General features: G+C 58.7%; 99 protein-coding genes, 3 tRNA genes, 3 rRNA genes and 8 pseudogenes (2 of these 113 running past the window's edge). 59 read left to right on the top strand and 54 right to left on the bottom strand.

Annotated elements, in window-relative coordinates; translation table 11 throughout:
- A pseudogene (locus LJ360_RS08980) lies at positions 1 to 12 on the top strand (propionyl-CoA synthetase); it begins 1,862 nt to the left of the window's first position.
- 335 nt (positions 13 to 347) lie between these two features.
- Positions 348 to 557, top strand: a complete 210-nt coding sequence (locus LJ360_RS08975) for a cold-shock protein (RefSeq protein ID WP_091853604.1) — start codon at positions 348 to 350, stop codon at positions 555 to 557.
- Positions 558 to 679: 122 nt separating this feature from the next.
- On the opposite strand, the gene leuA is transcribed toward LJ360_RS08975, so the two are convergent.
- Positions 680 to 2,353: a 2-isopropylmalate synthase gene (leuA, locus tag LJ360_RS08970; RefSeq protein WP_091853602.1), complete on the bottom strand. Its 1,674-nt coding sequence runs from the start codon at positions 2,351 to 2,353 to the stop codon at positions 680 to 682.
- Between the two features lie 145 nt (positions 2,354 to 2,498).
- Between leuA and LJ360_RS08965 the strand changes: the two genes are divergently transcribed.
- Positions 2,499 to 3,005 carry an Lrp/AsnC family transcriptional regulator gene (locus tag LJ360_RS08965; RefSeq protein WP_091853600.1) on the top strand — a complete coding sequence of 169 codons (507 nt, stop codon included), beginning with the start codon at positions 2,499 to 2,501 and terminating at the stop codon, positions 3,003 to 3,005.
- Between the two features lie 76 nt (positions 3,006 to 3,081).
- Positions 3,082 to 4,815, top strand: coding sequence for a proline--tRNA ligase (locus LJ360_RS08960; protein ID WP_264995877.1), 1,734 nt, complete (start codon positions 3,082 to 3,084; stop codon positions 4,813 to 4,815).
- A gap of 66 nt (positions 4,816 to 4,881) precedes the next feature.
- Here LJ360_RS08960 and murB read toward each other — a convergent pair whose 3' ends face one another.
- The 9 genes and pseudogenes from murB to LJ360_RS08915 form a co-directional block, all read right to left on the bottom strand.
- Complete coding sequence (gene murB, locus LJ360_RS08955) at positions 4,882 to 5,925, bottom strand: UDP-N-acetylmuramate dehydrogenase (RefSeq protein ID WP_264995876.1); 1,044 nt, start codon at positions 5,923 to 5,925, stop codon at positions 4,882 to 4,884.
- Positions 5,925 to 6,407 (bottom strand): low molecular weight protein-tyrosine-phosphatase, encoded by a 483-nt coding sequence (locus LJ360_RS08950; protein ID WP_264995875.1) that lies wholly within the window; start codon positions 6,405 to 6,407, stop codon positions 5,925 to 5,927. The genes murB and LJ360_RS08950 overlap by 1 nt, the downstream gene beginning before the upstream one ends.
- 14 nt (positions 6,408 to 6,421) lie before the next feature.
- Positions 6,422 to 7,191: pseudogene (gene kdsB / locus LJ360_RS08945) on the bottom strand (3-deoxy-manno-octulosonate cytidylyltransferase).
- 4 nt (positions 7,192 to 7,195) lie between these two features.
- Positions 7,196 to 7,390 (bottom strand): Trm112 family protein, encoded by a 195-nt coding sequence (locus LJ360_RS08940; protein ID WP_264995874.1) that lies wholly within the window; start codon positions 7,388 to 7,390, stop codon positions 7,196 to 7,198.
- Position 7,391: 1 nt separating this feature from the next.
- Positions 7,392 to 8,423: a tetraacyldisaccharide 4'-kinase gene (gene lpxK / locus LJ360_RS08935; RefSeq protein WP_264995873.1), complete on the bottom strand. Its 1,032-nt coding sequence runs from the start codon at positions 8,421 to 8,423 to the stop codon at positions 7,392 to 7,394.
- Complete coding sequence (msbA, locus tag LJ360_RS08930) at positions 8,420 to 10,168, bottom strand: lipid A export permease/ATP-binding protein MsbA (protein ID WP_264995872.1); 1,749 nt, start codon at positions 10,166 to 10,168, stop codon at positions 8,420 to 8,422. Before msbA ends, lpxK begins: the two co-directional genes overlap by 4 nt.
- 60 nt (positions 10,169 to 10,228) lie before the next feature.
- Positions 10,229 to 10,651, bottom strand: a complete 423-nt coding sequence (locus LJ360_RS08925) for an ExbD/TolR family protein (RefSeq protein ID WP_091853582.1) — start codon at positions 10,649 to 10,651, stop codon at positions 10,229 to 10,231.
- Between the two features lie 5 nt (positions 10,652 to 10,656).
- A complete protein-coding gene (locus LJ360_RS08920; RefSeq protein WP_091853580.1) occupies positions 10,657 to 11,283 on the bottom strand; it encodes a MotA/TolQ/ExbB proton channel family protein in 627 nt (208 codons plus the stop codon).
- Positions 11,284 to 11,371: 88 nt separating this feature from the next.
- The gene (locus LJ360_RS08915) at positions 11,372 to 13,717 is read right to left on the bottom strand and encodes a DNA internalization-related competence protein ComEC/Rec2 (RefSeq protein ID WP_264995871.1); all 2,346 of its coding nucleotides are present in this window, start codon (positions 13,715 to 13,717) and stop codon (positions 11,372 to 11,374) included.
- Between the two features lie 122 nt (positions 13,718 to 13,839).
- Between LJ360_RS08915 and LJ360_RS08910 the strand changes: the two genes are divergently transcribed.
- The gene (locus LJ360_RS08910; protein ID WP_091853576.1) at positions 13,840 to 14,352 is read left to right on the top strand and encodes a DUF2062 domain-containing protein; all 513 of its coding nucleotides are present in this window, start codon (positions 13,840 to 13,842) and stop codon (positions 14,350 to 14,352) included.
- Here the strand turns inward: LJ360_RS08910 and LJ360_RS08905 are convergent.
- From LJ360_RS08905 to LJ360_RS19890, 3 genes are all read right to left on the bottom strand, one after another.
- Positions 14,347 to 15,066 carry an ABC transporter ATP-binding protein gene (locus LJ360_RS08905; protein ID WP_091853574.1) on the bottom strand — a complete coding sequence of 240 codons (720 nt, stop codon included), beginning with the start codon at positions 15,064 to 15,066 and terminating at the stop codon, positions 14,347 to 14,349. The two genes, LJ360_RS08910 and LJ360_RS08905, sit on opposite strands and share 6 nt — an antisense overlap.
- Positions 15,059 to 16,300 (bottom strand): lipoprotein-releasing ABC transporter permease subunit, encoded by a 1,242-nt coding sequence (locus tag LJ360_RS08900; protein ID WP_264995870.1) that lies wholly within the window; start codon positions 16,298 to 16,300, stop codon positions 15,059 to 15,061. Before LJ360_RS08900 ends, LJ360_RS08905 begins: the two co-directional genes overlap by 8 nt.
- Before the next feature lie 325 nt (positions 16,301 to 16,625).
- The gene (locus LJ360_RS19890) at positions 16,626 to 16,763 is read right to left on the bottom strand and encodes a hypothetical protein (protein WP_320108790.1); all 138 of its coding nucleotides are present in this window, start codon (positions 16,761 to 16,763) and stop codon (positions 16,626 to 16,628) included.
- 343 nt (positions 16,764 to 17,106) lie between these two features.
- Between LJ360_RS19890 and LJ360_RS08890 the strand changes: the two genes are divergently transcribed.
- From LJ360_RS08890 to infA, 8 genes are all read left to right on the top strand, one after another.
- Complete coding sequence (locus LJ360_RS08890; RefSeq protein WP_091853555.1) at positions 17,107 to 17,412, top strand: hypothetical protein; 306 nt, start codon at positions 17,107 to 17,109, stop codon at positions 17,410 to 17,412.
- Positions 17,413 to 17,575: 163 nt separating this feature from the next.
- Positions 17,576 to 18,577: an agmatine/peptidylarginine deiminase gene (locus LJ360_RS08885; protein WP_264996013.1), complete on the top strand. Its 1,002-nt coding sequence runs from the start codon at positions 17,576 to 17,578 to the stop codon at positions 18,575 to 18,577.
- Entirely contained in the window at positions 18,574 to 19,485 is a 912-nt protein-coding gene (locus LJ360_RS08880) for a carbon-nitrogen hydrolase (RefSeq protein ID WP_264995869.1), read from the top strand. Before LJ360_RS08885 ends, LJ360_RS08880 begins: the two co-directional genes overlap by 4 nt.
- A 21-nt stretch (positions 19,486 to 19,506) precedes the next feature.
- On the top strand, positions 19,507 to 20,424 hold the full coding sequence (locus LJ360_RS08875; RefSeq protein ID WP_264995868.1) for an AAA family ATPase: 918 nt from the start codon (positions 19,507 to 19,509) through the stop codon (positions 20,422 to 20,424).
- Between the two features lie 237 nt (positions 20,425 to 20,661).
- Positions 20,662 to 21,615, top strand: coding sequence for a thioredoxin-disulfide reductase (trxB, locus tag LJ360_RS08870; RefSeq protein ID WP_091853547.1), 954 nt, complete (start codon positions 20,662 to 20,664; stop codon positions 21,613 to 21,615).
- Positions 21,616 to 21,671: 56 nt separating this feature from the next.
- Positions 21,672 to 22,397 (top strand): leucyl/phenylalanyl-tRNA--protein transferase, encoded by a 726-nt coding sequence (gene aat, locus LJ360_RS08865; RefSeq protein ID WP_264995867.1) that lies wholly within the window; start codon positions 21,672 to 21,674, stop codon positions 22,395 to 22,397.
- Positions 22,394 to 23,119, top strand: coding sequence for an arginyltransferase (locus LJ360_RS08860; RefSeq protein WP_091853543.1), 726 nt, complete (start codon positions 22,394 to 22,396; stop codon positions 23,117 to 23,119). The genes aat and LJ360_RS08860 overlap by 4 nt, the downstream gene beginning before the upstream one ends.
- A gap of 132 nt (positions 23,120 to 23,251) precedes the next feature.
- Positions 23,252 to 23,470 carry a translation initiation factor IF-1 gene (gene infA / locus LJ360_RS08855; protein ID WP_008938619.1) on the top strand — a complete coding sequence of 73 codons (219 nt, stop codon included), beginning with the start codon at positions 23,252 to 23,254 and terminating at the stop codon, positions 23,468 to 23,470.
- A gap of 122 nt (positions 23,471 to 23,592) precedes the next feature.
- Here infA and clpA read toward each other — a convergent pair.
- Positions 23,593 to 25,862: pseudogene (gene clpA, locus LJ360_RS08850) on the bottom strand (ATP-dependent Clp protease ATP-binding subunit ClpA).
- 20 nt (positions 25,863 to 25,882) lie between these two features.
- Positions 25,883 to 26,251 carry an ATP-dependent Clp protease adapter ClpS gene (clpS, locus tag LJ360_RS08845; protein ID WP_091853539.1) on the bottom strand — a complete coding sequence of 123 codons (369 nt, stop codon included), beginning with the start codon at positions 26,249 to 26,251 and terminating at the stop codon, positions 25,883 to 25,885.
- Between the two features lie 614 nt (positions 26,252 to 26,865).
- Between clpS and LJ360_RS19885 the strand changes: the two genes are divergently transcribed.
- The 8 genes from LJ360_RS19885 to LJ360_RS08805 all read left to right on the top strand — a co-directional run bounded on the left by LJ360_RS19885 (position 26,866) and on the right by LJ360_RS08805 (position 33,877).
- A complete protein-coding gene (locus LJ360_RS19885; protein WP_320108789.1) occupies positions 26,866 to 27,165 on the top strand; it encodes a cold shock domain-containing protein in 300 nt (99 codons plus the stop codon).
- A 65-nt stretch (positions 27,166 to 27,230) separates the two neighbouring features.
- A complete protein-coding gene (locus LJ360_RS08835) occupies positions 27,231 to 27,872 on the top strand; it encodes a pseudouridine synthase (RefSeq protein ID WP_264995866.1) in 642 nt (213 codons plus the stop codon).
- On the top strand, positions 27,869 to 28,321 hold the full coding sequence (locus LJ360_RS08830; RefSeq protein WP_264995865.1) for an NUDIX hydrolase: 453 nt from the start codon (positions 27,869 to 27,871) through the stop codon (positions 28,319 to 28,321). Before LJ360_RS08835 ends, LJ360_RS08830 begins: the two co-directional genes overlap by 4 nt.
- Before the next feature lie 58 nt (positions 28,322 to 28,379).
- Positions 28,380 to 29,549, top strand: a complete 1,170-nt coding sequence (gene mnmA, locus LJ360_RS08825) for a tRNA 2-thiouridine(34) synthase MnmA (protein ID WP_091853533.1) — start codon at positions 28,380 to 28,382, stop codon at positions 29,547 to 29,549.
- Positions 29,546 to 30,196, top strand: coding sequence for a high frequency lysogenization protein HflD (hflD, locus tag LJ360_RS08820; protein WP_264995864.1), 651 nt, complete (start codon positions 29,546 to 29,548; stop codon positions 30,194 to 30,196). Before mnmA ends, hflD begins: the two co-directional genes overlap by 4 nt.
- Positions 30,197 to 30,372: 176 nt before the next feature.
- A complete protein-coding gene (gene purB / locus LJ360_RS08815; protein ID WP_264995863.1) occupies positions 30,373 to 31,746 on the top strand; it encodes an adenylosuccinate lyase in 1,374 nt (457 codons plus the stop codon).
- Positions 31,743 to 32,906 carry a cupin domain-containing protein gene (locus tag LJ360_RS08810; protein WP_264995862.1) on the top strand — a complete coding sequence of 388 codons (1,164 nt, stop codon included), beginning with the start codon at positions 31,743 to 31,745 and terminating at the stop codon, positions 32,904 to 32,906. Before purB ends, LJ360_RS08810 begins: the two co-directional genes overlap by 4 nt.
- Positions 32,903 to 33,877, top strand: a complete 975-nt coding sequence (locus LJ360_RS08805; protein ID WP_091853525.1) for a GNAT family N-acetyltransferase — start codon at positions 32,903 to 32,905, stop codon at positions 33,875 to 33,877. Before LJ360_RS08810 ends, LJ360_RS08805 begins: the two co-directional genes overlap by 4 nt.
- On the opposite strand, the pseudogene LJ360_RS08800 reads toward LJ360_RS08805, so the two are convergent.
- Positions 33,866 to 34,875 (bottom strand): annotated as a pseudogene (locus LJ360_RS08800) (LysR family transcriptional regulator). The gene LJ360_RS08805 and the pseudogene LJ360_RS08800 overlap by 12 nt on opposite strands.
- A gap of 217 nt (positions 34,876 to 35,092) precedes the next feature.
- Between LJ360_RS08800 and LJ360_RS08795 the strand changes: the two are divergent.
- Both LJ360_RS08795 and LJ360_RS08790 read left to right on the top strand, forming a co-directional pair.
- Entirely contained in the window at positions 35,093 to 35,866 is a 774-nt protein-coding gene (locus tag LJ360_RS08795; RefSeq protein WP_091853521.1) for a hypothetical protein, read from the top strand.
- Positions 35,867 to 35,892: 26 nt separating this feature from the next.
- Positions 35,893 to 37,896: an ATP-binding protein gene (locus LJ360_RS08790; RefSeq protein ID WP_320108788.1), complete on the top strand. Its 2,004-nt coding sequence runs from the start codon at positions 35,893 to 35,895 to the stop codon at positions 37,894 to 37,896.
- Here LJ360_RS08790 and LJ360_RS08785 read toward each other — a convergent pair.
- Both LJ360_RS08785 and LJ360_RS08780 read right to left on the bottom strand, forming a co-directional pair.
- Positions 37,871 to 38,353, bottom strand: coding sequence for a MarR family winged helix-turn-helix transcriptional regulator (locus tag LJ360_RS08785; protein ID WP_245742648.1), 483 nt, complete (start codon positions 38,351 to 38,353; stop codon positions 37,871 to 37,873). The two genes, LJ360_RS08790 and LJ360_RS08785, sit on opposite strands and share 26 nt — an antisense overlap.
- Entirely contained in the window at positions 38,354 to 38,839 is a 486-nt protein-coding gene (locus LJ360_RS08780; RefSeq protein ID WP_091853517.1) for a glutathione peroxidase, read from the bottom strand. It lies immediately after the preceding gene.
- A 225-nt stretch (positions 38,840 to 39,064) separates the two neighbouring features.
- Here LJ360_RS08780 and LJ360_RS08775 point away from each other — a divergent pair, with 225 nt between their 5' ends.
- From LJ360_RS08775 to htpX, 3 genes are all read left to right on the top strand, one after another.
- A complete protein-coding gene (locus LJ360_RS08775) occupies positions 39,065 to 40,276 on the top strand; it encodes a pyridoxal phosphate-dependent aminotransferase (RefSeq protein WP_091853515.1) in 1,212 nt (403 codons plus the stop codon).
- Positions 40,277 to 40,312: 36 nt separating this feature from the next.
- Positions 40,313 to 40,834 carry a hypothetical protein gene (locus tag LJ360_RS08770; protein WP_264995861.1) on the top strand — a complete coding sequence of 174 codons (522 nt, stop codon included), beginning with the start codon at positions 40,313 to 40,315 and terminating at the stop codon, positions 40,832 to 40,834.
- A gap of 81 nt (positions 40,835 to 40,915) precedes the next feature.
- Positions 40,916 to 41,800, top strand: coding sequence for a protease HtpX (gene htpX / locus LJ360_RS08765; protein WP_264995860.1), 885 nt, complete (start codon positions 40,916 to 40,918; stop codon positions 41,798 to 41,800).
- Here htpX and LJ360_RS08760 read toward each other — a convergent pair.
- From LJ360_RS08760 to LJ360_RS08750, 3 genes are read right to left on the bottom strand one after another with little or no spacing between them, the layout of a single operon-like run.
- Positions 41,797 to 42,960, bottom strand: a complete 1,164-nt coding sequence (locus LJ360_RS08760) for a 4-phosphoerythronate dehydrogenase (protein ID WP_413774421.1) — start codon at positions 42,958 to 42,960, stop codon at positions 41,797 to 41,799. The two genes, htpX and LJ360_RS08760, sit on opposite strands and share 4 nt — an antisense overlap.
- A gap of 22 nt (positions 42,961 to 42,982) precedes the next feature.
- Complete coding sequence (locus LJ360_RS08755; RefSeq protein ID WP_091853508.1) at positions 42,983 to 44,347, bottom strand: DEAD/DEAH box helicase; 1,365 nt, start codon at positions 44,345 to 44,347, stop codon at positions 42,983 to 42,985.
- On the bottom strand, positions 44,331 to 44,942 hold the full coding sequence (locus LJ360_RS08750; protein WP_091853620.1) for an elongation factor P hydroxylase: 612 nt from the start codon (positions 44,940 to 44,942) through the stop codon (positions 44,331 to 44,333). The genes LJ360_RS08755 and LJ360_RS08750 overlap by 17 nt, the downstream gene beginning before the upstream one ends.
- 130 nt (positions 44,943 to 45,072) lie before the next feature.
- Between LJ360_RS08750 and dsbD the strand changes: the two genes are divergently transcribed.
- Positions 45,073 to 46,953, top strand: coding sequence for a protein-disulfide reductase DsbD (dsbD, locus tag LJ360_RS08745; protein WP_264995858.1), 1,881 nt, complete (start codon positions 45,073 to 45,075; stop codon positions 46,951 to 46,953).
- A gap of 26 nt (positions 46,954 to 46,979) precedes the next feature.
- Here the strand turns inward: dsbD and tusA are convergent, their stop codons facing one another.
- Positions 46,980 to 47,222: a sulfurtransferase TusA gene (gene tusA / locus LJ360_RS08740; protein WP_091853504.1), complete on the bottom strand. Its 243-nt coding sequence runs from the start codon at positions 47,220 to 47,222 to the stop codon at positions 46,980 to 46,982.
- 165 nt (positions 47,223 to 47,387) lie between these two features.
- Here tusA and LJ360_RS08735 point away from each other — a divergent pair, with 165 nt between their 5' ends.
- Positions 47,388 to 47,672 (top strand): antibiotic biosynthesis monooxygenase family protein, encoded by a 285-nt coding sequence (locus tag LJ360_RS08735; RefSeq protein WP_091853502.1) that lies wholly within the window; start codon positions 47,388 to 47,390, stop codon positions 47,670 to 47,672.
- A 13-nt stretch (positions 47,673 to 47,685) separates the two neighbouring features.
- On the opposite strand, the gene rlmM is transcribed toward LJ360_RS08735, so the two are convergent.
- Together rlmM and LJ360_RS08725 are read right to left on the bottom strand one after the other, a co-directional pair.
- Complete coding sequence (rlmM, locus tag LJ360_RS08730) at positions 47,686 to 48,765, bottom strand: 23S rRNA (cytidine(2498)-2'-O)-methyltransferase RlmM (RefSeq protein WP_320108800.1); 1,080 nt, start codon at positions 48,763 to 48,765, stop codon at positions 47,686 to 47,688.
- Between the two features lie 76 nt (positions 48,766 to 48,841).
- A complete protein-coding gene (locus LJ360_RS08725) occupies positions 48,842 to 49,495 on the bottom strand; it encodes an alpha/beta family hydrolase (RefSeq protein ID WP_264995856.1) in 654 nt (217 codons plus the stop codon).
- A 286-nt stretch (positions 49,496 to 49,781) separates the two neighbouring features.
- Between LJ360_RS08725 and ccoN the strand changes: the two genes are divergently transcribed.
- From ccoN to LJ360_RS08680, 9 genes are all read left to right on the top strand, one after another.
- Positions 49,782 to 51,212 carry a cytochrome-c oxidase, cbb3-type subunit I gene (gene ccoN, locus LJ360_RS08720; RefSeq protein ID WP_264995855.1) on the top strand — a complete coding sequence of 477 codons (1,431 nt, stop codon included), beginning with the start codon at positions 49,782 to 49,784 and terminating at the stop codon, positions 51,210 to 51,212.
- An 18-nt stretch (positions 51,213 to 51,230) separates the two neighbouring features.
- Positions 51,231 to 51,839, top strand: a complete 609-nt coding sequence (ccoO, locus tag LJ360_RS08715; protein WP_264995854.1) for a cytochrome-c oxidase, cbb3-type subunit II — start codon at positions 51,231 to 51,233, stop codon at positions 51,837 to 51,839.
- Between the two features lie 5 nt (positions 51,840 to 51,844).
- Positions 51,845 to 52,030, top strand: coding sequence for a cbb3-type cytochrome oxidase subunit 3 (locus tag LJ360_RS08710; protein ID WP_264995853.1), 186 nt, complete (start codon positions 51,845 to 51,847; stop codon positions 52,028 to 52,030).
- A complete protein-coding gene (gene ccoP, locus LJ360_RS08705) occupies positions 52,027 to 52,920 on the top strand; it encodes a cytochrome-c oxidase, cbb3-type subunit III (RefSeq protein WP_091853491.1) in 894 nt (297 codons plus the stop codon). The genes LJ360_RS08710 and ccoP overlap by 4 nt, the downstream gene beginning before the upstream one ends.
- A gap of 146 nt (positions 52,921 to 53,066) precedes the next feature.
- Positions 53,067 to 54,512 (top strand): cytochrome c oxidase accessory protein CcoG, encoded by a 1,446-nt coding sequence (ccoG, locus tag LJ360_RS08700; RefSeq protein ID WP_264995852.1) that lies wholly within the window; start codon positions 53,067 to 53,069, stop codon positions 54,510 to 54,512.
- 56 nt (positions 54,513 to 54,568) lie between these two features.
- On the top strand, positions 54,569 to 55,108 hold the full coding sequence (locus LJ360_RS08695; RefSeq protein WP_264995851.1) for a FixH family protein: 540 nt from the start codon (positions 54,569 to 54,571) through the stop codon (positions 55,106 to 55,108).
- Positions 55,101 to 57,569, top strand: a complete 2,469-nt coding sequence (locus LJ360_RS08690; RefSeq protein WP_413774408.1) for a heavy metal translocating P-type ATPase — start codon at positions 55,101 to 55,103, stop codon at positions 57,567 to 57,569. The genes LJ360_RS08695 and LJ360_RS08690 overlap by 8 nt, the downstream gene beginning before the upstream one ends.
- 19 nt (positions 57,570 to 57,588) lie before the next feature.
- Positions 57,589 to 57,861 carry a cbb3-type cytochrome oxidase assembly protein CcoS gene (gene ccoS / locus LJ360_RS08685; protein ID WP_091853482.1) on the top strand — a complete coding sequence of 91 codons (273 nt, stop codon included), beginning with the start codon at positions 57,589 to 57,591 and terminating at the stop codon, positions 57,859 to 57,861.
- Positions 57,836 to 58,543: a sulfite exporter TauE/SafE family protein gene (locus LJ360_RS08680; RefSeq protein ID WP_091853480.1), complete on the top strand. Its 708-nt coding sequence runs from the start codon at positions 57,836 to 57,838 to the stop codon at positions 58,541 to 58,543. Before ccoS ends, LJ360_RS08680 begins: the two co-directional genes overlap by 26 nt.
- Positions 58,544 to 59,001: 458 nt before the next feature.
- Here LJ360_RS08680 and rrf read toward each other — a convergent pair.
- From rrf to LJ360_RS08635, 9 genes are all read right to left on the bottom strand, one after another.
- A 5S ribosomal RNA gene (rrf, locus tag LJ360_RS08675) occupies positions 59,002 to 59,116 on the bottom strand.
- Positions 59,117 to 59,205: 89 nt separating this feature from the next.
- Positions 59,206 to 62,102 (bottom strand): 23S ribosomal RNA (locus tag LJ360_RS08670).
- A gap of 333 nt (positions 62,103 to 62,435) precedes the next feature.
- A tRNA-Ala gene (locus tag LJ360_RS08665) sits at positions 62,436 to 62,511 on the bottom strand.
- Positions 62,512 to 62,643: 132 nt separating this feature from the next.
- Positions 62,644 to 62,720 (bottom strand) — tRNA-Ile (locus LJ360_RS08660).
- Between the two features lie 247 nt (positions 62,721 to 62,967).
- A 16S ribosomal RNA gene (locus LJ360_RS08655) occupies positions 62,968 to 64,508 on the bottom strand.
- Together the 16S, 23S and 5S rRNA genes with 2 tRNA genes alongside form the textbook arrangement of a ribosomal RNA operon.
- A gap of 442 nt (positions 64,509 to 64,950) precedes the next feature.
- The gene (purT, locus tag LJ360_RS08650) at positions 64,951 to 66,138 is read right to left on the bottom strand and encodes a formate-dependent phosphoribosylglycinamide formyltransferase (RefSeq protein ID WP_264995850.1); all 1,188 of its coding nucleotides are present in this window, start codon (positions 66,136 to 66,138) and stop codon (positions 64,951 to 64,953) included.
- Between the two features lie 57 nt (positions 66,139 to 66,195).
- A complete protein-coding gene (locus LJ360_RS08645) occupies positions 66,196 to 66,378 on the bottom strand; it encodes a DUF1289 domain-containing protein (RefSeq protein WP_091854490.1) in 183 nt (60 codons plus the stop codon).
- The gene (locus LJ360_RS08640; RefSeq protein ID WP_091854488.1) at positions 66,378 to 66,920 is read right to left on the bottom strand and encodes a gamma carbonic anhydrase family protein; all 543 of its coding nucleotides are present in this window, start codon (positions 66,918 to 66,920) and stop codon (positions 66,378 to 66,380) included. The genes LJ360_RS08645 and LJ360_RS08640 overlap by 1 nt, the downstream gene beginning before the upstream one ends.
- 30 nt (positions 66,921 to 66,950) lie before the next feature.
- Entirely contained in the window at positions 66,951 to 67,535 is a 585-nt protein-coding gene (locus tag LJ360_RS08635) for an NUDIX hydrolase (RefSeq protein ID WP_091854486.1), read from the bottom strand.
- An 86-nt stretch (positions 67,536 to 67,621) separates the two neighbouring features.
- Between LJ360_RS08635 and LJ360_RS08630 the strand changes: the two genes are divergently transcribed.
- Positions 67,622 to 68,170 carry an NUDIX hydrolase gene (locus LJ360_RS08630; RefSeq protein WP_091854484.1) on the top strand — a complete coding sequence of 183 codons (549 nt, stop codon included), beginning with the start codon at positions 67,622 to 67,624 and terminating at the stop codon, positions 68,168 to 68,170.
- A 26-nt stretch (positions 68,171 to 68,196) separates the two neighbouring features.
- On the opposite strand, the gene LJ360_RS08625 is transcribed toward LJ360_RS08630, so the two are convergent.
- Together LJ360_RS08625 and purL are read right to left on the bottom strand one after the other, a co-directional pair.
- Complete coding sequence (locus tag LJ360_RS08625; RefSeq protein WP_091854482.1) at positions 68,197 to 68,508, bottom strand: YqfO family protein; 312 nt, start codon at positions 68,506 to 68,508, stop codon at positions 68,197 to 68,199.
- Between the two features lie 459 nt (positions 68,509 to 68,967).
- Positions 68,968 to 72,865 (bottom strand): annotated as a pseudogene (gene purL, locus LJ360_RS08620) (phosphoribosylformylglycinamidine synthase).
- A 286-nt stretch (positions 72,866 to 73,151) separates the two neighbouring features.
- On the opposite strand from purL, the gene mltF reads away from it, so the two are divergent.
- Complete coding sequence (mltF, locus tag LJ360_RS08615) at positions 73,152 to 74,654, top strand: membrane-bound lytic murein transglycosylase MltF (protein WP_091854478.1); 1,503 nt, start codon at positions 73,152 to 73,154, stop codon at positions 74,652 to 74,654.
- Here the strand turns inward: mltF and LJ360_RS08610 are convergent.
- Positions 74,635 to 75,114, bottom strand: a complete 480-nt coding sequence (locus LJ360_RS08610) for a regulatory protein RecX (protein WP_264995849.1) — start codon at positions 75,112 to 75,114, stop codon at positions 74,635 to 74,637. The genes mltF and LJ360_RS08610 overlap by 20 nt on opposite strands.
- 174 nt (positions 75,115 to 75,288) lie before the next feature.
- Here LJ360_RS08610 and LJ360_RS08605 point away from each other — a divergent pair, with 174 nt between their 5' ends.
- Positions 75,289 to 77,739, top strand: coding sequence for a DUF349 domain-containing protein (locus tag LJ360_RS08605; protein WP_264995848.1), 2,451 nt, complete (start codon positions 75,289 to 75,291; stop codon positions 77,737 to 77,739).
- Positions 77,740 to 77,956: 217 nt separating this feature from the next.
- Positions 77,957 to 80,110 (top strand): carboxy terminal-processing peptidase, encoded by a 2,154-nt coding sequence (locus LJ360_RS08600; RefSeq protein WP_264995847.1) that lies wholly within the window; start codon positions 77,957 to 77,959, stop codon positions 80,108 to 80,110.
- 78 nt (positions 80,111 to 80,188) lie between these two features.
- Here LJ360_RS08600 and mtnA read toward each other — a convergent pair whose 3' ends face one another.
- Entirely contained in the window at positions 80,189 to 81,259 is a 1,071-nt protein-coding gene (mtnA, locus tag LJ360_RS08595) for an S-methyl-5-thioribose-1-phosphate isomerase (protein WP_264995846.1), read from the bottom strand.
- Between the two features lie 101 nt (positions 81,260 to 81,360).
- Between mtnA and LJ360_RS08590 the strand changes: the two genes are divergently transcribed.
- The 8 genes from LJ360_RS08590 (at position 81,361) to rdgC (ending at position 87,329) form a co-directional block, all read left to right on the top strand.
- Entirely contained in the window at positions 81,361 to 82,707 is a 1,347-nt protein-coding gene (locus LJ360_RS08590) for a TRZ/ATZ family hydrolase (protein WP_091854469.1), read from the top strand.
- 41 nt (positions 82,708 to 82,748) lie between these two features.
- Entirely contained in the window at positions 82,749 to 83,465 is a 717-nt protein-coding gene (gene ubiG, locus LJ360_RS08585; protein ID WP_091854467.1) for a bifunctional 2-polyprenyl-6-hydroxyphenol methylase/3-demethylubiquinol 3-O-methyltransferase UbiG, read from the top strand.
- A 4-nt stretch (positions 83,466 to 83,469) separates the two neighbouring features.
- The gene (locus LJ360_RS08580) at positions 83,470 to 84,141 is read left to right on the top strand and encodes an HAD-IA family hydrolase (protein WP_091854465.1); all 672 of its coding nucleotides are present in this window, start codon (positions 83,470 to 83,472) and stop codon (positions 84,139 to 84,141) included.
- 79 nt (positions 84,142 to 84,220) lie between these two features.
- Positions 84,221 to 84,970: a YciK family oxidoreductase gene (locus LJ360_RS08575; RefSeq protein ID WP_091854496.1), complete on the top strand. Its 750-nt coding sequence runs from the start codon at positions 84,221 to 84,223 to the stop codon at positions 84,968 to 84,970.
- Positions 84,970 to 85,236 carry a glutaredoxin family protein gene (locus LJ360_RS08570; RefSeq protein WP_091854464.1) on the top strand — a complete coding sequence of 89 codons (267 nt, stop codon included), beginning with the start codon at positions 84,970 to 84,972 and terminating at the stop codon, positions 85,234 to 85,236. Before LJ360_RS08575 ends, LJ360_RS08570 begins: the two co-directional genes overlap by 1 nt.
- 12 nt (positions 85,237 to 85,248) lie before the next feature.
- Positions 85,249 to 86,019 carry a peroxide stress protein YaaA gene (gene yaaA / locus LJ360_RS08565; RefSeq protein ID WP_091854462.1) on the top strand — a complete coding sequence of 257 codons (771 nt, stop codon included), beginning with the start codon at positions 85,249 to 85,251 and terminating at the stop codon, positions 86,017 to 86,019.
- A 108-nt stretch (positions 86,020 to 86,127) separates the two neighbouring features.
- On the top strand, positions 86,128 to 86,328 hold the full coding sequence (locus tag LJ360_RS08560) for a DUF2788 domain-containing protein (protein ID WP_091854460.1): 201 nt from the start codon (positions 86,128 to 86,130) through the stop codon (positions 86,326 to 86,328).
- A 74-nt stretch (positions 86,329 to 86,402) separates the two neighbouring features.
- Positions 86,403 to 87,329: a recombination-associated protein RdgC gene (rdgC, locus tag LJ360_RS08555; RefSeq protein ID WP_091854459.1), complete on the top strand. Its 927-nt coding sequence runs from the start codon at positions 86,403 to 86,405 to the stop codon at positions 87,327 to 87,329.
- A 363-nt stretch (positions 87,330 to 87,692) separates the two neighbouring features.
- On the opposite strand, the gene LJ360_RS08550 is transcribed toward rdgC, so the two are convergent.
- Positions 87,693 to 90,437: a GNAT family N-acetyltransferase gene (locus LJ360_RS08550; protein ID WP_091854457.1), complete on the bottom strand. Its 2,745-nt coding sequence runs from the start codon at positions 90,435 to 90,437 to the stop codon at positions 87,693 to 87,695.
- Positions 90,438 to 90,627: 190 nt separating this feature from the next.
- Between LJ360_RS08550 and LJ360_RS08545 the strand changes: the two genes are divergently transcribed.
- Positions 90,628 to 91,557, top strand: coding sequence for a histone deacetylase family protein (locus LJ360_RS08545; RefSeq protein WP_264995845.1), 930 nt, complete (start codon positions 90,628 to 90,630; stop codon positions 91,555 to 91,557).
- A 69-nt stretch (positions 91,558 to 91,626) separates the two neighbouring features.
- On the opposite strand, the gene LJ360_RS08540 is transcribed toward LJ360_RS08545, so the two are convergent.
- Positions 91,627 to 92,583 carry a flagellar protein MotY gene (locus LJ360_RS08540; RefSeq protein ID WP_264995844.1) on the bottom strand — a complete coding sequence of 319 codons (957 nt, stop codon included), beginning with the start codon at positions 92,581 to 92,583 and terminating at the stop codon, positions 91,627 to 91,629.
- A 132-nt stretch (positions 92,584 to 92,715) separates the two neighbouring features.
- Here LJ360_RS08540 and pyrC point away from each other — a divergent pair, with 132 nt between their 5' ends.
- The gene (pyrC, locus tag LJ360_RS08535; RefSeq protein WP_091854452.1) at positions 92,716 to 93,750 is read left to right on the top strand and encodes a dihydroorotase; all 1,035 of its coding nucleotides are present in this window, start codon (positions 92,716 to 92,718) and stop codon (positions 93,748 to 93,750) included.
- Between the two features lie 66 nt (positions 93,751 to 93,816).
- A complete protein-coding gene (rnt, locus tag LJ360_RS08530; RefSeq protein ID WP_091854450.1) occupies positions 93,817 to 94,449 on the top strand; it encodes a ribonuclease T in 633 nt (210 codons plus the stop codon).
- A 15-nt stretch (positions 94,450 to 94,464) separates the two neighbouring features.
- Here rnt and LJ360_RS08525 read toward each other — a convergent pair whose 3' ends face one another.
- Entirely contained in the window at positions 94,465 to 96,447 is a 1,983-nt protein-coding gene (locus LJ360_RS08525; RefSeq protein WP_264995843.1) for an SDR family oxidoreductase, read from the bottom strand.
- 228 nt (positions 96,448 to 96,675) lie between these two features.
- Here LJ360_RS08525 and LJ360_RS08520 point away from each other — a divergent pair, with 228 nt between their 5' ends.
- Entirely contained in the window at positions 96,676 to 96,972 is a 297-nt protein-coding gene (locus tag LJ360_RS08520; RefSeq protein WP_264995842.1) for a hypothetical protein, read from the top strand.
- Between the two features lie 47 nt (positions 96,973 to 97,019).
- Positions 97,020 to 99,866, top strand: coding sequence for an insulinase family protein (locus LJ360_RS08515; protein WP_091854447.1), 2,847 nt, complete (start codon positions 97,020 to 97,022; stop codon positions 99,864 to 99,866).
- Here LJ360_RS08515 and LJ360_RS08510 read toward each other — a convergent pair.
- Together LJ360_RS08510 and LJ360_RS08505 are read right to left on the bottom strand one after the other, a co-directional pair.
- Positions 99,845 to 100,486 carry a TIGR04282 family arsenosugar biosynthesis glycosyltransferase gene (locus LJ360_RS08510; RefSeq protein WP_091854446.1) on the bottom strand — a complete coding sequence of 214 codons (642 nt, stop codon included), beginning with the start codon at positions 100,484 to 100,486 and terminating at the stop codon, positions 99,845 to 99,847. The two genes, LJ360_RS08515 and LJ360_RS08510, sit on opposite strands and share 22 nt — an antisense overlap.
- A complete protein-coding gene (locus LJ360_RS08505; protein ID WP_264995841.1) occupies positions 100,483 to 101,214 on the bottom strand; it encodes a TIGR04283 family arsenosugar biosynthesis glycosyltransferase in 732 nt (243 codons plus the stop codon). Before LJ360_RS08505 ends, LJ360_RS08510 begins: the two co-directional genes overlap by 4 nt.
- 102 nt (positions 101,215 to 101,316) lie before the next feature.
- Between LJ360_RS08505 and LJ360_RS08500 the strand changes: the two genes are divergently transcribed.
- The 5 genes and pseudogenes from LJ360_RS08500 to LJ360_RS08475 all read left to right on the top strand — a co-directional run bounded on the left by LJ360_RS08500 (position 101,317) and on the right by LJ360_RS08475 (position 104,502).
- Positions 101,317 to 101,393: transfer RNA gene (locus LJ360_RS08500), tRNA-Arg, on the top strand.
- 1,051 nt (positions 101,394 to 102,444) lie between these two features.
- Complete coding sequence (locus tag LJ360_RS08495) at positions 102,445 to 102,720, top strand: hypothetical protein (RefSeq protein ID WP_091854434.1); 276 nt, start codon at positions 102,445 to 102,447, stop codon at positions 102,718 to 102,720.
- Positions 102,721 to 102,788: 68 nt separating this feature from the next.
- Positions 102,789 to 103,292: a DUF411 domain-containing protein gene (locus tag LJ360_RS08490; RefSeq protein ID WP_091854436.1), complete on the top strand. Its 504-nt coding sequence runs from the start codon at positions 102,789 to 102,791 to the stop codon at positions 103,290 to 103,292.
- A gap of 2 nt (positions 103,293 to 103,294) precedes the next feature.
- Positions 103,295 to 104,016, top strand: a pseudogene (locus tag LJ360_RS19880) (cytochrome c biogenesis CcdA family protein).
- Between the two features lie 123 nt (positions 104,017 to 104,139).
- Positions 104,140 to 104,502 (top strand): hypothetical protein, encoded by a 363-nt coding sequence (locus tag LJ360_RS08475; protein WP_264995838.1) that lies wholly within the window; start codon positions 104,140 to 104,142, stop codon positions 104,500 to 104,502.
- 18 nt (positions 104,503 to 104,520) lie between these two features.
- On the opposite strand, the gene lgt is transcribed toward LJ360_RS08475, so the two are convergent.
- From lgt to LJ360_RS08415, 12 genes and pseudogenes are all read right to left on the bottom strand, one after another.
- Complete coding sequence (gene lgt, locus LJ360_RS08470; RefSeq protein WP_264995837.1) at positions 104,521 to 105,321, bottom strand: prolipoprotein diacylglyceryl transferase; 801 nt, start codon at positions 105,319 to 105,321, stop codon at positions 104,521 to 104,523.
- A 48-nt stretch (positions 105,322 to 105,369) separates the two neighbouring features.
- A complete protein-coding gene (locus LJ360_RS08465) occupies positions 105,370 to 106,452 on the bottom strand; it encodes an IS630 family transposase (protein ID WP_264993966.1) in 1,083 nt (360 codons plus the stop codon).
- Between the two features lie 901 nt (positions 106,453 to 107,353).
- Positions 107,354 to 107,812, bottom strand: a complete 459-nt coding sequence (locus LJ360_RS08460) for an ATPase (RefSeq protein ID WP_264995836.1) — start codon at positions 107,810 to 107,812, stop codon at positions 107,354 to 107,356.
- 30 nt (positions 107,813 to 107,842) lie between these two features.
- Positions 107,843 to 108,492: pseudogene (locus LJ360_RS08455) on the bottom strand (isoprenylcysteine carboxylmethyltransferase family protein).
- On the bottom strand, positions 108,485 to 108,688 hold the full coding sequence (locus tag LJ360_RS08450) for a DUF2933 domain-containing protein (protein WP_230715835.1): 204 nt from the start codon (positions 108,686 to 108,688) through the stop codon (positions 108,485 to 108,487). The pseudogene LJ360_RS08455 and the gene LJ360_RS08450 overlap by 8 nt, the downstream one beginning before the upstream one ends.
- Before the next feature lie 173 nt (positions 108,689 to 108,861).
- Positions 108,862 to 109,248, bottom strand: coding sequence for a DUF302 domain-containing protein (locus tag LJ360_RS08445; protein ID WP_264995835.1), 387 nt, complete (start codon positions 109,246 to 109,248; stop codon positions 108,862 to 108,864).
- A 27-nt stretch (positions 109,249 to 109,275) separates the two neighbouring features.
- Positions 109,276 to 111,632: pseudogene (locus LJ360_RS08440) on the bottom strand (heavy metal translocating P-type ATPase).
- Positions 111,625 to 111,852, bottom strand: a complete 228-nt coding sequence (locus LJ360_RS08435; protein WP_022990675.1) for a hypothetical protein — start codon at positions 111,850 to 111,852, stop codon at positions 111,625 to 111,627. Before LJ360_RS08435 ends, LJ360_RS08440 begins: the two are co-directional and overlap by 8 nt.
- A 27-nt stretch (positions 111,853 to 111,879) precedes the next feature.
- On the bottom strand, positions 111,880 to 113,235 hold the full coding sequence (locus tag LJ360_RS08430; protein ID WP_264995834.1) for an APC family permease: 1,356 nt from the start codon (positions 113,233 to 113,235) through the stop codon (positions 111,880 to 111,882).
- An 11-nt stretch (positions 113,236 to 113,246) separates the two neighbouring features.
- The gene (locus LJ360_RS08425) at positions 113,247 to 113,600 is read right to left on the bottom strand and encodes a hypothetical protein (protein WP_094625993.1); all 354 of its coding nucleotides are present in this window, start codon (positions 113,598 to 113,600) and stop codon (positions 113,247 to 113,249) included.
- 152 nt (positions 113,601 to 113,752) lie between these two features.
- A complete protein-coding gene (locus LJ360_RS08420; protein WP_058340741.1) occupies positions 113,753 to 114,502 on the bottom strand; it encodes a copper resistance protein B in 750 nt (249 codons plus the stop codon).
- On the bottom strand, positions 114,499 to 115,343 hold the final stretch of the coding sequence (locus LJ360_RS08415; RefSeq protein WP_264995833.1) for a copper resistance system multicopper oxidase. 937 nt of this gene lie beyond the right edge of the window; 845 of the gene's 1,782 nt are visible here — the last part of the coding sequence; its start codon lies beyond the right edge, outside the window; it ends in the stop codon at positions 114,499 to 114,501. Before LJ360_RS08415 ends, LJ360_RS08420 begins: the two co-directional genes overlap by 4 nt.

Here is a 115,343-nt window from a genome sequence, read left to right as displayed (position 1 = left end):
TTTCGCAACTGACCCCTTCACCGGGCCGTCCAAACAGAGCGAAAGCGAACTGATTTCGTTGAAAAAAGGGGGCGTCAGAGCCGTTTGAAAAAACCTTTGACGCCCCCGGAACTCGGTCTATACTGAAATTGCTGTGGAAAGACAGCGGTATTAAGTGAAAGTGTTACAACGCTCTGCCTCTCAGACGTTCGGTCACTCCTTCCCTCAGTACAACTGCCCTATCCCCAGCAAAACTGTGTCGGTGCCTTCTGTAGTTCAGCTGTCATAGTAATGCGGTTATCTATGGAGCGCCGGCACTCAGGAAAGGTCCCGTGAGGGCACAACGTTCAGAAACACAGGAAAGATCAATGTCTGACACAAAAACAGGCCACGTAAAGTGGTTCAACGAGTCCAAGGGTTTCGGCTTCATCGCCCAGGACGGTGGCAGTGACGTATTCGTTCACTACAGCGCAATCAACGCAAGCGGGTTCCGTACCCTGGCTGAAGGCCAGCAGGTGCAGTTCACCGTAACCCAGGGCCCGAAAGGTCCCCAGGCGGAAAACGTAACCCCGGTTTGAGGTTATGGTTTCCGGCCATTGCCCCTCACGGGCTTTGGACAAAAGAAAAGCCGGCAGTTGCCGGCTTTTCTGTATCCGGGGACCTGAACTTCGTCCAGGTCCCGGGAACGTCCGGTCTGAAATCAGGCCGTTGCGGCGGCAACAGACTCCGGTGCACCGACGTGGTTACCCACCGCTGACAACAGCGCCTGCAAGGTGGCAGAGGTTGTGTCTTCCGCCAGGGCGGCGGAACTGCGGATCTCGCCATCCACCACAATACGGATGCAGGCCAGCGCATTGGCGTTGGTGCCTTCGCCCAGAGCAAACTCATCGTAGGCCTCGACTGCCAGGGTGATGCCATAGGTGTCCTGCAGTGCGGCAACGACCGCTTCCACCGCACCCAGGCCGTGCCCCTTCAGCTCAATGGCTGGCTGGCCAAACTTCACCGTAGCATTCACGCCTTCTTCATCACGGTGCAGGTCATAGGTGGTGAGACGCCATGCATTGTCCACCGCCAGGTAACGGTCCTCGAACAGCCGGTGGATGGTATGGGAGTCAATCTCGCCACCGTGAGTCTCCGCCTCTTTCTGGACACACTGACTGAACTCGATCTGCAACCAGCGCGGCAGGCTGATCTTGTAGTCCCGCTCCAGCACATGGGCAACACCGCCCTTACCGGACTGGCTGTTGATGCGCACCACTTCCTCATAGCGGCGCCCCAGATCCTTCGGATCAATTGGCAGGTAGGCTACGTTCCACTTGTCGCCTTCCTTGCGATAGGCCAGGCACTTGCGGATCGCATCCTGGTGGCTACCGGAGAAAGCGGTAAAGACCAGCTCACCCGCATACGGGTGGCGGGGGTGAGTGGAAATCTCGGTGCAGGCTTCCACCACATCCGTAATCTCGGCCATGTTGGACATATCCACCTTCGGATCTATGCCCTGGCTGTACAGGTTCATCGCCATGGTGACCAGGTCCATGTTACCGGTACGCTCACCATTACCCATCAGGGTACCTTCGACCCGGTCAGCACCGGCCATGACGGCCAGCTCGCCGGCAGCAACACCGCAGCCCCGGTCATTGTGGGTGTGCACGCTGATACTGACATGCTCACGACGCTGGATGTTGTCGCAGATCCACTCGATCTGGTCGGCGAATACATTCGGGGTGGCCATTTCCACGGTTGCCGGAAGATTGATAATTACCTTCTGGCCCTGGTCCGGGCGCCATACCTCGGTGACCGCGTCGATCACCTCGGCAGCATAGTCCAGTTCGGTACCGGTAAAGCTTTCCGGGGAATACTGGAAGGTCCAGTCCGTATCCGGGTAGCGGGCCGCAATTTCCTGCACCAGGCGGGCACCGTTGACAGCGATCTGCTTGATACCCTCACGGTCCATACCGAACACCTGCTCTCGCTGGACGGTGGAGGTGGAGTTGTAGACATGCACAATCGCCCGTTTGGCACCTTCCAGGGCCTGGTAGGTACGCTCGATCAGCTCGGGGCGGGCCTGGGTCAGTACCTGGATTCGAACGTCGTCCGGAATCCGGTTTTCTTCGATCAGTTTGCGGCAGAAGTCGAAATCCGGCTGGCTGGCCGCAGGAAAGCCGATTTCAATCTGCTTGAAGCCTACCTTGACCAGCAAATCGAACAGGCGCTGCTTCTGCGCAACCGTCATGGGCTTGACCAGGGCCTGGTTACCGTCACGCAGGTCTACCGCACACCAGTCTGGAGCCTTTTCGATAACCTTGTCCGGCCAGCGGCGGTCAGTTTTACGAACCGGCTGGAAGGGAATGTATTTGCTGTGATCGAAAGCCATGGTGTCTGCCCTTTTGCTAATTCGAGAGGTGTATCGCTATTTTTCTATAATAACGCAGATAACCGGGAATTTGATTGCTTTTTTGGTCAGCAATGGGACACTTAAGGCAACAATAATCTATTTTATCACCCAAGGGCGCCATATCATGCCAACAAGGTCCCGCGAAGTGCACAAACTGGATCGTACCGATCGTCGAATCCTCGAAGCCTTGCAGAGTGATGGTGCCCTCAATAACCAGCAGCTGGCCGAGGCGGTCGGACTCTCTCCCTCGCCGTGCCTGAGGCGGGTCCGGGCGCTGGAAGAAGCCGGCATTATCCTCGACCGGGTTACGGTGCTGGATCACAAGAAACTGGGCTTATCACTCACCGCCATCATCCTCATTGGCATGGACCGTCACACCCCGGAACGGTTCGAGGCCTTCGAGCAGCAGGTGGCCGATTATCCGGAGGTCCAGGAGTGCTACCTGATCACCGGCCAGGACGCAGACTACATGCTCAAGGTGGTCGTGCCGGATATGGACCATTACCACGAGTTCCTGCTCAATCAGATTACGCGGATACCCGGCGTCAGTGGCGTACATTCCAGCTTCGTGCTGAGACGCGTGATTGACTCCACGGCGCTGCCCCTGAAATATCTCGAGGCCGAGGGATAACCGGTTCATTTCTGGCTCAGGGCACGTACAATAACCCTTTCACAGTCACTTACATTCCTTCGTTACGGAAACCATAATGCGAGCGAGCCGTTATCTGATTGCCACCCTCAAGGAAAACCCCTCCGATGCCGAAATCATCAGCCATCAGCTGATGCTGCGTGCCGGCATGATCCGCAAGCTGGCGGCAGGCCTGTACACCTGGTTGCCACTGGGATTGCGGGTATTGCGAAAGGTGGAGCGCATCGTGCGGGAGGAAATGGACCGCAGCGGTGCCCAGGAAGTACTCATGCCGGCGGTGCAGCCCGCGGAGTTGTGGCAGGAGTCCGGCCGCTGGCAACAATACGGTGGTGAGCTACTGCGCCTGAAAGACCGGCACGACCGGGATTTCTGTTTCGGCCCTACCCACGAAGAGGTCATCACTGACCTTATCCGCAACGAATTGAAGAGCTACAAGGAACTGCCGGCAAATTTCTACCAGATCCAGACCAAGTTCCGGGACGAACGCCGCCCCCGCTTCGGCGTTATGCGTGCCCGTGAATTCCTGATGAAGGACGCCTACTCGTTCCATGTCAGTGGCGAGTCCCTGGATGAGACCTATGAGGTCATGCATCGCACCTACTGCGCCATCTTTGACCGCCTGGGCCTGGACTACCGTCCGGTGGTGGCGGACTCCGGCGCCATCGGTGGCAACGCCTCCCACGAGTTCCATGTACTGGCTTCCTCCGGCGAGGACGAAATCGCCTTCAGCACCGACAGCGACTACGCCGCCAATATTGAAAAGGCAGAAGCCCTGGCACCGGCCGGTGATCGTCCGGCTCCGTCTGAAACCATGACCGAGATTGCCACCCCCGGCCAAACCACCATCGCGGCCATCGCCGAGTTCCTGAAAGTGCCGGCTGAGAAGACCGTCAAGACCCTGCTGGTCAAGGCAGAAGCGCCCGAAGGTGAAGACGCAGGGCTGGTCGCGCTGATCCTGCGCGGCGACCACACGCTGAACGACATCAAGGCGGAAAACCTGGAAGGCGTGGCCGAGCCCCTGACCATGGCCACTGACGAGGAAATTCGGCAGGCCACCGGCTGTGCACCGGGATCCATTGGCCCGGTAAACCTGCCGGTACCGGTGATTGTTGACCGTGCAGCCGCGCACCTGTCGGACTTTGTCTGCGGCGCCAACAAGGAGGGTTACCACCTCACCGGCGTTAACTGGGAGCGGGACGTTTCCCTGGGCCGGGTGGAAGACCTCCGCAATGTCGTGGAAGGTGACCCCAGCCCGGATGGCAAAGGGACGCTCGAAATCCGTCGGGGTATCGAGGTAGGCCATATCTTCAAGCTGGGCAACAAATACAGCAAGGCCATGGGCGCCACCGTGCTGGATGAGCATGGCAAGAGCGCCGTGCTGGAGATGGGCTGCTACGGCATCGGGGTATCACGAATTGTGGCTGCTGCCATCGAGCAGAACCACGACGACCGGGGTATCATCTGGCCGGAGGCAATCGCACCCTTTGAAGTGGCTATCGTCACACTGAACGGCTACAAGTCACCAGCCGTACAGGAAGCCGGCGAGAAACTCTACGCCCAGCTTACCGAGGCCGGTTTTGATGTGCTCCTGGATGACAGGAACGAACGCCCGGGTGTGAAGTTTGCCGACCTGGAACTGATGGGCCTGCCCCACCGGGTGGTGGTTTCCGACCGGGGCCTGGGTGCTGGAACCCTGGAGTACAAGGGTCGACAGGACGCCGACAAACAGGACCTGCCAGTGGAAAACGTCCTGGACTTCCTGCTCGCGGCCTCGCCCCGCCACCGCTCGTAGAGCCCTCTCCTTGCAGCCGGCCTGACACCCCTTAATCCAGGCTGGCTGCGAGGACCCTGCCCTGAATCAGGCTGACAAGTCCTGTCCACAGGACTTTGGAACAACGCCGGGCTCCATTTCCAGCGACACGCCGTAACGCGCTAGCACATCGTCCCGGATGCGTCGGGCCAGTTCGAGTATTTCCTTGCCGCTTCCCCGGGAATGGTTCACCAGCACCAACGCCTGGCGGTGGTGTACGCCCACCGTCCGGTTGCGATACCCTTTCCAGCCGCACTGATCAATCAGCCAGGCGGCAGCGAGCTTGACGCCACTGTCCGTCGGGTAGGCCACGATATCCGGCCACTTACCCTTTAATGCTTCCCATTGTTCTGAAGTTACCACCGGGTTCTTGAAGAAGCTGCCAGCGTTCGGCAGTTGTTCCGGGTCTGGCAGTTTGCGCCGGCGAACGGCCATCACCGCCTCTGCTACTGCCAGGGGGGAGTCCGGGGATTCCCCGTCAAACCATTGGGCCAACTCGCCATACCCCAGCTCGAACGCACGGCTGCGACTCAGGCGCAGGCGGATTTCCAGGATCAGATACCGGTCGGGTTGCTGCTTGAACAAGCTGTCCCGATATCCGAAAAGGCAGTCATCCTTATCGAGGGTCACCGGCCCACCGGCTTGCCGGTCCCAGGCGAGCAGACTGACAAATGAGTCCGATAGCTCCACTCCATAGGCGCCAATGTTCTGAACCGGTGCTGCCCCGGCGGTACCGGGTATCAGTGCAAGGTTCTCGATACCACGATAGCCGGCTCCCGCTGCGTAGAGAACTGCCTGGTGCCAATTTTCCCCGGCGGCCAGCACCAGCGTCGCCTCATCTCCATTTACTGCCTCCCAGCGCTTGCCCCGCAGGGCCATATGCAGGACAAGTCCCGGGAAGTCGTCACAGAAGATCAGGTTGCTACCACCACCGACCACCTGTACCTGTAGTCCTTCCCGGCTGGCCCAGGACAGTGCCATGCCGGCATCTTCCGGGGTTTCAGCATTGACCAGGTAGTGGCCCGTGGCCGGGGTCGCCATGGTGCTTAGCGACTGAAGGTCAGCATTCTCAATCAGGTGACGGGGGCGCATCAGTCCAGGCGAGTCCGGATGTCGGCCAGCAGGCCTTCACTGGCCTGGTGAATCAGGTCCAGTACGTGGTCGAAACCATCATCACCGCCGTAGTAAGGATCCGGCACTTCGGTTACGGAGTTGTCGGGCAGGTAATCCAGGAACAGACGGGGCTCTGTGCCGCCCTGCTGCGTCCACACATCCCGGATGTCCGCCAGGTTCTGACGATCCATGGTGAGGATATAGTGGAACGCCTCCAGGTCCACCGGGCGGAACTGGCGGGCGCGCAGGTGGCCAATATCGATACCTCGTTCAGCCGCAGCCTTGCGGGCACGCTCATCCGGCGCTGAGCCTACGTGCCAGTTGCCGGTTCCACAGGAGTCCACCTCCACGAGGTCCGCCAGTCCATGTTTTTCCAGGTGCTTGCGGAACACGCCCTCAGCAGTCGGTGACCGGCAGATATTGCCGAGGCACACGAACAATACCCGAATCGGGTCGCTCATTGGATTCTCCTTTGTCAGTGCTTTAACGCCAGGTATTGCCGGACCCGCTCGAGGTCTTCGCGGGTATCCACACCGGCCGGGGGGGGCTCTCTTGCCTCACTGACGTGGATACGTTCTCCCTGGTAGAGAGCCCGCAGCTGCTCAAGGCTCTCAGTGAGTTCCGTAGGGGCCGGCGGCCAGCTTACAAACCGATGCAGCAGGCTGGCCCGGTAGCCATAGATACCAATATGCCGCCAGGCCTGGTAGCCCTCAGGCAATTGCTCCGGCACCTTGTTCGCCTGCCAGTCAGCCCGGGACCAGGGCACCGGCGCCCGACTGAAATAATGGGCATAGCCGTCGTGGTCCCGCACAACTTTAACGACGTTTGGGTTAAACAGCTCTGCGGGTTCATGAATTCGTTCACACAGGGTCGAGATCGCCGCTTCACGGTATTCTTCGAGGGCATCCGCAACCTGGTTGATCAGGGCAGGCGGAATCAGGGGTTCATCGCCCTGGACATTCACTACCCTGGCATCGTCCGCAAGGCCGAGGCGGGCGACCACTTCCTGCAACCTGTCGGTACCACTGGCGTGGTCCCGGGAGGTCATCAATACTTCGGCGCCAAAGCCGTGGCATGCCTGCTCGATACGCTCGTCGTCTGTGGCCACCAGAACCCGGCCAGCCCGGCTCTTGCAGGCCTGTTCGTATACGTGGCGAATCATCGGCGCACCGCCAATATCCGCCAGCGGTTTCCGGGCAGCCGGGACGAGGCGAAGCGTGCGGGAATAACGACGGTAAAAGACACGCTGTCACCCAAGTGAACGGTCGACGCGTTCGTCGGCACTCAGGGTACGGGCCTCACTGGCCAACATCACCGGGATACCCTCGCGGATGGGGAAGGCCATGCCATCGGCATAGCACACCATCTCATTCCGCTCCCGGTCCAGTTTCAGGTCGCCTTTGCACACCGGACAGGCCAGCATGGCAATCAGTTTCTTGTCCATGTCATGTCTCTCGTAGTAGGGAAGCATCCAGGCCACGGGCGGCCAGTTTGAGGTCAAGGACCCGGTCTACTGCGGCACCGAACCCGGCTGGCAACTGGGGCGCCACATCCAGGACCCAGCAACGCTCGTTGGCGAAAGGCTGAATCTTGACAGCGTCCTTGGCTGTCATCAACACAAGGCGCTCATCGCCGGTGGCGATATCCTGTTCAGTATATCGGTGATGGTCCGGGAACGCGCGGCCCTCGACCTCGGCACCCAGATCCCTGAGCTGATCGAAGAAACGCCCTGGGTTGCCGATACCCGCCAGTGCCACACATGACTGCCCCTTCAGCCAGGGTCCGGCGGCTTTCGTGACTCCGGTCAGCAGGTGGCGCACCCCTGCAGGATGAAGCATCATGGCGTAGCGCCTGGGGTGTTCCGGCACGCGCTTTCCCGGAACACCATTGACGACCACCAGGTCAACATCCTGCAACCGCCCGACCGGTTCCCGCAAGGGACCAACTGGCAGGCTGGCACCGTTGCCGACACCCCGCGCCCCATCAAAGACAGAAATTTCAACGTCCCGGGCCAGGGCGTAGTGCTGGAGTCCATCGTCACAGAGCAAGAGGTTGCCAAGGCCCTGGTCGAGGGCCATGCGAGCCGAAGCCAGCCGTTGGGGGTGAACCACCACCGGGCAAGCAGTCTGGGCCGCCAGCATCACCGGTTCATCCCCCGCCTCGGCCGGGTTAGTGTCTGGTCCCACCAGCAAGGGGACATCGCCGGTGTGCTTGCCGCCGTATCCGCGGGACAGGATGACCGGTCGCCAGCCCTGCTCCCGGAAATGGGAAGCCAGCCAGGCCGTCAACGGCGACTTCCCGGTACCACCGACGGTGATATTACCCACCACTACTACCGGCACCGGCAGCGGTTCCGCCGAGCTCGTCAGCCGGTTACGACGCCAGCTGGCCACCGTCTGGTAAAGCCAGGAAAGTGGCCACAGCGGCCACAGGAGCGGCCTCCTTCCATACCACAACCGTTCGGTCAGATCCGTCATTCGCCTTCACTGAATTGCATCTGGTGAAGCTGGGCGTAGGCGCCGCCGGCCTCCAGCAATTGCCGGTGGTCGCCGTCTTCCACGATCTGGCCGGACTCCATGACCAGGATGCGGTCGGCCTTTTCGATGGTGGACAGCCGGTGGGCAATGACCAGGGTGGTGCGTCCTTCCATCACCACCTCCAGCGCTTCCTGGATATGGCGTTCGGATTCGGTGTCCAGCGCGGAGGTGGCCTCATCCAGGATCAGTATGGGCGCGTCTTTCAGCAGTGCCCGTGCAATTGCCAGGCGCTGTCGCTGGCCGCCCGAAAGCATGACGCCGTTGTCGCCCACCATGGTGTCGAGCCCCTCCGGCATCCTTTCAATAAATTCCATGGCGTGGGCCTTGCGGGCAGCTTCGACGATTTCTTCCCGGGAGCGGCCCCGCAACGAGCCATAGGCAATGTTGGCGGCAATGGAGTCATTGAACAGCACCACGTTCTGGGTGACCAGGGCGATCTGCGCTCGCAGTGCGCTCAGGCTGAATTCGGTGATCGGGCGACCATCGATAAGGATCCGGCCCTGATAATACTCATAGAACCTCGGCAGCAGACTCACCATGGTGGATTTGCCACTGCCCGACCGGCCAACCAGTGCCACGCTCTGACCCGCCGGGATGTTCAGGTTGATGTGATGAAGCACATCGTCCAGGTTGTCCTGGTAGCGGAAGCAAACATCGTCAAACCGGATCTCGCCCTGGACCCGTGCCGGCGCATACCCGCCATCATCTCGCTCCGGTTCCTCGTCCATCGTGCCAAAGACATCATGGGCGGCGGCAACGCCTTTCTGTATCTTGCTGTGTACGGAAGTAACCTGCCGGATGGGCTTGGCCATGGTGGCCGCCGCGGTAATAAAGGCGACCAGCTCACCGGTCGTCATGGTGCCGCGGATTTCAGGCGCCAGCATAACCCAGACCAGGGCGGCAATCGCGAAGGCCACAAGTACCTGCACAACCGGGGTAGCAATCGCCTGGGTGGATGCCATTTTCAGCCCCTGCTTCATGGTGCGGTCGGCGACGTCGGCAAAACGCTCTCGCTCGTACTCCTCACCGCCAAAGGTGCGCACAACCCGATAACCGGTTATGGACTCCGACGAGACATGGGTTACATCCCCCATGGAACTCTGGATACGCCGGCTGATCTTGCGGAAACGCTTGCTGGCATAACTCACTACAAGACCAATCAACGGGCCGATTGCCACGAACACCAGGGTAAGCTTCCAATTGGTGTAGACCATGAAAATCAGCAGGCCAACAATCGTCAGCCCTTCCCTGAGCAATATGGTAACGGCACTGGTAGTGGCATCGGCTACCTGCTCGACATTAAAGGTGAGCTTCGACACCAGACGGCCAGAGGCATGGTTGTCAAAATAGCGGGAGGGTAATGCCAGCAAACGATCAAAGACCTGTTTACGCAGGGCATTGACCACATGGCGACCGACGTAGGCAATGAAGTATTGCCCCATAAAGGTCCCCACACCCCGAAAGGCGAAGACGCCCACAATCAACCCGGTCAGCATTATGCGGTTCTGTGCGCTGGGGTTCTCGATAGCCTCGATCACGTACTCCATCGATGCAGCCATCCCCGTGGATGCAGCGGCATAGATGATATTGCCAACGACCGCCAGCGAAAACGCGATCCAGAATGGCTTGACGTACTTGAGCAGACGCCGGTAGGTCTGCCAGTTGGAAGCTTCAGCTTGGTTCATTGCCCTGCCAGGTGGTTGCCGGATTTGAGGAACCTCTGATCGGAACAGACCAGGGGTTCCCTATGAATCATCCGATGTAGGATCCGTGGTGAAACTGATCCGGGTAAAGCCAAGCTTGCCGGCAACATCCATGGCCCGGATGACAAACTCGTGAGCCGTTCGCGCATCCGCCGTAATCACGAACGGAAGGGCCTTGCTGTCACCGGCGACGTCAAGGATCGCCTGCTCCAGGGTTCCTCGCCGATTATTGATCAGTGTGCGGCCATTCACAATGTAATGCCCATCAGCGTTTATCACCAGATCAATCTGCTCAACCTCCGTTGTCACTGGTTCGCCATCCGCTTGCGGTAACTGGATATTGAGATGGGTATCATTGGGCAGTGTGGTGGATACCATCAGGAAAATCAGCAACAGGAACACCACATCGATCAGTGGCGTCAGATCGACGCCCACTTCACGGCTACGCTGGCGTTGGAATTTCACGGCCGTCAGGCTCCCTCAACGTCAATTTCGCGATCACCATGGACCACTTCCACCAGGCGGATTGCTTCCTGCTCCATGCCCACTACCAGCGCCTCAATGCGACGGATCAGGTAGCGATGGGCAATCAGTGCGGGGATAGCCACGGTGAGACCGGCTGCGGTTGTCACCAGCGCTTCCGAGATGCCGCCAGAGAGGGTTGCAATATTGGCGGCGCCCGCGCCCTGCATCCGTGAGAAAACCTTGATCATGCCAATGACGGTGCCCAAAAGGCCCAGCAGCGGAGCGATGGTAGCAATCGTGCCAAGAGGGTTCAGGAACCGTTCCAGGTCATGGATGACCTGGGCCGCTTCCTGTTCAATGCTTTCCTTCATGACCTCGCGACCATGCTTGGCGTTCATCAGGCCACTGGCCAGCACCCGCCCGGTGGGCGAAGAGGCCTGCAGGGCCTTGAGCTTGCGGCCGTTGAGTTCCCGCGCCTTGATCCAGCGCCAGAGCTCAGCCATGACATCCGGTGGCGCCACGCGGGACGGACGCAACGTCCAGAGCCGCTCCAGGATAATGGCCAATGCCAGAATGGAGCACAATACAATAGGCACCATCACGATGCCGCCCGCTTTCAGAAGCTCAAACACGCACAGTCTCCCCTGATCTGTTACAAGCGGCGCTACTTTAGCATAGCCACGAAATCAGACCACATCCGAACGCGACGTATGGGAAGGATTACTCACTACGGGTTGGAGACGGCCGCTCCGGAGCCCGTATCCAGAAGGATCCGCCCTGCCTCCACTCCGTGATATCGGCCCCTCCCTGCCCCAGGTCCAGGCGCAGCGCGCCGGAGGTAGCCGTATTCAGCAGCTCACTGCCCGCGTCATGGTAGCGGGCAACCACTTCCGGATGCGGGTGGCCGTACCGGTGGCGATAACCGGCGGTGAAAATGACCCGCTCCGGCGCAAGGCCATTCACGAACTTCGGCCCGGAGGATGTTTTGCTGCCGTGATGCGGCGCCACCACTGTGAGCTCGCCAGCGCGCCCGGCAAGCCCGGGATGGTCCGCCATCAACTGTTGCTCCGTGATGCGGGAAATATCCCCGGGCAGGAGCACCTGGTGACCGGCATAGGCAAGAATCAACACGCAGGAGCGATCATTGGCATCTGCACCGGTAAGGCGCTGTTCGGCTTGCCAAAAGCTTACCGTCACCTGCCCGACCAGCAGTGGCGACTGACCTCGGCAGGGCTCGGCCGCTTCAGCGGCGTCACCCGAAAGACGGCCAGGCTCCCCGGCAATAATCCGGCCAGGCCTGAACTGGGTCAGCAACTCGGAAAGACCACCGGCATGATCCCGGTCACCATGGCTGACCACCAGGGTGTCTATCGTGTTCACCCCGATACGCTCTAACGAAGGCCTCAAAACCTCCGACACGGCATTGTAACCAGACGCAGACTCCGGCCCGGTATCGTAAAGCAGGCTCTGGTCCTGGTGGTGCACCAGCACCGACAACCCCTGCCCCACATCCCATACCCAGATTCTCGGCGTTGGCTGCCACCGGGTGTGGCTGGTACTCCCATGAAGTACCAGCAGCAGGACGGTCATCCCGCTGCTGGCCAGTCGGAATCGGTTTTCCGGCAGCCACAGCGCCAGCAGAACCATAATAGCGACGATAGATGCTATCCATACCGGCAATCGCCCTGCGGGCAGCTCGATCTGTGCAAGTTGCACCAGAACCCACCACAGGCTGCCGAGCACAGCGTCAAGCACGACATGCACTGGCCCCGGCAGGAACCCTCCGGTGACCAGGAGGATGGCACCAACCCCCAATAACAGAGGCATAACCAACAGGGAAAGCCAGGGGATAGCGACAATATTGGCCAGCAATCCGGCCCAGGCGGCGCCCTGGCCCAGTATTGCGAGGATGGGCCAGAGCCCGGCGAATACCGCAGCCTGGGCCAGCACCAGGGCCATCACAGGGCCCGGCCTGCCGTGTAGCCGACTGAACATCAGGATCAATATTGCGACGGCGCCAAACGACAACCAGAACCCCTGATCCAGCGGCCCAAGTGGGTCTGTCACCAAGACCAGCCCGAGCGCCATCAACCAGGCCTGCCAGGGCCCGGTGATACGACCACCCAGTATCAGCCAGCCGGCAATTGCCACCATCAGCATTGCCCGCCTGGTAGGCACTGTGAAGCCTGCCAGCAAGGCGTAACCCACGGCCGCCGCAACCACCAACAGCCAGGTCCCATGCCGCTGGCCGGGCAGTAAGGCACCTCGGGTGGGCAGTCGGGCGAACAGGCCACGCAGTAAAAGTCCGGTGATACCCGCCACCAACCCGAGGTGGAGCCCTGAAATTGCCACCAGGTGGACAGTGCCAGTTGCTTGCAGCACGTCCCAATGGGCATTGTCCAGTTGCCCCCGGTAACCCAGCAGCAACGACAGCGTCAGGGCCTTGTGGTATGTGCCATCGAGTGCTGCATCGGCAGATTGCACGAGGCGTTGCCGCCAGCGATGGTAATGGCATGCCAGCCCACAGGAGCCATCCGGGTTTGCCAGGACGTTGCGAACCGATCCGGTAGCACCATAACCCTTGCGGAACAGCCAGGTTTCATAACGAAAGCCCCCCGGATTAACCACTCCATGGGGCCGCTTCAATACGACCGTGGTCGTCATGGGGGTGGGTACCGCGAGCGTTGTATCGTCGCCATACCAAGCGAGGCGAAGACGCCCTGGAACTCCGCTGGGACGATTACCGTCAAGACACAGACTGAAACGCACACTGCCCCAGGCACCAGGTGCGGGGGCTGAGCAGAGATAGCCGGACACTGTGAGTGGCTGACCTTCAAGGGCCGGGTCCAGGCGGTCCGAGAGGCGCCATTGCGCGAACAGGGACGACCAGGCAAGTCCTGCCAGCAAGCAGCAGAGAATCAACACAACCGGGGAAGGTAAAAGCCCGGGCCTTGCGGCAATCACTATCAGTACCAGCCCGGTACAGAGCAGTGCCCATGGTGGCGTAAAAAGCCCGGAGTAAAGTATGATGACGCCGCAGGCAAAGGCGGCGATCCGTGTCCCCATCAATCGGACCGTCCCTATCCAGACAAGACGCTTTCCTTCGTCTTGTGTGTCCAGTCAAGCAAGCACGCGGGCCCGGCTACTGACGTTTCCGGAGCACCCCGGCAAACAGGCTTTTCTTCGTTATGCCGAAGAAGTTCATGAAACGCTATATCCCGTCACCGGAAAGGGTGCGCTCTATTGAGTCACTGCACTTTCTCGGGGATATTGTCCATGAGCCCAACCTGTGGCACATAAACCGGCACAGTGTCGCCCGCGCGTTTCTTATCGGCGTCTTTCTGGCGTTTATTCCAATGCCCTTCCAGATGCTGGCGGCGGCATTCGGTGCTGTAATGCTCAACGCCAACCTGCCGTTATCTGTGGCGCTGGTGTGGATCAGTAACCCGCTCACCATGCCGCCCATTTTCTACTTCAACTACAAAATCGGAGCAATGCTGCTGGACCGACCGGTTATTACGTTCGAGTTCCAGCTGTCCTGGCACTGGCTCAGCGAGCGCATCGTGGAAATCGGCATTCCCCTTTATATTGGCTCTGTGGCGGTGGCTACGGTAGCTGGTTGCGCCGGCTACCTGGTCATCCAGTATCTCTGGCGAAGGAAGGTACGCAAGGACTGGCGACGACGCCGCAGCGAGCTATGAGGCCACCGGCAGCGGATGCAGCCTGCCCTGCTCCAGCTTGAGCACACGACCCAGGCTTCGCGCCATTGACATGTCGTGGGTCACGACCACGAACGCAATACCCAGCCGGTCCCGTAAGCCTTCAATCAATCGCTGAACACTTTCACCGGTCTGTTCGTCCAGGTTACCGGTGGGTTCGTCCATCAGCACACATTCCGGCTCGTTCACCAGGGCGCGAGCGATGGCCACCCGCTGACGTTCGCCACCTGACAACTCCCCCGGCTTATGGGCCAGGCGCTCGCCCAGTCCTACCTGGTCCAGCATGGCATCAGCCTTCTGACCGGCCTCGCGCACAGACATTCCGCCGAGGGTACAGGCCAGCATGACGTTCTCCCGGGCTGAAAACTCCGGCAGCAGGTGGTGAAACTGGTAGACAAACCCCAGGTGCTGGTTACGGAAACGGGCACGCCTGGCCTCGCTCATGCGGTGGATCTGCTCGCCACAGATACTGATATCACCGGTGGAAGGCTTGTCCAGCCCGCCCAGCAGGTTCAGCAAGGTGGTCTTACCGGCACCGCTGCTACCGACAATGGCGACCGTTTCCCCGGCGCCAACCGTCAGCGAAATGTCGGAAAAGATGGTCAGAGTGGCCGGCCCCTCTTTGTAGGTGCGGGTCAGGTTACGGCACTCAATGACCGGGCGTACGTCGGTTTGCATGTCAGTGTCCTTATTCATACCTGAGGGCCTCCGCCGGGTCGACGCGGGATGCCCGCCAGGCCGGATACAACGTGGCCAGGAGGCTCATGACAAGTCCGGCGCTACTGATAATGGCCACATCCAGCCACTGCAGGTCCGACGGCAAGTAACTGATGAAATAGACATCGGCGTTCAGGAACTGATGATTGAGGAGGCTCTCCAGTCCGCTGATCAGGTCACTGATATAAAGTGCTCCAAGGATTCCCAGCCCCGTGCCCACGAGGGTCCCGAACACCCCGATGATGGCACCCTGAATCATAAAGATACGCATGATACGGCCAGGGGTGGCCCCCATGGTCCGCAAAATTGCGATGTCGCCAGTCTTGTCCGTCACTACCATGACCAGGGTTGAAACGATGTTGAACGCCGCTACAGCAACGATGAACATCAATAGCAACCCAATAATGGTCTTCTCCATCTGGATGGCACTGAACAGGCTGCCATGGGTGCGCGTCCAGTCAGAAATGTAATAGCGCCCGCCCAGGCTGAGAGCTGCTTCTTCCACCACTGCCGGGGCGGCAAACAGATCGTCCACCAGCAAGCGCACACCTTCGGCGAGCCCCCCGGTGCGCATCAGCTTGCCGGCGTCATCCATGTGAATGAGTGTGTAATTGCCATCCAGCTCCGCACCGGTACTGAAAATACCGGCGACGGTAAAGCGCTTGAGCCTCGGCATGACCCCCGCGGGACTGACCGAGGCTTCCGGCAGTACCACGGTCAGCTTGTCGCCAACCTGCAGCCTCAGGCTTGCTGCCAGTGGCCGGCCGACGATGATGCCAAACTCGCCCGATTTCAGATCGCCCAGGCTACCCTCAATCATCTGGCTGGAAATAATGGAAACCGAGTCTTCCTGTTCCGGGATAATGCCCTTGATCAGTACACCGCGGACGTTGCCTCCGCCGGTGACCATGCCCTGGCCCTCAATGAAAGGCGCAGCGGCCAGCACCCGCGGATGCTCTGTTACCCGACTGTCCACTGTTTCCCAGTCCGCAAGGTAAGGGTCCCCTTTGACGACAGCATGGGGCACCATACCCAGAACCTTCTCTTTCAGCTCCCGGTCAAAGCCGTTCATCACCGACAACACGATGATGAGCACTGCCACACCCAGCATCAGTCCAATCATGGACGTCAGGGAAATAAAGGAGATGAAGTGATTCCGTCGCTTGGCTGCGGTGTATCGCAGCCCGATATAGAACGAAAGGGGTCGGAACATACAGGTCGCCTGTCACTACCGGAAGTCGAATCGGATGCTTCCGCCTGTGTTGCCATCGGGAAGCTGCTAAACTGTTCAAAAAACGGGTATTCTGCCGCAAACAGCGTTCCGGTGCGAGCCAAGGCTACCCTGGATCGCCGCAGCCCCGAAATGCCCTGATAACAGACACCAGCGCGGAGCCAGGATGAACCCCGACTCACACACAACCGACCGTCGCGATTTCTTCCGCATCGCCGATCGCATCGGCCTTGAGTACTACCCGCTACCGGTCGGTGGTCCGGCAAACAGCGATCCCTTCAGTGAAGACCACCTGGACGGACTCAGGTCAGAACTGAAACGCATGGACCAGGATTTTCGCAATCAGCTTCCGGTGCTGGCTGAGCGAGACCGCCTGGCTGCTGGCCTGCTCAAGTCCCTGAACGGCAAGGTTGATACGCTGGCGCGCATTATGGCCTTTGAGCAAAATCCGTTGCAACCGCAACAGTGGCGTGACGTCACCCTCAGTGAAGGCGGTGTAAGTTTTCTTGTGCCCCGGGGGGAGTTTTCAGCAGGCGACGCCCTGGCCCTCAGGCTGACCCTGCCACCAGAACTTTACCGGCCCCGGGCCCGGCTGAGGTGGTCGAAGTCTGTCCCGCCGCGAAAAATGGGGAGCTTGAAGAAATACATACAACCTTCAGGGACATATCCGAGGCGGACCGCCAACAGATTGCGAAACACGTCATGCGATGGCAGATTCGCCAGAGACAGGGCGGTCATACGTCGCAATAATGGGCCCGATAATTACAGAAGTTTCAGGAGAACTGACCATGAACAAACTGATGTCCGCGGCGATCGCTGCGAGCCTGGCCATTTCCGCCCTGAGCACCGGGTTTTCCCAACCGGCGCAGGCAGAGCAGGTCAAGGTGCCGGTGATGTCCCAGGGTGACCGGACTGCCATGACCATGCCCAGCACAGGCCAGTCCCGTGAAGCCGTCCGGCAAAGGTTCGGTGATCCGGTCAGTGTTTCCGGTCCCGTGGGTGACCCGCCGATTTCCCAGTGGCACTACGACAATTTTGTGGTCTATTTCGAGTACAACCACGTTATTCATGCTGTCGCCCGGCATAATCGCTGAGTCATTCCCCTTCAGGCTGTGACGGGCGATGTCAAACCGGTAGAATGCGGCCCGTCTGCGTCGAACCCGCCAAGGGTTTCTCACCTGAACCACTGACAGGATGGTTGCTATTTTGACTTCGACACGCGTGATGCCTGCCGAATGGGCACCCCAGAGTGCCGTCATGTTGACCTGGCCTCACCCCGGTACTGACTGGTTCAGTTGCATGGAGGAGGTGGAACCCGTATTCCTGGCTATTGCACGGGCCGTGCTCCGGTTCCAGAACCTGTTAATCAGCTGCGAGCAGGTTTTCCGGGCCGAGCGCCTGGACCGGGAGCTCAACCAGTGGGCACGGGAAAACAACCTGCCTGGTCGCGCCCATTGCGTCGCGGCTCCAGCCAACGATACCTGGGCACGGGACCATGGTCCGCTCGCGGTAACCACACCGGACGGTACCCGGTTAATGGATTTCCGCTTCAATGCCTGGGGTGGCAAGTTCCCGTGGGAAAAGGACGACGCCCTTAACCAGCACCTGGCGGTGGCAGGTTGCTTCGGCGACACTCCGCTGGAAAGGGTGGATTTCGTGCTAGAAGGGGGCTCCATCGAGTCCGACGGCGAGGGAACGGTCATGGTCACCAGTGAATGCCTGATGACACCGACACGTAATCCGGATTATGACCGTGCGGGTATCGAGGCATTACTGGATGAAACCCTGGGCGCAAAGCGCGTACTCTGGCTTAACCACGGCTACCTGGCCGGGGACGACACCGACAGCCATATCGACACGCTGGCTCGCTTCGTAAGCCCGGACCATATCTGCTTTGTCCGCTGTGAAAACCCCGAGGACGAGCATTATCCGGCCCTCAGTGCCATGGAGGAGGAGCTTCGACAGTTCCAACAGGCAGATGGCTCACCGTACCACCTCACCCCCCTGCCCTGGCCGGACGCCATCAATGACAATGAAGGCGAGCGACTGCCGGCCACCTACGCCAACTTCCTGATCATCAATGGGGCGGTACTGGTACCAGTCTATGACGTGCCCCAGGACCAAGCAGCACTGATCACCTTCCGGGAGTTGTTCCCGGACCGGGAGATTGTGCCGATTCCCTGCCGCCCCCTGATTGAACAGCACGGTAGCCTGCATTGTGTGACCATGCAGTTGCCTGCGGGAGTTGTTGAACTATGAGCCCGAACAATCTCCGCGTCGCTGCTGTCCAGCAGGCCTGCGACAGCAACAAGGAATCCAGCCTGGCCACCACCGAACGCCTGGTCCGCGAGGCCGCATCAGGCGGTGCCCAGCTGGTCGTCCTGCAGGAGTTACACGCCACACTGTATTTCTGCCAGACCGAGGATACGGCCGTGTTCGACCTGGCAGAGCCCATCCCCGGACCAACCACGGAACGACTTGCCGCCCTGGCCCGGGAACTGGGCATCGTTCTGGTAGGCTCGGTATTCGAGCGCCGAATGAACGGCGTTTATCACAACACTGCCGTGGTACTGGAAAAGGATGGAACCCTGGCCGGCATCTATCGCAAGATGCATATCCCGGACGACCCCGGTTTCTACGAGAAGTTCTACTTCACCCCTGGCGACGCCACGTCCAATGATGGCCTGAGCGGTTTCACGCCCATTGAAACCTCGGTTGGCCGCCTGGGTATCCTGGTGTGTTGGGATCAGTGGTACCCGGAAGCTGCCCGCTTGATGGCACTGGCAGGTGCCGAAGTGCTGATCTATCCCACTGCCATCGGCTGGGACACCACTGATAATCCCGATGAGCAGTCCCGCCAGCTCGAGGCATGGGTTACCGTCCAGCGTGGCCACGCCGTGGCCAACAACCTGCCGGTGATCGCCCCCAACCGCATTGGCACTGAGCCGGACCCGAGTGGCCAGAGTGCCGGTATCCGGTTCTGGGGTAACAGTTTCATCTGCGGCCCCCAGGGGGAGTTCCTGGCGCGGGCGGATGACCGGCAGGAGGAGATTCTCACCGCTGAAATCGATCGCCAGCGAAGTGAGTCCATCCGGCGCATCTGGCCGTACTTCAGGGATCGCAGGATTGACGCTTATGGCGACCTGCTCAAGCGCGTCCGGGACTGAACCCACGATACAGGGCACTCCATGAAGAAACTGATCGATGCCGCAATTACCGAGCTGAATCACATTGTCCTCGGTAAGGAGCAGCAGATCCGACTAGCCCTGTGTGGCCTGCTGGCCAGGGGGCACTTGCTGATTGAAGACATTCCCGGCATGGGCAAGACGACCCTGTCCCACGCCCTGGCCAAGGTCATGGGGCTGAGCTATCAGAGAATTCAGTTCACCAACGACCTGCTGCCGGCGGATGTACTCGGATTCTCTATGTACGACCGGGAAGCCGGTTCACTGGTATTTCACCAGGGTCCGATTTTTGCCCAGCTGGTACTGGCCGACGAAGTGAACCGTGCCTCGCCCCGAACCCAGAGCGCCCTGCTGGAGGCCATGGAGGAGCGCCAGGTCTCGATCGAGGGCGAAACCCGTCCCCTGCCATGGCCATTCTTCGTAATTGCCACCCAGAACCCGGTTGAGCAGGGCGGTACGTATCCATTGCCTGAATCCCAGCTGGACCGGTTCCTGATGCGCCTTCGGCTTGGCTATCCGGACCCCAAGGCGGAGCGCGAACTGCTGGAAGGTGAGGATCGGCGCCAGATGACAGAGCAACTGCGCACCATGTTCACAACCGGCGACCTGGAAACCCTTCAGCAGGGTGTTTCCCGGGTGAGTGTGAGCCCGGCCCTGCTCGACTATATCCAGGGCCTGTTGGAGACCAGCCGGCGCATGCCTGGCCTGGTTTATGGCCTCTCCCCGAGGGCTGGTCTCGGGTTGGTACGAGCGTCCCGGGCCTGGGCTCTCATGCAGGGGCGTCACCATGTATTGCCCGATGACGTCCAGGCTGTTTTCCCTGCAATTGCGGCACACCGTCTGGAACAGGGCGACAGTGGCAAGGGGGAGCAGCGAGTGCGGCAACTCCTGGAACAGGTTCCTGTGATCGGCCGAGGCTGACTCCAACCCTGTATAGCGCCACTCAATTACCGGAATTACGCCAATCAAATTCGCGTTTCGCGATCAGCTTGGTATCCTCACGCTCCACAGGAGTCTGCGCCGCTGCCCCAGGCAGCCCTGAGTCATTCAGTGGTTATTCAGGGTTGCCCTTGATAGACAGCCGGACGCCCCGATACTCATAATGAATGGTAATCCGGCAACCCGACAAACGTTGCCCCGAACCTCAAGAGACGAGCAATGACCGACAGCAAACATTCCCGACTGATCATCCTCGGTTCCGGCCCCGCCGGTTACACTGCCGCTGTTTACGCTGCCCGCGCCAACCTCAACCCGACCCTGATCACAGGTATCGAGGTAGGCGGTCAACTGACGACTACTACAGACGTGGATAACTGGCCAGGCGATAACGACGGCGTTCAGGGGCCTGAACTGATGCAGCGGATGCTCAAGCACGCTGAACGCTTTGAGACCAGCATCGTCTACGACACCATCAACGAGGCAGACCTGCGTAACCGGCCGTTCCGTCTCAAGGGCGACAGCGGCGAATACACCTGTGATGCACTGATTATTGCCACCGGTGCCTCGGCCATGTATCTGGGGCTGGAGTCGGAAGAGAAGTTCAAGGGTCAGGGCGTATCCGCCTGTGCCACCTGCGATGGCTTCTTCTACAAGAAGCAGAAGGTGGCCGTTATCGGCGGTGGTAATACCGCCGTGGAAGAAGCGCTGTACCTCTCCAACATTGCGGACGAGGTCACATTGGTGCATCGTCGCGACCAGCTGCGTGCCGAGAAAATCCTGCAGGACAAGTTGTTTGAGAAAGCAGAGAACGGCAACGTCAATATTGTCTGGAACCACACCCTGGATGAAGTGCTCGGGGACGGCACCGGTGTCACCGGCATGCGCATCCGCAGCACTGAAGATGACAGCACCCGTGAACTGGACCTGGCCGGCGTTTTCATTGCCATTGGCCATCGCCCCAACACCGATCTTTTCGAAGGTCAGCTGGATATGGAAGGTGGCTACATCCGCATACGCAGCGGGCTTGAAGGCATGGCTACCCAGGCCAGCGTACCTGGCGTATTCGCCGCGGGCGACGTGGCCGACCATGTCTACCGCCAGGCGGTCACCTCTGCCGGCTTCGGGTGCATGGCGGCGCTTGACGCCGAAAAGTTCCTGGACCAGCAGGGCTGATTGCAGAACCCAATACCACTCCGCCGCGCCGGGGTGAGTAACGGGAGGCGAATACCATGAGCGCCCTGCCCTGGCTCGATCCGGACTACCTCTGGTTCCCCCCCGCCGAGGAAGCTCTGGAAGAACCCGATGGCTTGCTGGCACTGGGGGGCGACCTTGCCCCCCAGCGGCTTGTCTACGCCTACCGCCACGGAATCTTTCCCTGGTTCAGCGACGACCAGCCCATTCTCTGGTGGTCTCCGGATCCCCGCTGCGTATTGTTCCCGGATGAGATCCATGTTTCCCGCAGCCTGCGCCGAACCCTGAACCGGGATTACTTCCGGATTACGACCGACCAGGCCTTTCGTCGGGTGATTCACCTGTGTGGCTCCACCCGTCCAGAAGGAACCTGGATCACCGATGACATGGAACAGGCGTACATCGAGCTGCACCGTCAGGGTTACGCCCATTCCATTGAAGCCTGGAACCCCCGGGGAGAGCTGGTTGGCGGCCTGTACGGCCTTGCCATGGGATGCTGCTTCTTCGGGGAATCAATGTTCTCCCTGGAAACCAACGCCTCCAAGACAATTCTGGTGCACCTGTGTGGCCAGCTTCGAGACAGCGGCTATCAACTGATGGACTGCCAGGTCGAAAGCCCTCACCTGCTCAGCATGGGCGCACGGACTATCCCGCGTGCAACTTTCTTATCTATACTGGAAAGTAACATCGACCGGCCCCCGCTTCGGGAACCGTGGCACCTGGACTGGACCGGTCGGGGCAGACATCCGGAGACACGCCCATGAGCAGCCTCAGAACGCTGGTATTCTTTGCTACACCGGCCCACAGCTGCAGTTACCTGCCTGGCCGGGAGGCGACCACCATGTTCGTAGATCCGCGAGCCAAGGTGGACAAACGCCTGTACTCCCAGTTAACCGCCCTCGGGTTCCGTCGTAGCGGATCCCACTATTACCGTCCCCACTGCGAGCACTGCAATGCCTGCGTTCCGGTACGGCTGGATGCCCGCGCCTTCCGGCCGGACCGTTCTCAGCGACGCGTCTGGAAGCGCAACAGGGACGTCAGCTTTCGCCTGGTTCCGGCTCAATTCTCCGAACGTTACTACCAGCTCTACGCCCGCTATATCAATGAGCGACACGCAGACGGCGATATGTACCCACCTTCCCGGGATCAGTTCCAGTCGTTCCTGGTAGAAGGGGCCACCGATAGCTGGTTTCTGGAGATGGCCCTGGGTGATGAACTGATCGGTCTCGCGGTTGTGGACCTGCTGGAAGACGGGCTGTCGGCAATTTACACCATGTTCCACCCGGAACATGACGACCGCAGCCTGGGGACCCTGGCGGTTCTCTGGCAGGTCCAGGAAGCCCGAAACCGGGGGTTGCCCTGGGTCTATCTGGGGTACTGGATTTCCGAAAGTCGCAAGATGAACTACAAGACCCGTTTCCGGCCCATCGAGGCTCTGCTGGACGGGACCTGGCAGGAGTATACTCCGGACAGCCGATCGGAGTAAGCCGGCCCGCCGACCGGCATTACGGCCCTTGCTTTTCATCAAAAAAGGCGCATTTTGCCAATGGCGCTCAAATGAGGCAGAATTGCGCCATTCCGGAATCAGGGAAACCCAATCAAGCGAGGTTCTTACTGAATGGCGAAATCAGATGTCATTGAAATGGAAGGCGTTATTGTAGACACCCTTCCAAATACCATGTTCCGTGTCGAGCTGAGCAACGGCCACGTTGTTACGGCCCACATCTCCGGCAAGATGCGCAAGAACTATATCCGCATTCTCACTGGCGACAAGGTGAAGGTCGAGCTGACTCCTTACGACCTGAGCAAGGGCCGCATCGTTTACCGCGCCCGTTGATTGCCGCCAGGCCGGGCCTGCAGTCAGCAGCCTGACATCTGCGCAGAAAGAAAGCCCCGCCGAGGCGGGGCTTTCTTCATTATTGCCACAATAAACGTTACCTTCCTGGACTGGCCTGCCCGCTACACGGCTTCCGCCGGCTCGTTCTCGTACTCGAACACCAGCTCACCATCCTTGAGGTGGACATTCACTTCACCTCCATTTTCAGACAGTGCACCAAACAGGATCTGCTCTGCGAGCGGACGCTTGATCTTGTCCTGGATCAGCCGTCCCATGGGACGTGCCCCATGGTGGGATCGTAGCCTTTCTGTGCCAGCCAGAGCTTGGCTTCGTCGTCCACATGGAGTACCACGTGCTTCTCGTCCAGCTGGGCCTGGAGTTCGGTGAGGAACTTGTCCACCACGTGGGTGATGGTCTCCGGCGCCAGGCCACCAAACTGAATGATGGAATCCAGGCGATTGCGGAACTCTGGCGTGAACATCTTGTTGATCACCTCCATGCCATCAGTGCTGTGATCCTGCTCCTGGAAACCGATCGAACGGCGGCTGATATCCTCGGCGCCGGCGTTGGTGGTCATCACCAGGATGACATGGCGGAAGTCCGCCTTACGGCCGTTGTTGTCTGTCAACGTACCGTGGTCCATCACCTGCAACAGCAGGTTGAACACCTCAGGATGAGCCTTTTCGATCTCGTCCAGAAGCAGCACGCAATGGGGGTGCTTGTTCACCGCCTCAGTGAGCAGGCCGCCCTGATCGAAACCGACGTAGCCCGGAGGCGCACCGATCAGCCGTGATACGGTATGCCGTTCCATATACTCGGACATATCGAAGCGTACCAGTTCAATACCCAGCACCTTGGCCAGCTGACGGGTCACTTCAGTCTTGCCCACACCGGTAGGTCCGGCAAACAGGAACGCACCCTCCGGTTTCTCCGGGGCCTTCAGCCCTGCCCTGGCCAGCTTGATGGCGTTGGACAGCGACTCGATGGCAGCGTCCTGGCCGAACACGGTCATCTTCAGGTCCCGCTCCATGTTGCGCAGCAGATCCTTGTCACTGCTGGACACACTCTTCGGCGGGATGCGGGCAATCGTCGCCACCACGTCCTCAATGGCGGATACACCGATCACCTTGCGACGCTTGGCTTCCGGCAACAGCCGTTGACGCGCACCAGCCTCATCAATCACGTCGATGGCCTTGTCCGGCAGGTGGCGGTCGGAGATATACCGGTCGGCGAGCTCCGCAGCAACCCGCAATGCCTTGTCAGTGTATTTGAGGTCGTGGTGCTTCTCGAAATGTGGCTTGAGACCCTTGAGGATCTGGTAGGTGTCCTCGACACTGGGCTCATTGACATCGATCTTCTGGAAGCGCCGTGCCAGCGCGCTGTCTTTCTCGAAAATGCCCCGGAACTCGGAGAAGGTGGTGGACCCGATACAGCGGATCTCACCGGAGCTGAGCATGGGCTTGAGCAGGTTCGACGCGTCCATCACTCCGCCGGACGCAGAGCCAGCACCAATAATGGTATGGATCTCGTCGATAAACAGGATCGCCCGCTTTTCTTTCTTGAGCTCCGCAAGCAGCCCCTTGAGCCGCTTTTCGAAATCACCGCGATACTTGGTGCCCGCCAGCAGCGCACCCAGGTCCAGGGAGTAAACCACCGCGTCGGAAATGATCTCGGGCACCTGGCCATCCACGATCCGCCTGGCCAGGCCTTCAGCAATGGCGGTCTTGCCAACGCCAGCCTCTCCCACCAGCAGCGGGTTGTTCTTGCGACGGCGGACCAGGATCTGTACGACCCGCTCGACCTCGTGTTCACGGCCAATAAGCGGGTCGATCCGGCCCTGACGGGCCTGTTCGTTCAGGTTGGTGGCGTAGGCCTCAAGCGGACGGTTGGAAGAGCCCTCTTCAGCGGCCTCCTCCTGGGCTGACGCATCCGGTGCCTCCTGGTCTTCGGCGCCCTGAACCCGGGAGATGCCGTGGGAAACGAAGTTCACCACATCAATGCGCGCAATGTTCTGCTTCTTGAGCAGGTAGACCGCCTGGCTTTCCTGCTCACTGAAAATGGCTACCAGTACGTTGGCTCCGGTTACTTCCTTCTTGCCGGAAGACTGTACATGGAACACAGCCCGCTGCAGGACCCGCTGGAAGCCAAGGGTCGGCTGTGTTTCCCGTTCGCTGTCGCCGCCGGGAATCAGCGGGGTTGTGGAATCGACAAATTCGGTAAGCTCATCCTGCAGACGCTGCAGGTCGGCCCCGCAGGCTTTAAGGACGCCCACAGCTGAATCGTTGTCCAGTAATGCCAGCAGCAGATGCTCAACCGTCATGAACTCATGACGCTTGTCGCGGGCATTCCGGAAAGCGGCATTCAGCGTAATTTCAAGATCTTTGCTCAGCATGGGCCACCCCACCTAGGTCGTCAGTCCGCACGTTCAATCTCGCATAGCAGCGGGTGCTCGCACTCCGAGGAGTACTGGTTCACCTGTGCTGCCTTCGTTTCCGCGATGTCTCGGGTATATACCCCACATACGGCCTTTCCCTGCGTATGGACGAGCAGCATCACCTGCGTCGCCTTCTCTTCGTTCATTCCGAAGAACTTCATCAGCACATCCACGACAAAATCCATGGGTGTGTAATCATCGTTCAGGAGTACCACCCGATACCGGGCCGGGCGTTTCAGGGCTGGTTTCTCGGGCGCTACACTGATGCTGTCTTCGCGACCGGGTTCATCCTGACCGTCATGGTCCCCCTGATTCAATACTAGTAGAGAATTTCTCAGTGTCCGCATGATTCTCTTACCGGATGTCGGTTTCTGTGACATAAGATGGATGTCCGCAGGCGGGTTTTCAAGCTCGGCGGCCGTTACAACGGCCTCTACGGTATGGTCAGCTGACAGGGAGCCTGCCTTGCGCCAGGGGCATCAATCACGATTCATCGACAACCATACCTTCGACCACAAAAAGGCCAGCGGGTTCAGTCTGGCATGATACCTTTTCGCCCCTTGCCAAAACAGCCAAACCCGAATCGGGCATGGTTATCCGGGCTGCCCCCTGCATTCCTCCCGCAGCTGTCGAACGATAACCCGGTCGTCTTCTTGCCAGGTGTATGCTCCCTATCCTATATGGGTGCGACGAGGGGTTAGATCAACTGTTTTTAAGAAATCGTCAACTATAACCCCCAGGACAGCAAGTTCCTGAATCTGTTACTTTTACTGAAGACCGCCTCCGCCATAACAATGACGTAATGTGCACAATCAGGGATTCCCGCAAGTTTGCTATTGACTACCGCCGGCGATTGATCAAAAGTAAATCCTGCAATGTAAAATTGTGTAAAACGCCGTAAACAAGGGGCTTCAAGGCGCCGTTGATTACGACAGATAATGACCGGACAAGGGAGTTCATCATGCCTAGGGGCAAGGTAAAATGGTTCAATAACGCCAAGGGTTATGGCTTCATTATCGAAGAGGGCTGCAGTGACGACCTGTTTGCACATTTCTCCTCGGTACAAATGGATGGGTACAAAACCCTGAAAGCCGGACAGCCGGTAACCTTTGACAAGAAGCCCAGTGACAAGGGCGTCCATGCCGTAAACATCGTCCCGGAGCAGCAGGCTGCCACCGGGGGACGCGAGGATAGCCAGGCAGCCGGACACGCTGACCAGGACCATCCGCGTAGCAATGTCGTGCGTATGGTCAACGGCTGACGCATTAATCAACGACCGGAATCAGGGCCATCCCTGGGTGTTGGCAAGTCTGTTAACATGTCGGGATGGCTACCCTGATCCTGCTGAATAAACCCTTCCACACCCTCTGTCAGTTCAGTGACGGGCAGGGCAGAAAAACCCTCGCGGATTACGTTGACGTGCCCGGAGTTTACCCCGCTGGCCGACTTGACTACGATTCTGAAGGGCTGGTTCTGTTGACTGACGATGGTTCGTTGCAGCACCGGATTGCCTCCCCCCGCCAGAAGATGGCCAAGACCTACCTGGTCCAGGTGGAGGGCCGGATCAGTGACGATGCCCTGAACCGGCTGCGCCTGGGCCTTGAACTGAAAGACGGCCCCACGCGCCCCGCCGAGGCCCGGCGCGTTGATGCGCCCGAACTTTGGCCCCGGATACCGCCTGTGCGGGAGAGGGCCAATATACCGACCTCCTGGCTGGAACTAACCCTCACTGAAGGCCGCAACCGCCAGGTGCGCCGTATGACGGCTGCGACCGGTTTTCCGACCCTGCGGCTGGTGCGTTGGCGTATTGGAGACTGGACACTGGAAGGGCTGGCGCCGGGAACGTACCGGACGCAGACCGTTCACCTGCCCAGCGCAACTGCCAGAAGACGCCCCGGGGCCCCGGTCAGCGCCACCGTAAGCCTCCCCGGCAACACCACCGCAAACCCCACTGAGGTCCCTTTATGACGTGGAAACCCCATGCCACGGTTGCTGTGATCGTGGAAGACCAGGATAACCGGTACCTGCTCGTGGAAGAGCACAGTGACGGCAGGATTGTCTTCAACCAGCCCGCGGGGCATATCGAGGAAGGTGAGACCGTCCTCGAAGCAGCACGCCGGGAGGCGCTCGAGGAAACCGGTTGGCAGGTTGAGCCCCAGGCCTTCCTTGGCATGTACCGTTATATTGCTCCTGCCAATGGCCGCACCTATTTCCGTTTCTGTTTCGTCGCCAACGCCATACAACACGTAAGCGAACGGCTCGATGACGGCATCATTGCCGCCCACTGGCTGACACTGGAGGAAATCCGTGGATTGGGTGACCGGCTTCGCAGTCCCATGGTCCTTGACTGCATACTGGATTACCGAAAAGGTCGACGCTTTCCACTGGACGTGATCGTCGAGCCGGGCGCCCCCTGATTACAAACAGTGTTACAATCGCCACCCTGACATTCACCGGCAGCCGTACGTATTCTCCATGAGCCAGACGTCACCCAGAAAACCTGAAGTTACCCGTGTCATCGTCGGCATGTCCGGTGGTGTGGATTCGTCCGTGGCCGCCTGGCTGCTCAAGGCCCAGGGCTATCAGGTGGAAGGCCTGTTCATGAAGAACTGGGACGAAGACGACGGAACCGAGTACTGCACCGCCATGACGGATCTGGCCGACGCCCAGGCTGTAGCTGATGCCATCGGCATTCCGCTGCACACAGCGAGCTTTGCCGCTGAATACTGGGACCGTGTTTTCGAACACTTCCTGTCCGAATACAGCGCCGGCCGGACACCAAACCCGGATATTCTCTGTAACAAAGAGGTCAAATTCCGGGCATTCCTCGATTATGCGGTCACCCTCGGTGCCGACTTCATCGCTACCGGTCACTATGCACGCCAGCGCCCGGACCCCGATCACCCCGGCCGCGCTTTGCTGCTCAAGGGACTGGATGCCAACAAGGACCAGAGCTACTTCCTCCATGCGGTGTCCGGCGAGCGCATTGCCCGCACCCTGTTCCCGGTTGGGGAGCTGGAGAAGCCGGAAGTCCGTCGTATTGCCGAAGAGCAGGGCTTTGTTACCCACGACAAGAAAGACTCCACCGGCATATGCTTTATCGGCGAGCGCAAGTTCAGTGACTTTCTCAAGCAGTACCTGCCCGCCCAGCCCGGTGAGATCCAGACACCGGACGGCCAGGTCATTGGCCGGCATCAGGGGCTGATGTATCACACCATTGGCCAGCGCCAGGGCCTGGGTATTGGCGGCCTGCCGGACTTCGGGGACGAGCCCTGGTATGTAGCGGAGAAGGACCTCACCCGGAACGTGCTGGTCGCTGTCCAGGGCAAGCACCACCCGCTACTGTTCTCCCGGGGCCTTCTCAGCGGACCGGTGGACTGGGTGGCCGGAGAGCCTCCGGCACAGCAGTTCCGCTGCAAGGCAAAGACCCGCTACCGTCAGCCGGACCAGAATTGCGAAGTGACGGTGACGGATCAAGGCACACGGGTCCTGTTCGAAGACGCCCAGCGCGCCGTCACCCCCGGCCAGTCCGTCGTTTTCTATCGCGACGACACCTGTCTGGGCGGCGCCGTAATCGAAACCACCTGGCGCGACGGTGAGCAAGAGCCCACCGTACCGGCAGGTATGGAGGCACAAGCGTCTTGAGCAAGAGTATTACTGACCAGACCATTGCCCTGGCTGGCGTATTCCAGGCGGCGACCCTGGTCAGCCAGGTGGCCCATCAGGGAAACTGTGCCGAATCGACACTGGAGACCTGCCTGCAATCGCTGTTCGTCACAGATCCGGACAACACGCTGGAAGTGTACGGCGGCGAACTGATGAACCTGCGGGAAGGTCTGGACGCCCTTGCGAAGATCCTCAGCAACCAGACCCGCCAGCAGGATATGGATATTCTCCGTTACAGCCTGAACCTGATCCAGCTGGAGTCCACCCTCAACCGGAACCCGGACATGCTGGCGGCCATTGGCCAGCGGATTAACCAGGCCCGGCACACTGCCAATCATTTTGGCTATGTACACGGTAACCTGATCAGTAACCTGGCGTCTGTTTACCAGGACACTATCAGCACCTTCCGACAGCGCATCCAGGTAACCGGCAACCCCACAGTGCTGCAGCGGGACGAGAACGCCGCAAAGGTTCGCGCCCTGCTGCTCGCCGGCATCCGCTCGGCGGTCTTGTGGCGCCAGACCGGCGGTCGTCGCTGGCAGCTGATTTTCCGGCGGCGCAAGATAGCTGCGACCGCCCGGGCGTTAGCCGAGCAGGCCAACCAGTCGGTCTACTCCCCCCGCTAGCCATCCCCGGCCCAAAGACACTTTCGCAGCGCTGAATTGGCGCGCGTGCTGGTGTATCATAGCCGCAATCGCATTCACCCGCAGGACCACCGGCTGCAAACTTGCAATATGGCGCTACAGGCGCCGGCAACCCGCACCCGCCCGGCCCTGCCCCGATTCTGAAGAGGTTTTATCTGATGGAACTGACCAGCCTGACCGCCATTTCTCCGGTGGACGGCCGTTATGGCAACAAAGTTACGGTATTCCGGGAAATCTTCAGCGAGTACGGGCTGATCCGCAATCGCGTCAAGGTTGAAGTGCGCTGGCTGCAACAGATGGCCGCTCACCCCGGCATCACCGAGGTACCTGCACTGAGCGCCGGCGCCAGGGACGCCCTCGATCAACTGGTGGAAAACTTCAACCTGGCAGATGCCGAAGCGATCAAGTCCATCGAACGTACCACCAACCATGACGTCAAGGCGGTGGAGTATTTCATCAAGGACAAGATTGCGCCCAACGACGAGCTGCAGGCCATCACCGAATTTGTCCATTTTGCCTGCACCTCGGAAGACATCAACAACCTGTCGCACGCACTTATGCTGCGGGAAGGACTGGATGACGGCCTGTTGCCGGCAATGGACCGCATCGTTGAGCGCCTCACCGAACTGGCCCGGGAGCATGCTGAACAGCCCATGCTGTCCCGCACCCATGGCCAGACAGCTTCCCCCACCACTGTTGGCAAGGAGCTGGCCAACGTCGTCCACCGCCTGAACCGACAGCTGGACCAGGTCCGTAACGTGGAATTGCTGGGCAAGATCAATGGCGCCGTTGGCAACTACAACGCCCACCTCTCGGCCTACCCGTCCGTGGACTGGGCTGCCAACGCCAAGGACTTTGTGGAAGGCCTGGGGCTGAGCTGGAACCCCTACACCACCCAGATCGAGCCCCACGACTATATTGCCGAGCTGTTCGATGCCATCGCCCGCTTCAATACTATCCTGATCGACCTGGACCGGGATCTCTGGGGTTACATTTCCCTCGGGTACTTCAAACAGAAGACCGTAGCCGGCGAGATCGGGTCGTCCACCATGCCCCACAAGGTCAACCCCATTGATTTCGAGAACTCCGAGGGCAACCTGGGCATTGCCAACGCCATCATGGAGCACCTGGGCCGCAAACTGCCCATCTCTCGCTGGCAGCGTGACCTGACGGACTCCACCGTACTGCGCAACCTGGGCGTCGGCTTTGCGCACAGCCTGATCGCCTACGAGGCCACCCTGAAGGGCCTTGGCAAGCTGGAAGTGAACCCGGCAAGGCTGGCTGCTGACCTGGACAATGCCTGGGAAGTACTGGCAGAACCCATCCAGACGGTTATGCGCCGGTATAACATCGAAAAGCCCTACGAGAAGCTCAAGGAACTCACCCGTGGCAAGGACATGAGCCCGGAGCTTATCCGTGACTTCGTGCAGAACCTGGACATCCCCCAGGCGGCTAAAGACGAACTGATGGCCTTGTCGCCTGCCGCCTATACCGGTAACGCGGCACAACAGGCGAGCAAGATCGGATCATGACCGTACCCAGGCAGCTACCCGGCGGACTGTCCGCTGAAACATTCCTGAGGGAATACTGGCAGAAGAAGCCGCTGGTCATTCGCCAGGCCTTCCCCGGCTTTCAGAGCCCGATCACTGCCGATGAACTGGCGGGGCTGGCCTGCGAAGAAGCCGTAGAATCCCGCATCGTCGTGGAGGAGGAAAACGGCCATCCCTGGCAGCTGCACAACGGGCCATTCAGTACCGACCGGTTCACCGCGCCACCCGCCGGCAACTGGACGCTTCTGGTACAGGGACTCGATCACTGGGTACCCGAAGTGGCTGACCTGCTAGACCACTTCCGGTTCGTGCCAAACTGGCAACTGGACGACATCATGGCCAGCTACGCACCACCCGGCGGCAGTGTCGGCCCCCATTTTGACCAGTATGACGTATTCCTGTTACAGGCACAGGGGCACCGGCGCTGGAAATTCGGCGGCCAGTGCAGCGAACAGTCGCCCCGTGTGGACGGCACACCACTGCGAATCCTGGACGACTGGGAGCCCGAGGAAGAAGTGCTGCTCGAGCCCGGCGATATGCTTTACCTGCCGCCGGCCATTGGCCACCACGGCGTTGCCGAGGACCATTGCATCACCCTGTCAGTCGGCTTCCGCGCCCCTACCGTGGACGACGTGCTCACCAGTTTCACCGATTTCCTGTGTTCCGAGACGGATGTATCTGCCCATCTCCGGGACCCGGACCTGAAATTGCCCACCAATCCAGGCGCCATCGGCAAAGAGGTACTGCAACAACTGGAAAGCATCCTGCGGGAAAGACTGGCTGACCCACGTCAGCTGGCACTCTGGTTCGGACAGTTCAGCACAAGCCCCAAGAACAGCGATATCGTGGTTCCTGCCGAACCCCCTGCATCCACGGAAGACCTGCTGGAGGCCCTGTCCGATGGTGGTTCGCTGCGCTGGAACGAAGGTTCCCGCTTTGCCTACACCGAGCTGGGGGAACAGACCGCCTTTTTCGTTGACGGCGAGCGCTACCTCCTCAATGGTGATGCCCGCTCCCTGGCCCCCCTGCTTTGCAGCGACAGCCGGCCCGATATGGCAGAGCTCCGGCGCCAGTGCGAAGATCCCGCGCTGGCCGAACTGATGACCGTTCTGTACAACCAGGGCAGTGTCTATTTCGAATGAGTATGCGAATCCGTAAATACAGCTGGCAGCTGGCACCCCGCAGCCTGAGGGAGATCCGCCAACGGGTATTTATTGACGAGCAGAAGGTACCGCCAGACCTGGAGTGGGACGACACAGACGAAATCGCCGACCATTTCCTGGCGGTATTACCGGACAACACCCCGGTAGCCGTCGGGCGAATGTTTACCACCCTGGATGATACTGCCCACATCGGTCGTATGGCGGTACTGCCTGAACACCGCGGCAAGGGCATTGGTGAGGCCATGCTTCGCCATATCATGGCCGAGGCTGCCGGCCATGTGCAGGACCTTCACCTGTCCGCCCAGGAGCACGCGGTGCCCTTCTACCAACGCAGCGGCTTCCATGTATTTGAAGGGCCTTATGATGATGCCGGCATCCCCCACTTCGGCATGCGCTGCCTGGCTCCCGTTGAAATGATCAGCGCCCTTTCAAGGCAAAGCCCGGGTCCTGCCCCCATGATCCTGGGCAGCGATGACTCCAGCTGGCTGGTTGAAAATGACGCACAGTTGCCTCAGCTGATGGATAACCTGGTCAGCCAGGCGCGCCAGAGGGTATGGCTGTATGACCGCCTGCTGGACCACGACCTGTATGACCGCCAGCGGCTCCGGGACCTGTTTTCCGGGCTTGCCCGATACCACCGCAACAGCGAGATCAGGCTCCTCGTCCATGATGACGGCCCCCTCGTCAAACGCCGCCACCAGCTGGTGGAGCTGATGCGCCGCCTTCCCAGCAGCATCACCCTGCGACTGGTAAACGGTGACTATCCGCCGGCGGAACAACCGTTTGTACTGGTGGACCGCCAAGGGGTGCTCTACCGCCACCGGTTTGACCGCCCGGAAGGCTTTGCCGGATTCGCCGACAGCGGCCGCGTCAGGCTACTAGGCGAAACCTTCCAGCGCATGTGGGATACCGCACGCCCGTCGCTGGAGCTGAGAGAACTACCGCTCTGACCGGTGGGGGCCGTCCGGCTCCGCCGCCTCGAACTGACGGCCAAACTCGGCAAACTCCTCGTCCACTTCCTCAGCCACTTCTGCGATCAAGCGCCTCAACCACTGGTGGTCAGCGTTGTGCTGCAACAACGGACTCCAGGCCATTTTCAGCTCAAATGGCGGAATATCAAAGGGCGGGGCCTTGATCACCAGGTTAGGGTTATCCCGCTGCAGCCAGGCGGCCCGGCTTGGCAAGGTAGCGATCAGGTCATGCTGCTCCGCCAGCAACATGGCCACCTGATAGTGCCGCGTGAACACAGAGATCCGCCGCTTGCGCCCCATCAGTCCCAGCGCCTCATCCACCCAGCCAAGGCGCTGAACGTCCTTCGGATTAACACCAACGCCGACACCGAACCCGGTCTTGCTGACCCAGATGTGACTCGCCTGCAGGTAACTGTCCAGGGTGAAAGGGTCCTGCAGGATGGGGTTGCGTGCATTCATCAGACAGGCAAAGAACTCGGTCCAGAGGGTTTTCTGGTGAAACGACTGGGGAATCTTGTCAAACCGGTTAATCGCCATATCCAGGCGACCTTGCTCCACATCCTGAAAGCTGACATCGCTTGGGGTAAGCACGTCCAGTGTGACGTTGGGGGCTTCCTGGCGAATTCGTCGCAGCACCCGGGGCATCAGGCAGGATTCAGCGTAGTCACTGGCCATGATACGAAACACCCGCTGGCTATCCGTGGCTGAGAACGGGGTTTTCTGCTGCACCGCCTGCTCAATGTCCGACAGGATACTGCGCACCATCGGCTGCAGCTCCCTGGCTCGTTCGGTAGCGGTCATGCCTTCGCTGGTGCGGACCAGGAGCGGGTCACCAAAAAGGTCACGCAATCGGCGCAGGCCATTACTCATGGCAGGCTGTGTGATACCCAGATGGTTTGCCGCCTTGGTCACGTTTTTTCCCGCAGCAACACATCCAGGTAGACCAGCAGGTTCAGGTCAACACGGGAAATATCCATGGTGGCGGGCCCTCCGGGCAGCTTAACGTCGGGTGTTGGTGCGTCATTCTATCATCTGTAACAAGTTGGAACGGAATGGGTTAGACTTTTCTGATAGGGTGCCAGATACTTGCGAAAGCTCAGGGGCTTCCCCTGCCCTTTCGGGACTCCAGTGGCCCCTAAAGTGCCCATCCTGTCCCGCACCAGAATGATAATCAGGGAGCGCGTCCGGCGATTCATGAATACGGTAACGATTGTCTTACTGCTGCTGGCAGTTGTCGTAATTTCCATCATCATCGTGGTCTTCAGCCAGATGCGGGAAAGGGCCCGTATCGAAAGGGCCCGCCGGGTTACCTCCCTGGAAGATGCCTATAACCGTGCCTTTCGCATCTACGACGAGCTGCCAGGCCAATACCTCACCCGCGACATCAAACTCTTGCTGCTACACCGGATGGAAGAAGTCTGTCAGCACCTTCAGCAGGAGAGGACAGAACTGCCGGTGAAAAACTGGCTGGCCCAGGTCAACGAGAACAAACAGAAAGTACTGGACGGCACGGATGAGCATCCAAAAGTGATCATTGACTCTCCGGAAAAGTCGAATTACATCAAGGAATTGCTCCAGAATCTTTTTAAACTGGTTGAATCATTGCACAAGTCGGGCAAGATCGATGCTGCCACGGCCAAGTCGAATCTCCGCCACGTGCTGTTCACTATCCACAAGACCCACGCCGACCTGTTCGTATTCCAGGCCCGGGACCACGTTCGCCAGGGCCAGCTACGCAAGGCCATTCATTCCTACCACCTGGCAGCTACCGAGATAGGCAAGTCCCAGGGTAACGAGATGGCCGCCCGGGCCGTGGCAAACTTCAAGGAACGCATCCGGGAACTGGAGCAGGAACTGGCCAGCGGCCAGAAAACCCGGACCGCTGAACAACAGGGCCGGCTGGACAAGGAGTGGGACACCTTCCTCCATGACGATGACTGGAAAAAGAAGGCGGACTACGACCACTGACCGTAGCCAGACACACAGGGAACAGAGTGAAACAGCTTTTCAGGAACCGGCTTTCGTGGCGACTTACCCGTAACACGGTACTGCTCGCCATGAGCGTCGGGCTGGTGCTTAACCTGATCCAGGTGACCGTCGAGTACCACAGCACCCGGAATTACATGGATCAGGATATCCAGGCGCTGTTGGAAATCAGCCACAGCCCGGCCTCACAGATCGCCTATAACATTGATACCCGACTGGCTGGCGAGCTGCTCAACGGCATGCTACGCCATCCGGCGGTAATCGATGCCCGACTGCTTGACAGTGACGGACACACTCTGGCTGCAGCCAGCCGAGGCAGCGGTGATAACCGATATCGATGGCTAAGTGACCTGCTGTTCGGGGACACACGCCGCTATACCAGTAAACTGGAAGTGTCCGACCTGAAGGACATTGAGCTGGGTGACCTGGTGGTGACCATTTCCACCAACCATTACGGCAACCTCTTCCTGTCCCGGGCCAGCTTTATCCTCATCAGCGGTATACTGAAGAGCCTGGTATTGTCCGGGATGCTGTTGGTGGTGTTCTACTTCCTGCTGACCAAGCCCATGCTGAAAGTGATCAACAGCCTTCAGGATGTGCGCAACGCACCGGAAAAGGCCCGCCTGCCCGTTCCCCACTCCCATGAGCAAGATGAAATTGGCAGCATGGTAGCAATTATCAACCGCCACCTGGAAACCGTGGATGCCTCATTAAGCCAGCTGAGGTCAGTGGAAAGCCAGATGAAGGACTACTCCGGAAAGCTGGAACGGGAGGTGGAGGACCGCACCCGTGAAATTTCCGAAAAGAACGAAGCCCTTCAGCGTGGCAACCGCGCGCTGATCAGGGCCAAGGAGGACGCTGTCCGCCGGGCCCAGACTCGCGCCCGTTTCCTCGCCAGCATGAGCCATGAGATTCGCACACCACTGAATGGCGTGCTGGGCATGCTGGAGCTGGCCCTGGAAGGCGACCTGGAACCCGCCCAGCGTCATCAGCTTGAGATTGCCCACCGGGCCGGCGAAAGTCTGTTGGGCCTGCTCAACGACATACTCGATATCTCCAAGGTGGAGGCCGGCAAGCTGGACCTGGAAGTCATTTCCTTTGATCTGCGCAAACTGGTGGCCGAGTGCGCCACCATTCACGCTGAACAATCGCGGCGCAAAGGGCTGGCATTCACCACCGAGCTGGAAACCGAGCTGGCTCCACGGTACCTCGGCGACCCCACCCGCCTTCGCCAGGTCATCAACAACCTGCTGTCCAATGCCATCAAGTTTACTGACGCCGGGAAAGTCTCAGTCCACGTAGCCCAGACACCGGAAGGAATCCGTCTGGAAGTCCGCGATACCGGCATTGGCATGTCCCGGGATGAGCTTGACCGCATCTTCTCGCCTTTCTCGCAAGCAGCCACAGACACCACCCGCCGTTACGGCGGCACCGGTCTTGGCCTGGCCCTGTGTCAGCAACTGGTAGAGCGAATGCATGGCCAGATAAAAGTGGACTCAAGGGAAGGTGAAGGCACCTGGTTTACGGTCTACCTGCCCCTTCCGGTTGACCAGGGCTCGCAGTTAGAGCAGCTCCCTGACCTGCCCCCTGCCAAGGATGCTGGACAGCAGAGCTGCCAGATTCTGTTGGTGGAGGACAATCGGGTCAACCAGATCGTGGCCTCAGGATTGTTACAAAAAATGGGCCATGAGGTAGACCACGCTGAAAATGGGGAACGGGCCCTGGCCGCACTGGCCCTGAAACACTACGACCTGGTCCTGATGGATTGCCAGATGCCGGTGATGGATGGGTATGAGGCTACCCGCCGTATTCGGCAGAACCCCCAGTGGACTCAACTACCGGTCGTTGCCGTAACCGCCAACGTCATGGCCGGGGACAAGGAGGAATGCCTGGCCGCCGGCATGGATGACTACATTACCAAGCCCTACAACCGAAAGATCCTGGCCGGCGTCATCCAGCGCTGGGCCGGGGTAGCGGGTCGCAAGGCTACTCTACAGTCTCGAGACGACTGAGCAACCGGCGCAAGTCTTCCCGTAACCGCGCCGCCTGGTCCGCGGTTACCCCCAACTCGCACAGCAGCCTCACCGGAACCTCCCGCGCCTGTTCCCGCATGGTCTCTCCTGCAGGTGTCAGGGCGACCATTACCACTCGCTCGTCTTCCAGGGACCTGCGGCGGGATACCAGCCCCCGCTGCTCAAGCCGGCGCAATAACGGCGTCAGGGTGCCAGAGTCCAGGCGTAGCCGTTCCCCGATGGATGACACACGAAGGGGCTGATCCGTGGCTGCCGCTTCCCATAGAACCAACATGACAAGGTACTGCGGGTAGGTCAGGTCCAACTCCGCCAGCAACGGCCGATAGCGGGCGGTTACCGCCCGGTTCACCGCGTACAAGGCAAAACACACCTGGTTATCCAGTGCCAGCAGGTTTTCGTTGGCCGGTGCTTCCGGGGGGCAGGACTCATTTCTCACTTACAACAACTCCAGAATATCGTCCCGGATGGCTTCAGGACTGACTGTGGGCGCATAACGCCGGATCACCTGGCCGTCACTCCCCACCAGGAACTTGGTAAAGTTCCACTTTACCTTTTTAGAGCCCATCATACCTGGCGCTTCGTTCTTGAGCAGTTCGAACAGAGGATGGCTTTCCGGTCCGTTTACCTGCAACTTGGCAAACATTGGAAAACTGACACCATAGTTGAGGGAACAGAATTCGCTGATCTGCTGTTCGCTCCCCGGGTCCTGGTTCATGAATTGATTGCAGGGGAACCCCAGTATCTCAAGGCCGCGGGGCGCCAGTTCATCATACAGCTTCTGCAGGCCACCAAACTGGGGCGTAAAGCCACATTTCGAGGCAGTATTAACGATCAGCAGGACCTTGCCGGCATACTCCTCCATACGCCGAACCTGGCCGCGAATATCGGTTACCTCGATTTCATAGATAGAAGCTGAAGACATTGCACACCTCGAACAGGAATTTCCACAATTTTATTGTGCACAACCAATAAACCGCAAGAAATTTTGAATTCCGACCGGCAAGACTCCGCGACCCTTGCCATTTTTCATCACAATTGCGCCTTGTTCGGACTGTTTTTTTCGGCCCTGGCTCCGCTAGAATGGTGCCTCTGTTATTAATGTGCCAACTATCAGGGCACCAGCATCACCATCGGGAAGACGCCTTCTATGCAGAATTACAGAAAGTCCGCAAAACTGGATAACGTTTGCTATGAAATCCGTGGTCCGGTGCTGCGAGAGGCGCGTCGTCTCGAGGAAGAGGGCCATCGGGTGCTCAAGCTCAACATCGGCAACCCTGCCGCCTTTGAGTTGGATGTGCCCGAAGAAATCCAGCAGGACGTGATCTATAACCTGCACCAGGCCCAGGGCTATGTTGAATCCAAGGGGCTGTTTTCTGCCCGCAAGGCGGTAATGCACTATTGTCAGGAGCGGGGCATCGACAAGGTGGATATTGATGATATCTACCTTGGCAATGGCGTGAGCGAACTGATCGTCATGTCCATGCAGGCTCTGCTCAACACTGGTGACGAAGTGCTGGTGCCGGCACCCGACTATCCCCTGTGGACAGCTGCCGTCACCCTGTCCAGTGGCAAGGCAGTGCATTACCGGTGCGATGAGCAGCAGGACTGGTTCCCGGACCTGGATGACATCCGCCGCAAGATCACCAATCGCACCAAGGCCATCGTGCTGATCAACCCCAACAACCCGACCGGGGCTGTCTACCCGCCGGAATTGTTGGAAGAAGTGATCGAGCTGGCCCGCCAGCATAACCTGATCATCCTGTCCGATGAGATCTACGACAAGATTCTCTACGACGGCGTGGAGCATGTGTCCACGGCTTCCCTCGCCGATGATGTGCTGTTCTTTACCTTCAACGGCCTGTCCAAGAACTACCGTGCTGCCGGGTACCGCTCAGGCTGGCTGATCATCAGCGGAGCCAAGCATAAAGCGAAAGACCTGATTGAAGGCATCGACATGCTGGCCTCCATGCGCCTGTGCGCCAACGTGCCGGCCCAGCTGGCCATTCAGACAGCGCTCGGGGGCTATCAGTCCATCGATGACCTGGTGGCACCAGGAGGACGTCTCTTCGAACAGCGGGAAACCGCCTGGCGCCTGCTGAACGACATTCCGGGAATCAGCTGTGTCAAGCCCAAGGGTGCACTCTACCTGTTCCCGAAGCTGGACCCGCACCTCTACCCGATAGAGGACGACGAGAAATTTGTGCTGGACCTGCTGTTGCAGGAACGTATCCTGCTGGTACAGGGTTCCGGCTTCAATATTGACGACCGGCAGCATTTCCGTGTGGTATTCCTGCCCCGGGTAGATGCTCTGGAAGACGCCATGGGGCGGCTGGAACGGTTCCTGTCCACCTGGCGCTGACCGGGCCAGTCAATACAGCCAACGGATCGCAGCAGTATGGCCGATATTCATATTGAGGAGTTCTACCGGGATTCTGCCATTGCCCTGGTACAGCTTTACAGTGTGTTTCCCCGCAGGATCAACCTGTTTGTGGAAGACATCGCCGGGCCGGATGAGCCGGACGAGTTTGGGCTACACAGTTCCCGCCACATGGCCTGTTTCGGTGCGCTGTTGTGGCTGGAGGAAGAAGGCCTGCTGCGCTACGTGGATACCATTCGCCAGGAAGCCCTGGACCAGGCTGTGCTGACCCGGAAAGCCTTTATCCTCCTGAACACACCCGCGCCACTGGACCTGGCCCGGACGCTGTCGCTACCGGAGCCCGGTGTGCCGGAGCCGGATTCCCCGCTGCCAGCATCGGTACGCCAGGATCGCTCGTCCTGGGTTCACGTGCTCCGCCAATCCATTCGGGGGGGGCATTCCCCCACCCTCAGCCGAGCCATGCAGGCTGCCTTTTTTGCCCGGCCGGGAACTGACGGACAGTCCAACGGTCTTTTTGGGAGCAACGGACATCCCGGTTAACTCTGCGCAAGGTTATTGAAATTGCGTTGGCAAGTACCGATATCCGATTGCAGGAAATTGGACTCCTGACGAGGTCACTGAATGAGAATCCTGCTGTTTCTTGCGACAAACCTGGCAGTCATCCTGGTTGCGAGCGTTACACTCTCGCTGCTGGGCGTTGACAGTTACCTGGCACAGAACGGGATCAATTACGGATCCCTGCTGGCATTCGCTGCGGTCTTCGGCTTTGCCGGTGCGTTTATCTCACTGTTCATGTCCAAGTTCATTGCCAAGAAGACCACTGGGGCACGGTTGATCGAATCTCCCCGTACACCGGCGGAACGGTGGCTGGTGGATACCGTTGCCGAACTGGCTCAAAAGGCAGGCATTGGCATGCCTGAGGTGGCCATCTTCCCGGCCAGCCAGTCCAACGCCTTCGCCACCGGGTGGAACAGGAACGCCTCGCTGGTGGCCGTCAGCGAAGGGCTGCTCCAGCGATTCAGCAAGGACGAGATCCGTGCCGTCGTCGGCCACGAGATCGGTCACGTGGCGAACGGTGACATGGTCACCCTGACCCTGATCCAGGGTGTGGTAAACACCTTTGTCATCTTCGCCGCGCGGGTGATCGGTTCAGTGGTAGATCGGGTGGTCTTCCGCAATGAGCAAGGCCATGGCCCCGGGTTCTGGATTGTCAGCATCGTCGCGGAGATCGTGCTGGGCATTCTGGCGAGCACTATTGTGTTCTGGTTCTCCCGCCGCCGGGAGTTCCGGGCTGACATTGCCGGCGCGCAACTGGCCGGACGCAGCGCCATGATCAGCGCCCTGGGGCGGTTACGGCAGGAAAGCGAGTTGCCGGACCAGATGCCGGACAACCTGCAGGCCTTTGGCATCAACCGTGGCGCCAGGGGTGGCTTGAGCGCGCTGTTCATGACCCATCCGCCACTTGAGGACCGGATCGAGGCCCTTAAACAGGCAAACCTCGGTTAAGTCGATACTGTGAATCCGGCCCGGGACAATAACCGGGCCGCTTCCGTATTCCCCCCCGTATCCGCCACACTCACGCTGAGACTGGTGGGTTCCCTGCGCACCGGATATTCCTTCCTCAGCCGGTCAAAAGACGGCCCGGAGGACTGACCGGTCGAGACTGCACTGGTGAACAACTTTCTCAACCGTGCGTCATCATCTCTTGGGTCATAGCAGGTCATCAGGGCACGATGCAAAGCATCGAGAGGAGCGCACTGTGCCGTGAACTGAAGGCCGGAAACCGGAGGTGGCGGTAGCAACCCTTCCATGGAAGGCGTCATGGAGAGACCAGCCCACTGACGCAGCGCCCGGGCGATCATTTCGGTGCCGCGGCTCTTGCCTTCCAGGCTGTACCCGGCAACATGGGGGGTCGCAAGCCAGCACCGATCCAGCAACTCCGGCACCGGAGTGGGTTCGTTTTCCCATACATCCAGGGCCACCAAAGGGGGGTCAGACTGCTGAAGCCTTTCCAGCAAAGCCAGGTTATCCACCACAGCACCGCGGCCACTGTTGATCAAAAGCTGGCCTCCGCGCAGGCTGGCCAGGCGTTGACGATCAAGCAGGTGCCAGGTGGGATGGGGACCGTCCCGCAAAAGGGGAGCGTGAAGAGAAATAACGTCGCAGGCCAGCACATCGTCGATGGGTGCAAAGGGAAAATCGGCGCCGATGGATTCAAGGGGTGGGTCACTGACGCGAACGGTCACCCCCAATCCTGACAGCACCCTGACCAGACGACCGCCCACATTACCCGCCCCAATAATGCCTACGGTCAGGCCATCGAGGGTGCGCCGCTCACTCCGTTGGAGGAACAGCGACAGAACCGACAGCACATACTGCACCACGCTACTGGCGTTACAGCCCGGGGCCGATGCGAAGGCAATGTCCTGGGCCTCTAGCCACGGGATGTCAACATGGTCTGTGCCAATAGTGGCGGTGCCCACGAACCTGACCGGTGTTTCCGCCAGCAGGGCCTGGTCAATCCGGGTAACCGAGCGTACCAGCAGTACGTCCGCCTCCTTCAACTGGTCACGGTCCAGGTTACGGCCATTGACCCGCGTCAGGGGGCCGAGATCACCACAGAAGGCTTCCAGCAGGGGAATGTTCTCGTCCGCAACGATCCGCAGGGAAGCCATGGCCAGCCGGGCGTTACCGATTACCCGAAGACCGGGGACGACCGCGACTTCCCTGCCCTGAACGGCCCCGGTTGCCTCCACTACGCGGGCCGCCACCTGAACGACGACCGCCACGGCGGCGTTGGATCAGGGGTTTCTCCAGCGGCTGCAACAGGTCTTCTTCCGGCACTGAGGTAGTCAGCTTCTGGCTGATGTAGCTTTCGATACCCGGCAAAGCAAAGGCATCGTCCTCACTGGCAAAGCTGATGGAAATACCGTGTTCACCAGCACGTCCGGTGCGTCCGATACGGTGGACGTAGTCCTCAGCATTGTCCGGCAGGTTGTAGTTGAACACATGGGTAACACCCTGCACGTGGATGCCACGCCCGGCAACATCTGTGGCAACCAGTACCTGGATGTCGCCATTCTTGAACTGATCCAGGGTCTTCAGTCGCTTGTTCTGGGGAATCTCGCCAGACATGAGCGCGGCTGCAACGCCCTGGTTTTTCAGGTCTTCTTCCAGGTCACGGCATTGATCACGACGGTTGGCGAACACGATGGCCTTGTCCACACCTGGCCGATTCAAGGAATTCACCAGCACCGGCAGTTTTTGCTCTTCAGACACCAGGTAGACGGTCTGTTTGACCCGCTCTGCCGTCTTCTGCTGAGGCTCGATCTCGATGAATTCAGCTCCGTGCGTCCACATGGATGCCAGGTTGAGTACGTCCTGGTTGAAGGTGGCACTGAATAACAGGGTCTGGCGGTCATCCTTGGGCGGGCAGCGACGGATGATTCGCTTCACATCCGGGATAAAGCCCATATCCAGCATGCGATCCGCTTCATCAAGGATCAGCAGGTCCACCTGGTCCAGGAAGACATCCTGGGAGCCGAGGAAATCAATCAGGCGCCCGGGCGTTGCCACCAGGATATCCACGATTTCGTTCTGCAACACTTCCCGTTGTTTGTCATAGTTCATGCCCCCCACGACTGACACCACCCGATGACCAGTGCGGGCACAGAGCTCCTCGGCATCCTTGGCGATCTGCATGGCCAGTTCACGGGTCGGCGCGAGCGCCAGCACACGGGGCTCGGACGCGAAGCGTTCTTTCTCAGGAACAGGCGTTTCCAGCAGGGTCTGGATAGCTGTAATCAGGAACGCCGCGGTCTTCCCTGTGCCGGTCTGGGCCTGGCCGATCAGGTCGTGGCAGGCCAGGGTGTAAGGCAGGGTTTCCGCCTGGATCGGTGTGCAGTATTCGAACCCGATGCCGGCAATCGCATCCAGCAGGCGTTTATCGAGGCCAAGCTCGGCAAAGCGGGTGCCGCTTTGCTTGACGTCCTCTTGCGCTGGCGTTGTTTCGGTTTGCTCGGTGGTGTTGCCGGATTCAGGAGATTGCGTCATAGGCTTCGCTTACTGTTGTGAAATGTTGTGCTGTCCCGGCCATATGGTTGCCCGTAAGACAGTGATACTGTTCGCGCCACCGGAGAAAGTCCTCCGGTCCGGTCCCATAATGGTCCATTAACGCGCTAAGAAACTGTTCCGCCCTTGGCGGTAACCCGTGGTCCAGGTAATAGCAGGCCTGTTCGTAGACCCGACGCCGGAAGCCCGCCTCATCAATGGCACCTCCGCCATCCAGGTTGTCCACACTGATATGGAACGGGCTTTTACTGGCAACGGCAAAGAGCCATTCCAGTGCCTGGGGTTTCACCTCAACCTGTTCGAATGCCCGCTGCTGCTCCGGGGTACGTCCGTCCGGACAATACCAGTAGCCATAGTCCCGCAGCTTGCGTCGCTGCTCTCCTGCAATGCACCAGTGACTGATTTCGTGGAGAGCGCTGGCAAAGTAGCCGTGGGCAAAGATCACCTGGGCACAGGGCCCGGCTACGCCAGCCGGCAGGTATTCGGGCTCATCGCCACCGCGAACCAGTTCGGTTTTCAGGCAATCCCTGAAAAGAGCGTTGAACAGTGTGACGAGGTCTTCTGGACGGTTATTCATGGGTCCGTTATTGTGCGGCTTTACTGAAAGGAATTCCAGCAGCATATCATCAGGGGAACTTTCCGCCACGAGCCCAGTCAGTCCATCCGTTTCCGGAAGCCCTGAATTCACCTGAAAGATGCCTTTATTCATGCCACCGAGTCCGCTTACCGTTCGCGCCGCATCCAGTATCGCTCTGTTCCTGTTACTCCTCTTCGTTCCTGTGGGTCAAAGCCTCGCAGCATTCGGCAGTAACAGCCTCGGCGGCCAGGACTTCCTGCCGGTGGACGAGGCCTTGCCATTCAGTTCCACAACCACTGACAACGGCGTTCTGCTGCGATGGGATACGGCACCGGAGCACTACCTCTACAAGGAGCGAATCGAGGTCGAAGCCGTCACAGAAGGCGTGACGCTTTCAGACCCTGAGTTTTCCCTGGCCGGAGTTGAAACGGAAGATCCCTATTTCGGCACCGTCAACGTCTTCTATGAGCCGGTCGAAGCCGCAGTAGAACTGTCCCTCCCCGAAGGGATCCGGGAGGCCACCTTGCAGGTGACCTATCAGGGTTGTGCGAAGGCCGGCCTGTGCTATCCACCGCAAACCCGTGAAGTACTCTACTATGCCAGCGGCAAGAACAAGGCAGCCAGCCAGGCGCCAGCCCCGGATACAAATTCTGGCAACCAGCCTCCCTCCCCCGTGGCCGAAGGCAAGGCAGACCTGGAATCCGCCAGCGGCCTGGCGGGCTTTCTGTCGGAACAGTCCCTGGCGATCATCGCGCTGGTGTTCCTTGCCCTCGGGCTCGGACTGACCTTCACCCCCTGCGTACTGCCCATGGTGCCTATCATCTCTACCCTGGTGTCCAGTCACAACACCCGTAGTTCCGGACAGGCCCTGGTGCTGGCCTTCAGCTATGTGCTGGGCATGGCACTGACCTACGCCGCCGCCGGCGTCATCACCGGCCTGCTGGGCGCCAGCTTCAACCTGCAGGCGCAGTTGCAGTCACCCTGGATTCTGGGCACTTTCGCAGCCCTCTTCGTGCTGTTCGCACTGGCCATGTTCAACGTATTTGACCTGCAACTTCCCCAGGGCATCCAGAACCGCCTGAACCAGGCGAGCCAGAACCTCAGTGGTGGTCGGGTCGCCAGTGTCTTTGGCATTGGCGCCCTGTCGGCACTCGTCGTATCTCCCTGCGTCTCAGCACCGCTGGCCGGCAGCTTGCTCTATATCAGTACCACGCAAGATGCCGTCGTAGGTGGTGTTGCCCTGTTCTCGCTGGGCCTCGGAATGGGCGTTCCTCTTATCCTGGTTGCGGTGGGCGGACGCAAGCTGCTTCCAAAAACCGGTCCATGGATGAACGTCGTCAAAGCATTTTACGGCATCATGTTGCTGGCCGTTGCAATCTGGCTGGTCGAGCGGATGGTACCTGCGTGGCTGGCACTGACCCTGTGGGGTGTTCTCGCGGCCATCACGGGCGTTCAGCTGGGAGCCTTTGACCAGGCCCGGGCCGGCTGGCAACGAACCTGGAAAGGGGCTGGCCTTATGCTGTTTGCCTGGGGCCTTGCTCTATTGGCCGGAGCGCTGTCCGGCGCATCAGACCCCCTGAGGCCACTTGCCCCGTTTATTGCCGGCGGGACCTCCCCGGGCGGCACCACGACGCTGGAACACGCCCGGTTTGACCGGATAGAAGAACCGGACATCATCCGGGCGCGACTTGCCGAGGCCGGCGAGCAGGGTCGACCGGTCATCCTGGATTTCTACGCGGACTGGTGCATATCGTGCAAGGTGATGGAGCGCGAGGTATTCAGCCAGCCCGGTGTGATTGCAGCAATGGAGCCATACACCCTGCTGCAGATCGACATGACGGACAACACACCGGAACAGCAGGCCTTGCTGGATGAACTGGGTCTTTTCGGGCCACCGGCCATTCTTTTCTACAACCCGGGCGGATCCGAGGTCCAGAACCTTCGGGTGCTGGGCGAGATGGATCGTGAAGCGTTCCTGGAGCACCTGGGAAAGGCCGAAGCCCTCCTGTAATCCGGGGTTTATCGCCGGTCCGCCATTTAGGCGCCCCGGCGGATCCAGAACAGATACTGGTCCTCCGCCTGCTCCTGCCTGAGCAACTCATGGTTCAGGAACTGACAGAAGCGGGGAATATCCCGGGTTGTCGAGGGGTCCGTAGCCAACACCCGCAAAACACCACCTACCGGTACATCGGCTATCCGGTTATGGAGCATCATTACCGGCTCGGGACACATTAACCCGCGCGCATCAAGCTCGGCATCCTGGTCAGCAGTTTCCGCCATAGTCACCTCCCGCAGTGCACCGGCAGGCTTTTCCGCCCCGTCCCCAGGTTTACGTACAAACCTGATGGATTTTCCCGGTTCAAGTGCTAAATTACTGTCATACAGGTCTATTTTAGACCAGAAACGCGCCCGACTGTTATAGCGACTGTCAGCTGAGAGGTACCCATGATTCGAGTCCTGATCGAACGTCATATCGCTGAAACCCTTGAAACCGCCTACGAGGAGCGGTCCCGGGCGATTCTCCAGAACGCGGTCGCCGCTCCGGGATTCATTTCCGGCGAAACACTGGTTAACGCCCATGACCCGAACCACCGGATCACATTGGCAAACTGGCGATCAGAGGCCGACTGGGACCGTTGGTACCACTCGACCGAGCGTCAACAACTGCTCAACGACGTAAAGCCCATGATGGACCTGGACGAGAAGATCACCATTCTCCACCAGTGCTGAAAGGGCGAACCGATCAGTCGGTCCGCTCAAGGAAGCAGGTAATCTCTTCCCGGTCGTGGTAAAGCTGCCGGGCCCTGAGGCGCACTCCGAACGGTGCATCGGCAAGTCGGGACTGCAACAACTCCCGGCAAAGCAACCACTCGTCGTAGCGTTTTTTCATGGGCAGCTTGAGGTTAAAAATACTGTAACGGCACAACTGGTCAGTGAACCAGTCACTGACCATGGACGCTGTACGCCGGGGCTTGTCGACGATATCGCACACCATCCAGTCCACTGCCCGCTTCGGACGCCACAGGTAACCATCGGCCTGGACATGGGTGACCATACCTGTCGCCATCAACCCTTCTTCCATAGGCCCGTTGTCGACAGCCGTCACCTGCATGCCTTGCTGCACCAACTGCCAGGTCCAGCCACCAGGAGCCGCACCAAGGTCCACAGCGGTCTTTCCGCCCCCCAGGTAGTCCAGGGCACGGTCAGCCGGCAGCAGCACTTTCCAGGCCTCTTCCAGCTTGAGCGCAGATCGGCTGGGCGCTGAAGCCGGCAACTTCAGTCGGGGGATACCCATAGGCCAGCGGGCCCGGTTATTGGCCAGGCTCATGCCGATCAGAGCGGATCCAAAATCCGGGAGCAGAATCTCCAGTCGATCTCCGACTGAACTGTCCACCTCAGCACCCAGCAACCCGGCCCCTCTCAGCGCCCGGGATAGCGGCGCTACCCACTTGCGGGCAAAGCGCCCGAGATCCGGGTCGCTGCTGTTTTCCCCAACCCGCACATCCACCCTGGCACAGTTCCGAACCAACTCGACACCACCATCGCTCAGCACTTCAACCACCGCTCCCACCCGATCCTTGGCCGGCAGCGCCATTTCAGCGAGCAATACCTGCCAGTCCCTGACAAAGACCAGGGACTCCAGCGGCACCTGCCGCAGCAGCGAAGGTGCATCAAGCCCCCCGGCCAGGGTAAAGCGCAGCCAGCCTGTGCCAGGCTGCGGCGTGAAGTACCCCCACGCACCCTTCGTTGCTGCCGCATCGGTCAGCTCGCGGCCAGCCTCTGACTCGAAGCCGGGCCTACAAAAGGCAAGCAGTTGATTCAGCGGAACGTCCATCAGGCTACCTCGGCACTGGCAAGTAAAAGGGTTCCCCCGGAAAAGTTGGACCGGGTTGCATAGCCTACTCAAGTGAGCCTATAAAAGCAGCCGCCTTGGCCGCCGCCTCGTCTATCAGGGCATTCTCATCCAACCCCTGCTTTTTCAAAGGTCTCAGATCGTGATTGCCGCCTTCGAGCCAGTGCACGCTCACCCGGGCGGGCAAGCCAGGCCGGGCCGCCAGTTCCTCAGGCTTGCCGAACGGATCACGGGTACCCTGAAAGATCGCCAGCGGACATGGGATCTCCATAAAATGGTCCGTCCTCCAGCGGTCTGGCTTTCCTGGCGGATGGAACGGGTAACCAAAACAGGCGACACCTTTTATGTAAGCGCACTCGCGGGAAGCCGCCAACAAGGATGCCATTCGCCCCCCCATGGATTTCCCCCCGATAACCAGCGTTTGCCCCGGGCTCATGAGCGAATGACAGTGACCAACGACTCCAGCAAAGTGGGACAGCAGCACCGGCTGCCGATCGGGTGGCCGCTTACGGCCATCAGCACGGCGCTTGAGCATGTAGGGGAATTCGAACCGCCACACATGGATTCCGGATTCAGCCAGGCTCCGGGCAAGGCGGCTCATAAAAGGGCTGTCACTGCCCGCGCCAGCGCCATGGGCAAGGATCAGCCCTGGGGCATAACCAGGATCCGCAATGGCTGGTTCATAGATCAGGTCTTGCATGTTGCAACCTCTCCGAAGGCAACTAAGCTGATTCTGAGGTATGTCCTCTCCGGTGCGTCAAATGGTCGCGAATCAACCCATCGTCGCCAGCTTTCGGTATTTATTGATGAATATCGGAAAATGGGTCAATTGTACACCACTCAAAGATCAAACAGATTCGCCATCACACTGATTTCAGCGGCATTACGGTCACGGAAGGAGTTGACCTGAGTCATTGCAAACAGGTCATCGATTCTCCATACTTGCGCCGATTTTCTTTCCCACCCTTGAATCCATTGGTAAGGCTATGAGCACAGTGAATGCAAACCTGACATACAACTACAAGGTGGTGAGGCAGTTCGCCATCATGACGGTCGTATGGGGTATTGTGGGCATGGCGCTGGGTGTGCTGATCGCAGCGCAGCTGGTGTGGCCGCAATTGAACCTCGACCTGCCCTGGACCCACTTCGGTCGTTTACGGCCGTTACATACCAACGCCGTAATCTTCGGCTTTGGTGGTAGTGCCCTGTTTGCAACGTCCTACTACGTTGTCCAGCGTACCTGTCAGGCGCGGCTGTTCTCGGACGGACTGGCGGCCTTTACCTTCTGGGGCTGGCAGGCAGTACTGATCTCTGCTGTCATTACCCTTCCGCTCGGCCTTACCTCCACCAAGGAATACGCTGAACTCGAATGGCCCATTGATATCCTGATCGCCGTGGTCTGGGTCAGCTACGCCATCGTCTTCTTCGGCACCGTCGTCAAGCGGAGCGCGCCCCACATCTATGTGGCGAACTGGTTTTACGGTGCCTTCATTATCACGATTGCCGTCCTTCATATTGGCAACAACATGGCTCTGCCGGCCTCGCTGTTCAAGTCCTACTCGGCCTATGCCGGCGTCACCGATGCCATGATGCAGTGGTGGTGGGGCCACAACGCCGTAGGCTTCTTCCTGACTGCCGGCTTCCTGGGCATGATGTACTACTTCGTACCCAAACAGGCCAACCGCCCGGTTTACTCCTATCGCCTGTCTATCGTCCATTTCTGGGCCCTGATCGCCACCTACGTGTGGGCCGGTGGCCACCACCTGCATTATTCAGCGCTTCCGGACTGGGCCCAGACCGCAGGTATGGTCATGTCCCTCATCCTGCTGGCCCCCTCCTGGGGCGGCATGATCAACGGCATGATGACCCTGTCAGGTGCCTGGCACAAACTGCGCACCGACCCGATCCTGCGCTTCCTGGTGGTTTCCCTGTCCTTCTACGGCATGTCCACCTTTGAAGGCCCGATGATGTCCATCAAGACAGTGAACGCCCTGTCCCACAACACCGACTGGACCATCGGCCACGTTCACTCCGGCGCCCTTGGCTGGGTTGCGATGATCAGTATCGGCGCGATCTATCACCTGATTCCGAAACTCTGGGGTATCAAGGCCATGTACAGCATCGGCCTGATCAACGTGCACTTCTGGCTGGCGACCGTTGGCACCGTGCTCTACATCGTGGCCATGTGGGTCAACGGCATCATGCAGGGCCTGATGTGGCGTGCGGTGAATGACGACGGCACCCTCACCTACAGCTTTGTACAGGCCCTGGAGGCCTCTTGGCCGGGCTACTTGGTACGCTTCCTCGGTGGTGTCATCTTCCTGACAGGCATGCTTGTGATGGCCTGGAACGTATGGATGACCATTCGCCAGAAAGATGCGGTTGCCGAAGACAATGTCGCAGCCCAGCCGGCCTGATCAGGAGCACAACCCGAAATGAAACACGAAATTGTAGAAAAGAACCTTGGCCTGATGTCTGTGCTGATCCTGCTCGTGATCAGCACCGGGTTCCTGGTCGAGGTTCTGCCGCTGTTCTTTATTGAAGAAACCAACGAGCCAGTGGCCGGCCTCGAGCCGCTGGACCCGCTGGAACTGGAAGGCCGTGACATCTATATCCGGGAAGGCTGCCACGTGTGCCACACCCAGATGATCCGCCCCTTCCGTGCCGAGACCGAGCGTTACGGCCATTACTCCGTTGCGGGTGAGTTCGTCTATGAACGCCCGTTCCTGTGGGGCTCCAAGCGTACCGGTCCTGACCTGGCCCGTGTTGGTGGTCGTTACTCGGACGCCTGGCAGCGTATGCACCTGTACGACCCGCGCAGCGTAGTGCCGGAGTCGAACATGCCGGCATTCCCCTGGTTGTTCGAAAACAAGGTCGATCACACCCAGACCGCCCAGAAGATGAAGACACTGCAGACCCTGGGCGTACCGTACACCGATGAGCAGATCGATGGCGCAGCGGAAGACGTCCGCGGTCAATTCGAAATTGACGCGCTGGTGGCCTACCTGCAGCAGCTGGGCACCGTGATCTCTGAGAAACGGTAAGTTCTATGGACATCAATGACTTCAGGGGCATACAGACCATTCTGGTCATGATTGCCTTCTTCGGCATCGTCTGGTGGGCATACAGCTCGCACCGGAAAAAGAAGAACGATGAAGCGGCGCACCTGCCCTTTGATGACGACGAAATTGCCGAGCGCACTTTGAAACAGGACAAAACGGAGAAAAAACAATGAGTACCTTCTGGAGCATCTGGATCAGTGTGATCGTGCTCGGTACCATTTTTGGCTGCTGGTGGCTTCTCTTCGCCACCCGCAAGAGCCAGACCACCGACACCGAAACCGAAAAGACCATGGGTCACTCCTTCGATGGTATCGAGGAGTATGACAACCCGCTTCCAAAATGGTGGTTCTACCTGTTCGTAGGCACCTGTGTGTTTGCCCTGATCTACTTGGCCCTGTACCCGGGCCTGGGCAACTGGCAGGGCCTGCTGGGCTGGACCCAGGAAAAGCAGTGGGAAGAGGAAGTGCAGCAGGCCGAAGCCCGCTACAGCGAAATCTATGCCCAGTATGGCAGCACCCCGATTCCTGAACTGGCGGGCAACGAAGACGCCATGGAGATGGGTCAGCGCCTGTTTGCCAACAACTGCGCCGTATGCCACGGCTCAGCTGGTCGCGGTTCCGTTGGTTTCCCCAACCTGACTGACGATGCCTGGCTGTACGGTGGCGACCCGGACACTATCCTGCAAACACTGCACAATGGCCGCCAGGGCAATATGCCTGCCAAGGGCACCATGCCAAACATGACAGCTGAGCAGGTTGACCAGGTGGTAAACTATGTACTGAGCTTCAGCGGCCGGGAACAGGATAAGGCTGCCGCAGAAGCGGGTGCCGAAGTCTACGCCCAGGCCTGTGTGGCCTGCCACGGAGCGGACGGTACTGGCAACCAGGCGCTGGGTGCGCCCAACCTGACCGACGATTCCTGGCTCTATGGCAGCACCTACGAGTGGATCGAAGAGACTGTGGTCTACGGTCGTCAGAACGTCATGCCGGCCCAGGGTGGCCGCCTGAGCGACGATCAGATCCACATTCTGGCCGGTTACGTGTACAGCCTGTCCAACAACTGAGAAGTGAAACCCAGGCGCTGCTGATTGTGGCGCCCGGTCTTTTCAACCCTGGGCCTGCCCTGCGGACCCAGGCTTGAAAAGATCCCCAGGCCGAAGTGTCTTACCATTCTGGCAATGCGCGAGCTTGTCACCATCAGGAGGTAATGATGAGCAGTCAGATTCCGGTCCAGCAGATTGACCCGAACACTGACGGCCCCTCCGACAAAAACAACAAGAAAAACCCGGAAACCGTCGAACTCTATGCCAGCCGCAAGAAGATCTATGTGCGGGAAATCAAGGGCCTGTTCCAGCGAATCCGCTTTTTCAGCCTGATGGCCCTGATGGGCATGTATTTTCTGTTCGTATGGATCACCATTGATGGCGAACCGCTGATCCACTTCGACCTGCCAGCCCGTGAATTCCACCTCTACGGCATGACCTTCTTCCCGCAGGACTTCTTCCTGCTTGCTGCCATGCTGATCATCTGCGCCTTTGGCCTGTTTTTCATAACGACCCTGTTTGGTCGCGTGTGGTGCGGCTATACCTGCCCGCAAACCGTATGGACGTTTATTTTCATGTGGGTCGAGGAGCGTATCGAGGGCAGCCACACCAAGCGTATGAGGCTGGACAAGGCGCCCAACTCGCCAGAAAAGATGATACGGAAATCAGCAAAGCACGTGAGCTGGCTGCTGATCGCATTCGCTACGGGCGTTACCTTTGTGGGCTATTTCTATCCGATCCGTGAACTGCTGGCGGATCTGTTCACACTTGGCGCCAATGGCTGGGCCTATTTCTGGGTTGGCTTCTTCACCGTGGCTACCTACCTGAATGCGGGCTGGATGCGCGAGCAGGTTTGCCTGTATATGTGCCCATACGCTCGTTTCCAGTCGGTCATGTTCGATCGCAACACCCGAATCGTGTCCTATGACCCAAACCGCGGGGAACCCAGGGGTAGCCGCAAGAAATCCGCTGACCGGAAAGAACTGGGTCTTGGCGACTGTATTGACTGTGGCCTGTGTGTGCAGGTGTGCCCCACCGGCATCGATATCCGTGATGGCCTTCAGTACGAATGTATTGGCTGTGCCCTGTGTATCGACGCCTGCGACAGCGTCATGGACAAGATGGACTACCCCAGGGGCCTGATTCGCTATACCACGGAGAATGAACTGGAGGGCCGTCCGTCAAAGCTGCTACGTCCCCGCACCTTCGGGTACGGAGCATTGCTGATGCTCATGATAGGGGCGGTTGTTGTTACCATTGCCACACGTGTGCCGGTGGAACTGGATGTGATCCGCGACCGTGGTGCGCTGTTCAGCTATAACGGCAATGGCTGGATCGAAAACACCTACACACTGAAGATCAATAACATGGCGGAAGTTCCCCGGGAGTTCCGTATTGGCCTGGAAGGCATCGAAACCGCGCGATTGCTCCGGGGCAACGAGCCGGTTCAGGTTGCAGCAGGTGACCTTCGTTCCGTACCGGTGGTCGTCGAAGTGAATCCGGACGATCTTGACGATATCAACACTTCAATCACGTTCCGTATTGAAGCCACCGACGACAGCGGCGTTTCCGATGAAACCGACAGTCGTTTTGTCGGTCCAAGGCCCCGCTAAATACTTTAGACAGCCCGTTCCGGCGGGCTGCTTGCTGATCCATTGAAGAGTCCGACATGTCAGAAACTGCACGTTTTGAAGACCACGAATCCTCACGTCCCTGGTTCCGTCAGCCATGGTTCTGGTTTCTGGTTCTGTTCCCCGCAGCATCCATAACCTACTGTATCGTCGCCATCACGCTTTCAATGACGACGCATACGTCCATGGTCGTGGACGATTACTCCAAGGAAGGCCTCGCTATCAATCAGTCCCTGGCAAGGGATGCCAAGGCTGCCGAACTGGGCCTGGAGGCCCGCATCCAGCAGACCGGTCGCAACCTTGAGGTTACCCTCGCAAGTAGCGACAAAGGCACCGGCGTGGCACCGGAATACCTGATACTCCAACTATTCCACCCCACCATGGGCGAGCAGGACCGCATCATTCAGCTCAGCCCCACCGGCGAGGGCCACTACCGGGGACAGATAGCCGGCAATATCGACGGGCGCTGGTACCTGGATGTGAGCGGACCGTCCTCAGACTGGCGCATCAAGGGTGAAGGCCACTTCCCGGCCGACTCAGCCATCGTGATGCGGCCCAACGACCCAGAACGTGGCTGAAACACTTCCCTGCTTTCACTGCAGTGAGCCGGTAAAGCCAGAGCAGGCCATAGTGCCCGACCCGGACCACCCGGATCGGGCCTTCTGCTGTCATGGTTGCCAGGCCGTTTTCAACACCATTCACCAGGAAGGCCTGGACAGCTTTTACCAGTTCCGCACAGCCCCAGCGGTTACGCCCCGATCCCTTTCCCCTGCTGACGTGGAACGGCTGCGAGAGCTGGATCATCCGGCTGCGCAGGAGGCGTTCGTAGCTCCGGTGAAAGGCGGACAAGAGGCCCAGCTACTGATCGGCGGCATCACCTGTGCCGCCTGCATCTGGTTGCTGGAACGCCACCTTGCCGCCCACTCGGGCGTGATTTCATTTACCGTCAATCACACCACCCAAAGAGCGAGGCTGGTCTGGTCCCCCGAGGAGACCTGTCTCAGTGACCTTCTGATCGCTATCCACGAGTTGGGCTATACCGCCTCCCCCTATCATGCAGACGAGGCGGAGCAGGCTCTCAAGGCAGAAAACCGCACCGCCATCATCCGTCTCCTCGTTGCCGGCATTGGCACCATGCAGAGCATGATGTTGGCGGTGCCCCTGTACTTTGAAATGATCAGTGAGCTGTCTCCTGAATTCATACAGCTGTTCCGGTGGTTCAGCTTGCTGGTCGCCACACCGGTGGTGGTATACAGCGCCCGGCCTTTTTTCAGTAATGCCATTCGTGATGTACGCTCCCGCCACCTGACCATGGATGTACCGGTTGCCACTGCCATAGGCCTGGCTTACGCGGCCAGTGCCTGGGTTACCTTTTTCGGCGGTGATGAGGTGTACTTTGAATCTGTCTGCATGTTCACCTTTTTCCTGTCGCTGGGCCGTTTCATCGAAGCCCGCGCCCGTTACCGTGCCGGTCTCACCGGGGCCGCGCTGGGCAGTTATCAGCCAAGGGTCGCCACGCGTATCCTTGGGTCTGATTCAGAGGTAGTCGCCGCTCACCAGCTGAAGACCGGGGACCGCATCCGAATCAAGCCCGGCGAAACCCTGGCTGTTGACGGTGTGATTGTCGCAGGTCACTCAACCCTGAATGAAGCGGCCCTGACCGGTGAGTACCTCCCCGAGTCCCACGGAGTCGGAGACGAGGTATTCGCAGGCAGCATCAACGGCGAAAGCCCTATCGAAGTCGAAGTGCTCCGTACCGGTAGCCGCACCCGACTTTCCGGCATTCTACGTATACTGGACCGGGTCCAGTCGGAAAAACCTCGCATCGCCCGCATGGCGGATCGTATAGCCGGTGTGTTTGTCAGCCGGGTCCTGGTTATTGCCCCACTGGTATGGATAGGCTGGTGGCTTGCCGGTGCCGATAATGCCTTCGACATTACCCTTTCTGTACTGGTGGTCACCTGCCCCTGCGCGCTATCGCTGGCAACACCGACCGCCCTGACCAGTGCCACACTGAAATTACGCAAACTGGGCTTTCTGCCTACCCGCGGACATACCCTGGAGACTCTCGGGGATATCGACACGATTGTCTTCGACAAAACCGGCACACTGACTGAAGGTAGGCTTCACCTGCTCGGTGTTACACTGGTCGGCGATCTCCCGGAGCAACAAATACTGTCCTTGGCCGCCGGCCTGGAGCAGCACTCCGAGCACCCCATTGCCGAAGTGTTCCGTGGGATCAAGGCAGAGACAGTGGACGGGGTTTCCAATCATCTTGGCCAGGGCCTGACCGGTCAATGGCGAGGCAAATCCGTTGTCATCGGCCACCGCGCCTTCATCGAAACCTCCACTAGAACCGAGATAACACCTCCGGACCAGGCCCAGGGCATTGACCTCTGGCTAGCGGTTGACGGCAAGGTACAGGCTCGCCTGCTCATTGATGACCGTGTGCGTGCCGATGCAGTGGAGACGGTCCGAACCCTTCAGTCACGAAACATCAAGACCGTGATGCTCAGCGGCGATCGGTCAAACCACGTAGCCCGGATTGCCGCTGAGCTGGGCATCGATGAAGCAATTGGTGGCGCTTCGCCGGAAGACAAACTCGCTCACCTGCAGGCTCTTGCGGACGGTGGAAAGAAGATCATGATGGTGGGTGACGGATTGAACGACCTGCCCTCCATGGCGGGCGCTGCTGTTTCCGTAGCCATGGGTTCTGCAACGGACCTGACCCAGCTCCGGGCAGACGGCATTCTCCTTGGTGGAAAGCTGGAGCTACTGGTGCAAGCCATTGACGCCAGCCAGGAAACACGGCGTATTATTCGACAGAACATGATGTGGGCCCTGGGCTACAACCTGCTGGCGCTACCGTTAGCTGCAGCAGGCCTGGTACCGCCCTGGCTGGCGGCTATTGGCATGTCCCTGAGCTCCCTGGTGGTTGTACTCAACGCCCTCAGACTGAGCCAGGAGAAGCCCGGGAGCCGGACGCAGAACCAACCACAAACGATCTCAAGGGGCCAGGAAGAGGTCAAGCCCGGTTGAGGAACAAGGTGATACTGCTGTGAACATTCTGCTGATACTTATCCCGATTACGCTTATCCTGGTGACCATTGGCGTACTGGTTTTCAATTGGGCCGTAAAAAGTGGCCAGTATGACGACCTGGAGGGCCCTGCCCACCGAATCCTCTATGACGACGACCGGGACATGATTCCCGAGGATGCCAAGCAACCCCACCAGCGATCCAACCCGTCAGCCTCCGCCGAGGACAGGACTACAGAATTCGTGGATGGCGATCAAACCCCACAGGATGATAATCCGGAAAAGGGAGCCTGAATTGCAGGACCTTGCCCTCAGCTACCCTGCCGCCTTCGTCATTGGCCTGTTGGGCAGCACCCATTGCCTGGGCATGTGCGGCGGTATCAGCGCTTCGCTCTCTATGGCACTGCCCGTAGGCCGGGGCTACCGCTTCCGCCAGATACTGATGTTACTGGCCTTCAATGGGGGCCGTATTGGTTCCTATGTGCTGATTGCGACCCTCATCGCCTGGCTTAGCGTAAGCGCCACGAACTCTTGGGGCGCCCTTGGACCGCTACTTCGCACCCTCGCAGGAATCCTGCTGATCCTGATGGGACTCTCGATGGGGCAATGGTGGAATGGCATACGCCATGTGGAGAAAGTTGGCGGTCCGGTATGGCGGCGACTTCAGCCACTTACGGCAAAATTACTGCCGGTTCGCAACCCCTTTCAGGCACTCTCCCTCGGCGCCCTCTGGGGCTGGCTTCCCTGTGGACTGGTGTACAGCACTCTGGGGTGGGCCGCACTACAGCCCACCACCACTGCCGCTGCCGGGACCATGCTCTTCTTCGGACTCGGCACCCTTCCTTCCATGCTAGGCACAGGACTTGCCGCTACCTGGATTCAGGGATTGCGGACAAATCGCTGGTTCCGCCAGATTGCCGGTGCATCAATGGTTGCCTTCGGTCTGTGGACGCTACCCTGGATGGCCTTTATCTAGCGAGGCGTTAGGTTGCCACAAGCCCCGGAGCTGGAAGGTGCCGGGGCTTTTTTGTGGCTGGCGTAGGGGTTCTTCAGGCCCTGCGAAGCAGGGCGATGCCTGCCTGCGGCAGGCTTGTCGAATGGGGCCGTTGTAGGGCAGATCGGAGTTGCCTGAGACCGGCCGCGCGTTGCGCGGCGACGATTCCCGGCCCTCCGCGAGACGCTCCGGGCGTTCGCCCCTGGCAGCGCACGATTTCACTTATAGCATGCTCCCAGCCCGTGCTTCGCACTGGGATGACCTACATTGCTCAGGCCTGTCGGCCTTCGGCCCTTCGGGCCCGTCGTCGCTACACTCCGACGTCCTGCGCCTGCCTGCGGCAGGCTTGTCGCATGGGGCCGTTGTAGTGAAAGAGAACCACCGTATCCCAAATAAAAAACCCCCGGCAGCTTTCGCTGTCGGGGGTGTTTTATTTAGGAGCCTGACGATGACCTACTCTCGCATGGGCAACGCCACACTACCATCGGCGCTGGTCTGTTTCACTGCTGAGTTCGGGATGGGATCAGGTGGTTCCAGACCGCTATGGTCGTCAGGCAAAACGGTTGATCACTGGGATGGATGAGATTGAATGCGTTACGATCAAGGTTATCGCAGTTGTCTGTAGCAATTGTCTTGGGTGTTATATAGTCAAGCCGCACGAGCAATTAGTACCGGTTAGCTCAACGCCTCGCAGCGCTTACACACCCGGCCTATCAACGTCCTGGTCTTGAACGGCTCTTCAGGAGGCTCGAGGCCTCGGGGAGATCTCATCTTGGAAGGGGCTTCCCGCTTAGATGCTTTCAGCGGTTATCCTGTCCGAACATAGCTACCGGGCAATGCCACTGGCGTGACAACCCGAACACCAGAGGTTCGTCCACTCCGGTCCTCTCGTACTAGGAGCAGCTTTCCTCAAATCTCCAACGTCCACGGCAGATAGGGACCGAACTGTCTCACGACGTTCTAAACCCAGCTCGCGTACCACTTTAAATGGCGAACAGCCATACCCTTGGGACCGGCTTCAGCCCCAGGATGTGATGAGCCGACATCGAGGTGCCAAACACCGCCGTCGATGTGAACTCTTGGGCGGTATCAGCCTGTTATCCCCGGAGTACCTTTTATCCGTTGAGCGATGGCCCTTCCATACAGAACCACCGGATCACTATGACCTGCTTTCGCACCTGCTCGACGTGTCTGTCTCGCAGTCAAGCGGGCTTGTGCCATTACACTAACCGCACGATGTCCGACCGTGCTTAGCCCACCTTTGTGCTCCTCCGTTACGCTTTGGGAGGAGACCGCCCCAGTCAAACTACCCACCACACAGTGTCCTCATCCCCGATCAGGGGACCAAGTTAGAACCTCAAACAGGCCAGGCTGGTATTTCAAGGTTGGCTCCACCCGAACTGGCGTCCGGGTTTCAAAGCCTCCCAGCTATCCTACACAAGCATGCTCAAAGTTCACTGTGAAGCTATAGTAAAGGTTCACGGGGTCTTTCCGTCTAGCCGCGGATACACCGCATCTTCACGGCGATTTCAATTTCACTGAGTCTCGGGTAGAGACAGCGCCCCCATCGTTACGCCATTCGTGCAGGTCGGAACTTACCCGACAAGGAATTTCGCTACCTTAGGACCGTTATAGTTACGGCCGCCGTTTACCGGGGCTTCGATCAAGAGCTTCGCGCAAGCGCTAACCCCATCAATTAACCTTCCGGCACCGGGCAGGCGTCACACCGTATACGTCCACTTTCGTGTTAGCACAGTGCTGTGTTTTTAATAAACAGTCGCAGGGGCCTGGTATCTTCGACCGGCTTCCGCTCCACCCGCAGGGGCTTCACGTACACGCCGGCGTGCCTTCTCCCGAAGTTACGGCACCATTTTGCCTAGTTCCTTTACCCGAGTTCTCTCAAGCGCCTTGGGATTCTCACCCTGACCACCTGTGTCGGTTTGGGGTACGGTCCCGGATAGCCTGAAGCTTAGAAGATTTTCCTGGAAGCATGGCATCAATGACTTCCAACCCGTAAAAGGGTCGTCGTCGTCACGTCTCGACATTATGGGTCCGGATTTGCCTAAACCCACTGCCTACTCGCTTAAACCGGGACAACCGTCGCCCGGCTCACCTAGCCTTCTCCGTCTCTCCATCGCAGCTATCCAAGGTACGGGAATATTAACCCGTTTCCCATCGACTACACCTTTCGGTCTCGCCTTAGGGGCCGACTCACCCTGCGCCGATTAGCGTTGCGCAGGAACCCTTGGTCTTCCGGCGTGGGGGTTTTTCACCCCCATTGTCGTTACTCATGTCAGCATTCGCACTTCTGATACCTCCAGCAGACTTCTCAATCCACCTTCGCAGGCTTACAGAACGCTCCCCTACCCCGCATACTTGCGTATGCAGCCGCAGCTTCGGTGACCAGTTTGAGCCCCGTTACATCTTCCGCGCAGGCCGACTCGACTAGTGAGCTATTACGCTTTCTTTAAAGGATGGCTGCTTCTAAGCCAACCTCCTAGCTGTCTGAGCCTTCCCACATCGTTTCCCACTTAACTGGTACTTGGGGACCTTAGCTGGCGGTCTGGGTTGTTTCCCTCTTCACGACGGACGTTAGCACCCGCCGTGTGTCTCCCGGATAGTACTCACTGGTATTCGGAGTTTGCATCGGGTTGGTAAGTCGGGATGACCCCCTAGCCGAAACAGTGCTCTACCCCCAGTGGTATTCGTCCGAGGCGCTACCTAAATAGCTTTCGGGGAGAACCAGCTATCTCCGGGCTTGATTAGCCTTTCACTCCGATCCACAAGTCATCCCCTGGCTTTTCAACGACAGTGGGTTCGGGCCTCCAGTGCCTGTTACGGCACCTTCACCCTGCTCATGGATAGATCGCCCGGTTTCGGGTCTATGCCCAGCGACTAAGTCGCCCTATTCAGACTCGGTTTCCCTACGGCTCCCCTATACGGTTAACCTCGCCACTGAACATAAGTCGCTGACCCATTATACAAAAGGTACGCCGTCACGGAACAAGTCCGCTCCGACTGCTTGTACGCATACGGTTTCAGGGTCTATTTCACTCCCCTCACAGGGGTTCTTTTCGCCTTTCCCTCACGGTACTGGTTCACTATCGGTCAGTCAGGAGTATTTAGCCTTGGAGGATGGTCCCCCCATGTTCAGACAGGATTACACGTGACCCGTCCTACTCGATTTCACTGGACTCAGGTTTCGGATACGGGGCTATCACCCACTATGGCGGCTCTTTCCAGGGCCTTCTCCTACCAGTTGTCCAGCTTAAGGGCTGGTCCCCGTTCGCTCGCCGCTACTGAGGGAATCTCGGTTGATTTCTTTTCCTTCGGGTACTTAGATGTTTCAGTTCCCCGAGTTCGCCTCTTACACCTATGGATTCAGTGTAAGATACCGACCCGAAAGTCGGTGGGTTTCCCCATTCAGAGATGCCCGGATCATAGCTTGTTTGCCAGCTCCCCGAGCCTTATCGCAGGCTTCCACGTCTTTCATCGCCTCTGACTGCCAAGGCATCCACCGTATGCGCTTAGTTGCTTGACTATATAACCCCAAGACAACTGACCTGTGCATCAACACCGCTTGACCTTCCCCTGGCAAGCCAGGTTCGTGATCATCCAATGATGACGTTCAGAGACAGCCGACTGAAGCTATAAACAACCACTTCAACGACACACCGGATAACGCTTGATCGTTATCGCTGAAACTCTGTTCTGAACTAGAAGAACAGAATTTCGTGTTTCAATCTCATCCGAATTGTTAAAGAGCAATTCTGACCCAGTGATCAGAAAGAAGGGCTTACAACGTCACCGCGTTGAAACACTTTTTTCTGCACACTGACATAACGTCAGGCAATCAGGTTCGTCGATCTGTTTATGGTGGAGCCAGGCGGGATCGAACCGCCGACCTCCTGCGTGCAAGGCAGGCGCTCTCCCAGCTGAGCTATGGCCCCTAATAGAAACCACTCACCAAGCCGGCAATTTCGTTGACTCGCCGTACTCGGAGAATTGATCAGATCTAGGCGCGTTCGGGCGAAGCATACTTCAGTATGCGAGTCCGGGCGCAACGACGAGCTGGTCAATTCTGGTGGGTCTGGGTGGACTTGAACCACCGACCTCACCCTTATCAGGGGTGCGCTCTAACCACCTGAGCTACAGACCCAATTATCACTGCATCTTGTGCCACCTGAGCTGCGTTGCAGTCTTCGTTCACTCGGTCACGTACGTGTGTACGCTCCCTCCTTCACTCAGCCTGCGCCTTGTCAGCTGCCACAATCTACAGCGCTAATCTCTGCTTCATGCTTTCTCCAGGAGAAGCACTTCACAGCCGGGCCTGCAAAGACCCTTTTGCTCTCTTCACGTTAACCAAGTAATTCGTGTGGACTCTGACCGAAACCTCCAGCGTTCGTTAAGGAGGTGATCCAGCCGCAGGTTCCCCTACGGCTACCTTGTTACGACTTCACCCCAGTCATGAACCACACCGTGGTGATCGTCCTCCCGAAGGTTAGACTAACCACTTCTGGTGCAATCCACTCCCATGGTGTGACGGGCGGTGTGTACAAGGCCCGGGAACGTATTCACCGTGACATTCTGATTCACGATTACTAGCGATTCCGACTTCACGCAGTCGAGTTGCAGACTGCGATCCGGACTACGACGCGTTTTGTGAGATTGGCTCCCCCTCGCGGGTTTGCAGCCCTCTGTGCGCGCCATTGTAGCACGTGTGTAGCCCTGGCCGTAAGGGCCATGATGACCTGACGTCATCCCCACCTTCCTCCGGTTTGTCACCGGCAGTCTCCCTAGAGTTCCCACCATGATGTGCTGGCAACTAGGGATAAGGGTTGCGCTCGTTACGGGACTTAACCCAACATCTCACGACACGAGCTGACGACGGCCATGCAGCACCTGTGTTTGGGTTCCCGAAGGCACCAATCCATCTCTGGAAAGTTCCCAACATGTCAAGGCCAGGTAAGGTTCTTCGCGTTGCGTCGAATTAAACCACATGCTCCACCGCTTGTGCGGGCCCCCGTCAATTCATTTGAGTTTTAACCTTGCGGCCGTACTCCCCAGGCGGTCTACTTAGTGCGTTAACTGCGCCACTAAGACTTCAAGAGTCCCAACGGCTAGTAGACATCGTTTACGGCGTGGACTACCAGGGTATCTAATCCTGTTTGCTCCCCACGCTTTCGCACCTCAGTGTCAGTGTTGGTCCAGGTAGCCGCCTTCGCCACTGGTGTTCCTTCCTATATCTACGCATTTCACCGCTACACAGGAAATTCCACTACCCTCTACCACACTCTAGCCTGACAGTTCGAAATGCCGTTCCCAGGTTAAGCCCGGGGCTTTCACATCTCGCTTATCAAACCACCTACGCGCGCTTTACGCCCAGTAATTCCGATTAACGCTTGCACCCTCCGTATTACCGCGGCTGCTGGCACGGAGTTAGCCGGTGCTTCTTCTGTGAGTAACGTCAAGCCTCATGGGTATTAGCCATAAGGTTTTCCTCCTCACTGAAAGTGCTTTACAACCCGAAAGCCTTCTTCACACACGCGGCATGGCTGGATCAGGGTTGCCCCCATTGTCCAATATTCCCCACTGCTGCCTCCCGTAGGAGTTCGGGCCGTGTCTCAGTCCCGATGTGGCTGATCATCCTCTCAGACCAGCTACGGATCGTCGCCTTGGTGAGCCATTACCCCACCAACAAGCTAATCCGACATAGGCTCATCCAATAGCGCAAGGTCCGAAGATCCCCTGCTTTCCCCCGTAGGGCGTATGCGGTATTAATCCGGGTTTCCCCGGGCTATCCCCCACTACTGGGCAGATTCCTATGCATTACTCACCCGTCCGCCGCTCGTCAGCGGGGTGCAAGCACCCCCTGTTACCGCTCGACTTGCATGTGTTAAGCCTGCCGCCAGCGTTCAATCTGAGCCATGATCAAACTCTTCAGTTTAAATCATACAAGATCCGAAGATCTCTAATCTTGCTCAAGACAAAACTCATATTTCGACGAGTCGCTGCCTCGATATCTGTTGCCAGATGGTCTCGGCCAGCGCCCACACGAATTACTTGGTCAACTTGTTAAAGAGCGTTGAGCGTCTGCTCAATCAAGGCCGCGTATTCTACATCAGATCGCTACCTTGTCAACGGTTATTTTGAAGTTTTTGTCGCCGCTTCCGAAGAAGCCTTACACCGAAAAAACTCAAACCTTACAACCGTTTACTTCCCTTCCCGGTTCCGCCGTCGCCGGCGTTCCCTGTCGAAGTGGGGCGCATTCTACAGCCCCACCGTTTTCTGTCAACGACCTTTTTGAACTTTTTTACCCCGGTTTCGGTTTGCCGCTACCGGTCTGATGATTATTTGCCCGACTCGACCATTTTTCAAGCAATATTCACTTAATCCAGCCTTACCTGCACTTTCTCAGCGGCCTGGGTAGCTGCACGCCGGGCCTCTTCAATGGACTCACCCCGCGCGACCGCCACGCCCATACGCCGCCGGCCAGACACTTCCGGTTTACCGAAAAGCCGCAGCTGGACCTCTGGATCAGCAAGAGCTTCGTCCAACCCTGAATAAACCGGCGCATCAGACTCGCCCTCAGGAAGGATGACCGCAGATGCCGAAGGCCCGCTCTGGCGAATCGCCGGAACAGGAAGCCCAAGGATGGCCCGCGCGTGGAGGGCAAACTCGGAAAGATCCTGGGAGATCAGCGTCACCAGACCCGTGTCATGGGGGCGCGGGGAGACTTCCGAGAACCACACCTTGTCACCCTTGATAAACAGTTCGACGCCGAAGACCCCATATCCCCCCAGATTATCGGTAATCGTACGGGCGATATTCTGACTTCGCTCCAGGGCGAGGTCTGTCATTGGCTGCGGCTGCCAGGACTCGCGATAGTCACCGTCTTCCTGTCGATGCCCGATGGGCGCACAGAAGCTGACGCCGCCTTTATGCCGCACGGTCAGCAAGGTAATTTCATAATCGAAGTCGATAAACCCTTCGACGATGACCCTGCCCTTACCCGCACGACCGCCGGTTTGTGCATAATCCCACGCAGAACCCACGCCGGAGGCGTCACGAACAAGGCTTTGGCCCTTGCCGGAGGAACTCATGACCGGCTTGACCACGCAAGGGAAGCCAATTTCCGCAACGGCTCGCTCAAACTCTTCACGGGTTTCTGCGAAGCGGTAGTCCGACACAGGCAGCGCCAACTCCTCGGCCGCAAGCCTGCGTATGCCTTCCCGGTTCATGGTCAGGTCAACCGCTCGCGCGGTTGGCACAACCCGATAACCCTCCTGCTCCAGTCGGACCAGTTCAGCTGTTGCGATGGCTTCTATCTCCGGCACAATCAGATCCGGCTTTTCCTGTTCGATCACCGCTCTGAGGCTTGCCGGGTCCAGCATGTCGATTACATGGCTTCGATGGGCCACCTGCATGGCGGGCGCGTTGGCATAACGGTCACAGGCAACAACCTCCACACCAAACCGCTGTAACTCAATGACCACCTCTTTACCCAGTTCGCCGGAGCCGCAGAAAAGCACCCGGTAAGCATTGTTCTTCAGGGGCGTACCTATGGTTGTCGTCATACTGTTCCTGTCTGTTACTGCCTCACCGGCAAGAAAGCCTTCCCGGGCGATAAAGTTTCAGATAAGACTGCCACGTTCCCTCCGGGCAACATTCTCCAATACCTGCTGGCGCTCCTCATTCGTCATGATTGTCCAACGCAGGATTTCATCACCGGACCGGTGGCAACCGATGCAGATGTCCTTTTCATCCAGCGCACAGACACTGACACAGGGAGACCGGACCCGGTGCTTCGTCTCCATCAGCCCTGCCCGTTTTCCGGATCAAACGGTTTGAGTGAATTCATGTAACGCACCGCATTCTGTACATAATGGGCAGCGCTGAGTTCCAGCATTTTTTTCTGGTTTTCTCCAAGTTCCCGCTTGACCCGGCCTGGTGCTCCGATAACCAGGGAGCCATCGGGTACTTCCATGCCTTCCGGGATCAGGGTATTTGCACCGATCAGGCAGTGCTTGCCGATACGGGCACCGTTGAGCACCACGGCGTTGATACCGATCAGGGAATAATCCCCAATCTCACAACCATGGAGCATGGCCTTATGGCCCACTGTGACCCCCCGGCCCAGGGTCAGTCGAATACCGGAATCCGTATGCAATACCGAGCCATCCTGGACGTTTGATTCGGGCCCGATAGTGATCAGGTCGTTATCGCCCCGAATCACTACGTTAAACCAGATACTCGACCGCTCGTGCAGGGCGACACTGCCAATGACAGTAGCGTTTGCGGCGATAAACTGCCCTTCGCCGACAAGCTCAGGTTTGCGTTCTGCGAGTTCGTATAACATGCAAATTCTCCTTACAGTTCGCCGCCAGGCTCAGTCGTGGCGCGGTTTCAGCAAATCGATGCGGGCATCGTACACGGCATTCAGAAACTCCACCAGAACCACCGCCGAGAGCCCCCATATCTGATACCCCTCCCACCGGTAACAAGGAACGTGGTAGGTGTTATCAAGGAACGGAAGGGCATCGGTGCGTTCACGGCGATCCTCGAGGAAGAACTCCACCGGCACGTGGAAAATACTCTCGATCTCATGGGGATTAGGGGTCAGCGGGTGGTCGGCAGGCACCACGCCAACGTATGGTGTTACAAGGATTCCGTACCTGGAGATGACCTGGCTCAGGGGCGCAATCAACTGTACCTGGTCCGGGGGCAGGCCGATTTCTTCGTGGGTCTCCCGCAGCGCAGTATAGGCCAGGGACGGATCGGTGCTGTCCCGTTTACCGCCGGGAAAGGCGACCTGGCCCCGGTGGGTGGACAAATTGGACGACCGAAGTGTGAACAGGATTTCCGGGGAGCCGGTATTGTCAGTCACCGGGACCAGCACACTGGCCTCCGGGTAGTCCATCGCCAGCCGGGTCGGTGCATGTCGGGCTAGCCTTTCCGTCAGTAAATCACGCAAAATCAGTCTCCGCGTTTGAGATGGGACAAGGCACCCTGCGAACGATACACTGGTACCACAACTCGAACTATTATACGGGGTAATTCATGAACTTCTGCAGTAGCTGCGGTCATCCGGTGGAAAGCCGCATCCCTGCCGGCGACAACCGGCCCCGCTATGTATGCACCCGATGCGAGACCATTCATTATCAGAATCCACGTATCGTAGCGGGTACGGTACCGGTATGGGAGGGTAAAATCCTGCTGTGCCGCAGGGCCATTGAGCCCCGTTATGGGTACTGGACGTTGCCTGCGGGCTTTATGGAAAATTCCGAGACCACGGAGGAAGCTGCTGCCCGGGAGACCCTTGAGGAGGCTATGGCGGACGTGGAACTGGCGGGTCTGTACACCATGATCCATGTGCCTCACATCGATCAGGTCCATATGTTCTACCGGGCGTTCCTCACCGAAGAGCGCTTCGGGGCGGGTGAGGAATCACTGGAGGCGGAATTGTTCGACCTGAACCGTATTCCCTGGGACGAAATTTCGTTTCCAACGGTTCGCCGAACCCTGGAGCATTTTGTGGAGGACGTTCAGCGCAACGACTTCCCTCTTCGCATTAGCGACATCCGCCACAGGATGAAACCCAAACAGTAACCACCCGGCCAGGCATTACTTCTGTCCTAGAAGTTTTCCAGCCGATAGACTTCGTAGGCGGGCTCCTCGTAGGGGTGGGCCCGCTTCATCGCCGCTACCACATCACGAATCAGCCGGTCCTCACAAACCAACTCCACTTTCAGTTCATCCACGCGCTCCAGTTGCCCGTGCTCCCCGAGATGAGGGTTGCTGCCGTCCAGGGGCCGAAACTGACCCTGCCCCAGGGTTTGCCATGCGCAGCAGTCATAATCACCGATACGACCACCTCCGGCCTGAAAAACGGCATCCTTGGTGGTTTCGGCGTCGATTACCGGTACGAAGAAACAGAGCTTGTACATCCACAGATCTCCGGCTGATAAATTGTGGAATCAAGACTGAAACAGCTTGACTTGACCGTCAACCCGGGCGTGCTCAGGGCCTTCCGGGTTACCCACAAAATCTGTGGATAACTTTGGGGATAGTTTTTGGGCAGACGCCGGGAGGCCCCGTGGTTACAGCCCTCACCTCAAATTGGCGAGAAATCCACCTCTATTATTTAAACCCTATAAATCAATAGGTTACATTATCCGACCAATTATTGAGCGAGTTGTCGGCGTTTTAGGCACCCCTGTCACAAAGACGGTGGCCGCGTGTGCATAAAACCGTTTAGTCAAGATTTTTTTTCGTTATAAACAGGGCGAAAGCCCTTGTAATACGTAGCATTAGGTGGGGGTTTTCAGAAAACACAAAAAAGCCGGTGACAGAGCAACTCTGTCACCGGCTTACAGGATCATAACCAGGCCTTTCAGCCCGTCAACTTATCCCAGCCACTTGCGTGCATTACGGAACATTCGCAGCCACGGTCCATCCTCACCCCAGCCTTCCGGATGCCAGGAGAACTGTGCCGTGCGGAATACCCGCTCTGGATGCGGCATCATTATGGTGACACGGCCATCCTCACTTGTCAGACCGGTGATACCGCCATCAGAGCCATTAGGGTTATAGGGGTAACGGGTTGTTGGCTGACCATGGTGATCCACGTAACGCAGGGCGACCTGACCGGACCGGTCGAAGGCCTCGAAGCCCCCTACTCCGAACTCAGTACGTCCTTCACCATGGGCGACTGCAATAGGCATTCGCGAACCAGCCATGCCGTCAAGAAAGGCCGATTTCGAGGGCTGAACTTCGACCATCACCAGGCGAGCCTCAAACTGCTCTGACTGATTACGGACGAACCGTGGCCAGTTGGCTGTGCCCGGAATCAACTCATGGAGATTGGAAAGCATCTGGCAGCCATTACAGACTCCCAGCGCCAGTGTATCCTCGCGATCAAAGAAACCGGCAAACTGGTCCCTGACCCGCGGATTGAACAGGATGGACTTGGCCCAGCCCTCACCTGCGCCGAGCACATCACCATAGGAGAAGCCGCCGCAGGCGACCAGTGAGCGGAACCCGTCCAGGGTGACCCTGCCGGAAAGCAGGTCGCTCATATGAACATCCATCGCATCGAAGCCGGCCCGGTCGAAAGCCGCGGCCATTTCAGTCTGGCCGTTTACGCCCTGTTCCCGCAGTACGGCGACTTTAGGACGAACACTGCCAGCAATAAACGGTGCCGCCACGTTCTCGGACGGGTCGAAACTTAATTGCGCGCCAAGTCCGGGGTCATCACTGGCTAGCAGGTTATCGAACTCTTCCTGCGCACAATTGGCGTTGTCCCGCAGGCTCTGGATGCGGTAGCTGGTTTCTGACCAAAGACGCTGCAGATCTGCCCTGGCCTCGTCGATAACCGGCTTCCCTTCAAAGGTAAACCGGACCCTGTCCTCTGCATTCAGGGTGCCAACCACGGAGGTATGCTCACCCAGACCGGCGCCAGAAAATTGCTGCAGAACGAACGGGGTGTCGTCCCGGCGTACCTGAATAACCGCACCCAGTTCTTCGTTGAACAGCTCACGGGCGAACTGGCCAGCCTCTTCGGCCAGGCCGTCCAGACGGATATCCAACCCGGTGCGTCCGGCAAAGGCCATTTCCGCCAGGGTCACGAACATGCCACCATCGGAACGATCGTGATAGGCGAGCAGCTTACCATCCTGGTTCAGGCCCTGAATGACCGCGAAAAACGCCTTGATGTCTTCTGGATCATCCAGGTCTGGCGCTACCGCTCCCATCTGCCCGAAGACCTGCGCCAGGGCAGAGCCGCCAAGACGGTTCTGGCCAGCGGCAAGGTCAACCAGGATCAGGTCGGTTTCGCCCTGATCGGTCCTCAGTTGCGGTGTCAGGGTACGGGTGACGTCGGTTACCGGTGCAAAACCGCTGATGATCAGTGACAGCGGCGCAGTCACACTCTTGTGTTCCTCGCCCTCTTCCCACACGGTCTTCATGGACATGGAGTCCTTGCCCACCGGAATGGCAATACCAAGTGCCGGGCATAGCTCCATGCCCACGGCACGAACGGTTTCGTAGAGGTTCTCATCCTCACCCGGATGACCTGCTGCGGCCATCCAGTTTGCCGACAGGCGAATGTCGGAAAGCTGCGCAATCGGCGCCGCCGCGAGGTTGGTGATAACCTCACCCACGGCCATACGGCCGGATGCAGGCGAGTCGATACACGCCACCGGGGTGCGTTCACCCATGGCCATGGCCTCGCCGGTAAGCACATCGTAACTCGCAGCCGTTACCGCCACATCAGCAACCGGTACCTGCCACGGCCCAACCATCTGGTCGCGGGCCACCAGTCCAGTAATGGTGCGGTCACCAATTGTAATCAGGAAGCTCTTGCTGCCCACGGATGGAAGGCGCAGGACCCGACGCACAGCTTCATTCAGGTCTACCTTCGTTGAATCAAAGATGGACTTGGTGAACGACGTGCGGTTGATAGACCGGTGCATCCGTGGCGGCTTGCCGAAGAGCACGTCCATAGGAAGGTCTACGGGCGAGTCGCCATAATAGGCATCCGTCAGTGAGAGGTGGTGGGTTTCCGTGGCCTCGCCGATAACCGCGTAGGGGCAACGTTCACGACGGCAGATGGCATCAAAGCGCTCCATGTTTTCTTCGGCAACCGCCAGTACGTAACGCTCCTGAGACTCGTTACACCAGATTTCCAGTGGCGACATGCCGGGTTCATCGCTGGGGATATCCCGCAGTTCAAACTTGCCACCACGGCCGCCGTCCTTGACCAGCTCCGGCATGGCGTTAGACAGTCCACCAGCGCCGACGTCATGGATAAACGCTATCGGGTTCTGGCCGCCCTGCTGCCAGCAACGGTCGATCACCTCCTGGCAACGACGCTCCATTTCCGGGTTGCCCCTCTGAACGGAAGCGAAGTCAAGGTTCTCATTGCTGGTACCAGAGTCCATCGATGATGCGGCGCCACCACCCAGACCAATCAGCATGGACGGGCCGCCCAATACGATCAGCCGGGCGCCGACCGGGATTTCACCCTTCTCGACATGCTCCTCGCGAATATTTCCGAGGCCGCCGGCTATCATGATGGGCTTGTGGTATCCGCGCACTTCGTCACCAGCGGCGCCGGCCACGCGTTGCTCGAAGGTGCGGAAATAACCGGCGAGGTTCGCGGCCGAACTCGTTGTTAAAGGAGGCGCCGCCGACCGGGGCATCGATCATGATATCCAGCGGAGATGCAATGCGCTCCGGGCGACCGTAACCATCCTCCCAGGGCTGCAGGTCACCGGGAATTTCCAGGTTGGAGACGGTGAACCCGGTAAGACCGGCCTTTGGCTTGGAGCCCCGTCCGGTAGCACCCTCGTCACGAATCTCACCGCCTGCGCCAGTGGCGGAACCGGCAAACGGGGAGATAGCCGTGGGATGGTTGTGGGTCTCCACTTTCATCAGAATGTGGATAGGTTCGTTCACATAGTGGTAGCGAGCCGTTTCCGGATCAGGGTAGAAGCGACCACCGACCGAACCACGAATCACCGAGGCGTTGTCACGGTATGCAGACAACACCCCTTCACTGCTCATTTCGTGGGTATTGCGGATCATGGCAAAGAGGGATTTCTGCTGCCCTTCGCCGTCGATATCCCAGGACGCATTGAAAATCTTGTGCCGGCAATGTTCGGAGTTCGCCTGGGCAAACATCATCAGCTCGACATCGGTAGGATCACGGTCCAGGTTACTGAAGGACGCCACCAGGTAGTCAATTTCATCCTCGGCAAGGGCCAGGCCCAGGCGCTGGTTTGCTTCCGCCAGCGCGGGACGGCCGCCGGCAAGCACGGGGACTCGCCCAAGCGGACGTGGTTCCTCTCGATGGAACAACAACTCGGCGCCACCCATCTCGTGGAACACGGTTTCAGTCATGCGGTCGTGGAGCAACGCTGCGATGGCCTGGCGGTCTTCGCGGCCAAGCTTCTTGTCCGCGGTTACGTAGTAGGCAATACCTCGCTCGATCCGGCGTATCTGACGCAAACCGCAATTACGGGTGATATCGGTCGCCTTGGTCGACCAGGGTGACATCGTACCTGGCCGGGGAACCACGAGGAACAGTATGCCTGCGGGCTCCTGGCGATCAGCACTCGGGCCATAAGTCAGCAGCCGGTCGAGGACGACCTGGTCGGCATCGCCGAGCTCCGCTTCGGTGTCCACGAAGTGCATGAATTCCGCATAGATGGCCTGAACGCCTTCGACAGCGTTGGTAAGCTGGCCAAACAGTTTTTCGGAGCGGAAAGGGGAAAGAGCGGGGGCGCCGCGGAGTTCCAGCATGGGTTATAACCTGTATCGCGCGAACTTGGGAAACCGATACCCTGCAACCCGTCGCTGCGTGTTGGCAGGCGGGGGATCAGGGCACCGTTTATGATCGGGCGCAATAATACTGGAAACTGGTGCAGGGATACAGCAGCGAACAACAAATGTACAATAGCCCCATGTCCAAGCAATCTCTCCCGGTACCGATTGACCTTTTTCCACGCTCTGGGGGATTATGAAGCATCCCGCTCCGGAGGCTGTGAATTTGGGTGAGTCCCGACATTCAAGAAACCACCACCTGCCCATGTCCGGCATACTGCTGGCCATGCTGTGGGTCGTGTTGGCCAGCGGGTGCACACGGCCGGATACCCTCGCAACCGTTCAGGCCGAGGGCGTTCTCCACGTCATAACCCGTAATGCCCCCTCTATCTATTACGAAGGCCGGGAAGGCCCAACCGGCTTTGACCATGAACTGGCCCGCCGTTTTGCCGACCACCTGGGGGTTGAGCTCCGGGTCAGGCTGGCTGACGGCAACAGCGAAATTCTGAGGGTGCTTGATGACGGCTACGCCCACATAGGCTTTACCGGGTTGTCTGCCGACCGGGACTGGGGCGACCGGTTCCGTTCGCTGGCCAACGGCCTGACGTCTGAATCCGTAATGATCTACCATCGCGGACTGGAGCACCTCGATGGTATTGAAGACCTGCTTGAGCAGGATGTTGTGGTGCATGTGGCGACAGAGTCAAACCACCTCCCCCACCTCGAGCAGCTGCAGTTGCAGCACCCTGCCTTCACCTACCGCATCCACTCGGGACTGGATGCTGCCGGCATACTGGAACGGGTTGAGTCCGGCGAATTCCCCGCAGCAGTGGTGGACGCGAACGAGCTGGCCTTGAACCATGTGTTCTACCCCAATGTAAAGCGAGCCTTCAGCGTCAGCGACCAGGAAGCCATCGCCTGGTTGTTCCCCACCAGCAATGACGGCTCGTTGTACCGGGAAGCAAGACGTTTCCTGGAAGAAATCGAACACGACGGCACCCTGGCCAACCTGCGGGAACGTTTTTACGGCCATCTGGGGCAGCTGGGCTATGTGGGCGCCCTGACCTTCGAGGAGCACATCCAGGAGCGCCTGCCCCAATACCTGGATATCTTCCGCGACTATGGCGAGGACAACGGCCTGGACTGGCGCCTGCTGGCTGCCATCGGTTACCAGGAGTCCAACTGGCGTCGGGATGCGGTCTCCCCCACCGGCGTTCGGGGACTGATGATGCTCACCCGGTCGACCGCCGACCATATCGGCATAGACAACCGGCTCAATCCTCGCCAGAGCATTGAGGGCGGCGCCCGCTACTTCCGCCAGGTCCACGGGATGATTCCGGAGCATGTTCAGGAGCCGGACCGAACCTGGTTCGCCCTTGCGTCCTACAACGTGGGATTCGGGCACCTGGAAGACGCCCGCCGCCTCGCCGAATCTGCTGGCCGCAACCCTGACCGCTGGCTGGATGTGAAAGAGTTCCTGCCACTGCTGTCGCAGAAAGAATGGTATTCGAAGACCCGGCACGGCTACGCCCGCGGCCATGAACCGGTCATCTACGTGCAGAACATTCGACGTTATTACGACGTGCTGGCACGCCGTTACGACCTCCAGTCCGAGGCAGAGGCCCCGATGGTTGCCGACTCCGGTTCCGGCGAGCTGTCAATACCGCCAAACCAGCCCACGTACCAGACTCGCGAATCGAATCCCGACGAACAGGAAACGTCCCTGGTGCTTCCCCGTGAGATGGGCCTTACTCCTCCGACACTCTGACTTTACCCAGGGCCTGCTCCACCTGGTCGCCGGAGAACCCACGGCGCGCCAGGAAGCCCCCCTGGCGTTGGCGCTCCGACCAGTCACCTGAGATATCCCCGAGCCCGAATCGTCTGTCCCTCAGCTGAACCGCGCGAGCGACCCATTGCGAGTCCGGCACCACATCCAGTTCGGAGGGTACCCGGTTGATGCCGCGCTGTTGCAGATCCGCCAGAATCTTCAGTGGGCCATAGCCTGCATCCATGCGTTGTCGCACAAACACTTCGGCAAACCGGTCATCGCTCAGCCAGCCTTTGTCCTCGAAGTCATCCAGCACATCCTCAATGACCCTGGCATCGACGCGCCTCTGGCGAAGCTTCATGGTTAGCTCAAAGCGACTGTGTTCGCGTCGCGCCAGTAAACGCAGGGCAATTTCGGGCGCCTGCTGATTAGGGTCCTTTTTTTTGTCCCGGTTTGCCATACAGCCCCTTTCCGCCGGCGGTTTCCAGAGGATAGACTATGCCACCTGCCCGGGCGCCGGAGCAGTCGCCAAAATCCTGGCGTGCCCGGGCGCCCGTTATCCGGGTAGCACCATCCACCCGTTTTCACCTGCAGGCTTGAAGCCCGGTGAACTGATTCCCTGAAGGATACCGACATGGCCGCATTTATCCAGAGACTCTTCCAGAAGCGCTTTACCTCCGCGACCAGTCAGGACAATCGCTCGGGCACCAGGCCAGAAGCGAATAACCCTCCGGGAAAGGAACTCCCCGGCGTCGACCAGGACACGATAGACCGTCAGCGCACCCTGCTGTCTCAGCCAGACTGCAGCCAGCAAACCCTGGCGGAGCTTGCCATTGAAGGTCTGGCCGCAGACGTACGCCTCGAGGCAGCCCGGCGTCTGACGGATACGGAACACCTGCAACAGGTGCAGAAGCTGGCCCGGGGCAAGGACAAGGGAGTCTACCAGCAGGTACGCCAGTCCCTTCAGGAACTGCGCCGCCAACAAGAAGAGACTCGCGCCACCAACGAAGCCGTGGCGGCGATTGTCCGGCAAGCTGAAGAACTGGCCGCAACCAGGGACACCAACCTATACGAAGCGCGGGTCCAGAAACTGGAACAACGATGGCAGTCCCTGGAACACGCAGCCGATAATGAGACTCGCAGCGTGGTGCTGTCAGCCCTGCACAATTGCCGCCTCCGGGTCAGGGAAATGGAACAGGAGCGACAGGCCCGGGCGGAGCATCAGGCAAAGCAGGTGCAGCGTCAGCAAACCCTGACCCTGCTACAGGATACCCTGGAGGCGTTTGAAGCCGAGCCTCCGGCTGTAAACGCACTGCCCTCCCTCGATGCACTCCAGCGCACCCAGGAAAATCGCTGGCTCGAGGCGACCAGGGAAACAGACGTCGCCCGCCAGGAACAGAAGGACTACGAACAGCGAATGGTGGCGCTGCGGGGGGTTATCTCTGCGCTGGGCCGCCTCAGTCATCACCAGGATGAGCTCGACCAGCTGACTAAAGCCGAGTCACCAGAACCCGCCAGGGCAAGGCAACTACTGGCGCAGCTGGACTGGCCCGGGGCTGTCGCACTCCCGGAAGCCTTGCAGGTACTTGCACGCACAGCCAGTGTCCGGACACCACAGCCAACGTCGCAAGCTGATCCGGAAGCACAACGGCAGCAGCTCGAGCAACTGGACAAGGCTGTGGCCGACCTGGAGGAGGCCCTGGAGGCCCGCCAGCTGAAAGAGTCCCGGCAGCTTCTTAAACGAGTGCAGTCACTCCAGCGACAGCTTCCAGAACGCGAGGGCACCCGCTACCGCGCCAGGCTGCAACGGCTTGGTGGGCAGGTGCGGGAACTCGGGGACTGGCAGGGTTTTGCCACGACACCAAAACAGACCGCCTTGTGCGAGCAGATGGAATACCTTGCCGAACAGCCCATGGAGCCAGAAGCCAAGGCCGAACGAATCCAGGAACTCCAGCAGGAGTGGCGGGACCTTGGAGGCTCATCGGACAGAGACCTCTGGCAACGTTTCCGGGCTGCGTCTGACCGGGCGTTTGAGCCCTGCCGTGCCTACTTCGAGGCACGTTCGGACCTGAAAAAGGTTCATTTACAGAAGCGCCGGAGTATCTGCGACGAGCTTGAACGATACCTGGAGGCCACTGACTGGTCAGAGGTGGACTGGAAAGCGGCCGAACAGATCGAGAAAACCGCACGACAGGAATGGCGGGAAGCTTGGCCCGTGGAGTTTCGGGATAACCGGACAATACAGAAAGCCTTTGACCGGTTGATGAACACCTTGTCGGGCCACCTTGACGAAGAGCGCAGCCGCAACGAGGACCGCAAGCAGGCCATTGTCGACCAGGCACGGGAACTGGTAGACCATACCCCACTGACAGAAGCGATGGATAAGGCCAAGGAACTGCAACAGCAGTGGCAGGCCATTGGTATTACCCGCCACCGGGAGGATCGCAAGCTCTGGAAAGCATTCCGTGCCGCCTGCGATGCCATCTTTGCGAGGAGGGAGGAGCAGCGACAGCAAAAGGCACAGGCTTCCACCGAGGCTGACGCCGCAGCTGAGTCTGACCTGGCCAAAGCCCGCCATTGGCTGGACACAGCAGGTGCAGAGCAAGCCGACGCGGGCGAAATACTTGAGGCACTTAAAGTAGCGAGCGAGACCCCTGTTTCGGGGAACTTGAAACAATCGCTCCGTGCCACCAGAACGCAGGTACAGGAGCGTCTGGACCAGCTTGGTCGCCAGGCCCAGATGCGGCAGTGGCAGCAATGGGTTCATCAGCGCCAGGCCGGTGAACTGACTCCGACCCAGTTACCAGCCCACTGGCCGGATCTTTCGGATGAGACTGACCTGCACGATCCCCGTGAACTCGTCGTACTTGCAGAGATTCACGGCGGACATTCCTCTCCGGAGGAGGACCAGTCACTGCGGATGGCACTACAGGTTCGCCGCCTGAAACAAGGCTTCGAACAGGCACAGGGAGACCAGGCGATTAACCTGGAGGCCCTTGCCGCCCGTTGGTGTGTCGCGCTGGACCGGGAGAGCCTCACGCCCGAGCTGAGCGATCGACTTCAGCGCGCGATGGAACTTACGTAGCCAGTACTGGTCATCATATGGACAGATTGTCATTACATGGCCAACAGACACTGTGGTAACGCAAGGAGCGGTTGCCTACAATGATTTAAAAGGCCGGCACCAACCGCCTCCCTGGCCGGGTTACGGGAAACCGGACACGGTCGGCAGACAGGTTGATGTCGTGTGCCGATACTGTTTATCGGCACGTGAGCCCAGGTATTAGCAGGTAACCCAAGATATGAAGATAAAAAACATGCCGATAGCTTTCCGAGCCAGGAGTATCGCCTTAGGGCTGCTGGTTTCCCTTCCCCTGGCCGGGATCGGCACTTCCCTTTCGGCGAACATCGAAGGTGCCTACACGGCAGTGACACCCACCATCGAGCAGGCCCGCGCCAACATCCTGATTTCCCGCCAGCTTCAGTTCACCCATTTCCGGGACCAGGCCATCAATGACGAACTCGCCGATGAAGTGTTCGATGACTATCTCGACTACCTCGACGGCCAGCGTGTCTACCTCACTCAGGAAGATATCCGGGACTTCCAGCCTCTGAAAGCGGAAATGGCCGCGGCACTGAGGACCGGTCAGCTACAACCGGGCTTTGAAATCTACAACCGTGTCCAGCAGCGTATTATCGAGCGCATGGACTACGCGCTGGGCCTGCTTGACGATGGGCTCGACCAGTTTGATTTCAGCAGTGACGACGAAATCCTGCTGGACCGCTCAGAAACAGAGTGGGAGCCAGACCAGGAAGCACTCGATAAGCTTTGGAACAAGCGCATTCGCAATGCCGTACTCGGCCAGCGCCTGAATGGCAGTGGCGATGACGAAATTATCGAAGTCCTCACCCGGCGTTATGAAAGCCAGCGCAAACGGGTGTCCCAGATGCGCAGCGAGGACGCCTTCCAGGCTTACATGAATGCCTTTACCGGCACCTGGGATCCGCACACCAATTACTTCTCCCCGCGCAATTCCGAGAACTTCAACATCAACATGAGCCTTTCCCTGGAGGGGATCGGCGCGGTGCTTCAGTCGGATAACGAATACACCAAGGTTGTCCGTCTTGTGCCCGGCGGACCGGCTGCCCGACAAGGCCAGCTCGGTCCCGCCGACAGGATTGTGTCGGTGAAACAGGAGGACGACGATACCCCTACCAACGTGATTGGCTGGCGCCTTGATGAGGTGGTCGACCTGATTCGCGGCCCCCGCGGCTCAACGGTAACCCTGGAGGTGGTACCGGCCAACGCCAGCGACGAAACCGTGACCCGCTCCATCGACATCAAGCGGGACAAGGTCAAGCTGGAAGAGCAGAGTGCCAGCAGCGAAGTGATTGAACTGGAGCGTAACGGCGAAAAGTACCTCATTGGCGTAATCGACATACCGACGTTCTATGCAGACTTCCAGGCCATGCAACAGGGTGACCCGAACTACAAGAGCACCACCCGGGACGTGCGCCGGTTATTGGAGAAGCTCCGTAACGAACAGAACGTCGACGGCCTGGTGGTAGACCTGCGCAATAATGGCGGGGGTGCCCTGCACGAGGCCAATGACCTGGTGGGCCTGTTTATCGACCAGGGCCCGACCGTACAGATCCGCAGCTCAGATAACCAGGTACAGGTGCTCTCCGACCAGGACCCAAGTGTTGCCTGGGACGGCCCCATGGTCGTATTGGTCAACCGCATGAGCGCCTCCGCCTCCGAGATTTTTGCGGGCGCGATCCAGGACTACGGCCGCGGCCTGGTGGTGGGCTCCCAGACCTTTGGCAAGGGGACCGTCCAGGCGGTCCGCTCACTGAATCATGGCCAGCTCAAGATCACCCAGTCCAAGTTTTACCGGGTATCCGGTGGTTCGACCCAGCACCGGGGTGTGATTCCGGACATCGAGATCCCGTCACGGGTGGATACCACGCGGATCGGTGAGGACGCCCTTGAGCGCGCACTGCCCTGGGACCAGATCGAGGCGGTGCCCCATACCCGTTACTTTGATTTCAGTGGCATGATTGATGAACTGCGTGACCGTCACGCCAGCCGGTTCGACGAAAGCCCGGAATTCCGTCTGCTCCAGCAGGAAATAGACTTCCTGAGGGAGCAGCGCAAGACCACTATGGTCAGCCTGAACGAAGACCAGCGCCGCGACTACCAGCAGCAGCTTGAGCATCGCCAGCTGACCATCGCCAATGCACGCCGGGAACTCAAGGGCGAAGAGCCCTTCGAGAGCTTCGAGGCGATGGAAGAGCATGAGGAGCAGCAAGCCGCCGAGGCCCACGGAAACGAGGACGACGAGCTGGACTTTATTGTCCGGGAAGGTGGCCACATCATGGCGGACATGCTGGAACTGGATCGCCGTATGGCGTCCATCCTGCCTGTGGATACCGTGACTGCGAAAGCCGAATAAACGCTTTTCCGCACCCTTGCCCTTACAACAAAAAGGCCGGCTTCCTTCGATGAAGCCGGCCTTTTTGTTGACGACAGGTTATCCGAACAACTTGTGCATCCCGGTAACCTCCGGATTATGGACAACACCGCGTTCGGTAACGATCAGGTCGATCAGGTTGGCAGGGGTAACGTCGAACACAGGATTGAACACACCCACCTTCTCCGGCGCTATTGCAATACCGCCAACCTGGCGAATTTCCCGGCCATCCCTCTCTTCGATGGGAATATCGCTGCCCCGCTCGAGGGTCATATCGACAGTGCTGGACGGCGCCACCACCATGAATTTCACCTTGTGGTGACGGGCAAGTACCGCCAGGCAATAGGTGCCGATCTTGTTGGCGACGTCGCCATTGGCAGTAATGCGATCGGCACCCACGATCACCCACTTCACATCACCCTGAGCCAGAATAGCTCCAGCAGCGCCGTCCGCGTTGAGGACAACCGGTATACCGTCCTTGACCAGTTCCCACGCGGTCAGCCTCGCCCCCTGCAACCAGGGGCGGGTTTCATCCGCGTAGACCCGCGTTAACAGTCTTTGTTCGTGGAGGCGGCGGACCACACCCAGGGCGGTACCATAGCCCCCGGTGGCCAGTGCACCGGTGTTGCAATGGGTCAGTACGGCACAGGGTTTATCCAGCGCCATGGCCGCCAGGGCCAGGTCTGCCATGGCCATGTTGGCAGCCAGGTCCTCCCGGTGTATCGCTATCGCTTCTTCCGCCAGCCGGGCAACGGCGTCCTCGCGGGACCGGCACTGTCTCAGCACACCTTCCATGCGCTGCAATGCCCAGAACAGGTTAACCGCTGTTGGCCGGGACTCTGCCAGTGCAGCAATGGCCACGTCGACCTCTGTTCGCCAGTCGCGTTCGTCCGCCCCCCTCGCTGCCAGCGCAACCCCGTAAGCCGCACTGATGCCAATGGCCGGGGCACCCCGTACCGCCATATCCCGGATCGCCTGGCTGACACCAGCAGCACCTTCGATGGTCAGCCAGTGCTCTTCCTGGGGTAGCCGACGCTGGTCCAATAACTGCACGGCATGGCCCAGCCAGCGGATCGCGACGGTGTCAGGGGAGGCTGACTGATCAAAAGGATCGGGAGTAACTCGGGTCATGTATTCACCTCTTGTGGATATGTAACAGGCTGGCTGCTGTCTGACTCGACCGTTATACTCTGCCCTTTCAGACAAACCAAGCCGGAGTGACAGGCCCCTTCATGACCGCAGACACTATCATTGCCGCTGACATCCGAATCAATGCCCGCTGGCTGATTCCGGTCGAACCTTTCGGCGAAGTGTTGGAAGACCAGGCGGTACTGCTGCTGGGTGATCGCATTGAGGCCATCGTCTCTCAGCGGGAAGCGGATCAGAGTTACCGGGCACGGGAAGTCATCAACCTGCCCAATCATGTGGTCCTGCCCGGGCTGATCAATATGCATGGGCACGCTGCCATGAGCCTGTTTCGTGGCCTCGCCGATGACCTGCCCCTGATGACCTGGCTGAACGATCACATCTGGCCGGCAGAAGGACGCTTTGTCAGCGAACGTTTTATTGCAGACGGTACCCAGCTTGCCATGGCAGAGATGCTCCGCACAGGTACCACCTGTTTCTCCGACATGTACTTCTTTCCGGAAATTGCGGCACAAATGGCCAGGGATGCAGGCATGCGCGCCCAGGTCTGCTTTCCGCTTATGGAAATGCCGACCGCCTGGGGCAGTGGCCCGGACGAATACCTGGCAAAGGGCGAGGCCCTGTTGAGGGAGTGGCGCGATGATCCATGGGTGCGTATTGCCATTGGTCCCCACGCGCCCTACACCGTAGCGGACAACACCCTTGAGCGGGCCGTTACGCTGCAGCAATCATCCGGGGCCGCGCTGCAGATTCACCTCCATGAAACCGCGTTCGAGGTGGAAGAGGCCTTGCGTCAGACCGGCCAACGGCCGATTGCCAGGATGCAGGCACTTGGTGTGCTGAATGCCCACAGCCAGTGCGTGCACATGACCACCCTTGACGACAACGACATGGCCATGGTGGCCAGTAGTGGTACGCACATTATCCACTGCCCCGAATCCAACCTGAAACTGGCCAGTGGCTTCTGTCCGGTCCATGCCCTTCAAAAGGCGGGCACAAATGTCGCCATCGGCACCGATGGCGCGGCCAGCAATAACGATCTGGACCTGTTTGGTGAGCTGTCCACTGCAGCCATGCTGGCCAAGGCTGTTTCCGGTGATGCAGCTGCCCTGGGCGCCCACGAGGCACTGGCAATGGCCACCATCAATGGTGCCCGGGCCCTCGGGCGCTCCCATGAACTTGGCTCCCTCAAACCCGGCAAACAGGCAGACCTGATTGCGGTAGACCTGAGCGACCCGTTCCTGCAACCGGTCTATGACCCGGCTTCCCACCTGGTCTACAGCAACCACGGTCGTCAGGTAAGCCACAGCTGGATTGCCGGCGTACCACAGGTACAGGATGGTCGCCTGACCCGGATCGACGTACCAGACCTGATGTTGCGGGTCAGCGATTGGCACCAGCGCATTGCCGGAGCCGACCGGCCAGCATCCTGACAGCCTTTCCTTTTTCTGAATAAACAGCCAGGCCCGAGACCATGAGCAGAACCAATGTAGACCAGAACGAAATCGCCAAGTTCGAGGCCCTAGCCAGCCGCTGGTGGGATCCCACCAGCGAGTTCCGCCCTCTGCACGACATCAACCCCCTTCGCCTGAACTACATCGACGAGCGTACGCCGCTGGCCGGTCGTCGCGTTGTGGATGTCGGTTGCGGCGGAGGCCTCCTGTCAGAGGGCATGGCTCGCCGGGGTGCCAATGTGACGGGAATTGATATGGGCGAGGCGCCGCTGGCAGTGGCACGACTCCATGGTCTGGAATCCGGCGTTCAGGTGGACTACCGCCAGACCACCGTGGAAGAACTCGCGGCGGACCCCGACCATGCAGGCCAATACGACATCGTTACCTGCCTGGAAATGCTGGAACACGTTCCCGAGCCTGCCTCGGTCATCCGCGCCTGTGCGCGGTTGCTCAAGCCCGGTGGTGACCTGTACGTTTCCACCATCAATCGGAACCCGAAGTCATTCCTGTTTGCCATTGTGGGCGCCGAGTACGTGCTGCGCCTGCTGCCCAAGGGCACCCATGAATGGAAGCGCTTCATCCGTCCCTCTGAAATGTCCGACCACCTGCGCCAGGCGGGGCTCGATATCCATGACCTCACAGGCATGACCTATAACCCGCTGACCAAGGTCTACCGCCTTGCCCGGGATGTGGACGTCAATTACCTGATGCACGCGGGCAAACCGTCGGGGGAATAATAGCATGGCGAGGCCATTACCCAGGCCGCCGTCCACGGTCCTGTTCGACCTGGACGGCACACTGATAGATACCGCACCGGACTTTATTCGCTGCCTCAATAGCCTGCGCGAGGAGCACCGGCTTGAGCCCTTGCCAGCCGAAGGTATCCGCCCCCACGTATCCGACGGTGCCCGGGCCATGATTCGCCTAGGCTTTGGCCTGGAGCCAGAAGACCCTGGCTACCGGGAGCGGCACGCCCGTTTCCTGGATCTTTACGAAGCCGGTATCTGCGAGGAAACGGAACTGTTTACCGGCATGGACCAGTTGCTGGGTGCCCTTGAGGATGCGGGTGTACCCTGGGGAATCGTGACCAACAAGCCCGCCAGGTTCGCAGAGCCACTGCTGGCCGCCCTTGCCCTGGACGACCGCTGCAGCGCATTGATCTGCCCCGACCATGTAACCGAGCGCAAGCCGGCCCCGGAAGGACTTCACCTGGCTTGTGAACGCATGGGCGCGGACCCTTATCGCGGTATCTACGTAGGCGACCATGTCAGGGACATCGAGGCCGGTCGCAACGCAGGCATGGTCACCGTAGCGGTTCGCTATGGTTACATCGTGCGGCCGTCCGAGGTTGATCTCTGGCAAGCCGACCATATCGTAGATACCGTCGACGAACTGGTAAAACTGATACACTAGCCGCCTGCCGAACAGCGGCGGCAGAGCGATAAACCAAGCACAATACGCAGGAGCATACTGTCTTATGGCGGACAACCCCATGCACACCTACCAGGCCCCTGAGGGTTTGCTGAAGGACCGGATCATCCTGGTCACCGGTGCCGGAGACGGTATTGGCCGTGTTGCCGCAAAGACATACGCAGCCTACGGTGCCACAGTCATCTTGCTGGGGCGTACCATATCCAAGCTGGAATCCGTGTACGACGAGATCGAGGCCGCCGGTCACCCCAAGCCGGCTATCGTGCCGCTGAACCTCGAAGGCGCAGCCGTCAAGGACTACGAAGAGATGGCAATGACCATCGAGGACAATTTCGGCAAGCTGGATGGCCTGCTCCATAACGCCGGCATCCTGGGTACCCGTAGCCCCGTAGAGCTCTACGATCCGGAAACCTGGAACAAGGTGATGCACGTCAACGCCACCGCCCCGTTCCTTCTGACCCGGGCCACCATCCCCCTGCTGCGCAAGGCGGGAGACGCCTCGGTCATTTTCACCTCCTCCGGTGTCGGCCGTAAGGCGAAGGCGTACTGGGGAGCCTATGCCGTATCCAAGTTTGCGCTGGAAGGCCTTAGCCAGCTGCTGGCGGACGAGCTGGACGACGAACGCCATAACATCCGGGTCAACAGCCTTAATCCTGGCGCTACCCGAACCAACATGCGGGCCCACGCCTACCCGGCAGAAAACCCCATGCATAACCCGACCCCTGAAGATCTGATGCCCAGCTACCTGTACCTGATGGGCCCGGATAGCCGCGGGGTCACCGGTCAGCAACTGAACGCCCAGGAAAAGTAATGCAGTTGACGTTCTTTACCACCAGTCATTGCGAACTTTGCGAGCTGGCGGAACACCTGCTGATCAACACACCCCTGCCCCATCCGATTCCGGTAGAAGCGGTAGACATCGCATCGTCGGAAGCACTTGTGGAGCGTTACGGCACGCGGATTCCGGTACTGCGCCGGGAAGATACCGGTGCCGAACTGGGCTGGCCCTTCACCCGGGATGACCTGCTGGACTTCCTGGGTCCGAAGGCAGGCGCACCATCAGGCCAACTTCACTGAGGATTTGCTGTCATGTTAATGGTTGTCTCCCCTGCCAAGAACCTGGATTACGAGAGCCCACTGGCCACCGAGAAACACACCCAGCCGGCCTTTCTTGATGAGGCCTGCGAACTGATTGACCAGCTGAAAACCCTGGAGCCTCACCAGGTCAGCAACCTGATGGGCATCAGCGAAAAACTGGGCCAGCTCAACGCGGAACGCTTCCAGCAATGGCACACACCCTTCACCCCGGAAAATGCCCGGCAGGCGGTGCTGGCCTTCAACGGTGACGTTTACACGGGGCTGGCGGCCCAGGACTTCAGCGAGAAAGAATTTGATTTCGCCCAGAAGCACCTGCGCATCCTGTCCGGCCTTTATGGTGTGCTGCGCCCCCTTGATCTGATGCAGCCATACCGCCTGGAGATGGGCACGAAATTCCAGAACAAGCGGGGCAAGGACCTGTATGAATTCTGGGGCGATACCATTACCAATGCCCTGGACGAGGAACTCCGGGCCGATGACGGTGTTTTGGTCAACCTGGCGTCCAACGAGTACTTCAAGAGCGTTCGCAAGAAAAAGCTGGACGCCCGGATCATTACCCCCCAGTTCAAGGACTGGAAGAACGGCCAGTACAAGATGATCAGCTTCTACGCCAAGAAAGCCCGTGGACTGATGTGCCGTTACGCCATTACCAATGGCATCACCCAGGCCGATGACCTCAAAGGCTTCGACCTGGCCGGCTATCGCTTCAGTGAGGAGCAGTCCTCCGGCGATAACTGGACCTTCCTGCGCGACGAGCAATAAGCCGCAATAACAACGCCGCCGTTCCGCACCAACTGAATTCTTTTTGTCACCAGCTCTCCGGGGCTGGTGGCGACTGCTTTTGTGTTTGAAAACCTGACGGAGCCTTGCATGAATGAAGCGCTGTTTTCTGAAATTGCCCTCTACGTCTGCCTCACCGGGCTGATTGGCTGGATGGGTTTTATCGTCTGGGACCTGGCGAAGAAGTCCCAGGCCGGCCGTTTTGGTACCATCGCCCTCTTTACCGTGCTGGGTGCCGGCGTGGTAGGTTTTGTGATCAAGACCGTGTTGGTTGAAGTCATGCAGATATAACCAGACACCCCCACCACCAGCACCGCCCGCTCAATAACCGACTGAACTGAACAACAACGCAAGGACCCGACTCCATGTGGTTTCGTAACGCCCGAGTTTTCCGCTTCACCAAGCCGTTTGATATCAGCGCGGAAGCGCTGGAGGAAAAGCTGGCCGCCGACGCCTTCAAACCCTGCGGTCCGCAGGAGACCACCCGCCATGGCTGGGTGCCGCCCCTGGGCAAGCACGGCGAGCTGTTGGTACATAGCGCCGGTGGTTACCACCTGGTGGCCCTGCGCAAGGAAGAGAAGGTTCTGCCAGCCCCGGTGATCAAGGAGATGGTTGAGGAGAAAGCCGAAGCCATCGAGCAGGAACAGGGCCGCAAGGTCCGGAAGAAGGAGAAGGACGAGATCAAGGAGGAGGTAACCCTGGAACTTTTGCCCCGGGCGTTTTCACGCAATCGCCGTACCTATGCGTATCTGTCTCCTGCTGACGGTGTCATGGTGGTGGATGCCGGCTCGGCGAAGCAGGCGGAAGATGTGGCCTCTGCACTGCGCCAGAGTCTTGGTTCGCTGCCGGTGCGTCCACCGGTGCTGGAGCAGGCGCCGGCGTTCACCTTTACCGGTTGGCTGGATGAGTCTATTGATTTGCCGGCCTCAATCGAGCTGGGTATGGAGTGTGAGCTGAAAGATCCCTCTGAGGACGGGGGCGTGGTTCGCTGTAAGGGTATGGACCTGAAATCTGACGAGATCCAGAATCATCTGGCGGCGGGGATGCAGGTGACGAAGTTGTCGCTGACCTGGGATGAGAATGTGTCGTTTGTGCTGGATGAGGAGTTTGGTATCCGCCGGCTGAAGTTCGGGGAGACGCTCCAGGAGAAGCTGGATGACGTTGACTCCGATGATGCGGCTGCGAAGTTTGATGCCGCGTTTTCTCTGATGACGCTGGAGTTGTCACGGCTCATTCCGGGTATGCTCGATGCCATGGGTGGGGAGGATACGTCGGCTATTGTCTCCGAGTAGACCTTTTCAGATTGGTGCCTGGTCCCTAGCCTGATTGGTTCGGTGCCGGGTCGCAGGCCAGGTAGCTTGTTCCGGGACACGCCGTGGATACGTCCCTGTAGGCTCTTCAAAAACGTCCCTGTTTTTGAAGGTCCCGGAACAAGCTACCTGGCCCACGCCCTTTAAACTCCGAGATAACGCCTTTAACCCCCGAAGGCACGAGAATAGCCAGAAGCGTGTGGTCGGAGGGGGACTTTTCTGGACCTTCAAAAACAGGGACGTTTTTGAAGAGCCTCCATGGATGGATTTACGGCGTGTCCAGAAAAGTCCCCCTCCGACCATGCGCCTGCACCCAAGAACGATTGCACCTCAAGACAATGGGCTTTAATGATGTGCCTTCGCCAGGCGCTCCCGCTGCCAGTCCTTCTCCGGCTCGTTGAGCACCAACCGCAGGTCCATCACCTCCTCTTCCCGGTTGTAATGGATATCGAAACCCAGGTGCTCCGCCAGCTGCAACATCGGGCGATTCTCCGGTAGTACGTTGCCGACCATCTCCATGGTGCCCCGGGCACGGCAGTAGTCGATCATCTTCTGCATCAGGGCCACGCCCAGTCCTTCGCCCTTCATCTTGTCGTGGACCATGACCGCGAACTCGCAGCGCAGGTTGTCGGCATCAGTCCAGACCCGGACGGTGCCCAGGGTTTCCTCGCCTTCGCCATCCTCACGGGGCGCATTGGCAATGAAGACCATCTCCCGGTCATAGTCGATCTGCACCATCTGGGCCACGTCTTCCCGTGAGAAGTGCTTACGGAACTGGAAGAACCGGTAGCGGATGGATTCCGGTGACTGGTGCTCGTGGAAGGCCCGGTGGGCAGGCTCGTCTTCGGCCAGCACCGGGCGGATGATGACCCGGCGACCCGACTTGGGCAGTACGATCCACTCTTCCAGTTCCCTGGGGTACGGCTGGATGATGGGCTTGCCGGGGTCGTCGGCCAGGTCAATGGCCACATCCACCGCCAGGATTTGCTCGTTGTCGAACATCAATGGCGAGATTTCCAGGCCGCGGATCTCCGGCTGGTCGATAACGATCTGCGACAGGGTGATCAGAACCTCGCAAATCGCCCGGATGTCCCGTTCCGGCTGGGTGCTGAACTCCCTGAGCAACCGGTACATATAGGTGCGTCGCAGCAGCTCACGCGCCAGCACCATGTTCAGCGGCGGCAAGGCCGTCTGACGGTCGGTCATGACATTAATCTGTGCACCGGCGGCTCCGCAGACTACCAGGGGGCCGAACAGCGGGTCGCGGGTGATGCCGACGCTGAAGGCGATGCCGTCAATATGTTTGTAGGAGCGCTGTACAGCAAAGCCCAGGAAACCGCTTTCCGGAAAGTGCTGCTGGTACTCTTCCATCAGCTGACGGCAAGCGTCGATGAGATCGTTTTCGTTGGTCAGTCCGTGCACAGTGGAGCGGTAGCGCCCCTGCCCTGACTGGTACTCCATGAATGGGTGACAGGCGCGCTGGTGCATCAGGGTGACGTCCACCGGGCGACGCTCCACAGCGAAGGCTTCAAGGACTTCTTCCACATCATCGCAATACACAGTGGGCACCGTGTTGATGTGGTAATCACTGAGGATTTGTCGTGCCTCGTTGTTGGTGAGGTGGTTGCGACCAGAGCGCTTCACATTGACGATGATACGGCGGGTATGGGAGTGGTCGGCGAAATGATCCGTAAAGCTTTCCGGGGTTTCCCCCAGCAGCCGCTGTACCCGCTGGTGGTTAACGTGTTGCATGAACGCCATCACCGCCTTCTCCGGCGAGAAGAATGAAGGCACGCCCGCCCGATAGAACTCATCCCTCGCATCCATCACCGTACTCTGCCCCAGCCAGCAGGTGAAAACGTTCAGCCGGGTTCCCTTGATGGCCTGTACCACGGCGTCAGCTATCTGAAGGCTATCTTCCGTCAGGCTCGGCGAGTACATGATCAGTACGTTGGAGACCTCCGGGTCTTTCGCCAGGATGCGAATGGCCCTGGCGTAAAGTTCAGGGGAAGCATCGTAGTTCAGGTCGATGGGGTTCTTGCGGGTCCAGTAAGGCGGCAGGATCTCCGCCAGGGCGTCTACGGATTGCGGCGACAGGGTGGCAAGTTCGCCCCCCAGGGCCGCCAGGCGGTCCACGGCCAGCACCCCGGGACCCACACCGTTGGCCATGATGGCCAGGGATTCCCGTTTCAGCGGACGCATCCGGGACAGGGTTTCGAGGGCATCAAACATCTGCCCCAGCCCATCCACCCGTAACACACCCGCGCGCTGCAGCATGGCGTCGTATATGGGGTCACTACGGTTGAGGCCTGCCGGCAGCTCATGGCGAAACCATTCGGACTCCGGTACCCGGCCGCTCTTGACAGCAATGACCGGCTTGGTGCGCGCGGCCACCCGCACCGCAGACATGAACCGGCGGGGATTGGGGATATTCTCGATATGCAGCAGGATGGCGCGGGTCTGGGAGTCCTGGGCCAGGTAATCAATGAGGTCATCATGGTCGATGTCCATGGAGTCCCCGAGAGTCAGGAAGTAGGAAAACCCCACCCCCCTGGCAAATGCCCAGTCGATCACACCACTGGCCACGCTGCCGGATTGCCCCACGAAGGCCACCTTTCCCGGTAGTGCCCCCATATGGGCATAGGTTGCATTAAGGCTTCGTGCCGGAACCATCACCCCGATGGTATTGGGCCCCAGCACCCGTATACCGGTCTCCCGGGCCGCTTCGCCCACAGAGTACATCAATGGCTGTCCCGTCTTGGAGTGGGCACGGGACATACCACCCGTCATTACCATGGCGGTGCGAACCCCGGCCTTGCCCAAACGCCTTATCACCTTGGGCACTGTGTCCGGCGGCGTACAGACGATGGCAAGCTCGGGGCTGAACTCCATTTGGGACACCCGCGCCACGCAAGGTACCCCATGCACCGATTCGTAGCTGCTCTGGTTAATGACCAGCATCCGACCGGGATAGCTTCCGCCCAACAGGTTACGCAGTACCATGCCCCCAAGGTTGTCGGCGCGTTCGGACGCACCAACGACCACAATGGATGAGGGATTGAACAGGCTTTCCAGGTATCGGGTGCCCAAAATGCAGTCTCCTTTTACAGACATTAACGCTATGGGATAGCCTCTATCTTAGGCGCTGCGTTCTTGATGTAAAACGAAAACCGCGCCGGCCTTGGCTACGACCAAAGAAACGCAGCGAAGCCGCAAGATCCCTGTTACCATGAGATTATTCATTTACGCCCTGGGGGCTTGTCAGGAACGTATCAATAACATGACAACAGCGTTTTTCTCCCACGACGACTGCGCCAGGCACAATATGGGCGCCGAGCATCCGGAATCACCGGAACGTCTGAGCCGGATCATCAGTTATATCGAAGATACCGGCCTGGACCAGGAGCTGGACTGGGTTCGACCGGACGAGGCCACGCGTGACCAGCTGCTGATGGTGCACCCGGAGAAGTACCTGCATCAGCTGGATCTGATGCAACCCACCAAGGGCCGGGTGTTTACCGACCCGGACACAGCCCTGATGCCGGATACCCTCCGTGCTGCCAGGCTTGCTGCCGGGGCCAATATCGAAGCGGTGGATATGGTGCTCAGCAGCCAGGTGACCAATGCCTTCGTCTGTGCCCGGCCACCGGGACACCACGCCGAGCGCGCCAAGTCCATGGGTTTCTGCTTCTACAACAACATAGCCCTGGCCGCCATGCGGGCATTGACCTTCCACCATCTGGAGAGGGTTGCCATCGTCGACTTCGATGTGCATCAGGGTAATGGCACGGTGGATATCGTGCAGGGTGACGAGCGCATCCTGATGTGCTCCAGCTTCCAGCATCCCTTTTACCCCCACTCCCACGTCTACCGGCTGCCGGAAAACATCGTCAACGTGCCGGTGCCCGGAGGATGTCAGGGACCGGAATATCGCAAGCTGGTGGAAGCGGGCTGGCTGAAACGGCTGGAAGAGTTCAAGCCGCAGCTGATACTGATCTCGGCAGGGTTTGATGGCCACCGGCTGGACCCGATGGCAGAGATGAACCTGGAAACCGACGACTACCTGTGGCTGACACAGATGCTGACCGGAGTTGCCGCTGAATACGCCAACGACCGGATCGTATCAACGCTTGAAGGCGGCTATCACCTCCGGGCCCTGGCAGAGAGCGTTGGCGTACACGTGGGTGAGCTGGTTCGGGCAGGGCGTTAACGCACGCCTGTATCCGTTCAGGGAAGGCTGCGGAGGCTCTCCTGGCAAGCGCGGTCCTGACCCGCTGGATCAGCCGTTGTAGGCGCCTGCGCCCCGATCTGCGCGGCGAATCTCCTGGCCCTGGCCTTCCCGCTCCAGGCGAATCGTTGTCCGACGATTGTCCGCCGGGTTATTCGATACCGGGAACTGATCTGCATGGGACCGCACGATGATCATCGACTCCGGCACACCAGCCTGAACCAGGTAGTCCGCCACTACCCGCGCCCGTTCCTCTGACAGGGCACGATTCTGGATACGACTGCCGATGCTGTCCGAATGACCGTCCACAAGCAGCCGCTCGACTGTCTGGTCCGCTTCGACGTAGGCGGCAATGTTATCCAGTAGTTTCCGGTCATTATCTGACAACCCGGTACTACCGGATGCAAAAGGCACCCTGGAACGCTGGATCTGGTCAAAGTTGACCGGCAAAAGACCGCTCACGCAGCGACGGTAGTTCTCGAACGGGGTCCGGAAGTTGATGTTGGACAGCCGGACCCTGACGGGGTCCCCGTCATAGCGGGCCTGCCGGGTAACCGTCGGCGCCATCCCCGAAAGCAGCCCGTCCACCATGGCCATGGCCTCCCGATGGCCAACCTCCACCGTTTTGCGATCGTCGCTTACGTTGATATAGCCCAACCGCCTTGTGCCCTCCCCGGGGCGCCAGGCCGGCGCCTCGACCACCAACAGCCCCCGACCGGGGCGCATCAGTGGCAGGTCAGATTCCAGGTAGAATGAAAGCTGCTCGCCCGCCCGGTGACTGAAGACCGCACGTCCGTAACCGGGCACTTCGTGGCTCAGGGTGCAATCAAACACCGATTCCGACAGATACCAGTCACTGTTCTCGATTCCCGCGCCAAAGCTGCGGGCTTCAGCCAGACTGGTCCATACCAGAGCACTACCAACGAACAGTGCCAGTAGTGACCTGCGGAAACGTCTGCCTGCCGGTAAAGAGGCTGAGGATTGTCCTGCCCGCTGCTGTATTGCCATAACGGTTTCCGGATGTCCGATTGAAAGGTACCTGAAAAGGGTATCGGCTGATCGGCCGGATTCTTTAGCCCTCTCCTTCTGGTATACTCGCGGCGTTTTTTCGCGCCAGGATCAACCGGAGCCAACGCCACCATGACTGATCAGATCACCCTTACCCGCCCTGACGACTGGCATCTCCATGTGCGGGATGGCGATGTGCTGGCGGATGTCGTGCCAGCGACTGCCCGGCGCTTTGGGCGAGCCATTATCATGCCTAACCTGGTGCCACCGGTAACCACCGCCGGGCAGGCAGAAGCATACCGGCAGCGCATCCTGGAGGCCCTGGGTGACCACACCGGCTTCGAGCCGTTGATGACCCTGTATCTCACCGGTTCCACCACCCCCGACGATATCCGGGAGGCGAACGCGGCCGGTATCCCCGCCGCCAAGCTCTACCCGGCTGGCGCGACCACCAATTCGGCCTCTGGCGTCCGTGATATCCGGGAAATCGACGAGGTACTGGCCACCATGGCCGAGTGCGGCATGCTGCTGTTGGTTCACGGTGAAGTCACCCACGATGACGTGGATATCTTTGACCGGGAGCAGCAGTTCATCGACCAGGTGCTGGCCCCGGTCATGGAACGGCATCGGACACTGAGGGTAGTCATGGAACACATAACCACCCGGGATGCCGCCAGCTTCGTAAGGGAACACGGCGAAGATCGCCTGGCCGCGACCATTACCCCCCAGCACCTGATGTACAACCGCAACCACCTGCTGGTCGGTGGTATACGGCCACACCTTTACTGCCTGCCGGTACTGAAGCGAAACGTTCACCAGCAGGCCCTGCAGGATGCCGTGGTCAGTGGTGACCGCCGTTTCTTCCTGGGTACCGATTCGGCCCCCCACGCCCAGGACCGCAAGGAAACCGCTTGCGGTTGCGCCGGCTGCTATTCTGCCTTCGCAGCGATTGAACTATATGCCGAGGTCTTCGAAGACCTCGGCATCCTCGACAAGCTGGAAGCGTTTGCCAGTTTCAACGGCGCCGATTTCTATGGCCTGCCCCGCAACACGGATACCATCACACTCACCCGGGAGCCCTGGACGGTGCCGGATTCACTGCCCCTGGCAGGTGGCCGGATTGTGCCTTTAAAGGCCGGTGAAACCCTGCGCTGGCGCCTCGCCTGAGAGCGCCCCTGAACCCTTTTCCGATCCGGAGACCTTGTGACTGACGAAACCAGGACACCCCACCCCATGGCCCGCCGCTTTCGGGGCTTTCTGCCGGTTGTGGTGGATGTGGAGACCGGGGGTTTCAACCCGCGTACCGATGCACTGCTGGAAGTGGCCGCCGTATTGATCACCATGGATGAAGAAGGGTGGCTGCACCGGGGCGAGACTATCTCCCGCCATGTGCATCCGTTCGAGGGGGCGAACCTTGAGCAATCCGCCCTGGATTTCACCGGCATTGATCCATGGGCGACGGACCGTGGGGCCATCAACGAGAAGGATGCCCTGCGGGATGTGTTCCTCCCGATCCGCAAGGCGGTCAAGGCATTTGACTGCAAGCGAGCGGTGCTGGTGGGCCACAACGCCACGTTTGACCATAACTTTGTGTTCGCGGCAGCGGAGCGGGCGGACATCAAACGCAACCCGTTCCACCCCTTCTCAACCTTTGACACGGCTACCCTGGCGGGCCTGGCCTATGGCCACACCGTGCTGGCCGAAGCCTGTAAAAGGGCCGGACTGGAGTTCAGTAACCGTGAGGCCCACTCCGCAGCCTATGACGCCGAGAAAACCGCGGACCTGTTCTGTGGCATTGTCAATCGCTGGAAAACCCTGGGCGGATTCCCGCTGCCACAGGCAACCAGCGAAGGCTCAGGAACCTGACCACCGGAGGCTCCCCTACCAGTGAATTCCCCGCATCAGGGCGGCAAAGGCCACCTGCTCCGAGGTGACCTTTGCCTGCTCGCCCTTTCGACCGGTTGCAGAGGGCGAGTCCGGGAACATCCGGTAACCGGTATTCATCACGATCTCCCCGAGCTTCGGGGCTACTGCATGGGTTACCTGGGCGAAAACGCCTAACCGGGTGGCAATTCGCTTGGGGCGGTGGATAATCGCTTCGGCAACCATGTCCGCTGCTTCATCCGGTGTCAGGGTGGGGACGGAGTCATAGATCTTGGTGGGCGCTATCATCGGCGTTTTCACCAGCGGCATATTGATGGTGGTGAACGTCACGTTGCGGTCGGACCATTCTGCGGCGGCGCACCGGCTGAACGCATCCAGGGCAGACTTTGAGGCCACGTAGGCGGAGAACCGGGGGGCGTTGGTCAGTACGCCAATGGATGAGATGTTCACCACATGGCCCCGCTTGCGTTTCAGCATTTCCGGGGCGAAGCCCATGATGAGCCGCACAGCGCCAAAGTAATTGAGCTGCATGGTGCGCTCAAAGTCGTGAAAGCGATCGAAGGAGTGGGACAGCGAACGGCGAATGGAGCGCCCCGCGTTGTTCACCAACACATCCACCCCACCATGATTGGTCAGAACGTCGGTTACAAACCGGTCGCAGGCTTCCATATCGGCGAAGTCGCACTGGTAGGCATGGACCTCCGCTCCCCGCTCGCGCAGGGCCTCGGTCACCTCCTTGAGCCGTTCCGGTTTGCGGGCGCCAATCACCAGGATGGCCCCCGCATCGGCCAGTTTTTCCGCCGTAGACAGGCCAATACCCGACGTGGCCCCGGTCACCACACACACCTTGCCCTCGACAGCACCCCGCAGGCTGCGATCACGGAAGAGGTCCGGGTCAAGGTGCCGCTCCCAGTAGTCCCAGATCACCGGGGCATAGTCCGTTAACCGGGGCACCTCGATACCGCTACCCTTGAGCGCCCGCTCCGCCTCCCGGTTGTCGAACCGGGTCGGGTAATTGATAAACGAGAGTACCGAGTCGGGAATGCCCAGGTCATCCAGGACAGCCGAGGTCAGGCGCTTCACCGGAGGCAGTCCTTTCAGTGACTGTCGAATAAACGGCGGCACAAACCCGAACATGCGAGAGTCCACCCGCATGGCCATACGGGGTGCGTGCCCGGCCTCACAAAAGATATTGAGGATTTCTCCCACCTTGTACGGATCGGGATCCACCAGGTGGAAACACTGACCGTCTTCCCCTTCCTTGTGGGCCAGGAAATCCAGGGCGTCTACCACGTAATCCACCGGCACGATATTGAGCCGGCCGCCCTCCACACCAATGGTGGGAACCCACTGGGGCAGCGCGTGGCGGACTTTCTGGATCAGCTTGAAGAAATAATAGGGGCCATCCACCTTGTCCATTTCGCCGGTGCAGGAGTGGCCTATCACCATGCCGGGGCGATAGATGCGAAACGGAACCTGGCACTCGTTACGCACCACCGCCTCAGAGTCATGCTTGCTTTTCAGGTAGGGATGGTCGAGGTTGGTGGCGTCATCAAACATGTCCTCCCGGAAGGTGCCTTTGAACAGGCCGGCGGCGGCAATGGATGAAACGTGGTGGAAGCAACCGACCTTGAGAGCTTCCGCAGCCTCCAGTGCGTGGCGGGTGCCATCCACGTTGGCCAGCTGCTGGGCGTCGGCGTCCGATGCCATGTCATATACAGCGGCCAGGTGGAAGAAGTGGTCTACCTTACCCGCGAGGGCCTTGCGGGCCCTGGCATCAAGGCCCAGGCCAGGCTTGTTCAGGTCGCCGACTACGGCAGTTACACGGTCAGCCCCCTCACCCCACCGCTCACGCAGGTTGTCAAACTTGTCCAGGGATTCTTCCCGCACCAGCACATGGACCTTGCCGCCCCGGGCGAGCAGCTTTTCCACCAGAAAACGGCCAATAAAACCGGTACCACCCGTCAGAAAATAGTTCATGATGATCCTGCCCTGCGTTCACGCTGTTGTAATGTTTGTCTTCCTGACCCTTACTCTATGCCAACATGGAGCACGGCGAAACGCGAATACAACAAACATTTGACCTGTCTCAGTGTTGCCGCGAAATGCATCCTGCGGAACCAGGTGCGATAATCCCGGTCTTAATCATCCCGGGGATCTGCACAAGCAATAACACCCCCGACAGTCATCCAGCCAGGAGAACCATTAATGTCCAGTCAGGACAATGCTGATCGTTACATTTCCATTGCCCGCGCCTGTCTCAAGGCCATCAATGACACCGCTACCGACAGCGGCAGTCGGGAAGAGAAGATCCAGGCCGTCTACCAGGCCATCGATTATGCCTTCCAGGCCGAGTTCGCCGAACAGCGCCAGGCCGTTGCAGTGATGGCCTCGGTACTGGAGCGCATTGCCTCCGGCAAACTCAGTGCTGATGAGTCCGCCACCCTCGCCAGAATCACTCTGGACCAGCATCCTGCCGCAACCGACCAGGGCCAGGTGCACTGATCAGTCATCACCGCTACTCCCGTTTAAACCGGTAAAGGAATCACTGCATGGGTAATCATTCTGTTGCACGCCTGATGTTCACCTGGATGGCCGCACTGCTGGCACTGCTGGCGATCTCAACGGCGCAGGCAGCCAGCCCAGAGCGGGTGGAGCCCATCAAAAGCCCGGCGGACAGCAATGAATACCGGTACCTGAGCCTGGAGAACGGCCTGGAGGTACTGCTGATCTCCGACCCGGATGCAGACAAGGCCGCGGCTTCCCTGAACGTTGCCGTGGGCAGCGGCAACGACCCGGCCGGCCGTGAAGGGCTGGCACACTTCCTTGAGCACATGCTGTTCCTGGGCACCGAAAAATACCCTGATCCGGGTGAGTACCAGCAGTTCATCCGTAGCCACGGCGGGACCCATAACGCCTTTACCGCGTTCCAGGACACCAACTATTTCTTTGATATCCAGGCCCCCCACCTGGAACCCGCGCTGGACCGCTTCGCCCAGCAGTTTGCCGCCCCCCTGTTCACCGCCGACCTGGTGGACCGTGAGCGTAACGCCGTGCATTCGGAATACAGTGCCTCACTCAAAGAAGATGGCCGCCGGTATTTTTCAGTCCGCAAGGCCATCAGCAACCCGGACCATGCCTTCAGTCAGTTTTCCGTGGGCAACCTGATCACCCTGGACAACACCGACGAACGCCCGCTGAGGGCTGACCTTATTGAGTTCTGGGAAAACGAATACTCTGCCAACCTGATGACCTTGGCGGTATACGGCCCCCAGCCCCTGGATGAACTCGAGAGCATGGTGCGCCCCCGGTTCAGCGCGATTGAAAACCGGAACCTCGAGGTAAAAGAACATCAGGAGCCGTTATTCGACAACGACGCCCTTCCTGCCCGCCTGCAGGTTCAGACCATCAAGGATATCAAACAGCTGAAGCTGGTATTTCCCATTCCCTCACAGCAGGAACATTATCGCACCAAGCCCATGCACTATGTCGCCAGCCTGCTTGGCCACGAGGGGCCGGGCAGCCTGTTCGATGTGCTGAAACGCAAGGGTTGGGTGGAAAGCCTGTCTGCCGGCAGCGGCACCGACACGGGCCACCATTCCAGCCTGGAGCTGGGCATGGCCCTGACCGATGAGGGTCTCAACCATCAGGACGAGATCATCGCGCTGGCGTTTGACTATATCGGACTGGTCCGGGAACAGGGCATAGACCGGTTCCGCTTCGAAGAAGACCGGCAACTTTCGGAGATCGACTTCCGTTACCAGCAACGCCCGCAGCCCCTGCACCTTGCCATGCGCCTGTCCATGGAAATGCAGGAGGTAGCCCCTGAAGACGTGCTCCGGGCCCGCTGGATGATGACGGAGTACACGCCGGATCAGTACCTTGACCTCTTGAACGAGCTGACCCCGGACAACCTGCTCATTACCCTGCGCACCAACGAAGCCCTGCCGGAGGATGCCGACAGGAGCCCCTGGTACGACACGCCTTTCGTGCTGGAAAAGAACATTGAAGTGCCGAGCCCCGGCCAACAGCTAACAGCCCTCGCCGAACAGTTGGCGCTTCCCCGGAAAAACCCGTTTATTCCGGAGGACCTCAGTCTGCTGGAGGGGCCGTCAATGGCACACCCGGAGAAGCTGGCTACCCTGGACAACCTTGAGGTCTGGCACGCAAAAGACACCCGCTTTGGTCGGCCGGAGGCGAACATCTACCTTAGCCTGCGCTCGCCGCTGACCACAGAGTCTCCCCGGGGCCAGGTGCTGACCCACCTGCTGGCAGATGCGGTGTCGGTGGAGCTCAACCCCTGGGCCTATCCGGCGCAGATGGCCGGCCTGGATTACCGAATCTACCCGCACCTCCGCGGCCTGACTGTCCGTACCGGAGGCTACCACGACCGCTTGCCGGTGCTGATGAACCGTGTGATGGCGACCCTGGCCGATCCGGCCATCAGCGAGCAACGCTTCCGCATTGCCCGCCAGCAACTCGTCGACAGTCTGCGCAACCAACTGCAGGACAAACCCGTGTCGCAGGCCGCCTCACTGGCGCAGGATGCGCTGATCCAGGGGACCTGGACCACCGAGGAGAAGCTGGACGCAGCAGAGGCGTTGTCGGTGGTTGATCTGCGAGCATTTGCCGAGGCGTTCACCAGAGACGTCGACGCGGTCATGCTGGTTCACGGTAATGCCACCCGGGCCTTTGCCCTGAACACTGCCCAGCAGGCGAAGGCCACGCTGCTGCAGGAGTCACAGGCGGCGACGGTCAGCCGTAGCCAGGTCCGGGACCTGCCCGATGGCCAGACCGCCATCCGGTTACAGGTTCCACACCCGGATACCGGCTACCTGCGTTACAGCCAGGGTAGTGATACGAGCTTTGCCGAACGCGCCCGCTTCCGCCTGCTGACCCAGGTGGTCAGCGGCGCTTTCTACGAGGAGCTGCGCACCACCCGCCAACTGGGCTATGTGGTGTATGCGACCCCGTTTGAGATGCTGGAAACCCCGGCCATCGGCCTTGTCGTGCAATCGCCCGAGGCCAGTGCGGAACAAATTGACCAGGCCGTATCCGAGTTCGCCACTAGCTTCCGTAAGCGTCTGGCCGACATGGACGAAAAGGCCCTGGAACGGGAGCGACAAGCGGTCATCAGCAAACTGATGGAACAGGAGCGCACCCTGTCGTCTGTGTCCGAGCGCTACTGGCGGGAAATCGACCGCCAGGCCACCGACTTCGACAGCCGGGAACAGCTTGCTGCCGCTGTGGCCGAGGTTAGCAGGGAAGCGTTACTGGCGACTTTCGACCGAGCGCTGATCGACCGTGATGCCAGCTTGCTGGTGACAACCGGTGCAGCACTGGAAACCTCGGCAGCTACCCTGGACAAGCTGCGGAATCAGCCGCCGGTGGAGGGCTGACCGATCATCGCGATGAACCGGTCCCAGTCGGCTGGTTCATCCACATCCCAGCGAGGCGCCAATATCGCCACTGACAGGCCGACCCCCTGCACCGCCGCAATGCTCTGCTCCAGGGCTTTCCCGGTTCCCCACGCTACCCCGGCCAACATGTCCGGCCGGGTGTTGCGGGCGCCGATAAGCACGTAGCCGCCGTCATCCGAAGGCCCAAACACCACATCGACGTCGTCGAGCGCCTGCCTGGCCTCTTCGATATAGGCAGCGTCCACTGACGGGCAATCGCTGCCAATTACCATGGCTATGCCAGCACTTGCGAGCCCGACGCCCAGGGCGTGGGTCATCCGCTCGCCAAGATCCTCCCCCTGCTGAACTGTCGAAGGCACGTGGTACTTCTCCATGACAGCCAGCACAGGGCCAGCCTCCGGCGGCGCCTTTGCAAGGAACTCGTCCCAGGCCAGCACCACCGGATGACCACTGGCCTGGAGCCGATCCATGACCGTCGTTGTCAGATGTATATGGGCCGCAAGGGCGCCCTGACGGCCCAGCGCGGGCTCAAGACGGGTCTTCACCCGCCCTTCCCGCGGCCACTTGGCAAACTGGACCAGCTGAACAGAAGCGTTCATTCCTGCCCGACCTCCGAAGACCGTGCTGTGCTCCGCCTGACTTCGGTGCGATAGGCCAACGCCAGGTCGGCAGGGTCAGCCCCACGCCAGTACCGCCACCGCAGTCGCCACATCAGCCAGATCGTCCGCCAGCTACCATGCTGCTCCCAACGACGGCTGTCGGTAACCACGGATTCGGAGATACAGAAAGGACGAGAGACCCGTCTGAGTCGGCGGCAAAACTCGATATCTTCCATTAACGGCATCTCCCGAAAACCGCCCTGTTTCTCAAATATCCCGCGGCGCACGAATATGCCCTGATCCCCTGTCGCAATACCGGTAAGCCGGGAGCGCAGGTTCATCATGGACGCAATGAGCCGGAACACTGGCCGGTTGCCACTGAGGCGCACATCAAAGCGCCCCCAGGCCCGGTCACTGAGCAGGAAGGCCTTTAAAGCTTTGTCGGCCTCCGTCGGGAGCACCGTATCACCGTGCAAGAACAGCAGTACCTCACCGGTTGCTTCAGCCGCCCCACGGTTCATCTGCACCCCACGGCCCCGCTCTGAAAGCACGAGTCGATCGCAAAGCGACTCCGCGAGAGCGCGGGTATCATCCGTGCTGTCACCATCCACCACGATCACCTCGGCTCCCCGCTCACGCAAGGCAGCAAGGCGCTGAAGCGTCGGCACAATGGCGACAGATTCGTTCAGGACGGGAATAATAATGCTGACAGTAGGCGACCGTGGCACCGTGTGCTCCGACGCAAAAACGTGAATTGAACCGGCGGATCGACCTACCCGCCTTGAGACCTGGGCATCAGCCCGTTATTATACCGGCCTTTCCGGCGAAACGCCCCCGTAGCTCATCTGGATAGAGCGTCCCCCTCCTAAGGGGAAGGTAGCAGGTTCGAGTCCTGCCGGGGGTACCACATTTTCACTGAAAACCCTGCCTTTTCAACGTCTTGAACGATATTCCATAGGCTCACTGTGATACAAAGTGGCAACGCGGTGTGATACACCTGCCGGAGGTTGCCGGTTCCATTGTAGGAGCTGTATGCAGTGATAGTGAAGTTGGGTTGTGCCTTGTCCATCAAAACGCAGTACCTTCAATGCGACCAAGCACAGCATCCGGAAGCGTTGATGCTTTGGTTGGTTTACCCAGGCGATCACGCACCGCGTCAGGTTCGTGCTACCTTCGCAACTGTTCGCGATTCGGTTCAGTCATGGGTATATCCTTCTAGCCAGATTTGTATCAGCAAGAAGTATAGGTGGGTTCCGCCACACAAACGGCTGGTCAACTGGCCGGGTACTTCCCACCTCCCGTAACTGGTGGATCAACCTGGTACGGCCGATTATGGCGAAAAGCATATTGGCGCTTGATTCGTATCAAAGTATTCAGGCCCAGGTGGGTTATGCTTGGCTTGTGACCGGCTGGTAGCGAACCAACCACTGGACGCCAGATCGAAACAGCCTCAACCGGGAAACCATCATGAGGGTTCGGCAACTAATCGCGGCATTTTTGAGCATCCTGCTGGTGGCAGGCGGCCCCGCGGTCGGTGCTGTGCCAGAGCCGAACGGTCATAGCGGCGTGGCAATGACTCAGATCACCGATTGCGGAGATCTGGGTCACGAGACTTCCGGGTCTGCAGGCGAGGCCGCCGGTGCCTGCAACGAACCGCAGCAATCTCACTGTCTTCTCAGCGCCCCTCATTGCTCTTTCACTTTTGTATACGGTGTCGTGGGCGGTTTTCCGGCTACACTGCCCAAGGTTAGCGACCTGTTCGCGCCCTCAGCGGTGCGAACGGCTTACCAGAGCCCCATTCCTGAGGTTCTCACACCTCCCCCAAATCTCCTTTCCTGAACATTACCCAGAGATGGTACCGGGCAGACATTGCCGGGTAATTCAGAACTGTTCAGTTATCCAGAGGCGTGCCTCAACAGCCGCTGGCTTCATGACCGCACGTCCGAGAGGAGATTCCAATGAAAAGTACGAAACTCAGAATCGTTGGCGCTGGCGTGGTATTCGCTGCTGCAATCGGTAGTGTCGCCGTTTATGCCCACCAGTCCGAACACGGTGGCATGGGCATGATGGGTGACCATATGGGCAAGATGGAAGGTATGGAAGGGATGATGACGATGATGTCTTCCATGTCCAGCGAGGAGCATGCCGCGATGCATGAAGCCTGCCTGAAAATGATGGATGGTGGCGAACAAGCCGGCCACTCCGACCACCATGATGGTTCAACCGCCCAGTAAGCCAGACCACCGGCACCTGTTATCCAAGGGTGCCGGTCGTTACCCTCTTTTTTTAGAAGGAAATATCCATGAAAACTCAAGTTACCCTGGGCCTGATGGCCCTTGTTATTGGCACCACCGCGATCGGTTTCAAACTGCAGGCCGCCGAGTCCACCGGTGAGCGGGCCGCCACCGCTCAGGTGGAGCGCGTCATAACCGTTCACAAGAGCGCCAGCTGTTCGTGTTGCACAGGCTGGATCGAGCACCTTGAGGAAAACGGCTTTGAGGTAACGGTGAAGGACACTGACAACATCAACCAGGTCAAGATCGAGCATCAGGTACCCCGGGAGCTGTCTTCCTGCCATACCGCCATTATCGACGGTGCAGTGATAGAGGGCCATGTACCGGCGACTGACATTGTTGCGTATGTGGACTCACAGTCCCGCCCCTTCGGTGAGCGGACCATCGGTATTGCGGTCCCCGGTATGCCCCACGGGGTTCCGGGCATGGAAACCGGGCGGCAGGATGACTATGACGTGATGGCGTTCGCCGCCGGCGGACGCGCGGAAAGTGTCAAGCGTTACGAGTACTGATGATGCCAGACCTGGCAACCTGGGGCATCATGGCCGCCTTTATGGGCGGCCTGGTGTCCTTCTTTTCCCCGTGTACGCTGCCCCTGGTTCCTGGTTACCTGTCTGTGGTAACTGGCGGGGCGGTCAACGACAGCGTCAATCGCCTGAAGGCGTTCTGGCTGAGCCTTTGCTTTGTGTTGGGTTTCAGTCTGGTGTTCGTGGCCCTCGGCGCGAGTGCGAGTCTGGTGGGTCAGTGGCTCATGGGCTACCGGCAGCAGGCCAACCTGGTTGCCGGCGTGCTCATTGTGCTGATGGGACTGTTCATGATGGGCTGGTGGAGTATGCCGGCCCTGCAACGGGACTGGCGCCTTGGGCAGGCCCTGGAAGGGGGCGCCCGACGGCATCCTTCCTGCTGGGTGTGGCGTTTGCCATCGGCTGGACACCCTGCATAGGACCAATCCTGGGGGCCATACTGGCGCTCAGTTCTACTCACGCCAATGCGGAAGCGGGCATGCTGTATCTTGCGGTCTATTCGCTGGGGCTGGCCGTGCCATTCCTGGTCACTGCCCTGTCGATCGAGCATTTCCGTAAGCGCGTGCGCTGGTTGAGCCGCTGGAGCCGTCACCTGCGGGTGCTCGCGGGTGTGGTGCTGGTTATCATGGGCGTGATGGTGATTACCGGTCAGATGACACGCTTTGCGTCCTGGATGTTGTCGGCATTTCCTATGCTCGGAGAGCTAGGCTGAATGGAGATATGATGACTCGCGCGAAGGCTCGGTGCCCTGGCTGGATTCTGGTCCTGATGTTCTGGTCCGTCAGTTTCTTTTGCACTTCTTCTGGGAGATGATCCAGGTACCCTTTTTGAAGGCATGACGGAAGCGCCTCACGGTGCTGTCATCTGGTTATGCACTCGGGCCGCCGTCGGCGATGCCAATATCGCGTTTTTTGCCTATGGGGTTGCAGCATTGGCGGTACGAAATCTGTTCTGGATACAAGGACCCTGGCGGAGCCTCGCCCTGGGGAGTTTTCTGGCTGCGGGGTTGTTGGTCACCGTGCTGTTTGAAACCTGGGCTACCGGTGCCGGCGAACGCTGGCAATACAGCGAATCAATGCCTGTATTGCCACTGCTTGGCACCGGGGTTGCTCCGATATTACAGTGGGTATTGATTCCCCTGGTTTCGTTTTATTCCACGCGCTGGATGTACAGAGGATGGCTCAAAAAGGAACAATAACCTGCCTACAGGTTTCCTTCAGCTTTCCGCCATCGCTGTACAAACAACAGGCTGACGCCTGGACCAGCCAATCAAGCCGATGCCCGCTATGATCATTGGTAATGTCAGCAGCTGCCCCATGGTCATCCAACCAAAGGCCACAAATCCCAGCTGCGGGTCCGGAAGGCGGACAAACTCGACGGAGAAACGGAACGCGCCGTAGAGCAACAGAAATAAACCGGACGCAGCGCCATTTCGCCGGGGGTTACTGGTAAACCACCACAGCACCACAAACAAAACGACACCTTCCAGCGCGAACTGATACAAAGAAGACGGGTGCCGGGGTGCTGGCCCCATATGAGGAAAGGCCATAGCCCACGGCACCTCGCTGACTCTGCCCGGCAGTTCGTGGTTTATGAAATTACCCAGGCGCCCGGCACCCAGACCGATCGGAACCAGCGGCGCGATGAAGTCGGTAATTCTAAGAAAACCCAGGCTGTACTTGCGCGCAAAGACAACAACGGCAACCAGCACCCCGGCAAAACCACCATGAAAACTCATGCCGCCCTCCCAGATTCTGAACAGCCAGAGTGGGTTGGCCAACAACTTGTCGAAATCATAGAACAGCACGTAACCGAACCGCCCGCCAAGTATTACGCCAACTGCACAGTAGAAAACCAGCGTTTCGATGGCGTCGAAACTCAACCCCAAGCGGTGAGCCCTTCGGCGCCCAAGCCACCAAGCTGCCAGAAAACCAACAAGATACATCAGGCCGTACCAATGAACTTGCAATGGCCCCAGAGAAATTGCCACGGGATTAATGTTTGGGTATGAAAGCATTCAACCTCTTCCTGGCGTGGTTACTAGTGTCCCGTCTGGGTAATTCGTTTATTTATCATTAATGACACTCAACTTTGCTCGCGCCACTGAAGTCATAATCGATTCTGCGCTTTTGTGCCAGCGGAAGGGCTTTGCCAGCTTCTCATTATGAGTTTGGATAAAGCGACGAATCGCCTTCTTCAGTTCGCCGACACTGGTAAAAATGCCACGGTACAAAGCACGGCGTTCCAGTTGACCAAACCAGCCCTCCACGGCATTCAGCCAGGAGGCGCTGGTTGGTGTGAAGTGAAGCTTGAACCGGGGATGTTTCTCCAGCCAGGCTTTTACCTCTGGTGTTTTATGAGTCGAGCTGTTGTCCAGAATCAGATGAAGGTCCTGCTCTTTCGGTGTTTCTCGATTAATCTGTCGCAGAAAGTCGAGAAACTCTTTGGCTCGGTGGCGTTGCGTAATGCGCCCAATCACTTCGCCGTTCAGAATGTTCAGAGCCGCGTATAAGCTGGTCGTGCCGTGCCTCTTGTAATCGTGGGTGCGACGCTCGATCTGGCCGGGTTTCAATTGCAACTTTGGTTGAGTGCGATCCAGTGCCTGGATCTGCGTTTTCTCATCAACAGACAGCACCAGGGCGTTATCCGGCGGATTCAGGTACAAACCGACAACATCGAAAACTTTATCAGCAAAGTCCGGATCATTGCTGATTTTGAAAGTTTTCAGCCGGTGCGGTTTCAGGTCAGCGGCTTTCCAGATCTGATGCACTTGCCAGCGACTAACACCGGCATATTCGGCCATCAACCGGACGCTCCAGTGGGTTGATTCCTTGGGCAGCTTTTTGACCGTGTCATCAAGAATTGCCTTAACCTTTTTCTGATTCAGCTTTCTGGGTTGCCCGGGTCTTGGTGCATCCTGAAGACCGCTCAGGCCCTGTTCGGTGTAACGATTACGCCACTTGAATACCGTGGCCGTCGTGGTTCCCAGTCGCTCAGCAACGACTTTGGGTGATTCACCGGCATTCAGGGCCAAAACGATTCGCGCTCGCAGAACGAGATTCTGACTCAGCGTGCTTGTTCGCAACCAGCTTTCCAACTCCAGTTGATCGTTTACCGTAAGATTAAAGGGAGCTGGTTTCCGGGCCAAAACAGAGTCTCCAAACTCGTGAATAATAGCTCGAATTATAGCATATATGCGCTTAGGAAATACCCGGACGGAACACTAGTCCGCTACGCTAAGTATCGATGTGGGATTTTAGGTTTATCATCCCAAAATATATCGACTCTATACCTGCGAAAGGTTTTCAATTATTACATTAGCTTCGCGTGGATGCCTTTTTCCCGAGAAGTTGGCGTCAATCATCATAGCTCGACTGACGCCAAACATAATTTACTTAAAAATATTTATATTGGTTATCTTTCGTGATGGGAACGATTTTTCGCGTTTTTAGTAGGTACATGCATTTTGGCATGAAAATTCTCATGTCTGACATGGATCTCATCGTGCATTTCATGCATTTTTTTATGTTCCATTTTCAGCTCCGTTGTTCGACCTTCAGGGCTTTGTGCTTGAGCAGGGAAACTGCGAGCTTCATTGACCCTGTCGGCCAGCCCCCGCATTAGCGGTCATTGAGACTGTGAAAGCAAGGATTATGATTACAAATAATTTATTCATGTCGCGTCTCCATAAATTCGGATGGGTAATTCAGGCTGAATTCAGTTTCGACTGATTTAATGCATCTGTCAGTGGCTTTATTGATGTTCATCAAGCCGGGCCATTGTCTTCTTGAGTTAACTTTGCCACAGACACCTCTGTGGCTTTTTTTAATTCGCACTCGATATAATAAATTCTGACAGTAAATTATTTTTTATAATCCTCAAGAGGGCATCATCCTATTTAACTATATTAGATCACTCAGAGCTGAAACTGACCTGAAATTCTCAAAAAACTAAACAAAGAGTTGATAGATTGCTGTGGTTTTTAATTGAACCAGCTTTCAATAACCTTTCGTTTTCGAAATGACGACAATCGACTTGCGTTTCAGGCATTAAAGGTCGTCCATTCGGCCTATCTGACGGGCCAGTCGCATGGATTCGTTCTTCTCCATCTCCAGGAGTGCTGCCAGCAACTCCCGGGCCTCTGGGATTTCCGCTTTCTCCCAGAGGGTTTGGTACAGATCCATCACTTGCCCATGAAAATCCATAACCTCACGGTAGATCCCCTGAAAATCCAGTTTGCCATAGGGCTGGTCACAGGTGCGGTGGGTTTCTATCGGGTTGTGTTTAAGGTAGTCGTAGACCCGGGTCTCAAGTGTATTGCGGGCACTTTGACGCTCAAACTCATCGATAATCCGGGCCAGCTCCGCTTCGTGGGTTGAGAGATACTCCAATAGCGCCTTTGCTCTCTCCTCTTCGTTAGCCGTCGCACAATGCCCAAGACAACTTGCCAGGTTCTGGTGCAGGTCCCGGGTCCAGTCAATCAATTCACCGAACGTTCTGATGTCCATACTGATACCCTCTTCTGGTTCAATAGCCCATTAAATGCGTTGCTTCAGGTCGCAAAGACTCGGGATAAAACGCGGTGTGTTAGCGGCATACTGTCGCCACGTGTCTCCGAAGACCTTTTCGACCTCCTGCTCCTCATGAACGGACAACCGGGAATACATCCAGAGAAGCACCGGGAACATCGCCAACGTGAGCAGTGTCGGCCATTGGAGAAGAAACCCAAACATGATCGACACAAAGCCAACGTACTGGGGATGACGAACCCAGGCGTATAGCCCTGTCGTTGCCAGTTTGCCCTCTTTCTGGGCGGCATAGAGAGTTCGCCAGCCAGCCGCAATCAGATAGAATCCCCCGACAATGAAAGCCGTGCTCAGCAAATGAAACGGCCCGAAATGTGGAGAGCCCTGCCACCCGAACAGCATTTCCAGCAAATGCCCGCTGTTGTGGGAAAACCAGTCCACATCCGGATAGCGAGTCTGCAACCAGCCCGCCAGGAAATAGAGTGTCAACGGGAACCCGTACATTTCCGTGAACAAAGCGACGAGAAAAGCGCTGAACGCCCCGAACGACCGCCAGTCCCGCTTCGTTTGAGGTTTAAAAAAGCTGAATGCAAAAAGATAAAGACAGCAGAGTTCAGAATAACGAGGCTCCAAAGTCCATAATTCGTCGCCTCGCTACTCACGGTCGTCGTCCTTTTGTTGGGCGTGTTGATGCGTGCCATGACCGCCATGCATGAAAATATGCATCAATGGGCAAATCAGGAGAATCAACCAGGGTAAGGCCCCGAGTATATGAACTTTATGCTCGCCCCAAAGGAGCACCAGGGCGATCACACCGAAGACAGATAAAGTGATCCAGTACCGACGATTAAATTCCATACCCATCGCTCCAATAATTGAAAGTCTTGGCTTTGGGGTCTGGCGACCTGCCAAAACACTTCTTCTTGGAGTTAATCACGGTGAGCTGAATTCAAGCTGAACGGTCTGGATACACCCTGTGTAACTTGATCGAGGTCAACTGATCACGATCTCAAACAACCGATGGCGCCGCCTCAGATACCTGCTATAACCTCGGACAGTGCCTCCCTGACCTTACCGGCAACCTGTTTCAGTTCGCTGTTTTCAATCGCCGTCATTGAAGCTACGGGATCTATCGCGCTGACTTCGATACCTTCAGACGTTTCCCGCAGAATGACATTGCACGGCAACATGGCCCCTACCCGGGGCTCTACACCAATGGCTTCCCACGCCATAGCAGGATTACACGCTCCAAGGATCCGGTACGCGGGCATTTCCTTGTCAAGCTTCTCCTTCATCGTGGCTTTGACATCAATTTCTGTCAGCACCCCGAAACCGTGATCTGTGAGGGACTGACGAGTTCGCTTGTCAACTTCCTCGAAATTGGCACCTTCTATAATGCGATCAATCGTGTACGGCATAGGTATCTCCAACAAATCCGACGTATATCACTTTGGTCCGAGCTTGATCACTCTCAGGCGCAGCGCATTCACGATCACGCTGACCGAAGACAGCGACATAGCCGCCGCCGCAAAAATCGGTGACAGCAGGATGCCGAAAAACGGGTATAGAACGCCGGCCGCTATCGGCACACCCGCAGAGTTATAGACAAAGGCAAAAACAAGTTCTGCCGGATATTGCGCATGGTTGCCAGCGACAATCGACGTGCTTCCACAATGCCCATGAGATCGCCGCGCAACAGGGTAATGCCGGCGCTTTCGATGGCCACATCAGTGCCCGTGCCCATGGCTACGCCTACATCGGCGGTTGCCAGAGCCGGAGCGTCGTTCACCCCGTCACCAGCCATCACCACAACACGGCCCTCATCTTTCAGGCGCTGAACGATCTTGCCCTTATCCTCCGGAAGCACTTCCGCTTCCACTTCATCGATGTGCAATTTACGGGCAACCGCCTCGGCCGACGTCCGGTTGTCGCCGGTGAGCATGACGACTCGGATGCCGTCTTTCTGCAGTGCAGAAATAGCCGCTTCAGTGGTTTCTTTCACCGGATCGGCGATGGCAAGCAAACCGGCCACTTTGCCGTCTACGGCCGCGAAAATAACAGTCGCCCCATCCTGGCGGAGCTGGTCGGCTTCGCTTTCAAAGTCCGCGGTGTCCACATTTTCCGCTTCCATCAACAGCCGGTTTCCGAGCAATACCCGTCGTCCATCAATCCTACCGGTGACGCCCTTCCCATTGGGTGAATCAAAATCTTCCGCGTCCGGTAGTTTCAAGCCCATGGTCTTTGCTTTATCGAGAATGGCGTGGGCCAGCGGATGCTCACTGCCCTTTTCCAGGCCGCCGGCGAATCGCATGAGCTCATCCTCGCTGCCCCCGGCAGCTGGCACCAGTTTGGTCACCTGAGGTTTGCCTTCAGTCAGTGTGCCCGTCTTATCCACCACCACGGTGTCCACTTTCTCCATGCGCTCAAGTGCTTCGGCATCGCGGATCAGCACACCGCTCTGAGCACCCCGCCCAACACCGACCATAATCGACATGGGCGTTGCCAGCCCCAAAGCACAGGGGCAGGCAATAATCAGCACGCTCACCGCAGCAATCAGACCGAATGCCATCGGGGGTGTCGGCCCAAGCAACGACCAGGCTATAAAGGCGATAATGGCGATCACGATCACCGCAGGCACAAAATAGCCCGCGACCTTGTCGGCCAGGCCCTGAATGGGCGCGCGGCTGCGCTGGGCGCTGGCCACCATCTGCACAATCTGGGACAGCATGGTGTCCCGGCCGACCTTGTCCGCCCGCATGATGAAACTGCCCTGCTGGTTAATGCTGCCGCCGATCACCTGGTCACCAGATTTCTTGCTGACTGCCAAAGGCTCGCCGGTCACCATGGACTCATCCACGTTGGAGCTGCCTTCGAGCACCTCGCCGTCTAGGGGAACCTTGTCGCCCGGACGCACCCGCAGGCGGTCGCCGACCTTGACCTGATCCAGCGATACATCGGACTCACCGCCATCATCGTCCAGTTTCCTGGCCGTTGCCGGCGCCAGATCTAACAGAGCCTTGATGGCCCCGGAGGTTTTCTCCCGGGCGCGCAATTCCAGCACCTGTCCAAGCAGCACCAGCACCACAATGACCGCTGCCGCCTCAAAGTACACTGCCACTGAGCCGTCGGCCTGCCGGAAAGCGCCCGGGAATACCTGGGGCGCAAGTGTGGCGACCAGGCTGTAGATCAGGGCCACGCCGGTACCAATGGCTATCAGCGTGAACATGTTCAGGTTACGGCTAACCACGGATCTCCAACCCCGGACGAAGAAGGGCCAGCCGCACCAGAGCACCACGGGCGTTGCCAGCACCAACTGAATCCAGTTGGACATCTGTGGAGCAATCATATGGTCAAGCCCGGTCAGATGCCCGCCCATTTCCAGGACCAGTACAGGCAAGGTCAGCACCAGCCCGATCCAAAACCGGCGGGTCATGTCCGTAAGTTCTGCAGAGGGGCCATCATCCAGGCTCACCTGCTCGGGCTCTAGGGCCATGCCGCAGATTGGGCAGTCCCCTGGCCCTTGCTGCCGAATCTCGGGGTGCATGGGACAGGTATACATAGTGCCCGGCGCTACCGGCTCTTGCTGTTTCTTTTCCCAATCGAGGTACTGCTCAGGGTCCTCGTCGAATTTGGACTGGCAACGCGACGAGCAGAAGTACCAGGTTTTACCGCCATGCTGGCTGCGGTGTTCCGCGGTATGCGGATCGACTGCCATGCCGCAAACCGGATCCTTGGCGGTGTGCCCGCCAGGTTCTTTATCGGCGTGGTGATCGTGGTCATGGGCGTGATGGTGCTCAGCCATTCTGATCTCCTGTTTTATCGGCGGGCCAGTCTGCAAATGCAATGAAATACAGCAGAACCAGATTGACGATAGGGATCAGTATCAGTACACCCATCCACCCCGGATACCCCGTGCGCTGGCAAATACGCCAGGCCGGAATGACGACCACAATGGCAATCACCAGCATCCACAGCCAGTGGCCTGCCCACATGGTGTTCCCGAACATGTTATCTCCCATCATGGCAATAGCCTCTCTTCCTGATTCTGGTTAATGGTGACGATGCGCGTGACTCTCTTCCTGTTTCGCTTGCGCGGATTCCGGCGATCTTTTCAGGAAAATCTGCTCGGAGACTGCAAGCACAATCATGGTGACCACTGCCACGCCAATGACGAACGGGTCCGTATTCAGTTTTACCCAGACAAAGCCGCCCAGAGCCAAAAGATCCAACAAGATGGCTATAGTTGGCACCCAGGTGTTGGCCTTGATGTCTTTGCGAAGATAGCGCAGTACACCCCAGTGAATGGCAATGTCCATAATCAGGTAAAACACGATACCCAGCGCGGCAATTCGTGACAGATCAAAGAAGGCGGTGAGGATCAGCCCCAGGACAACGGTATACACCAGTGTGTGTTTCTGGATGCTGCCGGGCATGCCAAAATGCCGATGAGGAACCAGTTTCATCTCCGTCAGCATGGCCAACATGCGGGACACAGCAAATACACTGGCCAGAATTCCTCCCGCCGTGGCCATCATGGCAATCGCAACAGTAAACCAGACGCCGTATTCGCCGAGAGCGGGGCGTGCAGCAGCGGCGAGAGAGTAATCCTGCGTTTCGATAATTTCAGCCAGAGATAGATTGCTGGCGACCGCAAATCCCACCAGCGTGTAGATCACCACACAGGCGGCAATGGAAATCACGATGGCGCGCCCAACGTTTCGCTTCGGGTCGATGACTTCCGAACCACTGTTGGTGATGGTCGTAAAGCCTTTGAACGCCAGAATCCCCAGTGCGGTTGCGCCCAGGAAGTTGCCCAGCGTTCCGGCTTCACCGGGCTCCGAAAAATCAACCGAGATTGAGTCGGCAATCCAGACCCCGACCAGACCGAAAATCAGTATGCCGCCGATTTTCAGGATCCCGATAAAGGAAGCCACCCCTTGAATCATCCGATTGCCCAGCAGGTTGATCAGAAAGGCCGCAAGAATGAGCGCCACGCCGAGAATGGGCACCATGCGGCCACTGTCATCCCCGCCGAAAAGTTGCATGGTGTAAGAGCCAAAGGTGCGGGCCAGGAAGCTCTGAGCGATGACCATGGAAAAATACATCAACAGGGCGTTGAAAGCCGTTGGCAGCCGGTTTCCGTAAGCCTTGTGCAGGTACATGCCGATACCGCCGGCGGACGGGTAGGCATTGGAGATCTTGATGTAGGAATAGGCGCTGAAGCTCACAATCACAGCCGCAGCGAGAAAGGCCAGCGGGAAAAGTACGCCGGTCATCTGGGCCATCTGCCCGGTAAGTGCAAAAATACCGGCGCCAATCATGACGCCGGTACCCAGCATGACTGTCCCTGGTAAAGTGAGACTGCCCTCCTGGTAGCGGGTAGTTCGATCTTCCTCCCTGTTCATTCAACCTCCTGTTATTTTTTCATGGGTGGAATCTTGGAACAGCAGAACGGCTCATGCTTGGCATTTGCCCGGACGTTGTCGTCGGTAACCCGGTACCAAGCCAATTTGCGCCGGGTCCACCATCCGGTTTTCAATTGGCCACCGTAAGCCTTGATCAGTTCCAGTAATTCATCGACGGACCAGTGGGTTCCGTCGTACGTCACCTGCAATGTGCCATTTGGCTTACGCTCGGCGAAATCAACGCAGGGGTGGCGATTAAGATCGTGGATGAGCCCATCCCACTGATCCTCTCCAAGCCCCTCGACGGCCATTTTTCGGCGCAACAAAAACTGCTCCTGATTGGTTGCTTTGTGTGCTTTGGTCATGGGGTGACACCTCTCTTCCTGATGACTTCTCCCTGTATCAAAACACTTCAATCTGAACTGCGGCTGAAAATGGACACAGACTTTCGGTGGATTTGAGTTACATCAAATCATAGACGAAAAAGGGCCGTGGGTTTCCCCATGGCCCATCAGCATCAGAATGCGATTCGAGCGCCGATCACGGCAAACCAGTCTTCTGTGCCACCGCCGTCCGCCTCGGCCAGGTCGGCGCTATCGCCATACTTACGCTCGTGCACCACACCCACGTAGGGTGAGAACGCACGGTCGATCAGGTCGTAGCTGAGCCGGAGGCCGGTTTCGGTGGAAACCAATCCCTTGCCGACGCCGATCTCTTCATCCTCACTGAACGCTACTGAGGCATCCAGCGTTGCCGCCAGAATCCAGTAGTTGGTGAACAGCAATTCGTACTCAGCGTCCAGTTCAGCTGACGTATCGCCATCCTTGCTGACATACAGATTTGCATCGATCTCAAACCATTGGGGCGCCAGCCCGGCCACACCGAGAACCGCATACGTACGGTCCGGCCCCTCGGGCGTATCGAAACGCACGCCCGCTTTGGCGTCGAAGAACTTGGAGATAGGGATCTGGCCGACCAGCTGGTTTTCCAGCGTTTCGTAGGCCTGCTCCTCTATCTCGTACTCCCCGGTTGTGAGCAGCCGGACTTTAAAGTCGTCGGTGCCATAGAAGGCATCCGCATTCCAGACGCCCAGCTCCTCGTCATCGTCGCTGTAGCGGTACTCAAATTCCTCGAATTGAACGCCCCAGGTTGTGAGCGGCTGTTTTCGAGCGGTCGTGTCGGAGATCATTTCCTGAGCTGTCACCGCCGTTGAGACACCAATAGAGGCAAGGAAGCTGACTGCGACAATTGATCGAATACAGCTCATACCTCACCTCCATCTTTGGCAATCACGTCTGTTTTGGCCTGCGTCGACTCTGGCCCACCTTCAACAATGACCTTGCGGAACATACCAGCGGTCGCGTGATAGGACAGGTGACAGTGGAACGCCCACTGACCGGGCGCGTCGACCTCGGTTTCCATGTAAACCGTGGTGCCTGGCTGCACACTGACCGTGTGCTTGATCGGGTTCCATTGGTCTGCACCAACATCGAGAATGGACCACATACCGTGCAGGTGCATAGGGTGAGTCATCATGGTCTCGTTCACGAATTTGAAGCGAACTCGCTCACCGTATTTGAGACGAATTGGGTCTGCGTCTTCGTACTTGACGCCATTAATGCTCCAGGTGTAACGCTCCATATTACCGGTCAGGCGAAGCTCTATTTCCCGGGTCGGTTCCCGGTCTTCGTACAGCGGATCCTGAGCCTTCAAGTCAGCGTAAGACAGAAACTTACCTCCATTCGCCGCTTTGGGCATGAGGCCACTGCCCTTGGCATAGAAAGGATCGCTTTTATCTTCTTTTCCCATCGTCATGGAACCATGGTCCATACCGGACATACCCGAATGATCCATAGCTTCCATATTGGAATGATCCATGCCGCCCATGTTGGACTGGTCCGTCCCCTCCATAGAAGAGTGATCCATCCCGGACATATCTTCTGAGCTGTCCATATCCATGTTCCCATGATCCATGCCCGCCATGCTGCCATGGTCCATACCAGGCATACCGCCCATATCAGCCATGGTCAGTCGGGCAGCTTCACGCAGTTGCGGCACTGCCGCTTCCATGCCCTCTTCGGGGGCCAGTGTTGCCCTGGCGTATCCGG

Origin of the sequence: Marinobacter sp. AN1 (genome assembly GCF_026013985.1) — a bacterium.
Lineage (GTDB): Bacteria > Pseudomonadota > Gammaproteobacteria > Pseudomonadales > Oleiphilaceae > Marinobacter > Marinobacter segnicrescens.
Note: the sequence above shows the minus strand (reverse complement) of the source record. Positions and strands in the feature narration are given on the sequence as shown.

Coding starts and splice junctions, on each gene's coding strand:
- LJ360_RS08645 (WP_091854490.1), bottom strand. CDS start 66,378: ATGGAGACGAAGCACCGGGTCCGGTCTCCCTGTGTCAGTGTCTGTGCG.
- LJ360_RS08710 (WP_264995853.1), top strand. CDS start 51,845: ATGGACATCAATGACTTCAGGGGCATACAGACCATTCTGGTCATGATT.
- LJ360_RS08590 (WP_091854469.1), top strand. CDS start 81,361: ATGACCGCAGACACTATCATTGCCGCTGACATCCGAATCAATGCCCGC.
- LJ360_RS08510 (WP_091854446.1), bottom strand. CDS start 100,486: ATGAACGCTTCTGTTCAGCTGGTCCAGTTTGCCAAGTGGCCGCGGGAA.
- LJ360_RS08640 (WP_091854488.1), bottom strand. CDS start 66,920: ATGTTATACGAACTCGCAGAACGCAAACCTGAGCTTGTCGGCGAAGGG.
- mtnA (WP_264995846.1), bottom strand. CDS start 81,259: ATGACCCGAGTTACTCCCGATCCTTTTGATCAGTCAGCCTCCCCTGAC.
- mnmA (WP_091853533.1), top strand. CDS start 28,380: ATGAGCCAGACGTCACCCAGAAAACCTGAAGTTACCCGTGTCATCGTC.
- LJ360_RS08525 (WP_264995843.1), bottom strand. CDS start 96,447: ATGAACTATTTTCTGACGGGTGGTACCGGTTTTATTGGCCGTTTTCTG.
- LJ360_RS08950 (WP_264995875.1), bottom strand. CDS start 6,407: ATGAGCGACCCGATTCGGGTATTGTTCGTGTGCCTCGGCAATATCTGC.
- LJ360_RS08860 (WP_091853543.1), top strand. CDS start 22,394: ATGAGCAGCCTCAGAACGCTGGTATTCTTTGCTACACCGGCCCACAGC.
- mltF (WP_091854478.1), top strand. CDS start 73,152: ATGTCCGGCATACTGCTGGCCATGCTGTGGGTCGTGTTGGCCAGCGGG.
- LJ360_RS08515 (WP_091854447.1), top strand. CDS start 97,020: ATGGGTAATCATTCTGTTGCACGCCTGATGTTCACCTGGATGGCCGCA.
- LJ360_RS08490 (WP_091854436.1), top strand. CDS start 102,789: ATGAAAACTCAAGTTACCCTGGGCCTGATGGCCCTTGTTATTGGCACC.
- LJ360_RS08885 (WP_264996013.1), top strand. CDS start 17,576: ATGTTGACCTGGCCTCACCCCGGTACTGACTGGTTCAGTTGCATGGAG.
- msbA (WP_264995872.1), bottom strand. CDS start 10,168: ATGAACCAAGCTGAAGCTTCCAACTGGCAGACCTACCGGCGTCTGCTC.
- LJ360_RS08975 (WP_091853604.1), top strand. CDS start 348: ATGTCTGACACAAAAACAGGCCACGTAAAGTGGTTCAACGAGTCCAAG.
- lpxK (WP_264995873.1), bottom strand. CDS start 8,423: ATGACGGATCTGACCGAACGGTTGTGGTATGGAAGGAGGCCGCTCCTG.
- lgt (WP_264995837.1), bottom strand. CDS start 105,321: ATGCTTTCATACCCAAACATTAATCCCGTGGCAATTTCTCTGGGGCCA.
- LJ360_RS08835 (WP_264995866.1), top strand. CDS start 27,231: ATGGCTACCCTGATCCTGCTGAATAAACCCTTCCACACCCTCTGTCAG.
- tusA (WP_091853504.1), bottom strand. CDS start 47,222: ATGGCGGAAACTGCTGACCAGGATGCCGAGCTTGATGCGCGCGGGTTA.
- LJ360_RS08545 (WP_264995845.1), top strand. CDS start 90,628: ATGACAACAGCGTTTTTCTCCCACGACGACTGCGCCAGGCACAATATG.
- LJ360_RS08435 (WP_022990675.1), bottom strand. CDS start 111,852: ATGATGGGAGATAACATGTTCGGGAACACCATGTGGGCAGGCCACTGG.
- clpS (WP_091853539.1), bottom strand. CDS start 26,251: ATGCGGACACTGAGAAATTCTCTACTAGTATTGAATCAGGGGGACCAT.
- LJ360_RS08605 (WP_264995848.1), top strand. CDS start 75,289: ATGGCCGCATTTATCCAGAGACTCTTCCAGAAGCGCTTTACCTCCGCG.
- infA (WP_008938619.1), top strand. CDS start 23,252: ATGGCGAAATCAGATGTCATTGAAATGGAAGGCGTTATTGTAGACACC.
- rnt (WP_091854450.1), top strand. CDS start 93,817: ATGGCCCGCCGCTTTCGGGGCTTTCTGCCGGTTGTGGTGGATGTGGAG.
- rdgC (WP_091854459.1), top strand. CDS start 86,403: ATGTGGTTTCGTAACGCCCGAGTTTTCCGCTTCACCAAGCCGTTTGAT.
- LJ360_RS08610 (WP_264995849.1), bottom strand. CDS start 75,114: ATGGCAAACCGGGACAAAAAAAAGGACCCTAATCAGCAGGCGCCCGAA.
- LJ360_RS08960 (WP_264995877.1), top strand. CDS start 3,082: ATGCGAGCGAGCCGTTATCTGATTGCCACCCTCAAGGAAAACCCCTCC.
- LJ360_RS08875 (WP_264995868.1), top strand. CDS start 19,507: ATGAAGAAACTGATCGATGCCGCAATTACCGAGCTGAATCACATTGTC.
- LJ360_RS08475 (WP_264995838.1), top strand. CDS start 104,140: ATGACGGAAGCGCCTCACGGTGCTGTCATCTGGTTATGCACTCGGGCC.
- ccoO (WP_264995854.1), top strand. CDS start 51,231: ATGAAACACGAAATTGTAGAAAAGAACCTTGGCCTGATGTCTGTGCTG.
- LJ360_RS08540 (WP_264995844.1), bottom strand. CDS start 92,583: ATGGCAATACAGCAGCGGGCAGGACAATCCTCAGCCTCTTTACCGGCA.
- LJ360_RS08890 (WP_091853555.1), top strand. CDS start 17,107: ATGAACAAACTGATGTCCGCGGCGATCGCTGCGAGCCTGGCCATTTCC.
- LJ360_RS19885 (WP_320108789.1), top strand. CDS start 26,866: ATGCCTAGGGGCAAGGTAAAATGGTTCAATAACGCCAAGGGTTATGGC.
- LJ360_RS08630 (WP_091854484.1), top strand. CDS start 67,622: ATGAACTTCTGCAGTAGCTGCGGTCATCCGGTGGAAAGCCGCATCCCT.
- LJ360_RS08940 (WP_264995874.1), bottom strand. CDS start 7,390: ATGGACAAGAAACTGATTGCCATGCTGGCCTGTCCGGTGTGCAAAGGC.
- LJ360_RS08910 (WP_091853576.1), top strand. CDS start 13,840: ATGCCGAAGAAGTTCATGAAACGCTATATCCCGTCACCGGAAAGGGTG.
- LJ360_RS08795 (WP_091853521.1), top strand. CDS start 35,093: ATGAATACGGTAACGATTGTCTTACTGCTGCTGGCAGTTGTCGTAATT.
- LJ360_RS08900 (WP_264995870.1), bottom strand. CDS start 16,300: ATGTTCCGACCCCTTTCGTTCTATATCGGGCTGCGATACACCGCAGCC.
- LJ360_RS08915 (WP_264995871.1), bottom strand. CDS start 13,717: ATGGGGACACGGATCGCCGCCTTTGCCTGCGGCGTCATCATACTTTAC.
- LJ360_RS08680 (WP_091853480.1), top strand. CDS start 57,836: ATGATAATCCGGAAAAGGGAGCCTGAATTGCAGGACCTTGCCCTCAGC.
- LJ360_RS08625 (WP_091854482.1), bottom strand. CDS start 68,508: ATGTACAAGCTCTGTTTCTTCGTACCGGTAATCGACGCCGAAACCACC.
- ccoN (WP_264995855.1), top strand. CDS start 49,782: ATGAGCACAGTGAATGCAAACCTGACATACAACTACAAGGTGGTGAGG.
- dsbD (WP_264995858.1), top strand. CDS start 45,073: ATGCCACCGAGTCCGCTTACCGTTCGCGCCGCATCCAGTATCGCTCTG.
- LJ360_RS08735 (WP_091853502.1), top strand. CDS start 47,388: ATGATTCGAGTCCTGATCGAACGTCATATCGCTGAAACCCTTGAAACC.
- LJ360_RS08580 (WP_091854465.1), top strand. CDS start 83,470: ATGGCGAGGCCATTACCCAGGCCGCCGTCCACGGTCCTGTTCGACCTG.
- LJ360_RS08600 (WP_264995847.1), top strand. CDS start 77,957: ATGAAGATAAAAAACATGCCGATAGCTTTCCGAGCCAGGAGTATCGCC.
- LJ360_RS08830 (WP_264995865.1), top strand. CDS start 27,869: ATGACGTGGAAACCCCATGCCACGGTTGCTGTGATCGTGGAAGACCAG.
- LJ360_RS08570 (WP_091854464.1), top strand. CDS start 84,970: ATGCAGTTGACGTTCTTTACCACCAGTCATTGCGAACTTTGCGAGCTG.
- purT (WP_264995850.1), bottom strand. CDS start 66,138: ATGACGACAACCATAGGTACGCCCCTGAAGAACAATGCTTACCGGGTG.
- LJ360_RS08755 (WP_091853508.1), bottom strand. CDS start 44,347: ATGACGCAATCTCCTGAATCCGGCAACACCACCGAGCAAACCGAAACA.
- LJ360_RS08430 (WP_264995834.1), bottom strand. CDS start 113,235: ATGAACAGGGAGGAAGATCGAACTACCCGCTACCAGGAGGGCAGTCTC.
- LJ360_RS08575 (WP_091854496.1), top strand. CDS start 84,221: ATGCACACCTACCAGGCCCCTGAGGGTTTGCTGAAGGACCGGATCATC.
- yaaA (WP_091854462.1), top strand. CDS start 85,249: ATGTTAATGGTTGTCTCCCCTGCCAAGAACCTGGATTACGAGAGCCCA.
- LJ360_RS08905 (WP_091853574.1), bottom strand. CDS start 15,066: ATGAATAAGGACACTGACATGCAAACCGACGTACGCCCGGTCATTGAG.
- LJ360_RS08965 (WP_091853600.1), top strand. CDS start 2,499: ATGCCAACAAGGTCCCGCGAAGTGCACAAACTGGATCGTACCGATCGT.
- LJ360_RS08750 (WP_091853620.1), bottom strand. CDS start 44,942: ATGAATAACCGTCCAGAAGACCTCGTCACACTGTTCAACGCTCTTTTC.
- leuA (WP_091853602.1), bottom strand. CDS start 2,353: ATGGCTTTCGATCACAGCAAATACATTCCCTTCCAGCCGGTTCGTAAA.
- ubiG (WP_091854467.1), top strand. CDS start 82,749: ATGAGCAGAACCAATGTAGACCAGAACGAAATCGCCAAGTTCGAGGCC.
- pyrC (WP_091854452.1), top strand. CDS start 92,716: ATGACTGATCAGATCACCCTTACCCGCCCTGACGACTGGCATCTCCAT.
- ccoP (WP_091853491.1), top strand. CDS start 52,027: ATGAGTACCTTCTGGAGCATCTGGATCAGTGTGATCGTGCTCGGTACC.
- LJ360_RS08810 (WP_264995862.1), top strand. CDS start 31,743: ATGACCGTACCCAGGCAGCTACCCGGCGGACTGTCCGCTGAAACATTC.
- htpX (WP_264995860.1), top strand. CDS start 40,916: ATGAGAATCCTGCTGTTTCTTGCGACAAACCTGGCAGTCATCCTGGTT.
- LJ360_RS08425 (WP_094625993.1), bottom strand. CDS start 113,600: ATGACCAAAGCACACAAAGCAACCAATCAGGAGCAGTTTTTGTTGCGC.
- LJ360_RS08495 (WP_091854434.1), top strand. CDS start 102,445: ATGAAAAGTACGAAACTCAGAATCGTTGGCGCTGGCGTGGTATTCGCT.
- LJ360_RS08445 (WP_264995835.1), bottom strand. CDS start 109,248: ATGCCGTACACGATTGATCGCATTATAGAAGGTGCCAATTTCGAGGAA.
- LJ360_RS08460 (WP_264995836.1), bottom strand. CDS start 107,812: ATGGACATCAGAACGTTCGGTGAATTGATTGACTGGACCCGGGACCTG.
- LJ360_RS08725 (WP_264995856.1), bottom strand. CDS start 49,495: ATGCAAGACCTGATCTATGAACCAGCCATTGCGGATCCTGGTTATGCC.
- LJ360_RS08695 (WP_264995851.1), top strand. CDS start 54,569: ATGTCAGAAACTGCACGTTTTGAAGACCACGAATCCTCACGTCCCTGG.
- LJ360_RS08420 (WP_058340741.1), bottom strand. CDS start 114,502: ATGAGCTGTATTCGATCAATTGTCGCAGTCAGCTTCCTTGCCTCTATT.
- LJ360_RS08880 (WP_264995869.1), top strand. CDS start 18,574: ATGAGCCCGAACAATCTCCGCGTCGCTGCTGTCCAGCAGGCCTGCGAC.
- LJ360_RS08520 (WP_264995842.1), top strand. CDS start 96,676: ATGTCCAGTCAGGACAATGCTGATCGTTACATTTCCATTGCCCGCGCC.
- LJ360_RS08770 (WP_264995861.1), top strand. CDS start 40,313: ATGGCCGATATTCATATTGAGGAGTTCTACCGGGATTCTGCCATTGCC.
- LJ360_RS08805 (WP_091853525.1), top strand. CDS start 32,903: ATGAGTATGCGAATCCGTAAATACAGCTGGCAGCTGGCACCCCGCAGC.
- ccoG (WP_264995852.1), top strand. CDS start 53,067: ATGAGCAGTCAGATTCCGGTCCAGCAGATTGACCCGAACACTGACGGC.
- LJ360_RS08450 (WP_230715835.1), bottom strand. CDS start 108,688: ATGGAATTTAATCGTCGGTACTGGATCACTTTATCTGTCTTCGGTGTG.
- murB (WP_264995876.1), bottom strand. CDS start 5,925: ATGCGCCCCCGTCACCTGATTGAGAATGCTGACCTTCAGTCGCTAAGC.
- LJ360_RS08560 (WP_091854460.1), top strand. CDS start 86,128: ATGAATGAAGCGCTGTTTTCTGAAATTGCCCTCTACGTCTGCCTCACC.
- LJ360_RS08780 (WP_091853517.1), bottom strand. CDS start 38,839: ATGTCTTCAGCTTCTATCTATGAAATCGAGGTAACCGATATTCGCGGC.
- trxB (WP_091853547.1), top strand. CDS start 20,662: ATGACCGACAGCAAACATTCCCGACTGATCATCCTCGGTTCCGGCCCC.
- aat (WP_264995867.1), top strand. CDS start 21,672: ATGAGCGCCCTGCCCTGGCTCGATCCGGACTACCTCTGGTTCCCCCCC.
- LJ360_RS08775 (WP_091853515.1), top strand. CDS start 39,065: ATGCAGAATTACAGAAAGTCCGCAAAACTGGATAACGTTTGCTATGAA.
- purB (WP_264995863.1), top strand. CDS start 30,373: ATGGAACTGACCAGCCTGACCGCCATTTCTCCGGTGGACGGCCGTTAT.